General features: G+C 73.8%; 101 protein-coding genes and 1 riboswitch (1 of these 102 running past the window's edge). Of the genes, 52 read left to right on the forward strand and 49 right to left on the reverse strand.

Features of this window, described 5'->3' with window-relative positions; genetic code table 11:
- The 5 genes from AB0O91_RS13835 to AB0O91_RS13855 form a co-directional block, all read right to left on the reverse strand.
- A partial coding sequence (locus tag AB0O91_RS13835) for a hypothetical protein (protein ID WP_363431618.1) occupies positions 1-320 on the reverse strand: 320 nt, incomplete at its 3' end.
- A gap of 3 nt (positions 321-323) precedes the next feature.
- Complete coding sequence (locus AB0O91_RS13840) at positions 324-731, reverse strand: hypothetical protein (RefSeq protein ID WP_363431621.1); 408 nt, start codon at positions 729-731, stop codon at positions 324-326.
- Positions 732-896: 165 nt separating this feature from the next.
- A complete protein-coding gene (locus AB0O91_RS13845) occupies positions 897-1424 on the reverse strand; it encodes a hypothetical protein (protein WP_363431624.1) in 528 nt (175 codons plus the stop codon).
- Complete coding sequence (locus tag AB0O91_RS13850) at positions 1421-3115, reverse strand: alpha/beta hydrolase (protein ID WP_363431627.1); 1695 nt, start codon at positions 3113-3115, stop codon at positions 1421-1423. The genes AB0O91_RS13845 and AB0O91_RS13850 overlap by 4 nt, the downstream gene beginning before the upstream one ends.
- A 3-nt stretch (positions 3116-3118) precedes the next feature.
- The gene (locus tag AB0O91_RS13855) at positions 3119-3520 is read right to left on the reverse strand and encodes a hypothetical protein (protein ID WP_363431629.1); all 402 of its coding nucleotides are present in this window, start codon (positions 3518-3520) and stop codon (positions 3119-3121) included.
- Positions 3521-3713: 193 nt separating this feature from the next.
- Between AB0O91_RS13855 and AB0O91_RS13860 the strand changes: the two genes are divergently transcribed.
- The 3 genes from AB0O91_RS13860 (at position 3714) to AB0O91_RS13870 (ending at position 8144) form a co-directional block, all read left to right on the forward strand.
- The gene (locus tag AB0O91_RS13860; protein WP_363431632.1) at positions 3714-4133 is read left to right on the forward strand and encodes a hypothetical protein; all 420 of its coding nucleotides are present in this window, start codon (positions 3714-3716) and stop codon (positions 4131-4133) included.
- A 110-nt stretch (positions 4134-4243) separates the two neighbouring features.
- The gene (locus tag AB0O91_RS13865) at positions 4244-5878 is read left to right on the forward strand and encodes a multicopper oxidase family protein (protein ID WP_363431635.1); all 1635 of its coding nucleotides are present in this window, start codon (positions 4244-4246) and stop codon (positions 5876-5878) included.
- A gap of 331 nt (positions 5879-6209) precedes the next feature.
- Entirely contained in the window at positions 6210-8144 is a 1935-nt protein-coding gene (locus AB0O91_RS13870) for an amino acid transporter (protein WP_363431638.1), read from the forward strand.
- Between the two features lie 74 nt (positions 8145-8218).
- Here the strand turns inward: AB0O91_RS13870 and AB0O91_RS13875 are convergent, their stop codons facing one another.
- Positions 8219-8872 carry a transglycosylase family protein gene (locus AB0O91_RS13875; protein ID WP_363431641.1) on the reverse strand — a complete coding sequence of 218 codons (654 nt, stop codon included), beginning with the start codon at positions 8870-8872 and terminating at the stop codon, positions 8219-8221.
- Positions 8873-9205: 333 nt separating this feature from the next.
- Here AB0O91_RS13875 and AB0O91_RS13880 point away from each other — a divergent pair, with 333 nt between their 5' ends.
- The 4 genes from AB0O91_RS13880 to AB0O91_RS13895 all read left to right on the forward strand — a co-directional run bounded on the left by AB0O91_RS13880 (position 9206) and on the right by AB0O91_RS13895 (position 13163).
- On the forward strand, positions 9206-10807 hold the full coding sequence (locus tag AB0O91_RS13880) for a metallophosphoesterase family protein (RefSeq protein ID WP_363431643.1): 1602 nt from the start codon (positions 9206-9208) through the stop codon (positions 10805-10807).
- Between the two features lie 111 nt (positions 10808-10918).
- On the forward strand, positions 10919-11713 hold the full coding sequence (locus AB0O91_RS13885; protein ID WP_363431646.1) for an MBL fold metallo-hydrolase: 795 nt from the start codon (positions 10919-10921) through the stop codon (positions 11711-11713).
- Positions 11714-11932: 219 nt separating this feature from the next.
- Entirely contained in the window at positions 11933-12571 is a 639-nt protein-coding gene (locus AB0O91_RS13890) for an ATP-dependent Clp protease proteolytic subunit (RefSeq protein WP_363431648.1), read from the forward strand.
- 1 nt (position 12572) lies between these two features.
- Positions 12573-13163 carry an ATP-dependent Clp protease proteolytic subunit gene (locus tag AB0O91_RS13895; protein WP_363431651.1) on the forward strand — a complete coding sequence of 197 codons (591 nt, stop codon included), beginning with the start codon at positions 12573-12575 and terminating at the stop codon, positions 13161-13163.
- 48 nt (positions 13164-13211) lie between these two features.
- Here the strand turns inward: AB0O91_RS13895 and AB0O91_RS13900 are convergent, their stop codons facing one another.
- Together AB0O91_RS13900 and AB0O91_RS13905 are read right to left on the reverse strand one after the other, a co-directional pair.
- A complete protein-coding gene (locus AB0O91_RS13900; protein WP_363431654.1) occupies positions 13212-13592 on the reverse strand; it encodes a helix-turn-helix transcriptional regulator in 381 nt (126 codons plus the stop codon).
- A 65-nt stretch (positions 13593-13657) separates the two neighbouring features.
- On the reverse strand, positions 13658-14242 hold the full coding sequence (locus tag AB0O91_RS13905; protein ID WP_363431656.1) for a TetR/AcrR family transcriptional regulator: 585 nt from the start codon (positions 14240-14242) through the stop codon (positions 13658-13660).
- A 57-nt stretch (positions 14243-14299) separates the two neighbouring features.
- Between AB0O91_RS13905 and AB0O91_RS13910 the strand changes: the two genes are divergently transcribed.
- On the forward strand, positions 14300-15190 hold the full coding sequence (locus AB0O91_RS13910) for an alpha/beta fold hydrolase (RefSeq protein WP_363431658.1): 891 nt from the start codon (positions 14300-14302) through the stop codon (positions 15188-15190).
- Between the two features lie 37 nt (positions 15191-15227).
- Here AB0O91_RS13910 and AB0O91_RS13915 read toward each other — a convergent pair whose 3' ends face one another.
- Positions 15228-15935 carry a CbiX/SirB N-terminal domain-containing protein gene (locus AB0O91_RS13915; protein WP_363431660.1) on the reverse strand — a complete coding sequence of 236 codons (708 nt, stop codon included), beginning with the start codon at positions 15933-15935 and terminating at the stop codon, positions 15228-15230.
- Complete coding sequence (locus tag AB0O91_RS13920) at positions 15935-17107, reverse strand: uroporphyrinogen-III synthase (RefSeq protein ID WP_363431662.1); 1173 nt, start codon at positions 17105-17107, stop codon at positions 15935-15937. The genes AB0O91_RS13915 and AB0O91_RS13920 overlap by 1 nt, the downstream gene beginning before the upstream one ends.
- 192 nt (positions 17108-17299) lie before the next feature.
- On the opposite strand from AB0O91_RS13920, the gene AB0O91_RS13925 reads away from it, so the two are divergent.
- The 10 genes from AB0O91_RS13925 (at position 17300) to AB0O91_RS13970 (ending at position 32767) form a co-directional block, all read left to right on the forward strand.
- The gene (locus AB0O91_RS13925) at positions 17300-19435 is read left to right on the forward strand and encodes a molybdopterin oxidoreductase family protein (RefSeq protein ID WP_363431664.1); all 2136 of its coding nucleotides are present in this window, start codon (positions 17300-17302) and stop codon (positions 19433-19435) included.
- Complete coding sequence (locus tag AB0O91_RS13930; RefSeq protein WP_363431666.1) at positions 19432-20640, forward strand: FAD-dependent oxidoreductase; 1209 nt, start codon at positions 19432-19434, stop codon at positions 20638-20640. Before AB0O91_RS13925 ends, AB0O91_RS13930 begins: the two co-directional genes overlap by 4 nt.
- Entirely contained in the window at positions 20637-23225 is a 2589-nt protein-coding gene (nirB, locus tag AB0O91_RS13935) for a nitrite reductase large subunit NirB (RefSeq protein WP_363431668.1), read from the forward strand. Before AB0O91_RS13930 ends, nirB begins: the two co-directional genes overlap by 4 nt.
- Entirely contained in the window at positions 23222-23584 is a 363-nt protein-coding gene (gene nirD / locus AB0O91_RS13940) for a nitrite reductase small subunit NirD (protein ID WP_363431670.1), read from the forward strand. Before nirB ends, nirD begins: the two co-directional genes overlap by 4 nt.
- Complete coding sequence (locus tag AB0O91_RS13945; RefSeq protein WP_363431672.1) at positions 23581-24912, forward strand: nitrate/nitrite transporter; 1332 nt, start codon at positions 23581-23583, stop codon at positions 24910-24912. Before nirD ends, AB0O91_RS13945 begins: the two co-directional genes overlap by 4 nt.
- A gap of 146 nt (positions 24913-25058) precedes the next feature.
- Positions 25059-25505: a hypothetical protein gene (locus AB0O91_RS13950; RefSeq protein ID WP_363431675.1), complete on the forward strand. Its 447-nt coding sequence runs from the start codon at positions 25059-25061 to the stop codon at positions 25503-25505.
- The gene (locus tag AB0O91_RS13955; RefSeq protein WP_363431678.1) at positions 25505-25909 is read left to right on the forward strand and encodes a cupredoxin domain-containing protein; all 405 of its coding nucleotides are present in this window, start codon (positions 25505-25507) and stop codon (positions 25907-25909) included. The genes AB0O91_RS13950 and AB0O91_RS13955 overlap by 1 nt, the downstream gene beginning before the upstream one ends.
- Positions 25910-25959: 50 nt before the next feature.
- Positions 25960-29727 (forward strand): ATP-binding protein, encoded by a 3768-nt coding sequence (locus AB0O91_RS13960; protein WP_363431681.1) that lies wholly within the window; start codon positions 25960-25962, stop codon positions 29725-29727.
- Positions 29728-29819: 92 nt separating this feature from the next.
- Positions 29820-30434 carry a hypothetical protein gene (locus AB0O91_RS13965; RefSeq protein ID WP_363431684.1) on the forward strand — a complete coding sequence of 205 codons (615 nt, stop codon included), beginning with the start codon at positions 29820-29822 and terminating at the stop codon, positions 30432-30434.
- A gap of 329 nt (positions 30435-30763) precedes the next feature.
- Complete coding sequence (locus tag AB0O91_RS13970) at positions 30764-32767, forward strand: Ig domain-containing protein (protein ID WP_363431687.1); 2004 nt, start codon at positions 30764-30766, stop codon at positions 32765-32767.
- Positions 32768-32939: 172 nt separating this feature from the next.
- Here AB0O91_RS13970 and AB0O91_RS13975 read toward each other — a convergent pair whose 3' ends face one another.
- The gene (locus AB0O91_RS13975; RefSeq protein ID WP_363431689.1) at positions 32940-33413 is read right to left on the reverse strand and encodes a hypothetical protein; all 474 of its coding nucleotides are present in this window, start codon (positions 33411-33413) and stop codon (positions 32940-32942) included.
- Between the two features lie 592 nt (positions 33414-34005).
- Between AB0O91_RS13975 and AB0O91_RS13980 the strand changes: the two genes are divergently transcribed.
- Positions 34006-34857 carry an FAD binding domain-containing protein gene (locus tag AB0O91_RS13980; protein WP_363431691.1) on the forward strand — a complete coding sequence of 284 codons (852 nt, stop codon included), beginning with the start codon at positions 34006-34008 and terminating at the stop codon, positions 34855-34857.
- The gene (locus tag AB0O91_RS13985; protein WP_363431693.1) at positions 34854-37592 is read left to right on the forward strand and encodes a molybdopterin-dependent oxidoreductase; all 2739 of its coding nucleotides are present in this window, start codon (positions 34854-34856) and stop codon (positions 37590-37592) included. The genes AB0O91_RS13980 and AB0O91_RS13985 overlap by 4 nt, the downstream gene beginning before the upstream one ends.
- 189 nt (positions 37593-37781) lie before the next feature.
- Here AB0O91_RS13985 and AB0O91_RS13990 read toward each other — a convergent pair whose 3' ends face one another.
- Both AB0O91_RS13990 and kdpB read right to left on the reverse strand, forming a co-directional pair.
- Positions 37782-38282, reverse strand: a complete 501-nt coding sequence (locus AB0O91_RS13990) for a universal stress protein (RefSeq protein WP_363431696.1) — start codon at positions 38280-38282, stop codon at positions 37782-37784.
- Positions 38283-38464: 182 nt separating this feature from the next.
- Positions 38465-40675: a potassium-transporting ATPase subunit KdpB gene (gene kdpB, locus AB0O91_RS13995; protein WP_363431698.1), complete on the reverse strand. Its 2211-nt coding sequence runs from the start codon at positions 40673-40675 to the stop codon at positions 38465-38467.
- A 379-nt stretch (positions 40676-41054) separates the two neighbouring features.
- On the opposite strand from kdpB, the gene AB0O91_RS14000 reads away from it, so the two are divergent.
- Both AB0O91_RS14000 and lysA read left to right on the forward strand, forming a co-directional pair.
- Positions 41055-41273 (forward strand): hypothetical protein, encoded by a 219-nt coding sequence (locus AB0O91_RS14000; protein ID WP_363431701.1) that lies wholly within the window; start codon positions 41055-41057, stop codon positions 41271-41273.
- 39 nt (positions 41274-41312) lie between these two features.
- Entirely contained in the window at positions 41313-42680 is a 1368-nt protein-coding gene (gene lysA, locus AB0O91_RS14005) for a diaminopimelate decarboxylase (protein WP_363431704.1), read from the forward strand.
- A gap of 27 nt (positions 42681-42707) precedes the next feature.
- On the opposite strand, the gene AB0O91_RS14010 is transcribed toward lysA, so the two are convergent.
- Positions 42708-43451, reverse strand: a complete 744-nt coding sequence (locus AB0O91_RS14010) for an aminoglycoside phosphotransferase family protein (protein WP_363431707.1) — start codon at positions 43449-43451, stop codon at positions 42708-42710.
- Positions 43452-43528: 77 nt separating this feature from the next.
- A complete protein-coding gene (locus AB0O91_RS14015; protein WP_363431710.1) occupies positions 43529-45046 on the reverse strand; it encodes a PHB depolymerase family esterase in 1518 nt (505 codons plus the stop codon).
- 314 nt (positions 45047-45360) lie between these two features.
- Here AB0O91_RS14015 and AB0O91_RS14020 point away from each other — a divergent pair, with 314 nt between their 5' ends.
- Positions 45361-45954 (forward strand): isochorismatase family protein, encoded by a 594-nt coding sequence (locus AB0O91_RS14020; RefSeq protein WP_363431713.1) that lies wholly within the window; start codon positions 45361-45363, stop codon positions 45952-45954.
- A 54-nt stretch (positions 45955-46008) separates the two neighbouring features.
- On the opposite strand, the gene AB0O91_RS14025 is transcribed toward AB0O91_RS14020, so the two are convergent.
- On the reverse strand, positions 46009-46569 hold the full coding sequence (locus AB0O91_RS14025; protein WP_363431716.1) for a hypothetical protein: 561 nt from the start codon (positions 46567-46569) through the stop codon (positions 46009-46011).
- A gap of 313 nt (positions 46570-46882) precedes the next feature.
- Here AB0O91_RS14025 and AB0O91_RS14030 point away from each other — a divergent pair, with 313 nt between their 5' ends.
- From AB0O91_RS14030 to AB0O91_RS14050, 5 genes are read left to right on the forward strand one after another with little or no spacing between them, the layout of a single operon-like run.
- Positions 46883-48226: an ABC transporter substrate-binding protein gene (locus AB0O91_RS14030; protein ID WP_363431719.1), complete on the forward strand. Its 1344-nt coding sequence runs from the start codon at positions 46883-46885 to the stop codon at positions 48224-48226.
- Complete coding sequence (locus AB0O91_RS14035; RefSeq protein WP_363431721.1) at positions 48223-49164, forward strand: sugar ABC transporter permease; 942 nt, start codon at positions 48223-48225, stop codon at positions 49162-49164. The genes AB0O91_RS14030 and AB0O91_RS14035 overlap by 4 nt, the downstream gene beginning before the upstream one ends.
- Positions 49161-50006 carry a carbohydrate ABC transporter permease gene (locus AB0O91_RS14040; protein ID WP_363431724.1) on the forward strand — a complete coding sequence of 282 codons (846 nt, stop codon included), beginning with the start codon at positions 49161-49163 and terminating at the stop codon, positions 50004-50006. The genes AB0O91_RS14035 and AB0O91_RS14040 overlap by 4 nt, the downstream gene beginning before the upstream one ends.
- Before the next feature lie 5 nt (positions 50007-50011).
- A complete protein-coding gene (locus AB0O91_RS14045) occupies positions 50012-51832 on the forward strand; it encodes a glycoside hydrolase family 36 protein (RefSeq protein WP_363431727.1) in 1821 nt (606 codons plus the stop codon).
- A gap of 36 nt (positions 51833-51868) precedes the next feature.
- On the forward strand, positions 51869-52909 hold the full coding sequence (locus AB0O91_RS14050) for a LacI family DNA-binding transcriptional regulator (RefSeq protein WP_363431729.1): 1041 nt from the start codon (positions 51869-51871) through the stop codon (positions 52907-52909).
- A gap of 85 nt (positions 52910-52994) precedes the next feature.
- Here the strand turns inward: AB0O91_RS14050 and AB0O91_RS14055 are convergent, their stop codons facing one another.
- Positions 52995-53804, reverse strand: a complete 810-nt coding sequence (locus tag AB0O91_RS14055) for a DeoR/GlpR family DNA-binding transcription regulator (RefSeq protein ID WP_363431732.1) — start codon at positions 53802-53804, stop codon at positions 52995-52997.
- Between the two features lie 151 nt (positions 53805-53955).
- Here AB0O91_RS14055 and galT point away from each other — a divergent pair, with 151 nt between their 5' ends.
- Both galT and galK read left to right on the forward strand, forming a co-directional pair.
- Positions 53956-55107, forward strand: a complete 1152-nt coding sequence (gene galT, locus AB0O91_RS14060; protein ID WP_363431734.1) for a galactose-1-phosphate uridylyltransferase — start codon at positions 53956-53958, stop codon at positions 55105-55107.
- Positions 55104-56267: a galactokinase gene (gene galK / locus AB0O91_RS14065; RefSeq protein ID WP_363431737.1), complete on the forward strand. Its 1164-nt coding sequence runs from the start codon at positions 55104-55106 to the stop codon at positions 56265-56267. Before galT ends, galK begins: the two co-directional genes overlap by 4 nt.
- A gap of 3 nt (positions 56268-56270) precedes the next feature.
- Here the strand turns inward: galK and AB0O91_RS14070 are convergent, their stop codons facing one another.
- Positions 56271-56933 (reverse strand): NAD(P)-binding domain-containing protein, encoded by a 663-nt coding sequence (locus tag AB0O91_RS14070; protein ID WP_363431740.1) that lies wholly within the window; start codon positions 56931-56933, stop codon positions 56271-56273.
- Positions 56934-57359: 426 nt separating this feature from the next.
- On the opposite strand from AB0O91_RS14070, the gene AB0O91_RS14075 reads away from it, so the two are divergent.
- Positions 57360-57626: a hypothetical protein gene (locus AB0O91_RS14075; protein WP_363431742.1), complete on the forward strand. Its 267-nt coding sequence runs from the start codon at positions 57360-57362 to the stop codon at positions 57624-57626.
- Between the two features lie 41 nt (positions 57627-57667).
- On the opposite strand, the gene AB0O91_RS14080 is transcribed toward AB0O91_RS14075, so the two are convergent.
- Positions 57668-58288, reverse strand: a complete 621-nt coding sequence (locus AB0O91_RS14080; protein WP_363431745.1) for an L-threonylcarbamoyladenylate synthase — start codon at positions 58286-58288, stop codon at positions 57668-57670.
- Positions 58289-58402: 114 nt separating this feature from the next.
- Between AB0O91_RS14080 and AB0O91_RS14085 the strand changes: the two genes are divergently transcribed.
- Entirely contained in the window at positions 58403-59704 is a 1302-nt protein-coding gene (locus tag AB0O91_RS14085; RefSeq protein ID WP_363431747.1) for a cytochrome P450, read from the forward strand.
- Between the two features lie 20 nt (positions 59705-59724).
- Here AB0O91_RS14085 and AB0O91_RS14090 read toward each other — a convergent pair whose 3' ends face one another.
- From AB0O91_RS14090 to AB0O91_RS14110, 5 genes are all read right to left on the reverse strand, one after another.
- Positions 59725-60183, reverse strand: a complete 459-nt coding sequence (locus AB0O91_RS14090) for an NUDIX domain-containing protein (RefSeq protein WP_363431750.1) — start codon at positions 60181-60183, stop codon at positions 59725-59727.
- Positions 60184-60247: 64 nt separating this feature from the next.
- Entirely contained in the window at positions 60248-60832 is a 585-nt protein-coding gene (locus tag AB0O91_RS14095; protein WP_363431752.1) for an AAA family ATPase, read from the reverse strand.
- Positions 60829-60963 carry a hypothetical protein gene (locus AB0O91_RS14100; protein ID WP_363431753.1) on the reverse strand — a complete coding sequence of 45 codons (135 nt, stop codon included), beginning with the start codon at positions 60961-60963 and terminating at the stop codon, positions 60829-60831. Before AB0O91_RS14100 ends, AB0O91_RS14095 begins: the two co-directional genes overlap by 4 nt.
- Positions 60964-61338: 375 nt before the next feature.
- Entirely contained in the window at positions 61339-62322 is a 984-nt protein-coding gene (gene rfbB, locus AB0O91_RS14105; RefSeq protein WP_363431755.1) for a dTDP-glucose 4,6-dehydratase, read from the reverse strand.
- A gap of 25 nt (positions 62323-62347) precedes the next feature.
- Positions 62348-62761: a Fur family transcriptional regulator gene (locus tag AB0O91_RS14110; protein WP_363431758.1), complete on the reverse strand. Its 414-nt coding sequence runs from the start codon at positions 62759-62761 to the stop codon at positions 62348-62350.
- Positions 62762-62988: 227 nt separating this feature from the next.
- Here AB0O91_RS14110 and katG point away from each other — a divergent pair, with 227 nt between their 5' ends.
- Positions 62989-65205, forward strand: a complete 2217-nt coding sequence (gene katG / locus AB0O91_RS14115; RefSeq protein ID WP_363431761.1) for a catalase/peroxidase HPI — start codon at positions 62989-62991, stop codon at positions 65203-65205.
- A gap of 105 nt (positions 65206-65310) precedes the next feature.
- On the opposite strand, the gene AB0O91_RS14120 is transcribed toward katG, so the two are convergent.
- Positions 65311-65874: a hypothetical protein gene (locus AB0O91_RS14120; RefSeq protein WP_363431763.1), complete on the reverse strand. Its 564-nt coding sequence runs from the start codon at positions 65872-65874 to the stop codon at positions 65311-65313.
- A gap of 205 nt (positions 65875-66079) precedes the next feature.
- Between AB0O91_RS14120 and AB0O91_RS14125 the strand changes: the two genes are divergently transcribed.
- A complete protein-coding gene (locus tag AB0O91_RS14125; protein ID WP_363431765.1) occupies positions 66080-66568 on the forward strand; it encodes a hypothetical protein in 489 nt (162 codons plus the stop codon).
- A gap of 26 nt (positions 66569-66594) precedes the next feature.
- Here AB0O91_RS14125 and AB0O91_RS14130 read toward each other — a convergent pair whose 3' ends face one another.
- The 3 genes from AB0O91_RS14130 to AB0O91_RS14140 all read right to left on the reverse strand — a co-directional run bounded on the left by AB0O91_RS14130 (position 66595) and on the right by AB0O91_RS14140 (position 69025).
- On the reverse strand, positions 66595-67602 hold the full coding sequence (locus AB0O91_RS14130) for a cupin domain-containing protein (protein ID WP_363431768.1): 1008 nt from the start codon (positions 67600-67602) through the stop codon (positions 66595-66597).
- Between the two features lie 106 nt (positions 67603-67708).
- The gene (locus AB0O91_RS14135; protein ID WP_363431772.1) at positions 67709-68788 is read right to left on the reverse strand and encodes a cytochrome P450; all 1080 of its coding nucleotides are present in this window, start codon (positions 68786-68788) and stop codon (positions 67709-67711) included.
- Positions 68789-68872: 84 nt separating this feature from the next.
- The gene (locus tag AB0O91_RS14140) at positions 68873-69025 is read right to left on the reverse strand and encodes a hypothetical protein (protein WP_363431774.1); all 153 of its coding nucleotides are present in this window, start codon (positions 69023-69025) and stop codon (positions 68873-68875) included.
- 210 nt (positions 69026-69235) lie between these two features.
- Here AB0O91_RS14140 and AB0O91_RS14145 point away from each other — a divergent pair, with 210 nt between their 5' ends.
- Entirely contained in the window at positions 69236-69688 is a 453-nt protein-coding gene (locus AB0O91_RS14145; protein ID WP_363431776.1) for a DUF5990 family protein, read from the forward strand.
- A 57-nt stretch (positions 69689-69745) separates the two neighbouring features.
- Here AB0O91_RS14145 and AB0O91_RS14150 read toward each other — a convergent pair whose 3' ends face one another.
- A complete protein-coding gene (locus AB0O91_RS14150) occupies positions 69746-72022 on the reverse strand; it encodes a collagenase (RefSeq protein ID WP_363431779.1) in 2277 nt (758 codons plus the stop codon).
- A gap of 299 nt (positions 72023-72321) precedes the next feature.
- Here AB0O91_RS14150 and AB0O91_RS14155 point away from each other — a divergent pair, with 299 nt between their 5' ends.
- Both AB0O91_RS14155 and AB0O91_RS14160 read left to right on the forward strand, forming a co-directional pair.
- The gene (locus AB0O91_RS14155; RefSeq protein WP_363431782.1) at positions 72322-72924 is read left to right on the forward strand and encodes a superoxide dismutase; all 603 of its coding nucleotides are present in this window, start codon (positions 72322-72324) and stop codon (positions 72922-72924) included.
- 259 nt (positions 72925-73183) lie between these two features.
- Complete coding sequence (locus AB0O91_RS14160; RefSeq protein ID WP_363431784.1) at positions 73184-74227, forward strand: glycosyltransferase family 2 protein; 1044 nt, start codon at positions 73184-73186, stop codon at positions 74225-74227.
- A gap of 58 nt (positions 74228-74285) precedes the next feature.
- Here the strand turns inward: AB0O91_RS14160 and AB0O91_RS14165 are convergent, their stop codons facing one another.
- The 4 genes from AB0O91_RS14165 to AB0O91_RS14180 form a co-directional block, all read right to left on the reverse strand.
- Positions 74286-75146 carry a biotin-dependent carboxyltransferase family protein gene (locus tag AB0O91_RS14165; RefSeq protein WP_363431787.1) on the reverse strand — a complete coding sequence of 287 codons (861 nt, stop codon included), beginning with the start codon at positions 75144-75146 and terminating at the stop codon, positions 74286-74288.
- A gap of 127 nt (positions 75147-75273) precedes the next feature.
- Positions 75274-75945, reverse strand: coding sequence for an allophanate hydrolase subunit 1 (locus AB0O91_RS14170; RefSeq protein ID WP_363431789.1), 672 nt, complete (start codon positions 75943-75945; stop codon positions 75274-75276).
- Positions 75942-76850 (reverse strand): 5-oxoprolinase subunit PxpA, encoded by a 909-nt coding sequence (locus AB0O91_RS14175; RefSeq protein ID WP_363431792.1) that lies wholly within the window; start codon positions 76848-76850, stop codon positions 75942-75944. Before AB0O91_RS14175 ends, AB0O91_RS14170 begins: the two co-directional genes overlap by 4 nt.
- Positions 76847-77551 carry a GntR family transcriptional regulator gene (locus AB0O91_RS14180; RefSeq protein ID WP_363431794.1) on the reverse strand — a complete coding sequence of 235 codons (705 nt, stop codon included), beginning with the start codon at positions 77549-77551 and terminating at the stop codon, positions 76847-76849. Before AB0O91_RS14180 ends, AB0O91_RS14175 begins: the two co-directional genes overlap by 4 nt.
- Positions 77552-77707: 156 nt before the next feature.
- Between AB0O91_RS14180 and AB0O91_RS14185 the strand changes: the two genes are divergently transcribed.
- Genes AB0O91_RS14185 through pcp form a run of 3 tightly spaced genes read left to right on the forward strand, consistent with a single transcriptional unit; the run spans position 77708 to position 80122 of the window.
- Positions 77708-78472 (forward strand): DUF969 domain-containing protein, encoded by a 765-nt coding sequence (locus AB0O91_RS14185; protein ID WP_363431796.1) that lies wholly within the window; start codon positions 77708-77710, stop codon positions 78470-78472.
- Positions 78469-79443: a DUF979 domain-containing protein gene (locus AB0O91_RS14190; RefSeq protein WP_363431799.1), complete on the forward strand. Its 975-nt coding sequence runs from the start codon at positions 78469-78471 to the stop codon at positions 79441-79443. Before AB0O91_RS14185 ends, AB0O91_RS14190 begins: the two co-directional genes overlap by 4 nt.
- A 34-nt stretch (positions 79444-79477) precedes the next feature.
- Positions 79478-80122, forward strand: coding sequence for a pyroglutamyl-peptidase I (gene pcp / locus AB0O91_RS14195; RefSeq protein WP_363431801.1), 645 nt, complete (start codon positions 79478-79480; stop codon positions 80120-80122).
- Positions 80123-80180: 58 nt separating this feature from the next.
- Here pcp and AB0O91_RS14200 read toward each other — a convergent pair whose 3' ends face one another.
- Together AB0O91_RS14200 and AB0O91_RS14205 are read right to left on the reverse strand one after the other, a co-directional pair.
- Positions 80181-80654, reverse strand: coding sequence for a hypothetical protein (locus tag AB0O91_RS14200; RefSeq protein WP_363431804.1), 474 nt, complete (start codon positions 80652-80654; stop codon positions 80181-80183).
- 11 nt (positions 80655-80665) lie between these two features.
- Positions 80666-81940, reverse strand: a complete 1275-nt coding sequence (locus AB0O91_RS14205) for a helix-turn-helix transcriptional regulator (RefSeq protein WP_363431806.1) — start codon at positions 81938-81940, stop codon at positions 80666-80668.
- 196 nt (positions 81941-82136) lie between these two features.
- Here AB0O91_RS14205 and AB0O91_RS14210 point away from each other — a divergent pair, with 196 nt between their 5' ends.
- A complete protein-coding gene (locus tag AB0O91_RS14210) occupies positions 82137-82616 on the forward strand; it encodes an ATP-binding protein (RefSeq protein ID WP_363431808.1) in 480 nt (159 codons plus the stop codon).
- A 22-nt stretch (positions 82617-82638) separates the two neighbouring features.
- Here AB0O91_RS14210 and meaB read toward each other — a convergent pair whose 3' ends face one another.
- Genes meaB through AB0O91_RS14225 form a run of 3 tightly spaced genes read right to left on the reverse strand, consistent with a single transcriptional unit; the run spans position 82639 to position 87716 of the window.
- Positions 82639-83631: a methylmalonyl Co-A mutase-associated GTPase MeaB gene (gene meaB / locus AB0O91_RS14215; protein ID WP_363431811.1), complete on the reverse strand. Its 993-nt coding sequence runs from the start codon at positions 83629-83631 to the stop codon at positions 82639-82641.
- A gap of 12 nt (positions 83632-83643) precedes the next feature.
- Positions 83644-85851, reverse strand: a complete 2208-nt coding sequence (scpA, locus tag AB0O91_RS14220; RefSeq protein ID WP_363431813.1) for a methylmalonyl-CoA mutase — start codon at positions 85849-85851, stop codon at positions 83644-83646.
- On the reverse strand, positions 85848-87716 hold the full coding sequence (locus tag AB0O91_RS14225) for a methylmalonyl-CoA mutase family protein (RefSeq protein ID WP_363431816.1): 1869 nt from the start codon (positions 87714-87716) through the stop codon (positions 85848-85850). Before AB0O91_RS14225 ends, scpA begins: the two co-directional genes overlap by 4 nt.
- Positions 87717-88163: 447 nt before the next feature.
- Between AB0O91_RS14225 and AB0O91_RS14230 the strand changes: the two genes are divergently transcribed.
- A complete protein-coding gene (locus AB0O91_RS14230; RefSeq protein ID WP_363431818.1) occupies positions 88164-89234 on the forward strand; it encodes an NlpC/P60 family protein in 1071 nt (356 codons plus the stop codon).
- Between the two features lie 104 nt (positions 89235-89338).
- On the opposite strand, the gene AB0O91_RS14235 is transcribed toward AB0O91_RS14230, so the two are convergent.
- Positions 89339-89821 (reverse strand): helix-turn-helix domain-containing protein, encoded by a 483-nt coding sequence (locus tag AB0O91_RS14235; RefSeq protein WP_363431820.1) that lies wholly within the window; start codon positions 89819-89821, stop codon positions 89339-89341.
- 105 nt (positions 89822-89926) lie between these two features.
- On the opposite strand from AB0O91_RS14235, the gene AB0O91_RS14240 reads away from it, so the two are divergent.
- The 3 genes from AB0O91_RS14240 (at position 89927) to AB0O91_RS14250 (ending at position 93629) form a co-directional block, all read left to right on the forward strand.
- Positions 89927-91000 (forward strand): substrate-binding domain-containing protein, encoded by a 1074-nt coding sequence (locus AB0O91_RS14240; protein WP_363431823.1) that lies wholly within the window; start codon positions 89927-89929, stop codon positions 90998-91000.
- A 191-nt stretch (positions 91001-91191) separates the two neighbouring features.
- Positions 91192-92613: an APC family permease gene (locus tag AB0O91_RS14245; RefSeq protein WP_363431825.1), complete on the forward strand. Its 1422-nt coding sequence runs from the start codon at positions 91192-91194 to the stop codon at positions 92611-92613.
- Positions 92610-93629 (forward strand): acetamidase/formamidase family protein, encoded by a 1020-nt coding sequence (locus AB0O91_RS14250; RefSeq protein WP_363431828.1) that lies wholly within the window; start codon positions 92610-92612, stop codon positions 93627-93629. The genes AB0O91_RS14245 and AB0O91_RS14250 overlap by 4 nt, the downstream gene beginning before the upstream one ends.
- Positions 93630-93706: 77 nt before the next feature.
- Here AB0O91_RS14250 and AB0O91_RS14255 read toward each other — a convergent pair whose 3' ends face one another.
- The 4 genes from AB0O91_RS14255 to AB0O91_RS14270 form a co-directional block, all read right to left on the reverse strand.
- Positions 93707-94603: a M56 family metallopeptidase gene (locus AB0O91_RS14255; RefSeq protein WP_363431830.1), complete on the reverse strand. Its 897-nt coding sequence runs from the start codon at positions 94601-94603 to the stop codon at positions 93707-93709.
- The gene (locus tag AB0O91_RS14260; RefSeq protein WP_363431993.1) at positions 94600-94935 is read right to left on the reverse strand and encodes a BlaI/MecI/CopY family transcriptional regulator; all 336 of its coding nucleotides are present in this window, start codon (positions 94933-94935) and stop codon (positions 94600-94602) included. The genes AB0O91_RS14255 and AB0O91_RS14260 overlap by 4 nt, the downstream gene beginning before the upstream one ends.
- Before the next feature lie 262 nt (positions 94936-95197).
- Positions 95198-97939 (reverse strand): FtsX-like permease family protein, encoded by a 2742-nt coding sequence (locus tag AB0O91_RS14265; RefSeq protein WP_363431833.1) that lies wholly within the window; start codon positions 97937-97939, stop codon positions 95198-95200.
- Positions 97936-98706: an ABC transporter ATP-binding protein gene (locus AB0O91_RS14270; RefSeq protein WP_363431836.1), complete on the reverse strand. Its 771-nt coding sequence runs from the start codon at positions 98704-98706 to the stop codon at positions 97936-97938. Before AB0O91_RS14270 ends, AB0O91_RS14265 begins: the two co-directional genes overlap by 4 nt.
- 168 nt (positions 98707-98874) lie before the next feature.
- Positions 98875-99051, forward strand: a riboswitch (M-box (ykoK) riboswitch).
- Positions 99052-99420: 369 nt separating this feature from the next.
- On the opposite strand from AB0O91_RS14270, the gene AB0O91_RS14275 reads away from it, so the two are divergent.
- The 3 genes from AB0O91_RS14275 to AB0O91_RS14285 all read left to right on the forward strand — a co-directional run bounded on the left by AB0O91_RS14275 (position 99421) and on the right by AB0O91_RS14285 (position 102701).
- Positions 99421-101079, forward strand: coding sequence for an NRAMP family divalent metal transporter (locus AB0O91_RS14275; protein ID WP_363431839.1), 1659 nt, complete (start codon positions 99421-99423; stop codon positions 101077-101079).
- A 163-nt stretch (positions 101080-101242) separates the two neighbouring features.
- Positions 101243-101977, forward strand: a complete 735-nt coding sequence (locus AB0O91_RS14280) for an MgtC/SapB family protein (protein ID WP_363431841.1) — start codon at positions 101243-101245, stop codon at positions 101975-101977.
- A 46-nt stretch (positions 101978-102023) separates the two neighbouring features.
- Positions 102024-102701: a YoaK family protein gene (locus AB0O91_RS14285; RefSeq protein ID WP_363431842.1), complete on the forward strand. Its 678-nt coding sequence runs from the start codon at positions 102024-102026 to the stop codon at positions 102699-102701.
- 55 nt (positions 102702-102756) lie between these two features.
- Here the strand turns inward: AB0O91_RS14285 and AB0O91_RS14290 are convergent, their stop codons facing one another.
- The 3 genes from AB0O91_RS14290 to AB0O91_RS14300 form a co-directional block, all read right to left on the reverse strand.
- Complete coding sequence (locus AB0O91_RS14290; RefSeq protein ID WP_363431844.1) at positions 102757-103410, reverse strand: hypothetical protein; 654 nt, start codon at positions 103408-103410, stop codon at positions 102757-102759.
- Between the two features lie 578 nt (positions 103411-103988).
- Positions 103989-104450 (reverse strand): NUDIX domain-containing protein, encoded by a 462-nt coding sequence (locus tag AB0O91_RS14295; protein WP_363431847.1) that lies wholly within the window; start codon positions 104448-104450, stop codon positions 103989-103991.
- 36 nt (positions 104451-104486) lie between these two features.
- The gene (locus tag AB0O91_RS14300) at positions 104487-105986 is read right to left on the reverse strand and encodes an SDR family NAD(P)-dependent oxidoreductase (protein ID WP_363431850.1); all 1500 of its coding nucleotides are present in this window, start codon (positions 105984-105986) and stop codon (positions 104487-104489) included.
- A gap of 356 nt (positions 105987-106342) precedes the next feature.
- Here AB0O91_RS14300 and AB0O91_RS14305 point away from each other — a divergent pair, with 356 nt between their 5' ends.
- The gene (locus AB0O91_RS14305; protein WP_363431853.1) at positions 106343-107782 is read left to right on the forward strand and encodes a GuaB1 family IMP dehydrogenase-related protein; all 1440 of its coding nucleotides are present in this window, start codon (positions 106343-106345) and stop codon (positions 107780-107782) included.
- A gap of 134 nt (positions 107783-107916) precedes the next feature.
- Here AB0O91_RS14305 and AB0O91_RS14310 read toward each other — a convergent pair whose 3' ends face one another.
- Positions 107917-108759: a DUF5995 family protein gene (locus AB0O91_RS14310; RefSeq protein WP_363431856.1), complete on the reverse strand. Its 843-nt coding sequence runs from the start codon at positions 108757-108759 to the stop codon at positions 107917-107919.
- Positions 108760-109087: 328 nt separating this feature from the next.
- Here AB0O91_RS14310 and AB0O91_RS14315 point away from each other — a divergent pair, with 328 nt between their 5' ends.
- Positions 109088-109918, forward strand: coding sequence for a poly-gamma-glutamate hydrolase family protein (locus AB0O91_RS14315; protein WP_363431858.1), 831 nt, complete (start codon positions 109088-109090; stop codon positions 109916-109918).
- A gap of 40 nt (positions 109919-109958) precedes the next feature.
- On the opposite strand, the gene AB0O91_RS14320 is transcribed toward AB0O91_RS14315, so the two are convergent.
- Together AB0O91_RS14320 and AB0O91_RS14325 are read right to left on the reverse strand one after the other, a co-directional pair.
- Positions 109959-110348 (reverse strand): DUF3224 domain-containing protein, encoded by a 390-nt coding sequence (locus AB0O91_RS14320; RefSeq protein ID WP_363431860.1) that lies wholly within the window; start codon positions 110346-110348, stop codon positions 109959-109961.
- A gap of 109 nt (positions 110349-110457) precedes the next feature.
- Complete coding sequence (locus AB0O91_RS14325) at positions 110458-111546, reverse strand: PP2C family protein-serine/threonine phosphatase (protein ID WP_363431863.1); 1089 nt, start codon at positions 111544-111546, stop codon at positions 110458-110460.
- A 348-nt stretch (positions 111547-111894) separates the two neighbouring features.
- Between AB0O91_RS14325 and AB0O91_RS14330 the strand changes: the two genes are divergently transcribed.
- Both AB0O91_RS14330 and AB0O91_RS14335 read left to right on the forward strand, forming a co-directional pair.
- A complete protein-coding gene (locus tag AB0O91_RS14330) occupies positions 111895-112842 on the forward strand; it encodes a pseudouridine synthase (protein WP_363431865.1) in 948 nt (315 codons plus the stop codon).
- 167 nt (positions 112843-113009) lie between these two features.
- Positions 113010-113072: the 5' end (the start) of an SDR family NAD(P)-dependent oxidoreductase gene (locus AB0O91_RS14335; RefSeq protein WP_363431867.1), read on the forward strand. 771 nt of this gene lie beyond the right edge of the window; only the first 63 of its 834 coding nucleotides appear in the window; the start codon lies at positions 113010-113012; the stop codon falls past the right edge of the window.

Genomic DNA, 113072 nt, shown 5'->3' on the forward strand with positions numbered 1-113072 from the left:
AGCTTGTGGGTCCTGGCGTCGTCCAGGGCGCTGATCAGGTGCGACTGGGCGGCGGCGAAGCCGTCGTAGGCGTCCTGGAGGGCCCGGCTGACCAGCCCGATCTCCTGCTGGGCGGCGTGGAGTTCGTCGTGCAGGTTCTGCATCCGGGTGGTGGCGTGGTCGGCGGCGGTGCCGGACCACTGGGAGTTGTGCAGCCGGTCGACGACCTCGTGCTGCCAGTTCTCCACGTGCCCGCCGAACGCGGTGGCCAGGGTGTCGAAGGCGCTCTTCGCGGTGGAGATGCCGATGATGTCGGCGTCGTGCAGGGTCTTGATGTCCATCGGCTACTCGGCCGCCTTCGCGCTGCGGGGCTTCACCGGGCCGGGGACGAACGTGGTGTCGAAGGGATCCGGCTCGGGGCTGCTCGCCGCCGGTGCGTTGGGGTTGCGCATGCTGGTGTGGGCGTTCTGCTCGGCCTGGCGGTAGTAGGTGGCCGTGGTGCCGAGCTTGGTGCCGACGTCGCCCATGTCGCCGCCGAGCTTGTCCAGCAGGGTCTTCCAGTTGGTGCTGCAACTGGTGATCCCGCCCGCGGTGAGCCAGCCCTTGAGCCCGCCGGCGGCCTGGTTGCACGGGTCGGTGATCTTCGCGGTCTCGCCCGGTATCAGGCCGCCGATGTGCTGGGCGCTCTGCCCGCAGCCGTCCAACTCGTCCGGCTTGACCTTGAACTGCAATCCTGCGTCAGGATCTGCCATGCTTCGTTCCCCCGTCAGATCCGGACCGGCCGTCGACCGGTCCGTACGTTCGAAAACTGACGACGCATGCTAGCCGATCATCGACGCAGGTCAGCCCGGGGACGGACCGGACGGACGCGCAGGGGCCGCACCTCCGGGAAGGTGCGGCCCCGAACGGTGTCCGGGCTACTTGGGCGGAGTGCCGTCGGGCCAGAGGCAGGGGGAGCTGACGGTCAGCTGGAAGGTGCGCTCCGCGTCGCCGGTGCCGTCCAGGAGGGCGACGAAGTCGTCCTTGGGGTTCTTCATCTTCACCCAGCCGTGGCCGGGCTCCACCGACTGGAAGCCCTGCCCGGTCAGGAAGGTGCGGAACGCGTCGGCGACTTCCGCCCTCCTGGTCAGCGGGAGGTCGTCGAAGTCGGCGGAACGCCAGGTCTGCTTCCGGCCGTGCGGGCCGATGTCGTTGGCATCGCACTCCAGGTCGTCGAACGACGTCGGATTCGACGCGGGCGTGACCGGCAGCTTCGCCAGGATGTCTCTCTGGTAGCCGTCGATCTGCTTCCGGGCCTGGTCGAGCGTCATCGTGGGCTTCGACCGCTCCTGCAGGGTGTTCACACCACAGGCGTTCAGGGCCAGCGCGGCGATGGCGATGGTTGCAGCCGTGACGGCCCGCCCGGGCCGCGGCCTGGTCAGGGAGGTGTGTGTCGCGCTCTTCACGAGATCGGCCTTCCGGTGATGGCTTCCCCCATGGCGCGTAGGGACCTGGAGCCCTTTTCCCAGTATCCGGAGTGATCCGTCCCCGGGCTGGTGGGCAGTGCCACGGCACCGAACTGCGGGACACTGGGGTCGCGCCCGAAGGCCAGGTGGTGGTCCGGGCTGTCGACGGAGCCGGCCCAGTGGCCGACGTTGTTGGTGAAGTTGCTCACCCAGTTCTCCGCCTGCTCCGGCGGAGTGTTCTGGATGATGTCGTCATCGCCCTGTGCCGCGTAGACGCGGGACGGGGCGACTCCCAGGTCACGGGCGTGTTCCACACCGGCGCCCGGGCTGGCGACGAGGACGACGTTGTCGACCGGAAGTCCCTTGTCGCGCATGGTGTAGCCGACGACGGTGGTGCCGTAGCTGTGGCCGAGGACGGTGTTGTTCGAGGGCTTGCCCTCGTGCGTGGCCCGCAGGCCGTCCTGGAAGCCGCGCAACTTGGACTCCGCATTCTTCGCGTAGGTGTCGTCCGCGGCTTCGGGAAAGATCGACTGCGGTGCGTCGTAACCGATCCAGGTGACGGACGAGGTGGTCTTCCGGTGGCCGTTGGCTTCGTCGGCCGAAGCGACCATCAGGTCCGACCGGTCCATGTTCGTCCCCATCTCGGCCAGTCGTGAGCCGGTGCCGGGGACATAGGTCGACACGTTGTCGGCGGTGTCCGGGTTGTTGGCGGCGACGATGGCGTGGCCGTGGCCCTTGGTGTCGAAGCCCAGCAGGAAGGCCGGCGGCTCGTCCTTCTTCAACCGGGCCTCGATGGCCTTCACCCCCTTCATCTTCTCCTCCAGGTCCTCCCGCTTCTTCTTCCACGCCGTGTAGTCGGGGTTCTCGACCGGCCCGCCGTTGGTCTCGGCGACGCTCAGCATCTTCTTCGGCTCGGGCCCCAGGCCGTCGAGTTGGCGCTGGAGGTCCTCCTTGCCGCGCCGCAGGTTGATCAGGTTGGCCTGGTGCCGGGCGGTGGCGGGGATGCCGTCGAGGGCGCCGAGCCGGTCGTGTTCGGTCTGGATCATCCGCTGCTGCTGGGCGTCGGTGAGGCCGTTCCACCAGGCCTTGACGCTGGTGGGGTCGGTGCCGGCGGCGGGTACCTGGCCGAGCGCATCCGCGGCGGCCTGGTCGGCCTTCGCGGTGGCGGAGTCGAGGCCGGTGCCGTTGGTCGCGTTGGTGGCGAGCTTGGCGAGCCGGGCGCTGATGGTCCGGTCGGTGTGGTCGGCCTCGGAGAGTGCGGTGGTGATCCGCTTGCTGATCTCCTTCGCGGTGGCCTCGGCCTTGTCCCCGGCGTAGTCGGCGGAGTCGGGGTCCTTGTTCCAGGTGATCCCGCCGTCGGGGGCCACGGTCATCTTGTTGTTCCTGGCGTCGTCGAGGGCGCTGATCAGGTGGGCCTGGGCGGCTGCGATGCCTTCGGCGGCATCGGAGAGTGCCTTGCTGATGAGCCCCAGTTCCTGTTTGGCGGCCTGGAGTTCGGTGCCCAGGGACTGGATGCGGGTGCCGGCGTGGCCGGCGGCGGTGCCCGTCCACTCGGAGTGGCCCAGCCGGTCGACGACCTCGTGCTGCCAGTTCTCGATGTGCCGGCCGAAGGCGCTGAAGAGCGTGTCGTAGGCGTTCTTCGCGGTGGTGAGGTTGTTGATGTCGGCGTCGTAGAGGGTCTTGATGTCCATCGGCTACTCGGCCGCCTTCGCGCTGCGCGGCTTCACCGGACCCGGGACGAACGCGGTGTCGAAGGGGTCGGGTCCGCTCGGCGTCGGCGCGTTGGGGTTGCGCATGCTGGTGTGGGCGTTCTGCTCGGCCTGGCGGTAGTAGGTGGCCGTGGTGCCGAGTTTGGTGCCGACGTCGCCCATGTCGCCGCCGAGCCGGTCGAGCAGGGTCTTCCAGTTGGTGCCGCAGTCGGTTATCCCGCCGGCGATGAGCCAACCCTTGAGGCCTCCGGCGGCTCGACTGCTGGGTTCGGTGATCTTCGCGGTCTCCCCCGGTATCAGGCCGCCGATGTGCTGGGCGCTCTGTCCGCAGCCGTCCAATTCGGCCGGCTTGACCTTGAACTCCGAGCTCGCGTCAGGATCTGCCACGTGTCCCCCCAAATCCGATCGGATCACCTCCGGGCTCGTGGTCGCCCGAAGATGCCGTCGCATGCTAACGGATCCTTTGCAGCAAGGGCGGGAGGACCTTCGAGCAGCCGGCCGGCGGTCCGGGCGCGGTGGCCGGAAGCAGGTGGGGATACCCTGTGGGGGTACTACGTGGAGGCGACTCGGGAGGCGGGGCATGGCGCGGCGGCGTTCGTACGGTTCCTCGCTCTCCCGGTTGCTGCTCCTGGCCGCGCTGCTGCTCGGCATCGTGACGATGCACACCCTGGGACACCCGAGCGGTGGGCACGCCGGCCCCGGGGCCCGGACGACGGCGGCGCAGCAGGCGCCGGAGCACCATGGCGCGGCCGTCGTCCCGACGGTGGGGGCGGGTGTGACCGTCCAGCCCGCCGTCGGTGGCGGCATGGACCCGATGACGGTCTGTCTCGCCGTGCTGGCCGGATGGACCCTGGTGCTCCTGGTGGCCGGCTCGCTGCTGCGGTGCAGCGGTGACGCGGCCGCCGCGGTGCGGGCCCGGTTGTTGCGGGCGGTGCGGGCGCTGCCGCCGCCCGGGGGTGGGCGGATCCTCCTCAACAGACTGTCGGTGCTGCGTCAGTAGGCGCGCGCTCGCCGTTCCCTGCCCGCTCGTGCGCCTTCGCGCCCGCGCGCGGAACGGCTGACGCGCCGTCCTGTACGTCCACACCACCCCTGTATGAGGTGCACTCCGTCATGCGCACACCCACTCGTCGTACCGTCCTCGGCGCCGCGCTCGCCGCCGCCGGGACCGGTCTGCTCACCGCCTGCTCCGCCGGATCCGACCCGATGAAGGGGATGGACCACGCGGCCATGGGTCACTCCCCGGCGTCCCCGACCGCCGCTCCCGCCGGGTTCGTCGCCCCGAACGGCCCCGAGGTCGCCGCCGCTGAGGCGCGGCGCCGGCCCGGGCCCGAGCGCAGGGTCGCGCTCACCGCCACCGAGACCACCCTCGACCTCGGCGGCCGGACCGTCCGCAGCTGGGCCTACGGTGACCGGCTGCCCGGGCAGGAGGTGCGCGCCACCGTCGGCGACACCCTCGCCCTCACCCTCGCCAACCACCTTCCGCAGCCCACCTCGCTGCACTGGCACGGCCTCGCGCTGCGCAACGACATGGACGGGGTGCCGGGCGTGACCCAGCAGCCGGTCCGGCCGGGCGGCTCCTTCGACTACCGCTTCGCGCTCTCCCGCCCGGGCACCTACTGGTTCCACCCGCACTCGGGCGTGCAGCAGGACCGCGGCCTGTACGCGCCGCTGATCGTCGAGGACCCGAAGGAGCCGCTGCGCTACGACAAGGAGTGGGTGGTCGTCCTGGACGACTGGGTGGACGGGGTCGACGGCAGCACCCCGGACGCCGTGCTCGCCGAACTCGCCGGGGGCATGGGCGGGATGGACCACTCTGGCGGCTCCGGCCACGCCGCGCCGGGCGCGCCGGGCATGGCGGGCATGCCGGGGACGGCGGGCACGTCAGGCCCGGACGGCGGCGGCACCCCCGCCGCAGGCCCGTCCCGGATGCTGATGGGCGCCACGAGCCCGCTGCTCGGCGGCGACGCGGGCGACGTCGCCTACCCGTTCCACCTGGTCAACGGCCGGTTGGCGAGCGCCCCGGAGACCTTCACCGCCAGGCCCGGCGACCGGATCCGGATCCGGCTGATCAACGCGGGCGGCGACACCGCCTACCGGGTCGCCCTCGGGGGCCACGAGCTGACCGTCACCCACACCGACGGCTTCCCGGTCGAACCGGCCGACACCCAGGCGCTGTTGCTCGGCATGGGCGAGCGCTACGACGTGCTGGTCACCGCGAAGGACGGCGTCTTCCCGCTGACCGCCCTGGCCGAGGGCCGGAACGCCACCGCGCTGGCCGTGCTGCGCACCGGCGGCGGTGCCGCGCCGGACGCCTCGGTGCGCCCGGCCGAGTTGGACGGCCGGCTGCTGACCGCCGCCCGGTTGACGGCGGACCGGAGCGTCCGGCTGCCCGCGAAGGCGCCGGACCGCACCGTCGTGCTGGAGCTCACCGGCGGTATGGCGAAGGCGGATTGGGCCTTCAACGGCCGCCGGTACGACCCGGCGCAGCGCTACCCGGTGGCGGCCGGCGAGCGGGTGCGGCTGGAGTTCCGCAACAGCACCGCCATGTGGCACCCCGTCCACCTGCACGGACACACCTTCGCGCTGGGCGCGGACGGCCCGCGCAAGGACACCGCGATCGTGCTGCCGGGCGCCACCCTGGCGGTCGACTTCGACGCCGACAACCCGGGACTGTGGATGGTGCACTGCCACAACGTCTACCACGCGGAGACCGGCATGATGACCGTCCTCGGTTACCGCGCGTAACCCCGAGCCGGAGTCCGGTCCACCCTCCGGGACGCCGGGACGGGGGTCCCGTTCCCCGCCCCGGCGTCCCCGGGGTCGCCGCCCCCGCGCCCCGGGGTCGCCCCGCCGGGCCACCTGCCCCGACCCGTGCAGCCATGACGTTTTCTTAACGCGGGCCGATGACGTGTCCTTAACGGCTGTCGCATAGCCTGTCGCACTGCCGTCGCCCGACGGCGCTTTTACGGGGTCTTTAATCAAGAGGTGCAAGGTGGTTTCGTCGGGTTCGACGGAGACGACGACGGAGGACCCGTCGTCGGCGCGAATACGGCTCCGCAGCTGGCTCCTGGAGGACATGTCCCCGGACAAGGCCGCCAGGGACGCCGCCGCGAAGGCGCAGCAGGACGGCACGGAGCCGGGGGACTCCGCCGCCGAGGACGGTCACGCTGCGCACACGGGCCAGCCGTGGTGGCGGGTGATGTGCCTGACCGGTCTGGACTACTTCTCGACGCTCGGCTACCAGCCGGGCATCGCCGCCCTCGCGGCCGGCCTGCTCTCGCCGATCGCCACGATCGTGCTGGTGCTGGTCACCCTGTTCGGTGCGCTGCCGGTCTACCGGCGGGTCGCCCAGGAGAGCCCGCGCGGTGAGGGCTCGATCGCGATGCTGGAGCGGCTGCTGTCGTTCTGGAAGGGCAAGCTGTTCGTCCTCGCCCTGCTCGGCTTCGCGGCGACGGACTTCATCATCACGATCACCCTCTCGGCCGCCGACGCCAGCGCGCACCTGGTCGAGAACCCGCATCTGACCGGCGCCCTCGGCGGCAAGCAGATGATCATCACGCTGGTCCTGGTCGCGCTGCTCGGCGCCGTCTTCCTCAAGGGCTTCAGCGAGGCCATCGGCCTGGCGGTGGCCCTGGTCGGGGTCTACCTGGCGCTCAACGTGGTCGTCGTCGCGGTCGGCCTCTGGAAGATCATCCAGGCGCCGCACGTGGTCACCGACTGGTCCAACGCGCTGACCACCCAGCACGGCAACGTCTTCGTGATGATCGGCGTCGCGCTGGTGGTCTTCCCGAAGCTCGCGCTCGGCATGTCCGGCTTCGAGACCGGCGTCGCCGTGATGCCGCACATCAAGGGCGAGGCCGGCGACACCGAGGCGAACCCGGCCGGGCGGATCCGCGGCACCCGCAAGCTGCTCACCACCGCCGCCGTGATCATGAGCACCTTCCTGATCGCGACCAGCTTCATCTGCACCCTGCTCATCCCCGCTAAGGAGTTCGAGAGCGGCGGCCAGGCCAACGGCCGCGCCCTCGCCTTCCTGGCGCACGAGTACCTGGGCGGCACCTTCGGCAGCGTCTACGACCTGTCCACCATCGCGATCCTGTGGTTCGCCGGCGCCTCCGCCATGGCGGGCATGCTCAACCTGCTGCCCCGCTACCTGCCGCGCTACGGCATGGCCCCGCACTGGGCCCGCGCCGTCCGCCCGATGGTGATCGTCCTGACCGTCGTCGGCTTCCTGATCACCTGGCTCTTCGACGCCAACGTCGACGCCCAGGGCGGCGCCTACGCCACCGGCGTGCTGGTCCTGATCAGCTCGGCGGCCATCGCCGTCACCATCGCCGCCCACAAGAAGCGCCAGCGCGGCTGGACCATCGCCTTCGGCACCATCGCGGCGGTGTTCCTGTACACCACGGTGGTGAACACCCTGGAGCGCCCGGACGGCGTCAAGATCGGTGCCTGCTTCATCGCCGGCATCATCCTGGTCTCGCTGCTCTCCCGGCTCAAGCGCGCCTTCGAGCTGCGCGTCACCGACGTGTCGCTGGACGAGACGGCCGAGCGGTTCATCCGGGACTACGCCCACCGTCCGCTGCGGCTGATCGCCAACGAGCCGACCAACCGGGACGTCGCCGAGTACCGCGACAAGATCCGGCAGATCCGCGCCGACAACGACATCCCGGGCGAGGACGACCTGGTCTTCGTCGAGGTGACCGTCCGGGACGCCTCGGACTTCGAGTCCGAGCTGACCGTCCGCGGCGAGGTGCTGCACGGCCGGTACCGGGTGCTGACCCTGGAGAGCTCCAGCATCCCGAACGCGATCGCCGCGCTGGCGCTCACCGTCCGGGACCGCACCGGGCAGCGGCCGCACCTCTACTTCGAGTGGACCGAGGGCAGCCCCTTCGCCCAGTTCCTGCGGTTCTTCCTGTTCGGCCAGGGCGAGGTCGCGCCGGTCACCCGCGAGGTGCTGCGCGAGGCGGAGCCGGACCGCAGCAAGCGCCCGCGCGTCCACGTCGGCTGACCCCCCGCCGACCCCGTAACGGCCTCGGCCCGTCCGGTCCACCGGGACCGGACGGGCCGTCGTCGTTCGGGCCCTCAGGAGGGCAGGCGCAGCACCGTTCCGGGCTGGATGAGGTCCGGGTCCTCGCCGACGGCGTCGCGGTTGACCTCGTACAGCGCGGGCCAGCCGCCGGGGACGTTCAGGTCGGCGGCGAGCTGGTCCAGGCTGTCGCCCTCGCGGACGGTCCATCGGCCGTCCTCGACGCCCTCGGGGGCGGGCGGCGGCAGGACGGCCTCCCGCTCGTGGTCGCGGGTGGCCTCCTGGTCGCGGGCGGTCTGGTGGTGGCGCGGGGCCTCGGGACGGCGGCCGCCGTCCACGGCGCGGGGGCCGCAGACCGGCCAGGGGGCGAGGCCGCGGCGTTCGGCCAGGTGCTGGGCGACGGCGGTCTGCTCCTCGCGGCTGGCGAGGTCGGCGCGCGGGGCGTAGGCCAGGCCGCCGTTCTCCCGCCAGGTGGACTGGTCGAACTGGAGGCCGCCGAAGTAGCCGTTCCTGCTGTTGATGTGCCAGTTCCCGCTGCTCTCGCAGTCCGCCACGCGGTCCCAGTCGTACCCGCCGTTCGTCCTCCCGCCGGGGTCGGCTCCGCCGTCGCCGCCCGGGGGTGCGGCGTGGGCCGCTGGTGCGGCGAGGGCCACGGCGAGGGCGCAGAGCGCGGTGGGGACGAGGCGGCGGAGGCGGGCGGTGGGAGGCATGGGCGGCTCTCAGGTCCGGGGACAGGGCGTGCACCGCCCGGAGGCGGCGCGTTCCAACCCATGCACGCCGGACGGGGCGCGTGGCCGCCGACACGTCCGAGAGGTCACCCGCCCGGCCGTCCCGGACCACCCCGGCGGCCCGCGGCCATCCGGCCGTACGCCCGGTGTCCCCCGGGGGTGTCCGCGCGACCCGGCGGCCGGGTCGGCGGGGCGCCGCGGGGCCGGTCCGGACCAGCGTTCAACTCCCGTTCGCCGTAGCAACGGTGGCCCGTGGTGTGGACGTACCGTCCGGCTGGGAACCTCCTGGGCGTTTCTCGGACCAGGAGGCTGGCAGTGGCTGATTTCCCGCGCAGAACGGTTCTTCGGACGGGGACGGCGGTCGGCGCCCTCGCCGCACTGCCCGCGTCCACCCTGCTGTGGACCCGGCCGGCCGTGGCCGGCACCCCCGGCCCGGAGCAGATCCACCTCCAGTGGGGCAACGAGCCCTCCCGCGAGATGACCGTCTCCTGGGCCACGGCGGCCACCGTGCGCCGCCCCCGGGTGCGGATCGGCACCCCGCGCGGCGGCGCCGGACGCACCGTCGACGCGTTCAGCCGCAGCTACGTCGACGGGCTCAACAAGGTCGAGACCTTCACCCACCACGCCCGCCTGGACGGGCTGCGCCCCGACACCACCTACGTCTACGAGGTGCTGCACGACGGCGCCCAGCCGGTCCGCGGCACCTTCCGCACCGCGCCCGCGCGCGGCCGGGCCGCCTTCCGGTTCACCAGCTTCGGCGACCTCGGCACCGGCGACAACGTGTTCAAGAAGTCGTCCGTCCACGGCGCCGCGGCCGTCCGCCAGGTCGAGCAGTTCAACCCGCTGTTCCACCTGCTCAACGGCGACCTCGCCTACGCCAACAACAACGAGCAGCTCCAGCCGCAGGCCTGGAACGCGTTCATGAACAACATGGGCCGGTCCGCCGCCAACCGCCCCTGGATGCCCGCCCCCGGCAACCACGAGGTCGAGGCCGGCGGCGGCGACCTCGGGTACGCCTCCTACCTGACCCGCTTCGAGCTGCCCGACAACGGCACCCGCGACCACTGCGGCACCTGGTACGGCTTCCAGGTCGGGTCGGTGCTGTTCGTCAGCCTGGACGGCAACGAGATCGCGGTCGAGGACGACGCCAGCATCGACCCGGCCACCGGGCAGTCCATCTACATCAGCGGCTACAGCGACGGCGCCCAACTCCGGTGGCTGGAGCGGGTGCTGAAGCGGGCCCGGGACGGCAGCGCGGTCGACTGGATCGTGGTCAACCTGCACCAGTTCGCGATGTCCTCCTCCGCCTCCAGCCACGGCGGCGACATGGGCGTCCGGGAGAAGCTGCTGCCGCTGCTCGACCGCTACTCCGTCGACCTCGTGCTGGCCGGCCACGACCACGACTACGAGCGCACCCACCCCGTCCGCGGCACCGAGCCCGGGGGCCTGCTCACCCCGGCCGTCGTCGACGACGACCTGCGGCGGATCGACACCTCCGAGGGCACCGTCCACCTGATCCTGGGCGGCGGCGGCACCGCCGGCCACGACGACGTCTACCTGCCGGCCGACGGGGACGGCGTCCGCGAGGCCACCGTCCGCACCCAGCGGCTCACCTTCAAGGCCGACCCGGACGCCAAGGAGAAGGCCACCTGGTCGGCCGTCACCGACCCGGACACCGCGTACCCGTACGGCGTCGCGGTCTTCGACGTGGACCCGGGCCCGGTGCCCGGCGGCCGCACCACCATCACCGTCTCCTACTACCACTCGGTGCCCGCCACCGCGGCCCGCCCGTTCCCGACGCCGGTGCTGTTCGACCGCTTCACGCTGTACCGCGACCGCAGCGACGGCTGGGGCGACGGCGACGACCAGGGCGAGGGCGCCGACGCCCGGGAGCGGGCCGGCGCCGGGCGCCGGTAGCCTCCCCGGCGGAGGGGCCCGCCGTGCTGCGGGCCCCTCCGTGCACGGGAATCCCCTGCCGCGGTGGCCGGTTGGAGTCGATGACCTGCTGGAAGCTGCGGAAGGATGCACATGAGGATCGGCGACATCGAGGTCCTGGCGATCGCGGACGGGACGGGCACGGAGACCGCTGCCGAGATCCTCACCCGCCCCGGCGTGGCCGACCCGTGGGCCTGCCACGAGCACCACCGGGAGCCGGACGGCAGCCTCACGCTGCCGCTCGGGGGCTTCCTGGTGCGCAGCGGGGCGCGAACCGTCCTGGTGGACGCGGGAGTCGGGCCGTTCGACGACGGCAGGTACCGCGGCGGCGCACTGCTCGACTCGCTCGCCGCCCACGGGGTCGCCCCCGGGGACGTGACCGATGTGGTCTTCACCCACCTGCACTTCGACCACGTCGGCTGGGCCTCCGTCGACGGGCGGCCGGTCTTCCCCCGCGCCACGTACCGGGCCCACCGCGCCGACTGGGAGCACTTCGTGACGGGCGAGGCCGCCCGGCCCGAGGCGGTGGCCAAGCTCACCCCGATCCAGGGGCAACTGGAGCTGTTCGACGGCGACTTCACGCCCGTGCCGGGGATCGACGCGCTCCACCTGCCCGGCCACACCCCGGGGACCACGGTGTACGTGGTCTCCTCCGCCGGGCGCCGGGCGCTGCTGCTGGGGGACGTCGCCCACTCGGTGGTCCAGCTCGGTGAGCGCGACTGGCAGGTGATCTGGGACATCGACCCGGTCGCCGCCTCCGCCGTCCGCAACCGCATCGCGGACGAGGCGGCGGACACCGACGACCTGTTGGTGGCCGCGCACTTCCCCGGCATGCGGTTCGGGCGGATCCTCACGGCCGGCGGCGACCGGCGCTTCGTCGCCGTGTAGGGCGGGCCGTCCGCCGCGCCGGGCCGCCCCCCGGCGCGCCGGGCCGGTCGTCGTACCGGGCCGCTGCCCCCGCCGCGCCGGGCCGGTCGTCGTACCGGGCCGCCCCCGGCGGCGCTCTGCCGGTGGCGAATCCGCGACGGGCAGAGAAAGCGGCGCGGGGCCCCGGTCCGGGGTGAGAGTGGGGTCGACGGCAGCTCCGGTTCGACGAGGAGGACCCAGATGACCCCGCTCACCCCGCCCCCGCCCCGTGCGGAGCAGGGCGGCACACCGCCCGGCCCGTTCGACGACCAGCTCGCGGCGCAACTGCTCGCGCAGCGGATCGTGCTGCTCGGCACCCAGGTCGACGACGTGTCGGCGAACCGGGTGTGCGCGCAGCTGCTGCTGCTCTCGGCGGAGGACCCGCGCAGCGACATCGGCCTGTACATCAACAGCCCCGGCGGGTCGGTGACCGCCGGGCTCGCGGTCTACGACACCATGCGGCTGATCCCGAACGAGGTGTCGACGCTGGCGATGGGGTTCGCGGCCAGCATGGGGCAGTTCCTGCTCACCGTGGGCGCGAGCGGCAAGCGGTTCGCGCTGCCGAACGCGCGGATCATGATGCACCAGCCCTCGGCGGGCATCGGCGGCACGGCCGCGGACATCGAGATCCAGGCGGAGAACCTGGAGTTCACCAAGCGGTCCATCGAGCGGATCACCGCCGAGCACACCGGGCAGAGCGAGGAGACGATCCGCCGGGACGGCGACCGGGACCGCTGGTTCACGGCGGAGCAGGCCCGGGAGTACGGCCTCGTGGACCGGGTGGTGGAGTCGGTCGCCGACATCCGCCCGGCCTCGTCGCGTCGACGGATGGGGTTGTGAGATGGGGTCCTACACGGTTCCGTACGTCATCGAGCGAACCGCCAAGGGCGAGCGGACGTACGACGTGTTCAGCCGGCTGCTGAACGAGCGGATCATCTTCCTGGGCACCGAGATCGACGACGGGGTCGCCAACGTGGTCATCGCGCAGCTCCTGCACCTGGAGTCGGAGAACCCGGAGCGCGAGATCTCGATCTACCTCAACTCGCCCGGCGGATCGTTCACTTCGCTGATGGCGATCTACGACACCATGACCTTCGTGCAGGCGCCGGTCTCCACCTTCTGCGTCGGCCAGGCGGCCTCGACGGCGGCGGTGCTGCTGGCGGGCGGGGACCCGGGGCGGCGGTTCGTGCTGCGGCACGCGCGGGTGCTGCTCGGGCAGCCGGCCAGCGGCGGGCGGCAGGGGACGGTCTCCGACCTCAGCCTGGCGGCCAAGGAGGTGGTCCGGATCCGCGCGCAGGTGGAGGAGGTGCTGGCCCGGCACACCGGGCGCGACGCGGTGTCGCTGCGCGCGGACATGGACCGGGAGAAGGTGTTCACCGCCGAGGAGGCCGTCGCGTACGGGCTGGCGGACGAGGTGCTGAGCCGGCGGTGAGCGCCTGCGGTGGCCGGTACGACGGGGGTGTACCGGCCACCGCTCGGGTCAGGCGGCCAGGCAGAGGCCGTTGGACTGCGGCCGGGGCCCGCCCGCCCGGTTCGGCCGGGCGGGCCGGGTGTGCCGGACCAGCTCGTCCTGGGCGAGCGAGAGCAGGTCTCCGAGCCCGAGGCCGAGGGCCCGGGCGGCGGCCGCGAGGACCTCGGAGGAGGCCTCCTTGCGGCCGCGCTCCAGCTCCGACAGGTACGGCATCGAGATCCGGGCCGTCTCCGCGACGTCCTTCAACGTGCGTTCCTGGGCGAGTCGTTCGCGGCGCAGCGCGTCGCCGACGAGGTCGCGCCAGAGCGGCTCCTTCGGGGCGGGCGTCGCGGGGGCGCCGGGCGGGCGCAGGGGGATGACGCGGGCTTCGTTCGGCGCTTGAGTGCTCACTCCTCCAGCCTAGGGATCGTGGGTCCGGGGGGAAGGGTGCGGCGCTCTGCTCTGGGAGAAGTCCGTCAGCCGGGGAGGATCCGGTCGAGGTGGTGGCGGAGGACGTCGGCGGCGTCGTCGGCCGTCCGCTGGCCGAGCAGGACGCTGAGGCCGAGGCCGGCGGAGGCGGCCATCAGCAGGACGGCCTCCCGGCGGGCGTCGCCGGTGACCCCGGCGGCGGCGAGCCGGGCGGCAAGGAAGGCCTCCATCTCGTCGGGGGCGGCGAGGAAGGCCGGCCCGGCGAGGGCGGGGTCGGTGACCGACAGCACCGCGTACTCGGTGTGGATGAGGTGGAAGGCCCGGCTCTCCCCGTCGGTGGGGACGGCTTCCAGCAGCACCGCCTCGATGACGTCGCGCGGGGCGGGCGAGGCGCCGGCGGCCCGGAGGCGGCGGTGGATGCGCTCGCCCATCCGGGTGGTGAGACGGGTCATGGCGGCGAGGAGCAGCTGCTCCTTGGTGTCGAAGTAGTACTGGACCAGCCGTACCGACACCCCCGCCTCGACCGCCACCGAGCGCATGGTGACGGCGTGCAGGCCGTCGGCCGCCGCCGAGCGGAGCAGGGCGTCGACGATGTGGGCGCGCCGCTCCTCGTGGTCCACCAGTTTCGGCATCGGGTTCCTTCCGGATGTTTTTGTGGTACAACCATACCATCAAAATCGGGAGGGATCATGACCAGGACCAGCGTCGGGCGCTTCACCAGCGAGGCGGCCCGCACCACGTTCCTCGACGCGTACGACCGGGCGATGGAGCTGTGGCCGGGCCCGCGCCGGGAGCTGGACGTCGAGACCGGCTACGGCACCGTCCACGTCCACCGCTACGGCACGGCGACCGGCGAACCGATCGTGCTGCTGCACGGCCACGCCGGGCACCCGTCCAACTGGTACCCGCAGATCGCCGCCCTGGGTGCGCACCACCCGGTGTACGCGATCGACACCCTGGACGACCCGGGGCGGAGCGTGCAGCGCGCCGTCGCGGCCGGGTCGGCGGAGAACGCGGAATGGCTGGGGGAGGTGCTGGCCGGGCTCGGGCTGGAACGGGTGCACCTGGTGGGGGTCTCGTACGGCGGCTGGCTGGCACTCAACCAGGCCGTTCACGGCCCCGACCGGCTCGCCTCCGTGACCGTGCTGGACCCGGGTGGGATCGAGAAGGTGCCTGCGCGGTTCTACCTCCACATGATCGGCGGACTGTTCGGCATGCTCGCCCCGCGCCCGCTGCGCCCGGCGGTCGGGCGGCTGCTCGCCAACCCGGCGCTCAGCGCGCCGCGCGAGATGATCGCCCCGATGATGCTCGCCATGCGCAGCTACAAGCCGGGTGGCCGCCCGCCCGCCCGGCCCTTCACCGACGAGGAGTTGGGCGCGATCGACCTGCCCGTGCTGGCGCTGGTCGGCCGGCGCAGCGCGCTGCTGCGGCCGCACCGGGTGCGGGAACGGGTCACCGCGCTGATCCCGGGTGTGCGGGCGGAGATCGTGGAACGGGCCGGGCACGGGCTGAACCTGGAGCAGCCGGAGCTGGTCAACGAGCGGCTGCTGGGCTTCTTCGGCGAGCTCGCGAGGGGCTGAGGCCCAGGGGGACGGCGGCGGGGAGGGGCACGCGGGGTCAGGCGGCCGCCGCCGGCTCCGTCGCCGCCCGGGCCCGGTCGTAGCGGTGGAGCACCAGGCGGGCGACGGCCGGGTGGGTGGCGAGCGGGGCGCCGGTCCAGGTGGCCGCGGTGGTGGTGGCGGCGCGGCGGGCGAAGTGGCCCGGGGAGAGCAGGTAGCTCGCGAGCGCGACCCGGGGGTGGCCGGCCGCGAGCAGCCCGGCCACCGCCTGGCGGGGCGTGGGGGCGGCGGCGGAGAGGTGGGCGGGGGTGACCGGGCGGCCGAGGCGGGCGGCGAGCAGGTCGGCCGTCCGGGCGGTGCCGGCGAGCGCGGCGGGGTCGGTGGAACCGGCGCCGGCCAGCACCACCGGGGCGTCCGGCGGGGCGCCCGCCTCGCCGAGGCGGTGAGCGAGGGCCTCGGCGAGCAGGGGGTGGGGGCCGAGAGCCGGGGCGAGCCGGTCGGGCGGGAGGCCGGCGGCGGCGAGGGCGGCGGGCAGGTCGACCCGCAGGTGGTGGCCGGTGCCGAGCAGCAGCGGGACCAACACCGGCCGGGCGTAGGCGAGTCGGGCGAGGGCCTCGGCGAGGGTGGGGCGGGCGAGGTCCAGGAAGCAGCAGCGGACGGTCAGTTCGGGGCGCAGTGCGCGAACTCCCCGCAGCAGAGCCCGGATCGAGGTCAGGGCCGCCGGATCGCGGCTGCCGTGCGCGACGGCGAGCAGGACAGGCGGCATCAGCCCGCCGCCAGCCGGTAGCCGCGCTTGGGCACGGTGCGGATGAGCGCGGCGTGCGGGCCGAGCGCGGCCCGCAGCCGGCCGACGGCCGCCTCCACCGCGTGTTCGTCGGCGGCCGCGTCCGGCCAGGCAGCGCGCAGCAGGTCGGCGCGGCTGAGCACCCGGCCGGGCCGGTCGGCGAGGGCGCGCAGCACGGCGGCGCCGCGCGGGCTGAGCCGGTGGCTCTCGCCGTCGACCAGGGCGGCGTTCCCCTGGAGGGTCAACACCACGCCGGTCAGCGCCACTTGGCGGCGGTCCCGGCCGGGGAGGGTGTCCGCGAGCAGCCGGACCAGGGCGCCGAGCCGGCCGCGCTCGGGGTGGACGGCGGGCAGACCGAGGTCGGTGAGCGGGCGGGCGCACAGGCTGCCCACGCACACCGGCAGCACATCGGCGCGCAGCGCGTCGAGCAGCGCCTCGTACCGGCCCTCGGCCCGCGCGGTGGCCAGCAGGGCGGCGATCGCGGGGGCGCTGGTGAAGGTGAGTGCGTGCACCTGGCGGCGGACGGTCCGGTCGAGCAGCCGGCGCACCGCGCCCGGGTCCTCCGGCGGCGCCCATCGGTAGACCGGGACGGAGATCACCTCGGCGCCGCGCTCGCGCAGCGCCGCCGCGAAGGCGTCCAGCCGGACCCCGTGCTCCTGGACGGCGATCCGGCGCCCGGCCAGCGGGCGGGCGAGCAGCCAGGTGAGGAGTTCGTCGGTGGCCTCGCTGTCGGGGGAGTAGCCCTCGTCCAGTCCGCTGGCCCGGACCGCGCCGGTGGCCTTCGGGCCCCGGCTGAGCACCACCGCGCTCCGGCAGGCCCCGGCCAGGGCGGCGCCCCGGCCCCAGCCCTCGGCGGCGCTCATCCAGCCGCGCCAGCCGACGCCGGTGGTGGCCACCACGTAGTCGAGCGGGGCGGCCAGGCAGCGGTCGGTGGCCTCGCGCAGGGCGAGGTCGTCGGCGAGCGGCAGGATGCGCAGCACCGGCGCCTCGACGACCTCGGCGCCGCGCCGGGTGAGCAGGGCGGTCAGCTCCTCGCGGCGGCGGGCGGCGGTGACGCCGACGGTGAAACCGGTGAGCGGTCCCGCGGACGCGGCGGGTGCTCCCGGCCGTCCGGGCGGTCCGGCCTGGCCGGGCGGGGTGAGGGTTGCTGCCATGCGGGCCAGCCTGCGGCGCGGGTGTTACGGGGGCATTGCCCGACCGTCACCCGCCGGTAAGCGAAAGTGCCGCTGCGGTTACGGCGGATGTCCGGGCGTGCACCCCGGCGGGCGGGCGGCGTGAGCAAGGCGTTCCGTGCCCGCAACACCGGCGAAGCGGTGGGGAAACAGCGGACGCCGAGCGTTCTCGGCATGACACCCACCGCCGCCCCGGTCGCCCGGACCGCCCCGGCCGCCACCGACACGCACTGCCCGTACTGCTCGCTGCAGTGCGGGATGCGGCTGGCGCCCGCCGCGGCGGACGCCGGGCCGCCGGTCGAGGTGCTGGAGCGCCCGGCCTTCCCGGTGAACCGGGGCGCGCTGTGCGGCAAGGGCCGCACGGCGCCCGCACTGCTGGCCCGGGGCGCCCGGCTGACCGGTCCGCTGCTCCGCGACCGGCCCGGCGCCCCGCTGCGCTCGGCGGGCTGGCCCGAGGCGCTGGACCGGGCGGCCGCCGGGCTGGCGCGGGTCCGGGCCGCGCACGGGCCGGACGCGGTGGGCGTGTTCGGCGGCGGCGGGCTGACCAACGAGAAGGCCTACCTGCTGGGCAAGTTCGCCCGGGTCGTGCTGGGCACCGCGAACATCGACTACAACGGCCGGTTCTGCATGTCCTCGGCCGCCGCCGCGCACCGCCGGGCCTTCGGCCTGGACCGCGGCCTGCCGTTCCCGCTCGCCGACCTCCCGCACACCGGCTGCCTGATCCTGGTCGGCGCCAACCCGGCCGAGACGATGCCGCCGGCCGTCCGCTACCTGCGCGAACTCCGGGAGAAAGGCGGCCGGTTGATCGTGGTCGACCCGCGCCGCACGCGCACCGCCGAGCTGGCCGACCTGCACCTCCAGCCCCGCCCCGGTGCGGACCTCGCGCTCGCCCTCGGCCTGCTCCACCTGGTGATCGCGGACGGCCTGCTGGACGAGGAGTTCATCGCCGGGCGGACCACCGGCTTCGCGGCCGCCCGGGAGGCCGCGACGGCGCACTGGCCGGACCGGGTGGAACGGATCACCGGCGTCCCCGTGCACCAACTCCGGCAGGCGGCGAGGACGTTCGGCGAGGCCGCCACCGGCATGGTGCTCACCGCGCGCGGCCCCGAGCAGCACAGCAAGGGCACCGACACCGTCGGCGCCTGGATCGACCTCTGCCTGGCCACCGGCAACTCCGGCCGCCCGTACAGCGGTTACGGCTGTCTGACCGGCCAGGGCAACGGCCAGGGCGGGCGCGAGCACGGCCAGAAGGCCGACCAACTGCCCGGCTACCGCTCGATCGAGGACCCGGCGGCGCGCGCCCACGTCGCCGCCGTCTGGGGCGTCCCGGCCGCGAGCCTGCCCGGCCCCGGGCTCTCCGCGTACGAGCTGCTGGACGGCCTCGGCCGCCCCGACGGCGTGAAGGCGCTGCTGCTGGCCGGCTCCAACCCGGCGGTCTCCGCACCGAACGCCGCACACGTCACCGAACGGCTGCGCGCACTCGACCTGTTGGTGGTCGCCGACGTGGTGCTCTCCGAGACCGCCCGGCTCGCCGACGTCGTGCTGCCGGTCACCCAGTGGGCCGAGGAGGACGGCACCACCACCAACCTGGAGGGCCGGGTGATCCTGCGCCGCCGCGCCCTCGACCCGCCGGCCGGCGTGCGCGGCGAGCTGTGGCTGCTGCGCGAACTGGCCGCCCGCCTGGGCGTCCCGCACGGCTTCCCGGCCGAGGCCGAGCCGGTCTTCGACGAACTGCGGCGCGCCTCGGCCGGCGGCGACGCCGACTACGCGGGGATCAGCTACGCCCGGATCGCCGCCGAGGACGGGGTGTTCTGGCCCTGCCCCGCCGACGGGCACCCGGGGACGCCGCGCCTCTTCCTGGACCGCTTCGCCACCCCGGACGGCCGGGCCCGGTTCGCCGCGGTCACCCACCGCCCGGCCGCCGAGGAGCCGGACCGGGACTACCCGCTGTACCTGACCACCGGCCGGGTGCTCGCCCAGTACCAGAGCGGCGCCCAGACCCGCCGGGTCGCCGAGCTCACCACGGCCGCGCCCGGCCCCTACGTCGAACTGCACCCGCAGCTGGCGCGGCGGCTCGGCATCGCGGACGGCGAGCCGGTGGCCGTCACCAGCCGGCGCGGCCGGGCCGTCGCCCCGGCCCGGATCACCGACGCGATCCGGCCGGACACCGTCTTCATGCCCTTCCACTGGGCGGGCGCCGGGCGGGCCAACAGCCTCACCAACCCGGCCCTCGACCCGGTCTCCCGGATGCCGGAGTTCAAGCTCTGCGCCGTCCGGGTGGAGCGCGTGCGGCGGGAGGAGGGGGCGTGACCCCCAGGATCGCCGTGGTCGGCGGCGGTATGGCGGCCGCCCGGTTCGCCGAGCGCTACACCGCCCTCGGCGGCCCCGGCACGGTCACCGTCCACGGCGCCGAGCCGCGCGCCCCGTACAACCGGGTGCTGCTCGCCGAGGTGCTGACCGGGCGGTACGACGCCGAGTCGATCGCCCTGCCGCTCGGCGGGGCGACGGTCCGGCCCGGCAGCGAGGTGGTCGCGGTGGACACCGCCGGACGGACCCTGCGGACGGCCGACGGCGCCGAGGAGTCCTGGGACGAACTGGTGCTGGCCACCGGCGCCAACCCGGTGCTGCCGCCCGTGCGCGGGCTGCGCCGCCCCGACGGGTCCGGACTGACCGGGGGCGTGCACACGCTGCGCACCCTGGACGACTGCACCCGGCTCGCCGAGGAGGCCGTCGGGGCGGCGCGGGCCGTGGTGATCGGCGGCGGAGTGCTCGGGGTGAGCGCCGCCCGGGCCCTGGCCGGACTCGGCGTCCGGGTCGAGATCGTCCACCAGGCACCGCATCTGATCGAACGTCAGCTGGATCCGGAGGCGGCCGCCGTGCTGCGCGAGCGGCTGCGGTCGCTGGGCGTCGACTGCTACCCCGGCAACCGGGCCCGGGCCGTGCACGGCGGCGCCCGGGCCGCGGCGGTGGAGCTGGCCACCGGCTACCGGCTGGACTGCGACCTGGTCGTGCTCGCCTGCGGCACCCGCCCGCGCACCGGGCTCGCCCACGCCGCCGGCCTGCCGGTCGGCACCGGCGTCCTGGTGGACGACCAACTGGCCGCCGCCCCGCACGTGTCCGCCGTCGGCGACTGCGCCGAACACCGCGGCACCGTGCACGGCCTGGCCGGTCCGGCCTGGGAGCAGGCCGACGTGCTGGCCCGCCGGCTGTCCGGCGCCGAGCCCGACGCCCGCTACCCGGGCAGCAGCCCGCGCGCCCGGCTCAGCACCGGCGACCTGGAGTACGCGGCCTTCGGCACCGTGGACGAGACCCTCGACCCGGGCCTCGACGTGCTGCGGCTCACCGACGCCACCCGCGGCAGCTACAAGAAGCTCGTCCTGCGCGGCGACCGGCTGGTCGGCGCCATCCTGCTCGGCGACCTGGCCACCGTGGACGCGCTGGCCGGCGCCTTCGCCGACGGCGGCGCACTCGTCGGCCACCCCCTGCACCTGCTCACCCGAGGAGTCACCCGATGACCGAAGACGGGCGCGACGTCCGCGACCTCGTCCTGGTCGGCCACGGCATGGTCGGCCAGCGCTTCCTGGAGGCCTGGAGCGCGCAGCCCGCCGCGCGCGGCTGGCGGGTCACCGTGCTCGCCGAGGAACCCCGCCCCGCCTACGACCGGGTCCACCTCGGCGCGCTGTTCACCGGCAGCACGCCCGAGGACCTGGGGCTCTGCCCGCCCGGCTTCCTCGCCGAGCACGGCATCGACCTGCGGCTCGGCGACCCGGTCACCGCGATCGACCGGGCGGCGCACCTGGTCCGTACCCGCTCCGGCGCCGAAGTCCGCTACGACGTCCTGGTCCTGGCCACCGGCTCGGTGCCGTTCGTGCCGCCCGTGCCCGGGACGGACGCACCCGGCTGCCACGTCTACCGCACCGTCGAGGACGTCGACGCGATCCGGGCCGGGGCCGCCGTCGCCCGCACCGGCGTGGTGGTCGGCGGCGGACTGCTCGGCCTGGAGGCGGCCGGCGCCCTGCGGGCCGGCGGACTGGCCACCCACGTGGTCGAGTTCGCGCCCCGGCTGATGGCCGTCCAGGTGGACGACGGCGGCGGCGCGGCGCTGCGCCGCCGGATCGAGGAGCTGGGCGTCACCGTCCACACCGGCGTCGGCGCCGGCGGCGTGCTCACCGGCCCGGACGGCCGGGTGCGCGGCCTCGCCCTGTCCGACGGCCGGGAACTGCCCGCCGACCTGGTGGTCTTCTCCGCCGGGGTGCGCGCCCGCGACGGGCTCGCCCGGGACTGCGGACTGCCGGTCGGCCCGCGCGGCGGCATCGTGGTCGACGCCCACTGCCGCACCGAGGACCCGGCGGTGCTGGCCGTCGGCGAGTGCGCCCAGGCCGTCGACGGCCGGGTGTACGGGCTGGTCGCGCCGGGCTACCAGATGGCCGAGACGGCCGCCCGCACCATCGCCGACCGGGCCGGCGCCGGCTTCACCGGGGCGGACACCTCCACCGAGCTCAAGCTGCTCGGCGTCGACGTCGCCAGCTTCGGCGACCCGCACGGCAGCGCCGAGGGCGCGCTCGACGTGCTGTACAGCGACAGCCGCAGCGGCGTCTACCGCAAGCTGGTGATCGGCGCCGACGGCGCGCTGCTCGGCGGCGTCCTGGTCGGCGACACCGAGGGCTACGGCGCGCTGCGCCCGCTCGCCGCGGCCGGTGGGCCGCTCACCGTCGCGCCCGAACAGCTGGTGCTGCCCGCCGGGTTCGCCGCCGCCGGACCGGTCGCGCTGCCCGACACGGCGGTGCTCTGCTCCTGCCACAACGTCACCCAGGGCGCCGTCCGGGCCGCCGTCCGCGAGCAGGGCGCGGACAGCGTCGCCGCCGTCAAGAAGTGCACCCGGGCCGGCACCGGTTGCGGCAGCTGCCTCAAGCAGCTGGGCACCGTGGTCACCGAGGAGCTGGCCGCCGCCGGGGTCGCCACCGTCCAGGGCCTGTGCGAGCACTTCGCCCACAGCCGGGCCGAGTTGTACGAGATCGTCCGGGTGACGGGTGTGTCGGGCTTCTCCGCCCTGCTGGCCGGGTACGGTACCGGCGGCGAGGGCTGCGAGATCTGCAAGCCCACCGTCGCCTCCATCCTGGCCAGCCTCGGCAACGGCCACATCCTGGACGGTGAACAGGGCGCCCTCCAGGACTCCAACGACCACTTCCTCGCCAACCTCCAGCGCAACGGCTCCTATTCGGTCGTCCCCCGGGTGCCCGGCGGTGAGATCACCCCCGAGGGCCTGATCGCGATCGGTGAGGTCGCCCGCGACCACGGCCTCTACACCAAGATCACCGGCGGCCAGCGGATCGACCTCTTCGGCGCCACCGTCGACCAACTCCCGCTGATCTGGCGCAGGCTGGTCGACGCCGGGTTCGAGTCCGGGCACGCCTACGGCAAGTCGCTGCGGACCGTGAAGTCCTGCGTCGGCGAGACCTGGTGCCGCTTCGGCGTCCAGGACTCCACCACCCTCGCCATCGAACTGGAGCTGCGCTACCGGGGGTTGCGCTCCCCGCACAAGCTCAAGGCCGCCGTCTCCGGCTGCGCCCGGGAGTGCGCGGAGGCGCGGAGCAAGGACTTCGGCATCATCGCCACCTCGGCGGGCTGGAACCTCTACGTCGGCGGCAACGGCGGGATGACCCCGCGCCACGCCGACCTGCTCGCCGCCGACCTCGACCGCGACACCCTGATCCGCACCGTCGACCGCTACCTGATGTTCTACATCCGCACCGCCGACCGGCTGGAGCGCACCTCGGTCTGGCTGGAGCGGCTGGAGGGCGGGCTCGACCACCTGCGGGCCGTCGTGCTGGACGACTCGCTCGGCATCGCCGCCGAACTGGACGAACTGATGGACCGTCACATCGGCTCCTACCGGGACGAATGGGCCGAGACCCTGGCCGACCCGGACCGGATGCGGCGCTTCGCCTCCTTCGTCAACGCCCCCGGGACCCCCGACCCCGCCGTCACCTTCGTCCCCGAACGCGGCCAGATCCGCCCCGCCCGCCCCGGCGAGGCCGGCCGCCCCCTCAACGCCCCCGTGCTGATCGCCGGGGCCCGACCGGAGGTGCTCACCCCGTGACCGTACAGATCCACGACGGCGACCGCTGGCAGAGCGTCTGCGCCCTGGCCGACCTCCAACCCGGGCGCGGGGTGGCGGTGTTGCTCCCCGGCGCGGCCGGGCAGGTCGCCCTGTTCCGCGGCCGCGGCGGCGAGCTGTACGCCGTCGACAACCTCGACCCGTTCAGCGGCGCCCCCGTCCTCGCCCGCGGCCTGCTCGGCAGCCGCGGCGACCGGCCGACCCTCATCTCGCCGATGTACAAGCAGGTGTACGACCTCACCGACGGGCGCTGCCTGGACGAGCCCACCGCCCCCGACGGCAGCGCCGCGGTGCTGCGGCGCTGGCCGGTGCGGGTCGTGCCCGGCGGGACCGCGGCATGACGGCCGTCCTCGCCGCCGGATCGCCCACCCCGCTGGCCGGTTGGGACCCGGAGGACGAGCAGCAGTGGGCCCGCGGCGGTGCCCGGATCGCCCGGCGCAACCTGGTGCTCTCCGTCCTCACCGAGCACATCGGCTTCTCGGTGTGGAGCCTGTGGTCGGTACTGGTGCTCTTCCTCGGCCCCGAGTACGGCATCGACACCGCGGGCAAGTTCACCCTCACGGCCCTGCCCACCGCGCTCGGCGCGCTGCTGCGGCTGCCGTACGCCTTCGCCGTCGCCCGCTTCGGCGGTCGCACCTGGACGGTGGTCAGCGCCCTGCTGCTGCTCGTGCCGACGGCGCTCGCGGCCGCGGTGCTGCGGCCCGGCGTCCCCTACGGCACGTTGCTGGCGGTCGCCTGCGCGGCCGGTGTCGGCGGCGGCAACTTCGCCTCGTCGATGGCCAACATCAACGCCTTCTACCCGCACCGGCTCAAGGGCTGGGCGCTGGGCGTCAACGCGGGCGGCGGCAACCTGGGCGTGCCCGCCGTGCAACTGCTCGGCCTGCTGGTGCTGGCCACCGCCGGGGCCGGGCACCCCCGGCTGCTGCCGCTGATCTACCTGCCGCTGATCGTGCTCGCGGCCGCCGGGGCCTGGTGGCGGATGGACGACCTGCCGGTGGCCCCCCGCGGGGAGGGGCGGGCGCTGCGGGAGGTCGCCCGCGATCCGTACGGCTGGGCGGTGTCCACCCTGTACATCGGCACCTTCGGCTCCTTCATCGGCTTCGGCTTCGCCTTCGGCCAGGTGCTCCAGGTGCAGTTCCACGAGCGCTTCGACACCCCGGTCAAGGCCGCCGCGCTCACCTTCCTCGGCCCCCTGCTGGGCTCGCTGCTGCGGCCGGTCGGCGGCCGCCTGGCGGACCGGTACGGCGGCGCGCGGGTCACCCTGGCGGCCTTCGCCGCCATGGGCGCCGGGACCGCCATCGTCCTGACGGCCTCCCGGGCGGGCTCGCTGCCGCTGTTCCTCGGCGGGTTCACCGCGCTCTTCGTGCTCAGCGGGATCGGCAACGGTTCGACGTACAAGATGATCCCGGCGCACTACCAGGAGCGCGCCCGGCGCGCCGTCGCGGCCGGGGCCGACCCGGCGGCCGCCGAGGCCGACTCCCGGCGGCGGGCGGTGGCCCTGATCGGGCTGGCGGGGGCGGTGGGGGCGTTCGGCGGGGTGCTGGTGAACCTGGCGTTCCGGCAGTCGTTCCTGGTCAGTCACCACGGGGACGCGGCGTACCTGGGGTTCCTGGCGGTCTACCTGCTCTGTTCGGCGCTGACCTGGGCGGTGTGGCTGCGCCGGCGGTGAGGGCTGTGGGTGGGGGGCGGTGGGGAACCCGTTCGGCGGCGCGCCTGCCGGGTCGTTCGTACGACGATCGGACGACCCGGCGCGCGGGCCCCGGGAGCCCGGGCTAGCGTCGGCCGCACCAAGCCCGACACCCCCGGAGGTTCGCAGTGCAGCGCTGGATCGTCGTGACCGCCCTCACCACCGCCCTGGTGGGCCTGAGCCCCGCCGCCCAGGCCGCTCCCGTCCGTGACGGCGAGCCGTCCGGGACGGTGATCTCCCTCGGTGAGGCCAGGATCGACCCCAAGATCCCCAGCCGGGTCCTGGTCGACGCCACCTACCTCTGCTCGGCCGCCGACGAGGCCCGCTCGCTGACCGTCTCGGTCGAGCAGAAGAACCCGGAGGACGCCGCCTCGACCGCCTTCGGCTCCGCCCGCACCGCCGAGGCCGACATCACCTGCGACGGCAACCAGCAGCAGCGCCAGTTCATGGTCCAGTCCAAGACCTCCAACTGGCTCCCCGACGTCGACGCCGTCGTGATCGCCACCGTCTCCAACATCGGCTCCACCCCGTCCGCCGCCGCGGACTCCCGCCGGATGCGACTCGCCGCCAGCTGATGCCCCCGACCGTCCGGGCCGCCGCCCTCCTGCTCTCCGGCGCCCTCCTGAGCGGGTGCCTCAGCGCCTACGTCGGGGCGGTCCCGGACGAGTCCTCCACCGTCACCGCCCCGCCCTCGACGGGCCCCGCGCCGTCCTCCGCGACCCCCGTCCCCGGCACGGTGACGATCCGCGACTTCGCCTTCGACCCGGCCGACTTCACCGTCCCCCCGGGCTCGGTGGTCACCGTCCGCAACGCGGGCACCGTGACCCACACCCTCACCGCCCAGGACCCCAGCTCCTTCGACACCGGGCCCGTGGCCCCGGGCGCCACCGTCACCTTCACCGCCCCCGGCGCACCGGGCACCTACCCGTACCTCTGCAGCTACCACCACTTCATGCGCGGGCTGCTGACCGTGGCGTAGCGGCGGATTGCCCTACGCTCGTTGCCCTGCACTGTGGGGAGGGGCACGGAGTGGCGAGCGAGACGCGGAACGTGATGACCGAGGTGACGGTCGGGGGATCGGCCGTCCAGGCCGAGCACATCGAGAACCTCTACCTGGGCCATCCGCCAGCCGAGAACGTCGACGACGTACGGTGCGTGGCCGAATCGCGCGTGTGGCGACACGTCCGGGCGGACCGGGACCCGGAACCGTACCGGCGGGTGGCGCTCGCCGCCGTACGGGAGCTGGCCCGGCTGCGGGACGAGGCGCAGCCGGCCGATGACCCGTGGCAGGACCCGGGCGTGGCGGACCGCTTCGCCGAGCGGGTCGGCTGGCTACTGGGAGACCAGCCGCTGGACCTGTACCCGGCCGAGGCGGCGCTGCTGGTGGTGCTCCCGTACCTCTACCGGGTGCGCTCGCTGCAGCTGGCGGCGACACGGACGGCCGTCCGGCCCATCGACCTCCGACCGGCGGACGACCCCGACGGTGACCGTGTGGCGTACGAGCAGTTCATCGAGTCCCACGACCTGCTCGCCCACCGCGCCCGGACCCGGCCCGACGCGGGTGCGCCGATCGGCTGGTGGCTGTTCCACCGGTGGCTCGCCCAGTATGAGGACCTCGCCGACCCGGACGGCGTCACCGAACTGCTCGACCAACTGCCGATGCTCGCCGAACTCGGCGAGACCTTCTCGCCGCGGCGCGTGTGCGCGCTGCTGCACGGGCTGCGACGGGGCCCGGACGTCGGCAACCGCGACTACCTCGCCGGGCTCAGCGCCGACGACCACCTGCGGGCCCCGGGGGAGCAGCACGTCCGCGAGCCGCGGGTGGCCCTGCTGCTGGCCTTGGCCTACGGCACCGCCATCGAGATGACGGTACTGCCCGAGATCGTCGCCGAACACCTCGGCATCCCCCACGAGGTGGACCTCGTGGAGCTGCGCCACACCTTGGAGCAGGCGGTATGGGGCGGCTCGTACGACCTTCCGGTGCTGCGGGCGGAGTGCCACCACGAGGCGGTGGTGGAAGGGCTGCGGGAGTACACTGCCCGGGCGGACGAATTGCTGCACGCCGTCCGCCGGGTGCTCACTGACCATCCGCTCCCCACCCGCCTCACCTCCGACGGGGCGGCACCGGCCGCCGGAGCCTTCACGGGGTGGGCGCGCTTCCGGCTGGACGAGCGGCGGGTCCGCAGCCTCCTGATGGGTGTGGAGCTGTACCGCGACCGGGACTTGGCCGTCCGCGAGCTGTACCAGAACGCCCTCGACGCCTGCCGCTACCGCCGCGCCCGGACGGAATACCTCGACCGCACCAACCCGTTGGCCACCTACTCCTACGAAGGCCGCATCGAGTTCCGCCAGGACGTCGACGAGGACGGTCGCGCCTACCTGGAGTGCCAGGACAACGGCGTCGGCATGGGCGAGGCCGAGCTGCGCGGAGTCTTCTCCAACGCGGGTGCGAGGTTCGCGGAGCAGCTGGACTTCAAACTCGAACGCGCCGAATGGCGGAAGACGGACCCGCCTGTCGAGCTGTATCCCAACAGCCGTTTCGGTATCGGCGTGTTGAGCTACTTCATGCTCGCCGACGAAATCCAGGTCACCACCTGCCGCATGGACGCCACCGGCCAGTTGGGCCCGCTGCTCGACGTCTCCATCTACGGCCCGAGCCACCTCTTCCGCATCGTCGAATGCTCGAATAAAGGTCGTGGACCCGGAACCACAATCCGCTTGTATCTCCGAGACGACATCGACCTCGGCAGGTCGTGGTCCGCGCTGGACGTGTTGGAACGCCTACTGGGCATTGCGGAGTTCGACACGACGGCAGTGCACGGCGAGCGGACGTCTGCCTGGCCGCCGCAGGAGCTGAGGGCACGGGAAGCCCCGCAAGGCGAGGATGTCGGATTCAGCGCCGGTGGTCGGCTCGCCCCCTGGACGGCCGCTCCGGAGGGTGCACAGGTGGTGTGGTGCCAGTACGGCGGATCCCTGCTGATCGACGGCCTGGCAGTCGAGCCGGAGCTGGTTCGAGGGGTCTTTTCTCGGGGACACGGCGGCCTGACCGGGGCGGTGGTGAACCTGAGCGGGGAACTGGCGCCGGGAAAGATGTCGGTCGATCGCCGGCGCGTGATCAGTGATCTCGCGCCGGCGATTCAGAGCTTGCTGGAAGTAGCAGTCGGCGAACTCGTGAGTGGCGGTTCGGACCTTGTGACCTTGGAGTGGATCCAGCGTATTGCAGATGACAGCCTCTTCTTGGCGGATCTGGTGGCTGCCGAAATAGTGCGGAACGGGATGACTCTCTGGTGCGGAGGAGTGGCGTTCGACACCAGTCGAACCGGCGTGTTCCTCGCGGATATCGAGATGTTCACGGATCCTGCAAGGGACGAGATGTTCAGATCGAAGCTCACCGGCGACGTACCGGATCACGTTTTGCTGTGGCGGCTGATGGCTCGCGGGGGTGATTGGGTGCCGGCTGAGATCGTCAGCCTCTGCCCGGAGGTCTCAAACGCCAGGGTTCGCACCGCGATGCCGTCTGACCTGGCGGTACTGGCTTCACGTAGCCGTGACCGCGGCTATAGGTCCTGGCGTGGTAATGAGCTCGGAGACGAGTGGATCTTGAATCTCGCGGCGGAACTGGAGACGACACTGGAGGAAGCAAGAGCAAGGGCTGCGGGCCTCGGTGTCCGCTGGTACGGGATGGGGAGCCGACGGACGGCGTCTGGCGAGAACCGGGCGACGATCACCAATCTCCTGGTCCTTGCCGACATCAATGACATGTCCGTTGCGGATGCCGCAGCCGCCTGGATCCGTGGGGGGCGGACCGTCGAGCAGGAGATCCTGAGTCTCGCGATCGCTGCGGATTCGGACCCCGTGTTCCTTTGGAAGCGAACGGGAAAAGGAAGGTTCTGGAGCGGTCCTCAACCGGGAGGATCGGTCGAGTCCGGGCACATTGCCAAGGCGGCCCGAGTGCTTGGCATGTCGGTCGATCACGTCTGTTCGGCCATCGGGCGGTACGGGATCGGGGCGGACGGTTCAGGACTCCCGCAGAACCCGACGGAGGAGCTCGTCCAGCTTCTCAGTCGAGACCTCGACGGTGAGGCCCCGTGGCTCAGTCGTGCTGTAGAGGTACCAGCAATTCATCTGCTGCGGGCAGTCGCGAAGCTGGGAACTGACCTGGCGCGGATCGCCGAGATGCTGTTGGAGTGTGGATTTCGTCTGTGCACCATCCCGAAGGACGCGAGCGTCGCGGATCTGTACCTCTTCAATGAGTCACAGCTGACCTATGATCGGCTGTTCGAACTGGCCGGGGGGAGGGAGATCGGGTTGGCCGCGGTGGTCGACAGGTACCGGGCCTACGGCTTCGATCTTCCGATGGTGCTGCCGAGCACCTTCACGCGTTTGGATACGGAGTTGTTCTTCCCTGACAGTGCGATGAACTGGAAGGGCCTGCGGGTGGCGGAGGCCATCCCATTCGCGCGAGTCATCCTGGCGGCGAGGGTTCTCCACCGGAGCCCGAGATCACTCGTACAGCATCTGAACTCTCGCGGACTGTCGGTGTCCTGTGATGATCTGCCTGCTGGGCTGACCCTTGACGAAGCGGTGGAACTCTTCAGGAGCCCGATATCGGGGGACGTCTCGGAGCGGTGGGGCAAGCAACGCACGCTGGTCGGTCTGCTGGGGCTGTCGAGGCGAACTGGTCATTCGATGTCCCAGATCGCCACCTGGCTGCGAGAGTGGGGCGTCGACGTCCCCGACCTCGCCGAGACCATCCGCGCCGCCCTCGCCCGGGTCCCCATGGCAGACCCCTCCTGAGGCCGAGATCCGCCCCTGAACAGGCTGTTTACCTCCACCTGAATGTTCTACAGTTCTGTAGAACTACGTGAACGGTGAGACGGGGGCACAGCATGGACAGGCCGCTTCGACTGCCGCAGCAGGACCGGGCCGACTTCGAGACCGAGCTCGGCCGGGCGCTGGCGGCGCCGCAGGTCCGTGCGGCCCGGCGGGACAACGGCGACGAGGCGCGCTGGGTCGAGCGGTTGCGGCGGACGGCGCGGGACAACGCGGAGTACGTGCTGGCCGCCGCGGCGCCGGAGTACGAGCGGTACGCGACGCTGCGGGCGGACGCCGACGCGGTGGCCCGGCTGCCGGTGGAGGAGCCGGCGCGCGGGCGGGTGTCGGGCTGGTGGGGGGTGCTGGGGGTGATCGTGCCGATAGTCGCGGTGGTCGCCGCCGTGGCGTTCCTGCTGCTCGGCTACGTGTTGGGGCTCTCCGAGGACCTGGCGGTGCTGGGTCGGGCGCTGCTGGAGGCCGGCTGGGTGGCGGGCGGGATCGCCGCGGTGTGCCTGGTGGTGGGCGGGTTGGGGCTGCTGGGGTCGGCGGCCCGGGGGAGCGGGCCGGTGGAGGAGGTCGGCGCCGCCGGGGAGTTGGTGCGCGCACGGGAGGCCTGGCGGTCGGCGCTGGCGGAGCGCGGGCTGCTGCCGTTCCTGGTGGCGCAGGCGAACACGGGGCGTCGGGTCTGACGGTGCGGCGCCATGCCAAGCCGAGGTGGGGGCGGGTAAGGGGGAGTTAAAATCCCTGCCCGCCAACGGCGTTGGCGGTGTGGCCGGTTCGGGGGCGACCGGGCCGGGCGGGGTGCGGCGGGCGGGCCCGCCGGGGCCCCGGCGGTGGGTCCGTGGGCACGGGGATGCCGCAGCGTCGGGTGGCGCGGGGCCCTTGTGTGCGAGATGCAGTGAAATATCATATGGCGCATTGCACAAGCGGCTCCCAGGGGCGGGATCCGGTTCCCCGTCCGCCCACCGCGCAGCGTGCGTCCCCTCCCCCTCACGTCACGAGAGACGGAACCCGACCCGTGTTCAGATTCCGATCACGCTCCTCCGACCGGGCCCGACGCGCCCCGAGGACCGCCCTGGTGGCGCTCGCCGCCGCCCTCGCGGGCGCCGCGCTCAGCAGCCCGCTGTCCGCGATGGCCGACCCCCACGCGCCGCAGGCCGCCACCGTCGCCGTCCGGCCGGGCACCCCGAAGACCGACCGGGCCCCGTCGACGTCCGGCCCGCGCCGGGCGATGGCGGCCCGGCCCGGTCCGGTCGCCGCCTCGGCCAAGTCCGGCGGCGGCGCCGGGAAGGCGCAGCAGTTGGTGGACGGCGCCGACCCGGGCAGCGGCACCAAGGACGGTGACGGCTCGGTCGCGAACGAGTACGACCTCCAGGTCACGTACAAGGGCGGCCAGGAGTCCAGCGGGGTGGTGATCGGCGCGCCCAAGGTGTACCTGGTGCTCTGGGGCTCCCAGTGGGGGAGCGCGTCGACCAACTCGACCGGCGACACCGTGGTGACCGGCGACCCGGACCAGGCGGCCCCGTACCAGCAGGACTTCTTCAAGGGCCTCGGCAGTGCGGGCGACGGCTGGAGCGCGGTGCTGACCCAGTACTGCGAGGGCGTCGCCGCCGGCTCCGTGCAGTGCCCGGCCGGGGCCGCGCACATCCCGTACCCGCAGCCCGGCAGCGTGCTCGCGGGCGTCTGGGTGGACAACGCCGCCCCGGCGCCGCAGGCCGCCACGGAGCCGCAGCTCGGTGCCGAGGCGCTGGCCGCGGCCAAGCACTTCGGCAACCTGACCGAGGCGCAGAACCGCAACGTGCAGTACGTCATCGACTCGCCGCAGGGCACCGACCCGGACAAGTGGAAGGAGCTGGGCTACTGCGCCTGGCACGACTTCCAGCGCTCCCAGTACGGCCAACTCGCCTACACCAACATGCCGTACCTGACGGACGTGGCCGGCTGCGGCACCAACTGGTTCGGCGAGAACACCCCGCGCGGCCGACTCGACGGCTACGGCATCATCGGCGGCCACGAGTACGCGGAGACGGTGACCGACCCGAACACCCCGGGCGGCTGGACCGACGCCACCGGCCAGGAGGTCGCCGACAAGTGCGCCTGGATCCCGAAGGGTTCCAACGGCGGGCTGTTCACCGAGGACCTGGCGACGGGCAGCTTCCCGCTCCAGACGCTGTGGTCCAACTCCGACCACCTGTGCACGGGTTCGGACCCGATCGTGGCCACGCCGCCGGTCTCGCTGAGCACCATGTGCGATCGCACCGACAAGGCCGGTCAGCCGCTGTCGATACCGGCGGTGGGCGTCTCCGGCACCGGCGCGGCCCTGACCTACGGCGCCACCGGGCTGCCCCAGGGGCTGGCCATCGACCCGACCAGCGGCGTGATCTCCGGAACCGCGGCCGCGACCGGCGGCTACCAGCGGATCACCGTGACGGCGACGGACCCGGCGGGCCGGAGCGCGTCCACCGGCTTCTGGGAGAGCGTCGGCGCCGCCGGCGGCACGGGCTGCGGCGGGATCGAGCAGCTGATCGACCCCGGCTTCGAGAACGGTTCGGCCGACGTCAACCACACGGTGATGACGGACGCCTGGAGCCCGTCGGGCTACAACATCATCACCCCGTCCAGCCTGCACGCGCCGCACTCCGGCTCCTGGTACGCCTGGCTGGGCCAGAACACCGGCACGGACGACTCCATCACCACCTACCTGAACACCTACCCGGGCTTCGGGCAGGCGACCTTCTCCTTCTGGCTGGACGTGGAGTCGGCCGGCGCCTCGACCGGCTCGCCGGACACCCTGTCGCTGGTGGCGATCAACCAGTACACCGGTCAGCCGATCGGCACGGTGAAGACCTGGACCAGCCAGAACCCGACCAGCGGCTACCAGTACCAGTCGGTGGACCTCTCCCCGGTCATCGGCCAGGTCGGCTGGGGGACCACCATCGGGCTCAAGCTGGTCTCGCACGAGACCGGCACCAGCCCGACCACCGCGTTCCTGATCGACGACGCCTCGGGCCGGGAGAGCTGAGCGGTCCCTCGGGCCGGGAGAGCTGAGCGGCCCCTCGGGCCGCGAGCGCTGAACGGACGATCGGGCCGGGAGAGCTGAGCGGTCGACGGATCTCCCGAACGCACGCCCCGGCACCGCGAACCCGCGGTGCCGGGGCCGTCGCCGTGTCCGGCCGTCCTGGGGCATCGGTCGGTCAGGGCTCCAGCAGCGGCCGGGTCCCGGTGCGGGTCCTGGCGGCGTCGACCAGGAGCTGGACGGCGTCCAGCGGGAGGTCGAGCCGGCGGGCGATCCACGGGGCCGGGCGGCCGGTCCGGGCGAGCATCCAGGCGGAGTACAACTGCCCGAGCTGCGGGGCGTGTTCGGCGAGCAGCAGTGGGCGGACCGCCTCCATCGGGAAGCCTTCGAGCGCCCGGGCGCTGTACTCGCGTCCGTTGGGGCCGGGCGGCGGGAGCGGGAGCGGGCGGCGGGCGTCGAGCCAGCGGCCGAACAGGAGGGCGCCGACGGCCAGCAGGCCGGAACAGGAGGCGCCGATCAACAGGCCGCCGACGACCGGGCGGGCGTCCTCCTCGGCGAGGTTGAGGGCGATCTCCTCCAGGACGAGCAGTCCGAGGACGGCGGCCAGGACGGCCGCCTCGCGGGGGCGGGGGAAGAGCCGGGACGTCGTCATGGGGAACCTCTTCCTCGGCAGGGGGGGCCGGGGGCGGGGGCGGGCGCGGCGAATCACCTTCCGTACAACGGCGGCGGGGCGGTCCGGGGTGTGCCCGGAGAGTGGGGAAGTGACTTTTGCCAGACGTGAGTTGACGGATCGTCAGGAAAAACTGACGGAATGTCAGCTGCTCATGGGAGGGTCGTGGTTCTGCCGCTGGGGGACTCGACGGTGCGGGGGTGGAAGCGGGCGTCGAGCGGTGTGCGGCCCGGGTGCTCCGGAGCGGTGCGGTCCAGGTGGCTCGCCTCCTTCCGGTCGGGCGCGCCGGGACGGTGCGGACGTCGACGGGGGTGGGGCTCACCTTCGGACTGCCGTCAGCATAGCCCGGGCATGCCAACTTCGACAGGCTTGTCGAAGTTGGCATGCGGAGCGGCCGACTCCCCTCCGCCCCTGGATGATCCACCAGGGGACGGCAGTCGCGCCTGGTGCCCGGACCCACTCGTGGGACGCCGGGACGGAGGGCTTGAATCGCCCCATCGAACGAAAACGACCGGATGGGACCGGACGAGACCGAATGGGACCGGCCGGGACCGGACGGGGACGGTGGGGCGAGATGGACCTGAACACGGTGACCGAGCTGCGGGACGCCCGCCTCGGTGGCGCCTGGCGTCCCGGTGACGCCTGGCTCGGCGGGGGGACGTACCTGTTCTCCGAGCCCCAGCCGCACATCCGGCGGCTGATCGACCTCGGCCGGATGGGCTGGGAGCCGCTCACCCGCACCCCGGACGGCGGCCTGGAGATCGCCGCGACCTGCACCGTCGCCCAGCTCTCCCGGTACGGCCGCACAGCGGCGGACGGGTCGGCGGCGGACCGGGTGGCCGCGCCGCTGGTCGAGCAGTGCTGCCGGGCGTTCCTGGCCTCCTGGAAGATCTGGCACATGGCGACCGTCGGCGGCAACCTCTGCAACGCCCTGCCGGCCGGCCCGATGATCTCGCTCACCGCGGCCCTGGACGGCGTCTGCCTGCTGCGCGCCCCCTCCGGCGAGTACCGCCGGGTCCCGGTGGCGCGGTTCGTCACCGGCGCCGGGCGCAAGGACCTCCGGCCCGGTGAACTGCTGCGCTCGGTCACCCTGCCGGCCCGCGCGCTGGCGAGCCGGACGGCCTTCCGGCAGGCCTCGCTGTACGGACTGGGCCGCTCCGCCGCCCTGGTGATCGGCACCCTGGACCCGCTGGACGGCTCGCTCACCCTGACCGTGACCGCCTCGACCGTGCGCCCGTTCCGGTTCTGGTTCCCGCCCGCCCCGAACGCGGCCGCGGTCGCGGAGGCGCTGCGCGACGGCATCCGGCCGGAGGAGTACTTCGACGACATCCACGGGTTGCCCGCCTGGCGCCGGCACCTGACCTTCCGCTTCGCCGAGGAGATCCGGCACGAGCTCGTCCGGTCGACCGGGGAGGCGGCGCGATGAGCTTCGCGATGCGGGTCAACGGCCGTCCCACCGACACCGAGCCGCGCCCCGGCCAGTGCCTGCGCACCTATCTGCGCGAGCGCGGCTGGTTCGGGGTGAAGAAGGGCTGCGACGCGGGCGACTGCGGCGCCTGCACCGTCCAGGTCGACGGCGCCCCGGTGCACAGCTGCCTCTACCCGGCGGCCCGCGCCGAGGGCCGGTCCGTCACCACCGTGGAGGGCCTGGCGGGCCCGGACGGCGAACTGCACCCGGTGCAACAGCGGTTCCTGGACGCCCAGGGCTTCCAGTGCGGCTTCTGCACGGCCGGCTTCCTGATGACCACCGCCGCCCTGGACGAGGAGCAACGCGCCGACCTGCCAAGGGCGTTGAAGGGCAACCTGTGCCGCTGCACCGGCTACCGGGCGATCGAGGACGCGGTCAACGGCGTCCGCCACACCGAGGAGCCCGACCCGGGCCACGCCGTCGGCCGCAACCTGGGCGCCCCGGCCGGCCCGCAGGTGGTCACCGGCACCGCCCGCTACACCTTCGACGTCGAGGTCCCCGGCCTGCTGCACATGAAGCTGCTGCGCTCCCCGCACCCGCACGCCCGGATCCTCGCCGTCGACACCGCGGCCGCGCTGCGCGTCCCCGGGGTGCACGCCGTGTTCACCCACCACGACGCGCCCGAGCGGCTGTACTCCTCGGCCCGGCACGAGCACCCCACCGAGGACCCGGACGACACCCGGGTGCTGGACGACGTGGTGCGCTTCGTCGGCCAGCGGGTCGCCGCGGTGGTCGCCGACACCGAGGCCGCCGCCGAGGAGGGCTGCCGGCGGGTCGTCGTCGAGTACCAGCGGCTCCCGCACGTGCTCGACCCGGAGGAGGCGATGGCCCCCGGCGCGCCGGTGCTGCACCCGAAGGGGCCGGAGGCCCGGATCGCCCGCCCGGAGCAGAACGTCTGCGGCGAGGTGCACGGCGAACTCGGCAGCGTGGCCGAGGGGTTCGCGCAGGCCGACGTGGTGTACGAGGAGACCTTCCGCACCCAGCGGGTCCAGCACGCCAGCCTGGAGACGCACGGCTGCGTGGCGTACTTCGAGGACGACGGGCGGCTGGTGGTCCGCTCCAGCACCCAGGTGCCCTTCCTCACCCGGCGCGCGCTGTGCGCGCTGTACGACCTGCCCCCGGAGCGGGTCCGGGTGGTGGCCGGCCGGGTCGGCGGCGGCTTCGGCGGCAAGCAGGAGATGCTCACCGAGGACATCGCGGTGCTCGCCGCACTGCGCCTGCGCCGCCCGGTGAAGCTGGAGTTCACCCGGGCCGAGCAGTTCTTCGGCGCGACCACCCGGCACCCGTTCACCGTCACCGTCAAGGCGGGCGCGAGGGCGGACGGCACGCTGACCGCACTGCAGTTCCGGGTGGTGGCGAACACCGGGGCGTACGGCAACCACGGCCCGGCGGTGATGTTCCACAGCGTCGGCGAGTCGATGGGCGTCTACCGGGTGCCGCACAAGAAGGTCGACGCGTACTCGGTGTACACCAACGCCGTCCCGGCCGGGGCGTTCCGCGGCTACGGCCTCGGACAGGTGACCTTCGCCGTCGAGTCCGCGATGGACGAACTCGCCCGCCGGCTCGGCGTCGACCCGCTGGAGTTCCGCGAGCGCAACGTGATCGGGCCCGGCGAGCCGATGCTCAGCCCCGGCGGCGAGGAGGAGGACCTGCACATCGCCAGCTACGGCCTGGACCAGTGCCTCCAGGTGGTCCGCGACGCCCTCGCCGACGACCGCAGTGCGGCGGACGCCCCCGAGGGCTGGCTGGTCGGCCAGGGCTTCGCGATGGCGATGATCGCCACCGGCCCGCCCGGCGGGCACTTCGCCGACGCCACGGTGACGCTGCTGGAGGACGGCGGCTACGACCTGGCCGTGGGCACCGCCGAGTTCGGCAACGGCACCACCACCGTGCACCGGCAGATCGCAGCCGGTGCGCTCGGCACGACCGTCGAGCGGATCGCCGTCCGGCAGTCCGACACCGACGTGGTCCGGCACGACACCGGCGCCTTCGGCTCGGCCGGCACCGTGGTCGCGGGCAAGGCGGTGCTGCGGGCCGCCGACGCGCTCGCCGAGCGGCTCACCGCCTTCGCCGCCGAGTACGCCCGCAGCCCGCGCGCCCTGGTGCGGCTCGGCGCCGAGGCGGTGGAGTGCGAGGGGCGGAGCATCCCGCTGAAGGAGCTGCACCAGGCGGCGCGCGGGCGCGGGGTGGAGCTGTCGGCCGCCGGGCACTGGGGCGGTTCGCCGCGCTCGGTGGCCTTCAACTCGCAGTGGTTCCGGATCGCCGTCGATCCCGGCACCGGGGAGATCCGCATCCTGCGCAGCGTCCACGGTGCCGACGCCGGGCGGGTGATGAACCCGATGCAGTGCCGCGGCCAGGTCGAGGGCGGGGTCGCCCAGGCGCTCGGCGCCACCCTGTTCGAACGGGTGCTGCTGGACGGGAACGGGGAGGTCACCACGGCGGCCTTCCGCCGCTACCGGCTCCCGGCGTACGCGGACGTGCCGCGCACCGAGGTGCACTTCAGCACCACCTCGGACGCGATCGGCCCGCTCGGCGCCAAGTCGATGAGCGAGAGCCCGTTCAACCCGGTCGCCCCGGCGTTCGCCAACGCGCTGCGGGACGCCACCGGCATCCGCTTCACCGACCCGCCGTTCCTGCGCGACCGGGTCTGGCAGGCGCTGGCCGACCGGGCGGAGCTGCCGGACGCCTCCTGAGCCCCGGCTCCCGCACGGGCCCCGGCTCCTGCACGGGCCCCGGCTTCCGCACGGCCCGGCCCCGGCCGCCTCGGACATGGCACCCGCCGCCTCGGCGGGGCGCGCCGAGGCGGCGGGGCGTCTGGAGGGGCGGAGCGTACGGCGGCGGGCCGCTCGGACCGGCAGGCCCGGAGATCGCGCGCCGGGCGGTCAGCGCGCGAGCAGCGGCAGCGGTGCTCCCGTACGGGCGGTCAGTTCCAGCCGGGTCAGCAGCGCCGACGGCGAGACCTCGACCACCCGGCAGCCGGCCCGGTGCCGGCAGTACCGGGCGACCGTGGTGCCGCGCAGCAGGTCGAAGCGGCGCCGGGTGGCGGCGCCGAGGACGAGCAGGTCGTCCGGTCCGGTGACGGCGGCGAGCAGGGCGGGCCCCGGTTCGGAGTTCACCACCACGGGGTGGATGACCAGCCCGGACGGGTACCCGCCGTAGGCCTGCTCGAAGGCGATGTCCAGCCGCCGCCGGGCGGTGTGCTCCAGTTCGGAGAGCGGGCGCAGCCCGTCCTTGTCGTGCGTTGTCCAGGCCGCGACCGGCACCAGCACGGCGTCCAGCCGGGCCGCCTCGCCGACGGCGTGGTAGAGGGCGGCCAGACTGCTCAGGGACCCGCTCAGGCCGACGATCACTCGGGTGGTCCCGGCTGTGGTCTCGGTGGTCATGGCCGTTCGCCTCCGTCTCTCCGGTAGCTCACTCCGGTCGAGTTCTGCCGGTTCGGTGCTCCTTGCTTCGGATGACTCCAGTGAACCCCGGAACGGGCCGGTCCGTACCGGTGCTGACACCTCCATGACGCCGGTCGCACACATCTTGACGGCCTCCTGACAGCGGTGTCGCCCGGACGGCGTCAGCCCAGTCCCGGTACGAACTCGATCAGCAGGTCGATCGCCTTGATGCCGAGGAACGGCAGGACCAGCCCGCCCAGGCCGTACACCCGCAGGTTGCGGCGGAGCAGGTCGGTGGCGGAGGAGGGCTGGTAGCGCACGCCGCGCAGGGCGAGCGGGATCAGGGCGACGATGATCAGCGCGTTGAAGATGATCGCGGAGGCGATCGCGGACTGCGGGCTGTGCAGGCCCATGATGTTGAGGTCGTGCAGCCCGGGGTAGGCGTGGGCGAACATCGCGGGGATGATCGCGAAGAACTTCGCCACGTCGTTGGTGATCGAGAAGGTGGTCAACGCACCGCGGGTGATGAGGAGTTGCTTGCCGACCCGGACGATGTCGATGAGCTTCGCCGGGTTGGAGTCGAGGTCGACCATGTTGCCGGCCTCCTTGGCGGCCGGGGTGCCGGAGTTCATCGCCACGCCGACGTCGGCCTGGGCGAGGGCGGGGGCGTCGTTGGTGCCGTCGCCGGTCATCGCGACCATGTTCCCGGCGGCCTGCTCGCGCTTGAGGTGGGCGAGCTTGTCCTCCGGGGTGGCCTCGGCCAGGTAGTCGTCCACCCCGGCCTCCTCGGCGATCGCCCGGGCGGTCAGCGGGTTGTCGCCGGTGACCATGACGGTGCGGATGCCCATCCGGCGCAGCTCGGCGAAGCGCTCGGCGATGCCCTCCTTGATCACGTCCTTGAGCTCGACGACGCCGAGCGCGCGGGCGCCGTGCCGGTCGTGCACGGCGACCAGCAGCGGGGTGCCGCCGGCCTCGGCGATCCGGTCGACCAGCGGTTTGGCCTCCATCGGGATCCGCCCGCCGGAGTCCACCACCCAGCGGGCGACCGCCGCGGCCGCGCCCTTGCGGATCAGGCAGCCGGTGCCGTCGGGCCAGCCGAGGTCGACGCCGCTCATCCGGCTGTGCGCGGAGAACGGGACCGGCTGCTGCTCGCCGAGTTCGCCGGGAGCCCGTGGCGGCACCCAGTACTGACGGTTCGTCAGCTCGACGATGGAGCGCCCCTCCGGGGTCTCGTCCGCGACGGAGGCCAACTGGGCGGCCTCGGCGAGCTGTTCGACGGTGGCGCCGGGCAGCGGGTGCAGGGCGACGGCCCGGCGGTTGCCGTGGGTGATGGTGCCGGTCTTGTCCAGCAGCAGCACGTCCACGTCGCCGGCGGCCTCGACCGCCCGGCCGGACAGGGCGATCACGTTGCGCTGCACCAGCCGGTCCATCCCGGCGATGCCGATCGCGGACAGCAGCGCGCCGATCGTGGTGGGGATGAGCGCGACCATCAGGGCCACCAGCACGATGGTGGTCTGCGGGGCGTGGGCGTACATCGCCATCGGCTGGAGCGAGACGACGGACAGCAGGAAGACGATGGTGAGCGAGGCCAGCAGGATGTTGAGCGCGATCTCGTTCGGCGTCTTCTGCCGGTTCGCGCCCTCGACCAGGGAGATCATCCGGTCCACGAAGCTCTGCCCGGGGCGGGAGGTGACCCGGACGACCAGGTGGTCGGAGAGCACCCTGGTGCCGCCGGTGACGGCCGTGCGGTCGCCGCCGGACTCGCGGATGACGGGCGCCGACTCGCCGGTGATCGCGGACTCGTCCACGCTCGCGACGCCCTCGACCACCTCGCCGTCCTGCGGGATCGCCTCCCCGGCCGGTACCAGCACGATGTCGTGCAGCATCAACTCCTCGGCGGGCAGCACCTCGTGGCGGTGGTCGGGGGTGCCGACCCGCCAGTGCAGCAGCCGTCGGGCGGTCATGCCCGCCTGGGCGCGGCGCAGCGAGTCGGCCTGCGCCTTGCCGCGCGCCTCGGCGACGGCTTCGGCGAGGTTGGCGAACAGCACGGTCAGCCAGAGCCAGAAGGAGATCACCCAGGCGAAGACGCCCGGGTGGAGGACGGCGCTGATGGTGGTGAGCGCCGAGCCGGTCTCGACCACCATCATCACCGGGTTGCGCAGCATGGTGCGCGGGTGGAGCTTGCGGACGGCGGCGGGCAGTGCCTCGGCCAGCTGCCGCTTGGTGATCAGGGTGCGGCGGCCCCGGGGCGAGGACGGACGGTGGCCCGGATGGTGCTCCGGGGGCTGTCCGGGCGTCTGCCCGGTGGGTTGCCCGGGCGCGGCGGCCGGGCGTCGGAACCAGTCGGTTCGGGGGGCGGTGGCATCCGGTGTGGTGAGGGCCGAACGGCGCATCGTCTCGGGGGACCTTCCGGGCCGCCCCGCGCTCGGCTTCCCGGCGGCGGGGCGGCGGACTCGGTGGCGGCGGGGACGGGCCACAGCCCACCACCGGTTTCCGGCGGGCCATGCGGCTCTTGACGCGGGCTTGGCGGGACGGCGCCGTTTCTTGACATTTCCCTGACACTGATGATCGAACCGGGCTCCGACCTGCACGAACGACTGTTCGCATGGCTGTTCGTGGCACCGGGACGACCGGAATGTCAGGAAGTCGTCAAGGTACGCCCGCGATGCGTAGGCCGTGCGTCAAGGCCGGGTGCGGTCGGCGCACGGAAGGTCTCCACTGGTGCTGAGGGCCGTCGTCCCGGTGGCCCGCCCGACTCCGGAGGAGCCCGCCGTGACCACCGTCACCGCCGTCATCGACACCGTCGACACCGACCGACCGGGCCGGCCCGACCGTTCGCCCCGACCGCAGGGACGGCCCGTCCGCCTGGTGCCCGCGACCGCCTACCAGGACCAGCCCGAGCCGCCCGAACCGGCCGGGCTCCAGGACCCGGTCGACCGGGCCCGGACCCGCCCGACGAACTGCCGGTTCGCGATGCACTTCGAGGACTGACCCCGCCACCCCTCCCGACCACCCGTAGGAGCACCCGACATGACCCAGCTCATCGCCCCGCCCGTCCCCTCCGCCCCGGCGACCGCCTCCGCGACCGCCCCCGCCGACGCGCTCGGCGGCCCCTGGCCGGCCTCGGCGCGGCCCGGCCCGGGCGGCGAGGTGCTGGTCGGCGGAGTGGGACTGGCCGAGGCGGCCGAGCGGTTCGGCACCCCGCTGTACGTGCTGGACGAGGGTGAGGTGCGCGGCCGTGCCCGGGCCTACCGGCGGGCCCTGCCGCACGCCGAGGTGCTGTACGCGGCCAAGGCCTTCCTGTGCAGCGCGATGGCCGACTGGGTGGCCGAAGAGGGGCTGGGCCTGGACGTCTGCTCGGCCGGCGAGCTGTGGCTGGCCGTCTCGGCCGGGTTCCCGGCCCAGCGGATCCTGCTGCACGGCAACGCCAAGTCCCCGGAGGAACTGCGGCTGGCGCGGCGGCTGCGGGTCGGACGGATCGTGATCGACGGCCCGGCCGAGATCGCCCGGCTGGCGGCCCTGGTGGCCGCCGACACCCCGCAGAAGGTGCTGGTGCGGGTGGTGCCCGGGATCGCCGCCGGGCACCACGCGGCGGTCCGGACCGGGGTCGGCGGGCAGAAGTTCGGCTTCCCGATCGAGGGCGGCGACGCGGCCGACGCGATCGCCCGGGTGCTCGACCAGCCCGGGCTCGAACTCGCGGGCCTGCACTGCCACCTGGGCTCGCAGATCACCTCGGTCGAGCCCTACCTCCAGGCGGTGGACGCGCTGGTGCGGCTGCTCGCCGAGGTGCGCGACCGGCACGACGTGGAGCTGCCGGAGCTGGACCTCGGCGGCGGACACGGCATCCGCTACCTGCCCGGGGACGAGGAGTTGGACCTCGCCGAGTTCGCGGTCCGGGTGACCGACCGGCTGGCGGTGCGCTGCGCGGAGGCCGGGCTGGAGGTTCCGAAGCTGATCGTCGAACCCGGCCGGGCGGTGGCCGGCCCGGCCGCGGCGGCGGTGTACCGGGTGCTGTCGGTCAAGCACACGGCGGACGGCCGCTGCTTCGCCGCCGTGGACGGCGGGATGAGCGACAACCCGCGGCCGGCGCTGTACGGATCGCCGTACAGCGTGCGGCTGGTGGGCCGCCGCTCCGACGCGGGCGCGATGCGGGTGGACGTGGTCGGCCGGCACTGCGAGGCCGGGGACGTCCTGGTCCGCGACGCGGTGCTGCCCGCCGACCTGCGCCCCGGCGACCTGCTGGCGGTGCCGGCGGCCGGGGCGTACCAGCTGTCGATGGCCTCCGGCTACAACCTGGTCGGGCGTCCGGCGGTGGCGGCGGTCAAGGACGGCCGGGCCCGGCTGCTGATCCGGCGGGAGACCGTCGAGGACTTCCGGCTGCGCGAAGTCGGGCGCTGAGGGCGGGAACCGGAGGCCCGCGCGGCGTCAGAGCCGGGCGCGCAGCACGTCGACCTCGCAGCCCGGCGCGGCCGGGTCGAAGCCGTGCTCGGCGAGCCAGCGGACCGCCACCAGGCTGCGCAGCGACCACCAGGCGCGGATCAGTTCGGTGTCGACCCCGGCGTCGGCGCCGTAGCCGGTCAGCACGTCGGCGAGGTGCTCCTCGTGTCCGAGCGTCAGGACGGCGAGGTCGAACAGGGCGTCGCCGCGGCCGGCCTCGGACCAGTCGATCACGCCGGTGACCTCGTCGCCGTCGACGAACACGTGGGAGGCCTGGAGGTCGCCGTGGGTGAACACCGGTGTCCACGGCCGGAGTACGGACTCGGCGATCCGGCGGTTGACCCGCACCAGTTCGGCGGGCAGGACGTCGTTGTCGACGAGCCACGCGCACTCGTCGTCGAGCCGGGCCGCGAGCCCCTCGGGGCTCGGGCCGGGCCAGGGCGGCAGCGGCGCCGCGTGCAGCCTCCGGACGACGGCCCCCGCCGCGGCCCAGGCCCGGGGCGAGGCCGTCGACGGCTGGCCGAGCCGGCCGAGCGCCGTCCCGCGGAGGGCGGCCAGGGCGAGCACCGGCGGTTCGTGCCAGCGGACTTCGGGCGTCGGGACGGGCGCCAGCGCCAGCGCCGCGGCCTCGACCTCGGCCCGCGCCCGGTCGGCGTCGACCTTCAGGAACACCCCGCCGACCCGCAGGGTGGCCCGCTCGCTGTGGGCGACGATGACCTCGACCTCTTCCACGGCGGTCATTGTCCCCGGGCGGGGCACCGGTGTCGCCGGGATTTCCGCGCCGTACCCGCCCTCCCGTCCCCGGCGGCCTACCGCGGGCAGCCCGCGTCGGCGATCACGTAGTAGCCGGGGGAGGTCTCCTCCAGGGTGTGGGTGGTGAAGACGTTCCACAGGCCCATGTCCTGGCCGGAGCCGTTGGCGTACGTGGACCCGCCGCTCCGGTGGGCGCGGCCGGCCACGGTCTGCTGGTAGTTGTCGGCGGTGTAGCAGCGCGGGGCGGCGCCGGTCGTGGCGGCGTCGACGGTGGCCGAGCGGGTGCCGTCGCTGCCGGTGGAGTCGACGGCGGCGACCGCGTAGCCGTACGCGGTGCCGGCGGACAGGCCGCTGTCGGTGTAGGAAGTACCGGTCACCGCACCGGTGTTGACCTTGGTACCGTCCCGGTAGACGTCGTAGGAGACGGCACCGTCGACGGCGTTCCAGGACAGCGAGACCGAGACGGCCGTGCTGCCGGTGACGGCGAGGCCGCCCGGCGCCGGGAGCCCGCCGCCGCTCGCGGGCGCGGCGAGGCCCCAGAAGCGGGCGGTGTAGTAGCTGGAGCAGACGGCGGCGAGGAAGTACGCCCCGGTGGTGCCGCACTGGTCGGGGCCGGACCCGGGGTCGACGGCGAGGCCGTGGCCCATGCCCGCGACGGAGTACAGCTCGACGGCCGGGGTGCCGGTGCCGTCGTCGTACGTGGTCAGGGTGGTGCCGCCGGGCAGGTTCCGGGTGCTGGAGGGCGTCTGTCCGATGCCCCACACGTCGGTCCACTGGTCGCGCAGCTCGGTGCCGTTGACCGGGCGGACGGTGTAGTCGGCGGTGCCCTGCCAGATCGCCACCCGCGGCCACGGGCCGCCGTATCCGGGGTCGGAGCCGCGGACCTTGTCGCCCCACTGGGCCGGGGTGAGGCCCGAGCCGCCGCTCTGGCAGCCGGCGGCGGCGCTCTGGGTGGTGGCGCACTGGGCGGGCAGGCCGGAGTCGACGGCGCCGCCGGCGAACACGTCGGGGTAGTCGGCCAGCAGGTCGGCGGTCAGGCCGCCGCCCGCGGACAGGCCGGTGACGAACACCCGGTGGGGGTCCGAGCCGTAGAGCGTCTCCGCCCGGCTCACCATCTGGACGACCGACGCGGCCTCGCCGTGTCCGCGGGTGTCCTTGCCGGAGTCGAACCAACTGAAGCAGGACAGCGGGTTGTTGCCCGCGTCCGTCTGCGGGAGGACCACGGCGAAGCGGTAGGTGTCGGCGAGCTCGGGCCAGCCGGAGCCGTGCTCGTAGTCGGTCGCGGTCTGGGTGCAGCCGTGCAGGGCGACCACCAGCGGTGCCCCGGCGGGCAGGCCGGCCGGCAGGTAGCTGTACATCGTGAGGTTGCCGGGGTTCGGGCCGAAGTCGCCCACCTGATGGAAGGTCCCGCTGGCGGCGGCGGCGGTGGTGGAGGTGGTGGTGACGGTGGCGGTGGCGGTCGAGGTGGCGGCGCGGGCCGGGGCGGCGCCGGTCACCAGGCCGAGGACGAGGACGAGCGCGGAGAGGACGGCGAGGAGGAGGGCGGGTACGCGCCTGCACGCGGGTTCGGACATGGCTTGGCTCCCAGGGCGAGATCGTGCGGTGAAGCATGGGGGCCGGCGACGGTGGGGGACATGGACGGGAGGCCCACTCCGGACCGCCCGGTTCTGTGCCCCGGGGCCATCGTCAAGCGGCGCCGGGGGCGCCGGATCGGGAGCGTGCGGCGTCGCCGGGTCGGGAGGGCCCGGCGGCGGGTTCCGGGGGTCGGGGTGCCGTCGGCCGCCCCGAACCCGTTCGAGTGAACGGCCGCCCGGTTGCTTCGTCCACGGCCGTCAACCGGCCAAGCTGGGCCGCGAATCGGTGGAACCCCCGGAGGAAAGGCCGTTCGATGACGCGCGCGCTGATCGTGGTGGATGTGCAGAAGGACTTCTGCGAGGGCGGCAGCGTGCCGGTCGACGGCGGGGCCGACCGGGCACGGGCGATCGCCGCGCTGATCCAGGGGCCGGAACGGGAGGGCTGGTCCCGGGTGGTGGCGACCCGGGACCACCACGTCCACCCCGGCGGCCACTTCTCCGAGCGGCCCGACTTCCACGACTCCTTCCCGGCGCACTGCGTGGTCGGCACCGAGGGCGGCGAGTTCCACCCCGCCTTCGCCCCCGCGGTGGAGGCGGGCGCGGTGGACGAGGTGTTCTACAAGGGGGCCCGCTCCGCCTCGAGGAGCGGCTTCGAGGGCTTCACCGCCGACGGCACCCCGCTCGCCGACTGGCTGCACGACCGGGGCGTCGACGCCGTCGACGTGGTCGGCATCGCCACCGACCGCTGCGTCAAGGCCACCGCCCTGGACGCCCTGCGGGCCGGCTTCGACGCCCGGGTGCTGCTGGACTACACGGCGGGCGTGGCGACCGCCAGCACGGACGCCGCCCTCACCGAACTGCGCACCGCAGGAGTGGACTTGACCGGCGCCCCGGTCGTCCACCGCTGACCGCAGCGGCTGCCGTGAACACCCACCCCGCGCGCGTCCGCCACCCGGTGGCGTTCACCCGCCCGCTGCGTGCGAAGGCTCCCACGGATCGAACGCCCACCCGGGGAACCGGCCGCCGAGGTAGGGCAGATGGGCGGCCCAGTCGCCGACGGACAGCGGCCGTACGGGTTTCAGTGCGATGCGGCGGTCCGGCCCGACCGTGAACCCCCAGCGGAACCCGGCCAGCGGCAGGACCCGTCGCACGCCGTCGTCCAGCGGCGTCCAGGCGAGGAAGCTGTGCGCGGTCCAGTCGAGGGGCTCCCACTCGGCACGGGACGGCGCGTCGAACAGGGTGGGGTGGACGCCGAAGAACGCGTAGGGCGAGGGCGCGTCCTCGAAGAGGACGAACGGGTCCAGGTCGAAGGCCGCCCCGGCGGAGGGGTTGTCCGTCGACCGCACCAACTGGACCCAGCCGCAGAGGGCCCGGTAGCCGAGCCCGGGGTGGTCCACCACGGCCGTACAGACGGGGAAGCCGGCCGCCGAGGGGGGTTTGCCGATCGCGACCGGGTCGTCCACCGGCGCCACGGTCACGGTCACCGAGCCCGGGCGGTCGTCTCGCGAGAAGGAGAGGATCACGGGCCCACCCTGCCGTCCGGGCGCCCGCGGCGGAAGACCGCCGTCGGTCGCCGGGGCAGGGCGGAGGGGCATCGGACCGGCGGCGGGGGCCGGTAACGGAACGGTTGCGGTGGGCGTCCTTGCCGGGGTGAGGTCTTGACGGGGTGGGGAGAGCGGGCGTTTGCTGTCTCCCGCTCGTGCGAATCTGTTTGGTTCTGGTTTGTTTTGTGGTTTTGAACGTTCAAAATCGCGAGCGAGCTCCCCGCCCCGCCGGTTCGGCGGCCCCCACGTCCCGTCCGTTCCCGCACAGTGCCACCCCACCGGGAGGAATGCAATGTCACACCTTTCCCGTCGCGATCTGCTCCGCGCCTCCGGAACCGGCCTGCTGGCTCTCGCGGCCGGCGGGACCCTCGCGGCCTGCGGCGGCTCCGGATCCGGCGGCGGCTCCGGCGGGGACGCCGACACCGGCCGGATCACCGTGTGGTCCTGGGCCACGGCCGCGGCCGCGCTGCGCGCCGTCGTCCCGGCCTTCGAGAAGGACAATCCGGGCATCACGGTGGACGTCCAGGACATCGGCAACCCCGCGATCTGGGACAAGATCACCGTCGGCCTGGCGGCCGGCGGCCAGGGCCTGGGCGATGTCCTGCACATCGGCTGCGACTACCTGCCCGGCTACCTGGAGAAGTTCCCCGGCGGCCTCGCCGACCTCTCCGCCTTCGGTGCCGACGCCCACAAGGACAAGTTCGCCAAGGGCCTGTGGCCGATCGTCACCGGCAAGGACGGCCACGTCTACGCGCTGCCGTGGGAGGTCAACCCGCTCGGCTTCTTCTACCGCAAGGACTACTTCGACAAGGCCGGCATCGACCCCACCGCCTTCGCCACCTGGGACGACCTGACGGCCGTCGCCGACCGCTTCAAGGCCGCCAACCCCGGCATCTCCATGATCGGCATCAACAAGGCCGCCAACCCCACCCCCGACCTGGACTTCGTGCAGAACCTGATGCAGCTCCAGGGCGCCTTCTACTTCGACATCCAGGGCAGGATCACCCTCGGCTCCGAGCCCGACGTCCGCGCCCTGACCATCCTCAAGCACCTGGACGACGCCGGACTGGTCGCCGACGCCCCCGGCGAGCAGGGCTGGGCCACCCTGATGAAGGCCGGCAAGCTCGCCGTCGCCCCGATGCCCGCCTGGGCGGCCCACTACCTGGAGGCCAAGTTCGCCGACCAGAGCGGCAGTTGGCGCCTTGCCAAGCCGCCCGCCGTCACCCCCGGCGGCAAGCGCACGGCCCTGGTGAACTCCACCCACCTGACCGTCTCCGCCGCCAGCCCGCGCCGCCGGGCCGCGTGGAAGTTCATCGAGTACGCGCTCACCCGCCCGTCCTCGGTGAACGCCATGTTCAACGCCGGCGGCGTCTTCCCCGCACTCCTCGACGCCTACCCCGACCCGATGTACGCCGCACCCAGCGCCTACTACGGCGGCCAGTCCCCGCTGCGGACCTTCGCCGAACTGGCCGTCGACGGCGGCGACCCGACCAACTTCTCCAGCGACTACGCCCGCGCCCTCAAGCTCGCCGGCGACGCCCAGACCAAGGTCTTCCTCAAGGGCGGCGACCCCGCCACCGTCTTCCGGGACGCCGCCGAGCAGCTCGCCCGGCAGACCGGACGCACCCTCGCATGACCGCCACCGCCCCGCCCCCCGTCCTCGCCGGCCCCGCCCGCCCCGCCGCACGGCCCGGGCGCGCCCGCCGCCGGGCCCGACTGCGCCGCGCCGCCCTGCCGTACCTGCTGCTCGCGCCCGCCCTGATCACCTTCGGGGTGTTCAAGGCCTACCCGGTCGTCGACTCGCTGCTGCTCTCCTTCACCACCGGATCGGGCACCGCCACCCGCGCCGCCGGACTCGCCAACTACCGCCGCCTGCTGGACGATCCGCTGTTCTGGACGGCGCTGCGCAACACCGGCGAGATCCTCGTGGTGCAGGTCCCGCTGATGCTCGGACTGGCCCTGCTGACGGCCGTCGCCCTCAACGCCGCACTGGTGCGCTGGCGGGCCGCCTGGCGGCTCGGCGTCTTCATGCCCGCCGTCACCGGTCTGGTCGCCACCGGCGTGATGTTCGCCTTCCTGCTCAAGCGCGACGACGGCGCCGTCAACTGGCTGCTGAGCGCCGTCGGCCTGCCCGCCGTCGACTGGCTGGGGCAGCCGTTCTGGGCCCGGATGTCCGTCGTCCTGGTGCTGACCTGGCACTACACCGGCTACAACGCCGTCATCTACCTGGCCGGCCTGCAGTCCGTCCCCAAGGAGCTGTACGAGGCCGCGATGGTCGACGGCGCCGGCCCGCTCCGCCGCTTCACCGCCGTGACCGTCCCGGCGCTGCGCCCGGTGCTGCTGTTCACCGTCGTGCTCTCCACCATCGGCACGCTCCAACTCTTCGACGAGCCGTACGTGTTGACCGGCGGCGGCCCGGACAACGCCACCCTGACCGTCTCCATGTACCTGTACCAGAACGGCTTCCGCTACTTCGACTTCGGCTACGCCTCCGCCATCGCCTACGCGCTCACCCTGCTGGTGGCCGTGCTCGGCGCCGTCCAGATGCGCCTGATGGGGGAGAAGGACCGATGAACCGACCAGGACCCGTGCGCCCGGGGAAGCTCCGCGGCTGGCCGCTGACCTTCCTGCTGGCCGGCCTCACCGGCCTCTCGATCGCCCCCTTCTACTGGCTGCTGATCTCCGTCACCCGCAAGGACACCGAGATCTTCGACTGGCCACCGCACCTGCTGCCCGGCGGCGGCCTCGGCGAGAACCTGCACCGGCTGGACCAGCGGATCGGGCTGCTCCGGGTGCTCGGCAACTCCCTGCTGGTGGCCGGGATCCAGACCATCGGCGCGCTGGTCGTCGCGCTGCTGGCCGGCTACGCCTTCGCCAAGTTCCGCTTCCGCGGCCGCACCCTGCTGTTCGCACTGCTGCTCTCCACCCTCGTGGTGCCCGAACAGGTCATGCTGGTACCGCTGTTCAAGATGATGATGAGCTTCGGTCTGCTCGACTCCTACCAGGCGGTCATCCTGCCCGGCCTGTGCGTGCCGTTCGCCGTCTTCCTGATGCGCCAGTCGCTGAGCGGTCTGCCGGACGAACTCCTGGACGCCGCAAGGGTCGACGGCGCGGGCGAGCTCCGGGTGCTGTGGAGCGTCGTCGTCCCGGTGATGCGGCCGGTGCTCGCTGCGCTGTCGATCTTCCTGTTCCTGGGCTCCTGGAACCAGTTCGTCTGGCCGCTGATCGCCCTGCGCAGCCCGGACATGCACACCCTGCCGGTCGCCCTGGCGACCCTGTACGGCAACCAGGCCACCACCGACTACGGCGCGATCCTCTCCGGCACCGCGCTGTCCACCCTGCCGCTGATGGTCCTCTTCCTGGTCCTCCAACGGCAGTTCATCTCCGGCCTGCTGGCCGGCGCCACGAAAGGCTGAGCCGCATGACCGAGCCGACCTCGCCGCTCACGACGACCTCGCCCCCCGAGCCGACCGGCACGACCGAGCCGCCCGGCACGCCCGGCACGACCCCGAGCGCGCCCGCGCCCGACATCTGGGAGCCGCACGCCCCCGCCGCCGGCCCCCTGCGCCCGCTGCCCGTCCAGGGCCTGGACCTGCGGGTCAGCGGCACCGCCACCGCCCGCGAACTCGCCCACGGCGTGGTCGAGGTGACCGCCGAGGGCCCGGCCGCCCTCCGGATCGAATGGCGGGTGCCCTGCGTGGACGCCACCTCCTTCTGGACGCCGGAACCGCGCGGCACCGGCTGGCTGCCCGCCTCCTGGAGTGCCCCGCGCCGCACCGGCCTCGCCGCCGGCGCCCCGATCGCCGCGCTGGTCGGCACCGGGGACACCGCGCTCTGCGCCTTCGCGGCCGAGCAGACCGAGGTGCTGGCCGGGGCCGGGGTGGTCGAGGAGAGCGGCGAGTTCCGCTTCTGGGCCCAGGCCGAGGGCCGGCTCACCGTCCGGATCGACACCTCGGGCCGGCACTTCGCCCGCTGCCTGGCCGACCTCACCGCCTGGTGGGGCGAGGGCCGGACCGCCGTCATCCCGGACGCCGCCCGCCTCCCCGCCTACTCGACCTGGTACTCGATGCACCAGGACGTCTCGCCCGAGCGGGTCGAGACCCAGGCCGCGCTCGGCCGGGAGCTCGGCCTGGACGTGATCATCGTCGACGACGGCTGGATGACCGCCGACCGCACCCGCGGCTACGCCCACTGCGGCGACTGGGAGCCCGTCTCGCTGCCCGACACCGCCGCGCACGTCGAGCGCGTCCACGCCCTCGGCGTCCGGTACCTGCTCTGGTACGCGCTGCCGTTCATCGGCAAGGACAGCGCCGCCTTCCGGCGGATCGGCCGGTACGCCCTCGCCGACGCCGCCCACCTGGGCGCGATCGTCGCGGACCCGCGCTACCCCGAGGTCCGCGCGTTCCTCACCGACCGGCTCGCCCGGGCGGTCGAGGAGTGGGGCATGGACGGCCTCAAGGTGGACTTCGTCGACTGGTTCGCCCGCGCCGCCGAGCGCGCGGACGCCCCGGAGCCGGGCCCGGAGGCGGACTGCGCCGGTGTGGCCGAGGGGGTGGAGAAGCTGCTCGCGGCCATCCGGGCCCGGATCACCGCCGCCCACCCGGAGGCGATGGTCGAGCACCGCCAGCCGTACGTCAGCCCGGGCCTGTGGCCGTACGTCACCATGGTCCGGGCCACCGACTGCCCGCTCAGCCCGCAGGAGAACCGGCAGCGCACCGTCGACGTGCGGCTGGCCGCCGGGCCGGTGCCGGTGCACGCGGACATGCTGATGTGGCACCCGGCCGAGCCGCCGGAGCAGATCGCCCGCCACCTGATCAACGTGCTGTTCTCGGTCCCGCAGATCTCCGTCGACCTCGCCGCGCAGCGCCCCGCGCAGCGCGAGGCGCTCGCCTTCTGGCTGGGCGTCTTCCGTACGCACCTCGACACCCTCCAACTCGGCGAACTGCGCCCGAGCCGGCCGGACCTCGGATACCCGCTGGTCACCGCCGTCGGCGCGGGGACGGTCGCGGTCGCCCGCTACGCGGCCCTGCCGGTGGAGGTCCCGGCCGGCGGCTGGCACACGCTGCTGGTCGCCAACGCCGACGCCGACCAGGACGTCCGGCTGACCGGCGGCGGCGGAACGGTCACCGCCACCGTGCAGGACGCCCGGGGGCGTATCGTCCGGCAGGACGGGATCGACCTCGACCGGACGGACACCGTGGCGGTCCCGCGCGGCGGACTGCTCACGCTGCGCCGTCGGTAGCCTTCCGTCAGCCGCCATCCATGGAGGAGGACCGCATTGCCCGAGGGACCGCGCCGGTCGCGCAGCGGCGCCGCCACCATCGAGGAGGTCGCCCGCGCGGCCGGGGTCTCCCGGCAGACCGTCTCCAACGCGCTCAACGCCCCGCACCGGGTCCGGGCCGAGACGCTGGAACGGGTCAGCACGGTGATCCGCGAACTCGGCTACCAGCCGGACCAGTCGGCCCGGTCGCTGCGCAGCGGTGCCCGGCGCACCATCGGCTACCTCGCCCCGGTGGACGACCCGCTCGACCCCAACCCGCTGATGGCCGGCTTCCTGGAGGCGCTGGTCGACGCGGCCGGCGAACACGGCCGGCGGGTGCTGCTGTTCCGGCCGGCCCGGGGCGAGGCGGACCCGACGGCGGCCATCGACGAACTGGTGGCGGCCCGGCAGGTCGACGGGCTGGTGCTCGCGGACGTGCTGACCGACGACCCGCGGATCGCCCATGTCGCCCGGCTCGGCATCCCCTTCGCGGCCTTCGGCCGGACCGGGCCGGGGCAGCCGCAGCACTGGGCGGACATCGCCAACGACGCGGCGACGGCCGGGGTGGTGCGCCACCTCGCGGAGCGCGGCCACCGCCGGATCGGCTACCTCGGCGCCGCCGAGGAACTGCCCTGGATGGCGGCCCGCCGGGCGGGCTTCCTCGCCGAGACCGGCCGGCTGGGGCTGTCGGCGGCGCCGCTGCCGCTACCGGATCCCACGGCGCCCGCGGCATCCGCGGAGGCCGTCCGGGCGCTGCTGCGCGGGCCCGACCGGCCGACCGCCTTCGCGACGGGCAGCGACCTGCTGGCGCTGGACGTCTACGAGGCGGTGCGGGCCGAGGGGCTGGCGGTCGGGCCCGGCGGGGTCGCGGTCACCGGGTTCTACGACTCGCCGCTCTGCCGCCACCTGCATCCGCCGCTGACCTCGGTCCGGCTGCCGCTGCGGGCGATCGCGGCGGGGCTGGTGGCCCGGCTGCTCGACCAGGTGCACGGTGGGGCGGTGCCGACGGCGGGGCTGGAGCTGCCCACCGAGCTGGTGGTGCGGGCGAGTTCGGGCTGAGGCGGGCGCTCGCGCGCCCGCCCGGTCGGGGCTCCTCCGAGGCGCCCGCCCGGTCGATGCTCCTCCGGGGCGCGGTCACCCGCTGTCAGGGCTCCTCCGGGGCGATCACCAGCTCGCCGACCAGGCGGGCGGCCGCCTCCCGCTGCTCCGCGGGCAGCGCGTCGTCGGTGACCAGCACGTCCACCTGCTCCAGCGCGGCGAAGGAGGCCAGGCCGACCGCGTTCCACTTGGTGCGGTCGGCCACCACGACCACCCGGCGCGCGGACTGGATGAAGCAGCGGTTGGTCTCCGCCTCGGCCAGGTTCGGGGTGGTCAGGCCGGTCTCCGCGGAGAGGCCGTGGCAGCCCAGGATCAGCGCGTTGACGTGCAGCGAGCGGATCGCCTGGTCGGCCACCGGCCCGACCAGTGCGTCCGAGGGCGTGCGGACGCCGCCGGTGCGGATCACGGTGGCGGTGGCGGGCGTGCCGTCCTCGTCGGGCTGCTCCAGCAGCTCGGCGATCCGCAGCGAGTTGGTGACCACGGTGAGGCCCTCGACGGCGCGCAGGTGCCGGGCGACCGCGTAGGTGGTCGTCCCGGCGGCCAGGCCGACCGCCGAGCCGGGCGGCACCAGGGCGGCCGCCGCCCGGGCGATCGCCTCCTTGGCCGGCAGCTCCCAGTGCGCCTTGGTCTCGAAGCCGGGCTCGCCGCTGGCCGGGGCCTCGATCCGGACCGCCCCGCCGTGCACCTTCTGGACCAGGCCGCGGCGGGCCAGGGCGTCGAGGTCACGGCGGACGGTCATGTCGGACACGCCCAGGTCCCGGACCAGCTCCGTCACCCGGACCCCGCCGCGGGCACGGACCCGCTCCAGGATCAGCACGCGGCGCTGCCCGGCGAGCGGTTGGGCGCTGTCAGCCATCGGGGGCCTCCTTCGACCACTTTCGAAGCGTGGTTCTGATGGATAATGTTTGAGATTGTAGCTTTCTGTTGATTCCCGTGACATCACAGGCGTCATGGACGTCATGGGCGTCGTACAGCCCTCCCGCACGCCACGCAGAGGAAAGAAGGCCATGGCCGGGACGATCCTGACCCAGCCCACCGCCCGGACCGCGACCACCCTCGCGGACGGGCGCCAGCTGATCTACTACGACAGCGGCGCGGCCGTCCCCCGGGACACCGTCGACCGGCGCCCGCTCGACGCCCGACCGGGCGGCCCCGGCGGCGGGGGCCCGGGCGGCTCCGGCGGCTCCGAGGTGCGGCTCGACCCGGCCACCGGCGCCTGGGTGACCATCGCCGCCCACCGCCAGGCCCGCACCTACCGGCCCCCGGCCGAGGAGTGCCCGCTCTGCCCGTCCCGCGACGGCCGACTGAGCGAGATCCCGGCCGCCGACTACCAGGTGGCCGTCTTCGAGAACCGCTTCCCCTCCCTCACCGGGCCACCGGCCCCGCCGACCGGCGGCGCCGACGGGCTGTGGACCAGCGGCCCCGGCGCCGGGCGCTGCGAGGTGGTCTGCTTCACCGCCGACCACGACGCCTCCTTCGCCGACCTGACGCCCGCCCGCGCCCGGCTGGTCCTCGACGCCTGGACCGACCGCACGGCCGAACTCTCCGCCCTGCCCGGCGTGCGACAGGTCTACTGCTTCGAGAACCGCGGCGCCGAGATCGGGGTCACCCTCGCCCACCCGCACGGCCAGATCTACGCCTTCCCGTTCACCACCCCGCGCACCGCCCGGATGGTCGACCGCGCCGCCGAACACCGCGCCGCCACCGGCCGCAACCTCTTCGACGACCTGCTCGCCGCCGAACGCGCCCACCGCGAACGGGTGGTGCTCGCCGGGCGGCACTGGACCGCCTTCGTCCCCTTCGCCGCCCGCTGGCCGTACGAGGTCCACCTCTTCCCGCACCGCCGGGTGCCCGACCTGACCGCCCTGGACGCCGCCCAGCGCGACGAACTCCCGGGCCTCTACCTGGAGCTGCTGCGCCGCTTCGACCGGCTCTTCGGTTCCCCGGAGGGCGGCGGCCGCACCCCGTACATCTCCGCCTGGCACCAGGCGCCCTCCGGGCAGCGGGACGAACTCGCCCTGCACCTGGAGCTGTTCACCATCCGGCGGGCCGCCGACAAGCTCAAGTACCTGGCCGGGGTCGAATCCGGCATGGACGCCTTCGTCAACGACGTCACCCCCGAGGACGCGGCCCGCCGGCTGCGGGAGGTCGCTTCATGAGCACGTCCACCGATGCGGGAGGCCGCTCCATGAGCACCTTCGCCGAACTCCACGGCCGCACACCGGAAGGGGAGTGGGCCGCCCCCGGGCGGGTGAACCTGATCGGCGAACACACCGACTACAACCTCGGGTTCGTCCTGCCGATCGCCCTGCCGCAGACCGTCCGGGTGCAGGCCGCCCGGCGCACCGACGGACTGCTGCGCCTCTGGTCCGCCCAGGGCGGCGGGCCGGTGACCGAACTCCGGGTCGCCGAGCTCGCCCCCGGTGCCGTCCCCGGCTGGGCCGGGTACCCGGCCGGGGTGGTGTGGGCGCTGCGCGACGCCGGACACCCGGTCGGCGGGGCGGACATCCGGCTGGACAGCGACGTGCCCGGCGGGGCCGGGCTGTCCTCCTCCGCCGCGCTGGAGTGCGCGGTCGCGGCCGCGTACGACGACCTGTACCGGCTGGGGCTCCCGGCGCCCGAACTGGCGCTGCTGGCGCAACGGGCCGAGAACGCCTTCGTCGGCGTGCCCTGCGGGATCATGGACCAGATGGCCTCGATGTGCTGCCGCCCCGGCGCCGCGCTGTTCCTGGACAGCCGGGACCTGGCCACCCGGCACGTCCCGTTCGACCTCGCGGGCGCCGGACTGGCGCTGCTGGTCCTGGACACCCGGGTCAAGCACGACCTGGGCGACGGCGCCTACGCCGCCCTGCGGGCCGGCTGCGAGAAGGCCGCCGCCCTGCTCGGGCTGCCCGCCCTCCGCTCACTGGACGCCGCCGGACTGCCCGCCGCGCTGGCACAACTCCCGGACGACCTCCGGCCCCTGGTGCGGCACGTGGTGACCGAGAACGCACGGGTGGAGGCCGCCGTCGCCGCCCTCGACGCCGGTGACCTCGCCGCGCTCGGCCCGGTCCTCACCGCCGGGCACGCCTCGCTGCGCGACGACTACCGGGTCTCCTGCCCGGAGACCGACCTCGCCGTCGAGGCCGCGCTGGCCGCCGGCGCCCACGGCGCGCGGATGACCGGCGGCGGCTTCGGCGGCTCCGTGATCGCCCTGGTGGACGCCACCGCCGCCGACCGCGTCGTCGCCGCCGTCACCGCCGCCTTCCGCGCCGCAGGCCACGCCGAGCCGCGCACCCTCACCGCCGTCCCGGCCGAGGGGGCGCGCAGACTGGCCTGAACGTCACGCCCGGTGGGCCGCCGGGCGCTCCGGAACCGCCTCCGCGAGCGCCCGGGTCACCGCCTCCACCCCGGCCCGCAGCCCGTACACCGGCGTGGCCGGCTGCTGCCGCCAGGAGTCGTCGATGCCGCCCGCGTCGACCGTGTCGAAGCCCAACTCGTCCACCAGGGCGCGCACCACCCGCTTCGCCGCCTCGTCGTCCGAGGCCACCGGCACCGCGAGCCGCCCCGGGGCGCCGGCCGGGAGCGGGCGGTCCAGCAGGTCCTGCGCGTAGGTGCCGTTGAACACCTTCACCACCCGGTGGCCCAGGTGCTGCTCCGTCCACCGGCTCTCCGTCAGCCCGTCGTCCTCGATCGCGTCGATCCGGCCGTCGCGCTCCTTCGGGTAGTAGTTCCCGGTGTCGATCACCGCCACGCCCTCGGCGGCGCCGTCGAACAGCCCGGCCGGCAGGTCCGGCACGTTCTTCAGCGGCACCGTCACCACCACGACCTGGGCGCCCCGCGCGGCCTCGGCGGCCGGCACCGCCTTCGCGCCCGTCTCCTCCGCCAGCGCCTTCAGCGACTCGGGGCCGCGTGAGTTCGCCACCGAGACCTCGTGCCCCAGCGCGGTGAGCCGCCGCGTGAGGTTACCGCCGATGTTGCCCGCACCGATGATGCCGATCTTCATGGGAAAGCCCTTCGCGAGTGCCGTTCTGGCCCGTCGCCCTGCCCCAACCAGCCGGTGCGCGCATCTGTTCCCCCGCGGTATCCCACGACCGGGTGATCCTCCGGGGCCCGGAGTTGACCCAGGTCCGGCTCCCGCCGCCGGGCGACGGGAGCCGGACCGGGGGTCCCGGGGACCGGCCCTAACAGAACGGGAACTCCTCACCACCCCGGTCGCCGTCCGGTGCCGGGCCGTACGGCGCCGGTACCGGCCGGCCCGCGGCGGCGCACCGCGGGTAGCCCTCCGGGCCGAACGGTGCGCCCCGCACCGGCCCCTCGGGCCCCGGTTGCCCGGCCCCGGTCTCCCACTCGCCGCCGAAGCCGCCCTTCCGCGGATCGATGACCCCACCCAACTCGAACAACTCTCCACCGCCCATGACATGCTGACGACATGACCCACGACACGGCACCGCCGTTGCTCGCCGTCGCGGTGATCCTGCTCGCCATCAACCTGGCCCGGCGGCGGCGAAACGGCAAGCCCCTGGGACTGGTTCCGCGTTCGATTCCGGCCGGGGTGACGGCCCTGGTCGTCATCGCCCTGGTGGTCGCCTGCGGCGCGCTCGCCGGTCAGCCCTGGGACGCGTCGGTCGTCCCGGCCGTCCCGGCCGTCGCCCTCGGCGGCCTGTTGGGAGCCGTGGTGGACCTCCGCCGCCGCTGAGTCCGGGGCGGGCCGGCCTCAGCGGCGGCGGCCGGCGCCGGTCACTCGAAGCGCGACGGGTCGCCGGCCCCGCGGCGGGTGATCTCCGCCTCGCCGCTGGAGAAGTCGATCACGGTGGTCGGCTCGGTGCCGCAGTCGCCGGAGTCCACCACGGCGTCCAGCACGTGGTCCAGGCGCTCCTTGATCTCCCACCCCTGGGTCATCGGCTCGTCCTCGCCGGGGAGGATCAGGGTGCTGGAGACGAGCGGCTCGCCGAGTTCGGCGAGCAGCGCCCGGGTGACGGCGTGGTCGGGGATCCGCACCCCCACCGTCTTCTTCTTGGGGTGCTGGAGGCGGCGCGGCACCTCCTTGGTCGCCGGGAGGATGAAGGTGTAGCTGCCCGGCGTCGCGGCCTTGACGGCCCGGAAGACGCGGTTGTCGAGCTGCACGAACTGCCCGAGCTGGGCGAAGTCCTCGCACATCAGGGTGAAGTGGTGGCGGTCGTCGAGGCGTCGGATCGACCGGATCCGTTCGAGGCCGTCGTGGTTGTCCAGCTGACAGCCGAGGGCGAAACAGGAGTCGGTGGGGTACGCGATGAGGGCTCCGGAGCGGAGGCTGTCGGCCACCGTGCCGATGGTGCGCGGCTGGGGGGACTCGGGGTGCACGTCGAAGTACTTCGCCATTGGCCGACCCTACGGGATCCCGGCGGCGTACGGGCGCATCCGCGGTACGGCGGTGCGGGTCAGCCCGGTCGTCAGGCTGGCGGACCACCGGGCCCCGGCGTACGGTCGGGCCCCATGGGCGTCGACCAGGCACGGGCGAACCGGATCTTCCTCCCCGGGACGTACGCCGAGGGCGTGCCGTACGACCTCTTCCGCGAGCTGCGGGCGGAGGCGCCGGTCTGCCGGGTGGAGGAGCCGGTGGTGGGGGACTGGGCCGCCGGGCCGGGGTACTGGGCGGTGCTGCGGCACGCGGACGTGAAGCACGTGCTGAGCAGCCCGGAGCTGTTCTCCTCGCACCTCGGCGCGACCCAGATCCGCGACCCGGCCTCCCCCGCCGACCTGGACTTCGCCCGCACCATGATGCTCAACCGGGACCCGCCCGACCACCTCCGGCTGCGCCGGGCCGTCGCCGCCGCCTTCACCCCGCGTGCGCTCCGGGAGCTGACCACCGCCATCGAGGCCCGCGCGGCCGAACTCGTCGCCGCCGTCCGCCCGTCGGGCGAGGCCGACTTCGTCCCGCTCGCCGCCGACCTGCCGGTCTGGACGCTCGCCCGGATCCTCGGCGTGCCGGACCAGGACCGGCAGTTGCTGGTCGACTGGTCGAACCGGGTCATCGGCTACCAGGACCCGGACCACGCCCGCTCCAGCACCGCCGACCCGTCCCGCCTCACCGCCCTGGGCCGCGCCGCGCTCGCCCGCCGCCCCGACCTGCGCACCGCCCCCGACGGCCGCCCGGTCGATCCGCGCTCCCGCGCCGCCCTCGCCGACATGTTCGGCTACGCCCACGCGCTCGCCGAACAGCCGCCACCGGGCAGCATGGTGGCCCGGATGCGGGACGCCGGGCTGACCGTCGCGGAGTTCGAGACGATGTTCTTCCTGTTCGCCGTCGCCGGGAACGAGACGCTGCGCAACGGCCTGCCCGGCGGCCTGTACTCCCTGCTCACCCACGCCGACCAGTACCGCCTGCTGCGCCGACGGCCGGGTCTCATCGCCCCGGCGGTGGACGAGCTGCTCCGGTTCTGGCCGCCCGTCGTGGAGTTCCGGCGCACGGCCGCGCGGGACGTCGAGCTCGGTGGGCAGCTGATCCGGGGCGGTGACAAGGTCGTGGTGTACCACGCTTCCGCCAACCGCGACGAGTCGGTCTTCCCGCATCCGGATCGTCTGGACATCACCCGTGCGCCGAACGATCACGTCAGCTTCGGCTTCGGCCCGCACTTCTGCGTGGGAGCGCAACTGGCCAGGATCCAGATGTCGGCCCTGCTCCGCCGGGTCATTGCCGAACTGCCCGACCTGGAACTCACGTCCGGCGTACCGCCGAGGCGGCTCGTCTCCAACTTCCAGAACGGGCTGAAGGAGCTGGGCATCCGCTGGCGATAGGGCGGGCGCGCCGATCGCGGTCAGGACGCGAATCCGTGGGTGGAGAAGGCGGGCCCGCCTGCGAGGTACGCCTCCAGCGCGGCCTTGGCCGTCGGGAACATCGGGCCGGGCAGAACAGCGGTGGCGGGGTGCCAGCGCACCTCCAGGTGCTTGTCCGGCTCGACGTTGGCCAGTTCGCCCGTGAACTCGCTGGTGGCGAAGACGAAGAGGAGGAACCCGCCGAGGCCGTCCCAGCCCTCCTTGGCCTGGATGGTGTGCACCAGACGCAGGTCGGCCGGCCGGGCGACGAGACCGGCCTCCTCCCGCAGCTCCCGGGCGGCGGCGTGGGCGATCTCCTCCCCGTGGTCGACCTTCCCGCCGGGGATCGTCCACGCGGGCCCCGGCGTCCAACTGCGCTGCCCGTAGTGGACGACGGCGATGCGGTCGGTCTTCCGGTCGTGGACGATGACGCCGGCCGCGAGCCTGCTCGTCTCGTGCATCGGGGGTGCTCCTGGGTAAGGGTCGAAGGGGTGACGGAGGGACGCGACGGTCGGCCGACTGCTCCTAGGCGTCGCGCGGGGACAACTCCGACAGCGCGGTGTCGCGCATGATGCGGTCGACCGTGTCGTGGAGGCTGCTGTCGCTGCCGATGACGGTCTCGACGCCGCCGGGTAGGACGTCGTGTTCGTGGTACCAGTCGCGCAGGTCCCGCTCGGTGACGGCCGCCAGCAGCGCGGGATCGGCCTTCGAGGCGTGCCGGACCAGCGTCTCGTCGATCGGGATGTCGAGGTAGTAGCAGCGGGTGACGCCGCGGTGGTCGCCGATCAGGCGTCGGAGCATCTCGCCGTAGTGGTCGGTGTACAGGATGCCTTCGAGGACGACGTGGTAGCCGGCGTCCAGCGCGTACCGGGCGACGGTGTCGATCAGGCCGATGTTCGCTCCGCCGGGGCGGTCCCGCTCGCGCAGCACGGTTGTGCGCAGGTTGTCCTGCGCGACCACGGCCAGGCCCTGGCCGGACCGGTCCCGGATGCCGGCCGCCACCGACGACTTGCCGGACGCCGAGTTTCCCCGGACGACCACGAGCCGGGTCTCCGCGCTCCCGGCAGGCGTCCCGGCCGTGCAGAGCCCCGGGGGGTTCACGGTGCTCATGCCGGCCGTCCGACGACGGACAGCGGGCACCCGGCGGTGATCCGCGCGAGCGCGTCGGCGGTGTGGCCGACGACCGGCCGGCCGTTCTCGATCAGGACCAGGTGCACTGCGACACCCTGCGTGTGCGGCACGGGACGTCTCCTTCCAGGGGTGGGAGGGAACCGGCACGGGGAGTCCGGCCGGTTCAGGACAGGGCGAAGCCGCGATCAAACTGGCGATCGTCAGTCGTACGTGAGTGCGTCGGCAGGCGTCCCACCGTAGGCGGCCGGGCGAGGCGCCGTCGACGGGTGACGGCGGATGCCACACGATCCGGTGAACGTCCCCAACTCGTCATACCGGTAGAGCGATTGCCGATCGAACAGGGCACTCTGCCACGGGCCACCGACCATCGCGCCGCACCCGGAGCGCGCGGCAGGCGTTCAGGCCTGCACCGGGGCGGTGGTGCGTTCCCGAAGGCGACCGACCGCACGTCCTGCCGGCGGCGGGCCGCTGCCCGGGTCGCGCCGTCAGCGGGCCGCCCGCCGCTTCAGCGGCTCCCACCAGGCGCGGTTGTCGCGGTACCACTGGACGGTCTCGGCGAGGCCCTTGTCGAAGGGGACGCGCGGGACGTAGCCGAGTTCCTCGCGGATCTTGGTGCAGTCCACGGCGTAGCGGCGGTCGTGCCCCTTGCGGTCCTCGACGTGGCGCACGCTGGACCAGTCGGCCCCGCACTCCGCCAGCAGCAGTTCGGTGAGTTCCAGGTTGGTGAGCTCGGTGCCGCCGCCGATGTTGTAGACCTCGCCGGCGCGGCCGCGGGTGCGGGTGAGTTCGATGCCCTGGACGTGGTCGTCGAGGTGCAGCCAGTCGCGGACGTTGCCGCCGTCGCCGTAGAGCGGTACCCGGCCGCCGTCCAGCAGCTGGGTCACGAAGAGCGGGATGACCTTCTCGGGGAACTGGCGCGGGCCGTAGTTGTTGGTGCAGCGGGTGACCCGGACGTCCAGGCCGTGGGTGTGGTGGTGGGCGAGGGCGATGAGGTCCCCGGCGGCCTTGGACGCGGAGTACGGGGAGCGGGGGCGCAGCGGGTCGGTCTCGGGCCAGTGGCCCCGGTCGATCGAGCCGTAGACCTCGTCCGTGGAGACCTGCACGAAGGTGCCGGTCCCCGCCCGGTGGGCGGCCTCCAGCAGGGTCTGGGTGCCGAGCACGTTGGTGCGCACGAACGCGCTGCCGTCGGCGATCGAGCGGTCCACGTGCGACTCGGCCGCGAAGTGGACCACCTGGTCGTGCCCGGCCATCAGCCGCTCGACCAGCGCGCGGTCGGTGATGTCGCCGTGGACGAAGGCGAAGCCGGGGTGGCCGCGGACCTCGTCGAGGTTGGCCGGGTGTCCGGCGTAGGTCAGGGCGTCCAGGACCGTGACGGCGGTGTCGTCGGGCCCCAGCGGGCCCAGCAGGGTGCGCACGTAGTGCGAGCCGATGAAGCCGGCGCCGCCGGTGACCAGGATGCGGGTCGTCATGGGGAACGTCGGGGAGGGGCGGCGGTCAGCCCGCGCAGGCCGGGCAGAGGCCCCGGTAGGTGACCTCGGCGCCGGAGACGGTGAAGCCGAAGCGTTCGGCGGCGGGCAGGGCCGCGAGCGGGTCGCCGTGCGGGTGGACGTCGCGGATGGCGCCGCAGCCGGTGCAGACCAGGTGCTGGTGCGGGTGGTGGGCGTTGGGGTCGTAGCGCTTGGCGCGCCCGTCGGTGGAGACCTCGATAACCTCGCCGAGGGTGACAAGCTCGCCGAGGGTGTTGTAGACCGTCGCGCGGGAGATCTCCGGGAGGCGCTCGGCCGCGCGGGCGTGCACCTCGTCGGCGGTCAGGTGCACGTGCTCGCCGTCCAGGACCTCGGCCACGACACGCCGCTGGGAGGTGAGGCGCCAGCCGCGCTCGCGCAGCCGCTCCAGCAGGTCACTCATAACGGTTCACCTATTCAGGTCAAGGGGAAGACCGGAGTTTAGCAATTCACATCCTGAGGCTTCCGGATCCCGATCGGTTATGGGCTTGGTGCCTTTCTTGACTTGGATTGCGTCCATCGTAGGATCGGCTCCGGCGCTAGCCTGGGTAGCGGCAGTGCCGGATGGCAGCAGTAGGTGCCGTAGGTAGCAGATGGACGACGTGATCCGCCTTGTAGGGAAGGATTCCCATGTCTGAGAACCACGATGCAACCGGTGCGGAGGCGGCCGCGGGCGGCTGCCCGGTCAACCACGGGCGCGCGCTCCACCCGACCCAGGGCGGCGGGAACCGCCAGTGGTGGCCGGAGCGCCTCAACCTGAAGATCCTCGCCAAGAACCCCGCCGTGGCCAACCCGCTCGGCGCGGACTTCGACTACGCCGCGGCCTTCGGCTCGCTCGACCTCGCGGCGGTCAAGCGGGACATCCAGGAGGTGCTCACCACCTCCCAGCCCTGGTGGCCGGCCGACTTCGGCTACTACGGTCCGTTCATGATCCGGATGGCCTGGCACAGCGCCGGCACCTACCGGATCAGCGACGGCCGCGGTGGCGCCGGCGGCGGGCAGCAGCGCTTCGCCCCGCTGAACAGCTGGCCGGACAACGCCAGCCTGGACAAGGCCCGCCGGCTGCTCTGGCCGGTGAAGAAGAAGTACGGGCGCAGCCTGTCCTGGGCCGACCTGATCGTGCTGACCGGCAACGTCGCGCTGGAGGGCATGGGCTTCACGACCTTCGGCTTCGGCGGTGGCCGGGTCGACGAGTGGGAGCCGGACGAGGACGTCTACTGGGGCCCCGAGACCACCTGGCTCGGCGACGAGCGCTACACCGGCGACCGCGAGCTGGAGAGCCCGCTGGCCGCCGTCCAGATGGGTCTGATCTACGTCAACCCCGAGGGCCCCAACGGCAACCCGGACCCGATCGCCGCCGCCCGCGACATCCGCGAGACCTTCTACCGGATGGCGATGAACGACGAGGAGACCGTCGCGCTGATCGCCGGCGGCCACACCTTCGGCAAGACCCACGGCGCCGGCCCGGCGGACAACGTCGGCCCGGACCCGGAGGCCGCGCCGATGGAGCAGCAGGGCCTCGGCTGGAAGAGCGCCTACGGCAGCGGTGTCGGCGGCGACGCGATCACCAGCGGCCTCGAGGGCATCTGGACCGCCACCCCGGTCACCTGGGACAACAGCTTCTTCGAGACGCTGTTCGGCTACGAGTGGGAGCTCACGAAGTCCCCGGCCGGCGCCCACCAGTGGAAGCCGAAGGACGGCGCCGGCGAGGGCACCGTGCCGGACGCCCACGACCCGGCCAAGCGGCACACCCCGATCATGCTCACCACCGACCTCTCGCTGCGCTTCGACCCGGTGTACGCGCCGATCTCCCGGCGCTTCCTGGAGAACCCGGCGGAGTTCGCCGACGCCTTCGCCCGCGCCTGGTACAAGCTCACCCACCGCGACATGGGCCCGGTCGTCCGCTACCTCGGCCCGGAGGTCGCGACCGAGCAGCTGCTCTGGCAGGACCCGCTGCCGGCGGTCTCGTACCAGCGGATCGGCGCCGCGGACGTCGCCGACCTGAAGCGGCGGATCGGCGCGACCGGGCTGTCCGTCTCCGAGCTGGTCTCCACGGCCTGGGCCGCGGCCTCCTCGTTCCGCGGCAGTGACAAGCGCGGCGGCGCCAACGGCGGCCGGATCCGGCTCCAGCCGCAGGCCGGCTGGGAGGTCAACGAGCCGGACCGGCTGGCCCGGGTGCTGCGGGCGCTGGAGGGCGTGCAGCAGGAGTTCAACGCGCAGGCCGGCGACAAGCAGGTCTCGCTGGCGGACCTGGTGGTGCTGGCCGGCGGCGTCGGCGTCGAGCAGGCCGCCAAGGCGGCCGGGCTGGCCGTCGAGGTGCCGTTCGCGCCCGGCCGGGTGGACGCGCCGCAGGAGCTGACCGACACCGATTCCTTCGCCGCGCTGGAGCCCAAGGCCGACGGCTTCCGCAACTGGGTCGGCAAGGGCAACCTGCTGCCGGCCGAGTTCCTGCTGCTCGACAAGGCGAACCTGCTGGGCCTGAGCGCTCCCGAACTGACCGTCCTGGTCGGCGGGTTGCGCGTGCTGGGCGCCAACCACCAGCAGTCCGCGCACGGTGTGCTGACCAGCACCCCCGGCGTGCTGACGAACGACTTCTTCGTCAACCTGCTGGACCTGGGCACCAGTTGGGCGTCCACCTCGGAGGACGCGCACACCTTCGAGGGCCGGGACGCCTCCGGCGCGGTCAAGTGGACCGGCACCCGGGCCGACCTGGTGTTCGGCTCGAACTCCGAACTGCGGGCCGTCGCCGAGGTGTACGCGAGCGACGACGCCAAGGAGAAGTTCGTGGAGGACTTCGTCGCGGCCTGGGTCAAGGTCATGAACGCGGACCGCTTCGACCTGGTGTGACGCCGTCGTAGCCGGGAGCCCGGGGGTCGCGACCCCCGGGCTCCCGCCGTGCCGTGCCCGTCCTGCCGCGCTGCGGCGGGGCCGGCCGGGCCGGTGGGCCGGGCCTCAGGACTCGCCGTCGGCCCGCTTCCCGTCGGCCGGCTCCTCGGCCCGGTCCGTGCCGGGAGGCTCCTCGGCCCGGTCCTGCTCGGCCTTCCGCTCCGCCGCCCGGACCTGCTCGGTGAAGGTGTGCTCGTCGATCCGCTCGACCGGCACGCCGTACCGGGCGGCCAGCTCGTCGGCCGGCTCCGGCGAGGCCTCCCGCACCTCCAGCGCCAGCATCGCCCCGCCGTCCGGCACCCGCGGCGACAGCACGATGAGCGCGGCCCCGGCCTCCGTCGCGAAGTGCTCCTCGGCCGCGTTGCCCAGCGCCGCCCCCGCCGCGAATCCCAGCAGCACGCCGACCGGCCCACCGATCAGCCCGACCAGGCCGCCCAGCAGCCCCGAGCCGACGGTGGCCACGCCCGCGCCGCGGGTGAACGTGTCCTTGACCTCCAGCACGCCGTCGGCGCTGCGCTCCAGCGCCGCCGCCATCCGCAGCCCCGGCAGGTGCTGGGCGCCGTCGAAGGCGTAGCGCCAGGTGGTGGTGTCGGGGAAGGTCAGCAGGACCAGGTTGTGCTGCTCGCTCATCGCACTCCGATCGGGGGCTGGGGGCGCTCGGGCGCTCGGGTCTCCATCGTGACCCTCGGTGCCCGCCCCGGCCACAGGAGCGGCCAGGGGCGGCCACCGCGGATCCGGCGGAACCCGGGGCGCGGCGCGACCTGCGGAACGGCGGAACCCGCGGAACGGCGGAAAACCCGGTGAGCCGTCCGACCGGATGGACGACGATGGCCGGATGGGGAGCAACGGGGAGCCCGACGAGGGCGGGGACGCGGCGGACCGGCTGTTGCGGCGGCTGGTCGGGGAAGCGTGGGTGAACGTCTACCGGTTCGGGGACACGGGGGTGGTCGACTTCGGGGAGCGGGTCGAGTGGCCGCTGGGGGACTCCGGGGAGGTGTCGACGGGCAGCCGCTTCGCGCTGCACGCCCGGTGCCCGTTCCGGATCGTCCAGTGCGGGGAGGTCTACCTCGGCTCGGACGACCTGGTGTCCGTGCGCGGTGGCGAGGGCCTGCGCTACGACATCGGCGCCGATGCGTTGCGGGAGTTCCTCGGGCGACGGGAGCCGCGGGTGCTGGCGGTCGACCGGGCACCGGAGGGGGACCTGCGGATCACCCTGGAGCACGAGCTCAGGATCGACGTGCTGCCGACGAGTTCGAAGGTCGAGGAGTCCTGGCGGTGTTTCGAACGGCTCGGTGAGTACGTGGTCTTCCCCCCTGAGGAGTGAGCGCCCGGGCGCTCACTCCCCGGGCGTCAGTGTCCGGTACGGGCCGCCGCGCGCAGCCGGCGCCAGGTGCGGCCGACGGGGCCCGGGGCGGGGGCTCCGCCCGGCCAGTTCCGGGCGTGCCCGGCGAAGGTGTCCGGACCACGCGGGTCGGCCGGGTCGCCGGGGCGGCCGGTCCGGTCGACCCCGGCCCGGGCGGTGCGCAGCAGTTCCTCGGCGCCGACGGTGTCGAGCCGCGCCCGGGCGTGGTCGAGGAGGGCGGTGCAGGCGGCGGTGAGCGCGGGTTGGCCGAGCGGGCGGCTCGGCAGGTCCAGCCCCTCGGTGAGCAGCCGGTCCAGCGCGGTGCGCAGGTCCGGGAGGGAGAGGTCGCGGACGGTGAGCGACAGGTGGCCGGAGAGGCCGTCGGCGCCGACCGCGCGGTGGGCGAAGGCGCGCGGAACGTAGAGCACGTCGCCGGGTTCCAGCACGGTGTGCAGGCGCTGCGCCGAGTGTTCGTCGTCGGGGAGTTCGCCGAGCGACCACTCGGCGGCGGACGGCGCGTCGTGGACGTACCAGGTCTTGCGTCCGGCGACCTGGAGCACGAAGACGTCGGCGTCGTCGCGGTGCACGGCGAGGCCCTGGCCGCCGGCGGGGGTGAGGAAGAAGAACGCCTCGATCCGACGGTCGAGCTCCTCGGACAGCCGGGCCACCAGTCGGCCCGTCGGCCCGTGCCACTGGTCGACGCAGCGCAGCAGCAGGGTCGCCCCGGTACGCAGCAGCGCGAGGACCTTGGCGCGGTCGGCGAAGCCCTCGTGGCGGGTGCCGTTGACCACCCGGGTGGTGGTGTAGGCGACGGGCGGGATGGTGACCTTGTCGGAGCGGACCATCTCCAGGTACGGGGTGCGCAGCAGGCCGGCCTCGAAGGCGGCGTCGAGTGCGTCGAGGTCGAACGGGGAGACGGGCCGGCCCGGGGTGAAGGCCGCGGGTTCGCGCTGCCACCGGCGGGTGGCGAAGGCGTCGAGGTCGCCGACCCAGTCGGCGAGCGTGGGCGATTCCATGAAGTGTCCAGTGCTGTCGAGGAGTTCGGTCCACCTGACGACGGTCCGCACGGGCGATGGCGGTCCGCTCAGGCATCGGTGGTCCGCGCGGACGACGACGGTCCGCTCAGGCGCCGACGGACGCGGTGAAGCGGACGGCGAGCAGGGAGCGCAGCGGGACGGGCGCGTCCTGCCGGGGGCTGCGGACGGCGAGTCCGTGGGCGAGGGCGACGGTCAGCAGGCGGTCGGCCAGCGGGACGATCAGGTGCTTGGCCCAGCAGCGGGCGCCGTCGAAGCCGAAGGGCATGAAGCCGGGGGTCTTCTCCGGGTCGGCGACCCCGGCCCACCGGTCGGGCCGGAACTCCAGCGGGTCGGTCCAGTGGTCCGGATGGCGGTGCATCAGCAGCGGGAGGAGCGCGATGTTGTCCCCGGGGCGGATCTCCGGGTGCAGGCCGGCGTACGCTCCGCCGCCGTCCGTCCCGCCGCCGCCCGCGTCGTCACCGTTGCGGTAGAGCATCCACGCGGGCGGGAGCAGGCGCAGGGTCTCCCACAGGGTGGCGGTGAGGTCGTCCGGCCGTCTCCCGGTGGCGTGCAGCAGCCAGAGGGCGTTGCCCGCCAGGGCGGCCACGCCGTCGCACAGGGTGGCGGAGGCCCGCCGGTACATGGCGATGGCCTGCTGCCGTTCCAGGGGGTCGGCGGCCCCGCGGATCAGTCCGGCCAGCGCGGTGGCCGTGTCGTCGGGCCCGGCGGAGCCAGGCCAGGTGGTGACGGCGCGGTCGACGAGCCGGGACAGCACGTCGGAGCGGGTGACGCCGCGTCTGGCGAGCAGGGAGACCGGCAGGGGGTCGGAGCCGAAGAGCCAGCGGCGCAGGTAGGTGGTGGGCGCGGCGGGCCAGGGGCCGGCGAGTGCGCGCACCGGGGGCGGCGGCGTCCGCAGGGCCGCCGTGACGTCCTGGCCGAGGGCTCGGATGGTGCGGGTCGCGCTGTCGTGCGGGATCTCGGCTCCGGCCGCGGGTTTGTAGACCGAGCGCTCGTGGGAGAGGACCGGGCGGGCTGCCACGATCTCGGCCATGAGGTGGGCGTCGGACACGCCGACCGTGCGGGCGTCGGCCCGGAACACCTTCGTCTCCCGGGCCAGCAGGTCCTGAATTCGCGGGGCATAGACGACGGAGTGTTCGCGCACCGTGGCCGGTGCTGTTTCTGGCACGGGAATCCGCCTCCGCAGGAATAGCGATGAAATGCGGCGCCGGTGGGGCGGCGGCTCGGCCGCCGCTCCACCGGCCGTGGTGCGTCAGATGACGTGCAGGACCCACGCGTGGTTGGCGAGGTCCTCGTCGCGCTTGAACTTCTTCACGATCGCCTTGATCATCTTCATGGCTTTTCCCTTTCTTTGATTTCGGGTGCGGCGCAGGGTTGTGGCCGCCCCGAAGTTGGCGCCCGACATTCCGGTCCGGAAGGTCGAACGGCTTCGACTGAGTGAGGACATTAATCGAGCAGGGGGGCTTCGGATACCCCTGGGACGCCTGAAGTTCTATTTCTACGAGTCCTTGACGGGGAATTCGAATGTCGAATCGTTATAACCTTTTCTGGCGGGGGGAATTCCACCAGGTCCGGGGGCTGACCGGTCGGCGCCGCCGTGCGGGACGATGGGGGCATGGAGCTGAGGATCGAGGCCACCGAACTGCCCGGCCGCGAGTGCGGCGCCGGCCCGGGCTTCCCGGGGTACCGGGACATCCATGTCGCCGTCCAGCGCCGGGGCCGCCCGGCCGAGTTGCTGGATCCGCAGCCCGGTGACGCGCCGCGGGCGCGGTGGTCGCTGGAGTGCACGGTGAAGCGGCTGCCGGACGGCGCGGCGGATCTCACCGGGCCGTACGTCCAGGGCGGGCCGGGCGGGCGGTTCGTCTACCTGAACTGGGTGACGCCGGACGGCGACGGCTGGAGGCTGTTCCGCCGGGCGAAGCTGCTGCTGGCCGCGGTGGACGGGGCGACGGTGGCGGCGGCGGTGACGGGCGGCCTGCTGGTGGCCCGGCTCGGCCTCACCGATGCCAAGGGGCACCCGCTGTGCGCCGCCGTCCGTCCGCCCGTGGTCCGCTGGACGGCGGCCTGAACGCAGGGGAGGGCCCCGCGTGCCGCTGCGGGGCCCTCAACACGCTTTCGGGAAAGGTCAGTTGTACGTCGTGGTGACGGTCACTCCGGCGAAGCCCTGTCGGGCGTGCAGGCTGAAGTAGACCCAGCCGGACGGCGGGGCGGTGACGGTCAGGCTCTCGGTGGTGCCGGGGCCGGTGGACTTCGCCTGGTACGAGGACGTGGTGGCCCAGGACGGCCCGTTGTAGTAGAGGTCGGCGTTGCCGCTGCCGCCACTGGTGGTGATGGTCAACTGCTGCACGCCGGGCGGCAGTCGGAGGAAGCTGTAGGCGTAGTCGCCGGTGGCGGCGGCGACGCCGTCGCGGCGGCAGTTCCGGTCGTACTGCCGGGCGTCGGCGGTGGTGCACAGCGGGGCCTGATCGGTGGGCAGGGAGCCGCAGTCGTCGGCCGCGCAGGCCTTGAGCCAGGTCGCGAAGTCGGCGTCGTAGCGGGTGCCGATGGTGGTCTTGAGCAGGGTGCGGGCGCCGTTCCAGTCGCCGACGCGGTACGCGGCGAGCAGCGCGTCGACGTCCTGCGGGTGCGACTGGAGCATGTAACGCACCGCCAGGTAGCCCCAGTTGTAGATCCGGGTGGAGTCGGCGTTGTCGTAGGTGGAGTCGAAGAGGGTGCTCAGCGGGTAGCTGCCCTTGCCGGCCTGGGTGACGGCGTCGTCGTAGTGGACGCCGCGGTAGCCGTAGGAGACGTACTCGGCGAGGCCCTCGACCCACCAGACGGTCGGGGTGGTCATGCCCGCATCGAAGTCGCCGTACATGTCGTAGCGGCCGTCGAGGTAGTGGGTGTACTCGTGGTTGAGGTTCCAGATCTGGAAGCTCGGGCGCAGCCAGTCGGCCTGGTGGGCGATGAAGCGGGCCTGGTTGCCGGCCGCGGCCGGGTTGCCCTCCTCGTACATGCCGCCGTTGTCGACGGCGATGCCGTACATCTCCCAGGCGTAGAGGCTGTAGTTGTAGTAGTCGTCGAAGACGACGACCTCCAGGGCGGTGTTGCGGTCGTCGGCGACCGGGCCGCCGTCCTTGACCACCCGGTGGAAGAACGCGTCCTGGCCGACCAGACTGGTGCAGGTGTCGGCGTTCTGCCCGGCGGTCATGCTCTGGGAGCGGATGCGCAGGTTCGGGTTGCAGCTGTGGTCGCTGGTGAGCACCAGCGGGACGAGCTTGGCGGGCAGGTCGCAGGTGCCGTAGTAGGAGCAGTTGCCGGCGTCCTTCTTCTCCGCGAACCAGAGCAGGTTCATGGTGAGCGGAGCGGTGGCGCCGACCAGCGGGTAGCGGTTGATCAGGTCCTTGACGATCGGCCGGCCCTGGGTCCGGAGCCCGTCGACGGCGACCAGGTTGCCGATCTGGATCCCGACGGTGGTCACCGGGTCGGAGCCGGTGAGTCCGGCGGCGTTGCGGGTGACGAAGGAGGCCAGGGAGGTGGCGAAGGTCGGGTCGGCCTGGAGCGCGGCGGTGAACTCGGGGAGCTCGAAGCCGCGTTCGATGACGGTGGCGGTGTTGCCGACGGCGGCGGCCATCGAGCCGGTCCACCCGGTGGTGTACCCGTCGAGCAGGCGCTTGACCACGCCGGTGTAGCGGGCGTTCTCCCGGGCGCTGTCGATCAGCGTGACGGCCTCGGCCAGGGTGGCGCCGTTGGCCTCGCTGACGTCCCGGCTGTGCGGGGCGGCGAAGAAGGCGTCCAGCCCGCCGCGGATCGCGGTCCGCAGGCCGGCGCCGTACGGGCCGACGGCGTCCGGGTGGTACCACTGCACGTAGTAGCCGGCGCGCAGGAACAGCACCAACTGCCCGGTGGAGGTGGAGTTGCCGCCGGGGTAGGCGGCGGCGGTGTCGCGCAGGGCGTCGGCGACGGTCACCATCTGGGCCTCGTTGAAGGCGCCCTTGGCGTCGGTGCCGGTGAGCGTGAACAGCGTGTTGACGCAGTCGAGTCCGGCCGACCTGACCCGCTGGACCAGCGTCGCGCCGGCCGCGCCGGTGAACGTGGCGGGGTCGCAGGCGGTCAGCTGTCGCGCAGTCCGGGCCGGGCCGGCGGAAGGGGCGGCGCCGACGGTGTCGCCCGCGGTCGGGGCGGTGGGCCGGCCCTGGCTCTCCGCGGCGAGCGGGCGGGGATCCCGGGGCGTGTCGGGCGACTTCGGCACCGGCAGCGCGCGCGGCGCGGCCGTTCCGGCGTGGCGGACGGTGGTGGTGGGCGGGGGGGCCGTGTCGCCCGCGTGTGCCGGCGGGGCGAACGGGCCGAGTGCGAGGAGGAGGGCGGTGCCGAGCGCGGGGAGTCTGCGCGCGGTCGCCGTCGCTATCCGGGCGGGACGCATGGGTGGGGGCCTCCGGGACCGTGAGGGGGCCGTGCGGTCGGGGCGCACGGACGGAGCCTGATGTGTGACATGTAAAATGGCACACTCATTCAGGTAAAGGAAGCCCCCGGAGCGGACTTCCCGTCACGGTGCGGTTGTGGCAGCGGTGGTCAGGCGGGGTCAGGGTGCACGGGAGTGGGCGGTGTGCCCGCCGGGACGTCCGGGAATAAGCAGGAGCCCATGCTTCGTTCCTGCAAGCCGTACGCAATAGTGTTGTCCCGGCACGATCATCACCATCGTCGAAAGGGCCGTGTCCCACCATGGGCGCCTACTCGCTTCCCGACCTTCCGTACGACTACTCCGCGCTCGAGCGGGCGATGTCCGCCGAGATCCTGGAGCTGCACCACTCCAAGCACCACGCCGCCTACGTCAAGGGCGCGAACGACACCCTGGAGCAGCTCGCCGAGGCGCGCGACAAGGAGCAGTTCGGCGGTCTGGTCGGCCTGCAGAAGACCTTCGCCTTCCACCTCTCCGGCCACGTGCTGCACTCGCTGTTCTGGCAGAACCTCTCCCCGGAGGGCGGCGAGCGCCCCGAGGGCGAGCTGGCCGACGCCATCACCGAGCACTTCGGCAGCTTCGAGGCCTTCAAGAAGCAGCTCACCAACGCCACCACCGGCGTCCAGGGCTCCGGCTGGGGCATCCTCTCCTGGGAGCCGCTCGGCAAGCGCCTGATCGTCGAGCAGGTCTACGACCACCACGGCAACGTCGGCCAGGGCACCACGCCGCTGCTCGCCTTCGACGCCTGGGAGCACGCGTACTACCTGCAGTACCGCAACGTCCGTCCGGACTACGTCACCCGTCTGTGGGACGTCGTCAACTGGCAGGACGTCTCCTCCCGCTTCGCCGCTGCCAAGAGCGCCTGAGGCCCGGCCGAGCAGGAAGGCCCCGGACCGGTCGGGCGGTCCGGGGCCTTCCCCCTGCTCCGCCGCCGTGCCCGCCCCGTCCCGGGCGTCGACCCCGGGCGCACCGGGCACACCGGTCACACTGAACCGAAGGCTTGCCGCTACCCGTTGTTCGCCCGGGACGGGCACCCGATCGCTACGCTCAGAGCACCGCCGGTCACCGGCGGTCGGCGGCCTCCCGGCCGACCGGCCCGTCCGCTCCTGAGCGAAAGGCCGTCCGATGGCCCCCCGACTGTCCGTCGTCGTCCCGATCTACAACGTCGAGCGCTACCTCCGGGAGTGTCTGGACTCGATCGCGGCACAGACCTTCGAGGACTTCGAGTGCGTCATGGTCGACGACGGCTCGACCGACGACGGCCCCGTCATCGCCAAGGCCTACGCCGCCGCCGACCCCCGCTTCCGGCTGGTCCAGCAGGAGAACAAGGGCCTCGGCGCCGCCCGCAACACCGGCTGGCGCCACCTCGCGCCCGGCACGGAGTACCTGACCTTCGTCGACAGTGACGACACCCTGCCGTCGCACGCCTACCAGCTGATGATCAGCACGCTCGACGAGACCGGCTCCGACTTCGTCACCGGCAACGCGATGCGCCTGCGCACCACCGGCCTGACCCCCTCGCACGCCCACCGCCGCGCGTTCCGCGAGACCCGGCTGCGCACCCACATCAGCGAGACCCCCGCCCTGGTCACCGACCGCACCGCCTGGAACAAGGTCTACCGGCGCTCCTTCTTCGACGGCGCGGGCATCCTGTACCCCGAGGGCATCCTGTACGAGGACGCCCCGGTCAGCGTCCCCCACCACTTCCTCGCCGCCCGGGTCGACGTCCTCGACGAGCCGATCTACCACTGGCGGGTGCGCGAGGACGGCGCCCTGTCCATCACCCAGAAGAAGACCGACCCGCGCGGCCTGATCGACCGGGTCCGCTCGATGGAACTCGTCCGGGCCTGGCTGCTCGCCCGGCCGGAGCCGCTGTTCACCGAGCAGTACCTGCGCGCCTACGACCGGAACTGCCTGACCGAGGAGATCCCGATGTTCTTCTGGTCGATCCCGGACGGCGACCGCAACTACTGGGAGGTCTACCAGCGGCACGTCAGCCGGCTGCTGCACGCCATCGGCCCGGACCGGATCGGCGGCCTCAACGCCCAGCTCCGGCTCAAGTACCGGCTCACCCTGACCGACGCGATGAACCGCTTCATCGCCGTCCAGCGCGTCCACCGGGCCGTCCGGCGCACCCGGCAGGCCGCCCAGGCCGTCCGCCGCGGCTGAGCCCGGCCGCCGCCACCGCCGCCCCCGCCCTGCCAGGTGTCGGCCGTCCGCCGCCCCGCTATCTGCGGCGGGCCGGCGTGAAGCGGACCGGGGTGCCCGGGACGGCCTGGGCAGCGGCGGGGAGCGCGGCGGCCGGCACGACCCCGATGACGGGGTAGCCGCCGGTGGTGGGGTGGTCGGCGAGGAAGACCACCGGGCGCCCGTCCGGCGGGACCTGGATCGCCCCCAACACCATTCCCTCGCTGGGGAGTTCACCGTCCCTGGCGCGTTCCAGCGGCGGGCCCTCCAGGCGCAGGCCGATCCGGTTGCTGGTGGGGGAGACGCGGTAGTCCGAACCGGTCAGGACGGCGGGCGAGCCGGCGCTGAACCAGTCGTCGCGCGGCCCGAACAGCACGGGCAGCAGCAGCGGTTCGGGCGGCGCGGGCACCGGCACCACGTCCGCCCCGGCGGCCGGGCCGACCGGCTCGCCGAGCGGCAGCGCGTCCCCGGGCGCCAGCGGGGCGGGGCCGAGCCCCGACAGCAGATCGGTCGAGCGGCTGCCGAGCACCGGTTCGGCGGCGACCCCGCCCGCGAAGGCGAGGTAGCTGCGCACGCCCCGGGTGGCCGGGCCCACCTCCAGCACGGCCCCGGCGGGCAGTCGCACCGGGGCGCCCCAGGCGGCGGGCCGTCCGTTCACCCGTACGGCGCACGGCGCGCCGGCCACGGCGACGGTCACCGCCCGGTCCGCCCGCAGCGCGCAGCCGAGCACGGTGGTCTCCAGGGTGGCCGCCGTCGCGGGGTTGCCGACCAGGCGGTTGGCCAGCCGGTGCGCGGGCTGGTCGAGCGCGCCGGAACGCGGCACGCCCAGGTGCGCGTGCCCGGGGCGGCCGAGGTCCTGGACGGTCGTCAGCAGGCCTGCGCTGATCACGGTCACGGTCATGCTTCCTCCGCCACGTTCGCTCGCCCGTGCTGCCCGGGGCACGCTCGCCCCGGGCGCGTCCGCCCGCGTCCTGCGTCTCCCGTGCGGGTCGCCCAGCGTTCTGCCGCCCCGGTGCGGGGCGTCCCGGTCATGCGTCCTCGATCACGAACCGGACCCGGGTCCCCGGGGTGAAGAGCGCGGCGGGTTCGCGGGACGGGTCCCACAGCACGGCGTCAGTGTGCCCGATCAGCTGCCAGCCGCCGGGGGAGGAGCGCGGATAGGCGCCGGTGTAGCGGCCGGCCAGGGCGATGGCGCCGGGCGGCACGGCCGGGCGCGGCACGGCCCGCCGGGGCACCCGGTAGCGCTCGGGCAGGCCGGTCAGGTAGCCGAAGCCGGGCGCGAAGCCGCTGAACGCGACCCGGAACTCGGTCGCGGAGTGGATCCGCGCGACCTCCCGCTCGGCGACGCCCCACAGCGCGGCGACCTCCGCGACGTCGGCGCCGTCGTAGCGCACCGGGACGGTCACCCGCTCCTCGCCGGTCGTCCGCAGCGGCGGTACCCGCCAGCCGGGCAGGTCGGCGGCCAGGGCGTCGGGGTCGGCCACGCCGTCGAGCAGCACGGTGCGTTCGGCGGGCACGACCTCGGTGACGGACGGGAAGCCGGACACCGCACGGCGGCGCTGGAGTTCGGCGTGGAAGGCGATCGCCTCGTCGGCGCCGTCGAGTTCGACCAGCAGCGCGTCCGGGCCGACCTGCAGGACCCGCAGGTGCGGCCGGCCGGCCCCCCGCGCGGTCCGTCTGCCGCCCGCTCCGGCGCTCATGCGAACGCCTCGACGCGAACTCCGGCCGTCCACAGGGCGGTTCGGACCCGTCGGGCGAGGTCCGCGGCCCCCGGGGTGTCGCCGTGCACGCACAGCGAGCGGGCCCGCAGCCGGAGCCGCCCGCCGTCGCGGGCGGTGACCTCGCCGTCCCGGGCGATGGCGACCGCGCGGTGCACCACGGTGTCGGGGTCGTGGACCACCGCATCGGGTTCGCGGCGGGACACCAGCGTGCCCTGCGGGGTGTAGGCGCGGTCGGCGAAGGCCTCGGCGACCACCGGCAGTCCGGCCCGCCCGGCCGCCTCGTGCAGCCGGGAGCCGGGCAGCCCGAGGACGGGCAGGGCCGAGGCCGGCTCGGCCAGCCGGACGCCCCGGACCACCGCGGCCGCCTGCTCCTCGTCGTGCACCGTCCGGTTGTACAGCGCGCCGTGCGGCTTCACGTAGGCCACGTGCGCCCCGGCCGCCCGCGCGAAGACCTGCAACGCCCCGATCTGGTAGGCGACTTCGTCGGCGAGCTCGTCGGGCGGGAGGTCCATGGCGCGCCGGCCGAAGCCGGCCAGGTCCCGGTAGGAGACCTGGGCGCCGATCCGCACGCCCCGTTCCGCGGCCAGCTCGCACACCCGCCGCATGGTGCTCGGGTCCCCGGCGTGGAAGCCGCAGGCGACGTTGGCGCTGGTGACCGCCGAGAGCAGGGCGTCGTCGTCGGTGAGTGTCCAGCGTCCGAAGCCCTCGCCGAGGTCGGCGTTGAGGTCGACCACCGGGACGGGCGCGGGCGCGGGCGACGCGGCCGGGTGTGGCCCGTCTCCGGGCCCGGGCGTGGCGGGGGAGCCGTCGTCGGCCGGGGCCGTCGCGGGGGACGGGCCGTCGGCCGGCGTCGTCCCGGGCCGTCCGGGCCCGGTCGGCGTCATCGCGCGCCGCCCGTCGTCGCGCCGCCCGTCATCGCGCGGACGATCACCGCGCGGGCGTCGTTCAGGTAGCTGGTCAGCTCCACCTCGGCGTCGTCGATCGCGCCGGACTCCAGCAGCCCGGTGAGGGTCTGGTTGCGCCGCAGGAACGGCGCGTGCAGCCCGCGCGCGGACGGCACGGCGGCGAAGGCCAGCCGCAGTTCGGCCATCAGGCGGGCCATGCACTCGTCGATCCGCGGGCTGCCGGCGATCCCGGCGACGGCCTGGTGGAAGTGCAGGTCGGCGGTGCCGACGGTGATCCAGTCGCCGACCGCCTCGGCGGCCTCGGCCCGGTCCAGCGCGGCCCGTACGGCGGCCAGCCGCTCGGGCGCGGCGCTGTGCAGGGCGCGCACCCCGGCCGTCTCCAGGGCGAGGCGCAGGGTGTAGATGTCGGCGACGTCGGAGGGGTCGAGGATCCGGACGAACACGCCGCGGTTGAGCTCGTGCACGACCAGCCGCTGGTCGGCCAGCAGGCGGAACGCCTCGCGGAGGGTGTTGCGCGAGACGGTGAGCGCCTCGCCGAGCGCCTCCTCGGAGAGCCGGGTGCCCGGCGCGAGCCGGCCCTCGGTGATGTGCTCGCGCAGCACCTCGGCCACGCGTTGGGCGGCGCTGGCGCGTTCGAGCCGACCCCGGTCGGCCGCGAGCGCGTCGAAGATCCCGGTCACGTTCCACCTCCTGAACTCTTGTCGGATTGTTCCACAATCCCCTAGCCTCTCGGCAACCCCCGCAGGGTCGCGGCCCACCCAGCCGCGGCCTCCTCCACCCGTGTCGGCCGGACAGCCACCCGTCGGGCGGAGGCCCTCTGAAAGGCGGCCAGGAACATGATCGTTCTTGTCGGCATCCTCGTCGTGGTGGCCGGGTTCGCCACCCGGCGCAATCCGCTCCTCGTCGTCGGCGCCGCCGGCGTCCTCACCGGACTGCTGGGCGGGATGAGCCCGCTGAAGGTCCTGGACGCCTTCGGCACCGGCTTCGCCTCCAGCCGCTCGGTGACCGTCATCGCGGTCACCCTGCCGGTGATCGGCCTGCTGGAGCGCCACGGCCTCCAGGAGCAGGCCCGCACGATGATGAACAGGCTCGCCCGGGCCAGCGCCGGACGCGTCCTCGCGTCCTACCTGGTGGTGCGCCAGCTCACCGCCGCCTTCGGTCTCACCGGCCTCGGCGGACCGGCCCAGGCCGTGCGCCCGATGGTGGTGCCGATGGCGGAGGCCGCCGCCGAGCGCCGCCACGGCACCCTGACCGACAAGGCCCGCGAACGCCTGCGCTCCTTCGCGGCCAGTGCCGACAACATCGGCCTGTTCTTCGGCGAGGACTGCTTCCTCGCCGTCGGCTCGATCCTGCTGATCACCGGGTTCGTCAACGCGACCTACCACACCGACCTGGAGCCGGTGCAGCTCGCGCTCTGGGCCGTCCCCACCGCCGTCTGCGCCACCCTCATCCACGGCGCCCGGCTGCTGCGCCTGGACCGCACCCTCGCCCGGGACCAGTCCGCGACCAGCGCCACCGGTGCCGGTGACGCCACCGCCACTGCCACCGCCACCGGCGACGCCGCCGGCGCCGCCGTCCGCATCGAGGAGTCGAGCAAGTGATCAAGGTCGAGTGGCTGTACTGGCTGGTCGGAGCCATCTTCCTGGCCTCGGCCGCGCAGATGGCGATGGACCGCGGCAACCCCCGGCGGTACGGCAGCGCCGCCTTCTGGGGACTGCTCGGCGCGAGCTTCGTCTACGGCAGCTGGGTCGCCGACAAGAGCGCGCCCGCCGCACCACTGGGCGTCGCCGTCCTGGTGATGATCGGCCTGGCCGGCTTCGGCTTCACCGGCCGCGGCACCCCCACCGGCGCCGCCCCGGAGCAGCGGGCCGCCTCCGCCGCCCGCCTGGGCGGCCGGCTGTTCATCCCGGCGCTGGCGCTCCCGCTGGTCGCACTGGCCTGCGGAACCCTGCTCAAGGGCGTGCACCTCGGCGGCGCCCGGCTGCCGCTGCTGCAGACCGGCAGCGAGACGCTGCTCGGCCTCGGGATCGGCACGCTCGTCGCCCTGGGGCTGGCGCTGCTGCTCACCCGCGAACGCAACCCGGTGGCCGCGCTGCGCTCCGGCCGCGGACTGCTGGAGGCGATGGGCTGGGCGCTGCTGCTGCCCCAACTCCTCGCCGTGCTGGGCTCGATCTTCCAGAGTGCGGGCGTCGGCACCCAGATCGGCCGGATCACCACCCACTTCCTCCCGGACGGCAGCAAGTACGCGGCGGTGGCCGTCTACTGCCTGGGCATGGCGCTGTTCACGATCATCATGGGCAACGCCTTCGCCGCCTTCCCGGTGATGACCGCCGCGATCGGCTGGCCGATCCTGGTCACCCAGCTGCACGGCAGCCCCGGGGTGGTGCTGGCGGTGGGCATGCTGGCCGGTTTCTGCGGCACGCTGGTCACCCCGATGGCGGCCAACTTCAACCTCGTCCCGGCGGCGCTGCTCGAACTCAAGGACCAGTACGGTCCCATCAAGGCCCAACTGCCCACGGCCGGAGCGCTGTTGGCGTGCAACATCGTCATCATGTCGCTCTTCGCGTTCTGATCCGCACCCCTCCCCACCTCGGAAAGGCCGCCTCATGACCAGGGTCCTGCTCACCGGCTTCGAACCGTTCGACGGCGCCGACGTCAACCCGTCCTGGGAGGTCGCCCGGCTGGTCGCCGACCAGCCGCCCGAGGGGCTGCTGGTCACCGCCGTCCGGCTGGGCTGCGTCTTCGGCCGGGCGGCCGAGGAACTGCGCGCGGCCGTCGCGGAGTGCGCCCCGGACCTGGTCGTGTGCCTCGGCCAGGCGGCCGGGCGACCGGACGTCACCGTCGAGCGGATCGCCGTCAACGTCGACGACGCCCGCATCCCCGACAACGCCGGCCGGCAGCCGGTCGACGTGCCGGTCGTCCCCGGCGGCCCCGCCGGGTACTTCGCCACCCTGCCGGTCAAGGCCTGCGTGGCCGCCGTCCGCGAGGCGGGCGTCCCCGCCTCCCTCTCGCACACCGCCGGGACCTTCGTCTGCAACCACGTCTTCTACGCCCTGATGCACCTGCTCGCCACCGAACACCCCACCGTGCGGGGCGGGTTCGTCCACATCCCGGCCCTGCCCGAGCAGGTCCTCGACGGGTCCCGCCCCTCCCTGCCGGCCGACTCGGTCGCCCACGCCGTCCGCGCCCTGCTGACCGCCGCCGCGACCCGCACCGCCGACCTCCGCGTCCCGGAAGGCGCGACGCACTGACGCCGCAGAAGCAGCCCGCCGCCGCCCCCGGGAGGGCGGCGGCCCGGCACGGGCCGGTTCAGCGGCGCGCCCCCCGGGGCCACAACACCTCGACCGGCACGCCTCGCTGCCGCGCATACGCGACCACGTCCGCCGTCCCGCCGTAGCCCCGGGCGGGCAGGCCGTCCCAGACGGCGAGCAGCTTGTCGGCGCGCCGGACGAGTATCTCGCTCCCCGCCATGTGGGCCGCTTCGTCGGACTCGGTGCACCCGGTGCGGTGGACCGCGGTGGCGGACTCCAACAGCCGGTCGTAGGCGGGGTGATGCCACTCCGGGAGCCCGGCCCTGTACCGGTCCGCAGGAATGACGACCTCGAGTTGCGCTCCCTGTGCCAGTGCGATCTCGGCGATCCAGGTGTCCGGCCCGTCCGCGATGCACGACACGATGGTGAGGGTGCTCGGGTCCTCGCTCGCGAGCGAGGACCCGAGCAGCTGTCGGACCTGCTCCTCCATCTCGGCCGACAGCCCCCGGTGCCCCGTGATCCCGATCCGCATCGGATTCCCTCCTAGAGATAGACGTCGTGCATCCGCTCGTCGAAGTCCCGCACGACCTTGGGCGGTGAAGAAGTGGCGAATGACCGCCGAAGTGCTCGGCTCCGCTCGATGACTCGTCCCGAGCGGTAGCGGATTCCGATCTCCAGGGCTTGCATCGCCAATGCGAAGGCTGCCTCGATCCGTCCTGCAGCCAGATGTCCTGCCGCGATGTCCAGCATCAGAAGTGCTCGCTGCTTCGTATGACCGGTGGAGAGGGCGGGGCCCGTATGGTCCGTGACCCAGGCGGACAGCCCGAGCTTCGCGCCGCAGGTCACTCGGACGCTCGCGACCTTGGTCTCATCGAAGCCGAACACCCATGGCCACGGTGGTGACTCGTCCGCAGCACCGGGCAGAGCTGCTGTTCGGCTCCGGGTCAACGCGTGGTCGGCGCTCCGGTGGTCGCCGGCCGCCGCATGGCCGAGGGCTTCCACGGATGACAGCCATGCCTCGGCGACGGCAGGTGGCCCGGGCCGTAGGACGCCACGAGCTCGCTTCGAAAGGCTGATCGCCTGTACCCCGTTGCCGGTGTGTGCCTCGAACTGGGCGAGACTTCCGAGCTGGTAGGCCATCAGGAGCGCGTTTCCGCCTGATCGTGCGGCCTTGACGGCAGCCCCGTAGAACGATCGGGCAGATCCGTGGTCGCCCATGTCCCATGCCAGCCATGCATTCAGGCTCGCCGCCTCGCTCGCGACGGCGGCGAGCCCGACGCGATGTCCGGCGCTCGGCGCCGCTCCGACCAGGCCTTGGATCAGCCGGAGATGAGAGCGGGCCGCATCGGCGAGGTCTCGGGAGGGTGTCGATCCGTCCAGCCGGCGATAGGAGGCCGTGGCAAGGCGGAGAGCGGCAGCCTGCTGTTCGGCTTCATCGGTGGGGGCGCCGACGGCGCCGAGTGCCGGGGACAGCGCGAGTGCTGCTGCGGCTCCCAGGAATTGACGTCGCTCCACGCTCTCGGTCTCGATTCGTGCCTGTGCCGCGGACTCGGCCAAGCCGAGCAGCGGGCCCGGGATGCCCAGGTTCTGAGATGCCTGTAGCAGTACATCCATGGCGTACGAGCCGATGCCCCGCTTCTCCAGGCGCGAGATCGCCGATTGCGACAGACCGCAGGCTTCCCCCAACTGCGTCTGCGTCATGCGGCGATGGATTCGCGTCAGCTCGATGACCCTGCCGTAGTTTCCGGTCCGGGACGCCTCCCTGACCGCTGCCGAATTCCAGTTCAACGGCCCACCCAACGCTACGAGCTCCGTCATGCCAACGGACGCACTCCTAAGCGCCGCCCGCATACCTGTATGCGGGCGGCGCATGATCAATGCTCTCACGGCCGTGACGGATTGTTGACTGTCCGTAAGAAGTTGCCTGTGTGTCCGGCGGCTCGGTGCCCGCCGAGGCGCCGGACACACGGCTTCGCGCGGGCAGTGACGTGCCCGGTCGGCTTGGAGGGACTCCATGGTGATCAGTCCGCTGAGTAACGCCCGCTTTCCGGTTCCGTTGGAGTGGGGCGTGCCGCCGGGGGCGGACGCCGTGCCGGGGGCGCGTCGGCTGGTCGTGGCGATTCTGCGGGAGTGGGGCGTGCCGCTGACCGAAGACGGTTTCCAGGAGGTGGAGTTGTGTGCGAGCGAACTCATCGCGAATGCACTGCTCCACGCGGGGGGCCGGTGTGTCGTGACGGTCCGGCGGGTCGGGGGGCGGGTGCGGGTGGAGGTCGCCGATCGTTGTCCGGGGCTGCCGCAGCGGGAGTGCGACGCCGAATCGACCACCGGGCGAGGCCTGGTGCTGGTGGAGGCACTGGCACACGCCTGGGGGTGGGACCAGGCGCCGGTCGGCAAGGTGGTGTGGTTCGAGTACCCGGAGAACGCCGAAGCGCCGTGCCCCACGCACGGGTGGGGCACGGCGCAGAGTCTCAACTCGCTCTACGAGGTGGCGTAGTGGCGCTCACGGCGGCCCCCGCTCAGGACGGGCCGAAGAAGCTGTCCAGGATCCGCTGCGCGGCCAGCCCCGCCGGCAGCGTGCCCGCCCGCACCTGGGCCTCCAACTCTCCGCTCAGCCTCCGCACTTCCGGGTCCTCGTGCAGCCGCGCGTACAACTGGTCGTGGACCATCGCCCAGGTCCACTCGACCTGCTGCTCCCGCCGCTTGGCCGCCAGTGCGCCCGTCGCGTCCAGCACCTTGCGGTGCTGCTGCAGCCGCTCCCACAGGACGTCCAGCCCGGCCCCGTCCCGCCCGCTGCAGGTCAGCACCGGCGGCGTCCAGGCCGCGTCCGGCGGCTGCAACAGCCTGAGCGCGCCCGCGAGTTCACGTGCCGCCGCCTTGGCGTCCCGCTCGTGCGGGCCGTCCGCCTTGTTGACGGCGATGACGTCCGCCAGCTCCAGCACGCCCTTCTTGATGCCCTGGAGCTGGTCGCCGGTCCGGGCCAGGCTGAGCAGCAGGAAGGTGTCCACCATCCCCGCCACGGCCGTCTCCGACTGGCCCACCCCCACCGTCTCGATCAGCACCACGTCATAGCCCGCCGCCTCCATCACCACCATGGACTCCCGGGTGGCCTTGGCGACCCCGCCCAGCGTCCCCGAGGTGGGCGACGGCCGGACGAACGCCGCCGGGTCGACGGCCAGCCGCTCCATCCGGGTCTTGTCGCCCAGGATGGACCCGCCGGTCCGGGTGGACGTCGGGTCGACGGCGAGCACGGCGACCCGGTGCCCCGTGCCGGTGAGCATGCTCCCGAAGGTGTCGATGAAAGTCGACTTGCCGACACCGGGCACGCCCGTGATGCCGACCCGGACCGCCCCGCCCGCGTGCGGCAGCAGCCGTTGCAGCAGTTGCTGGGCGAGCACCCGGTGGTCGGACCGGCTGGATTCGACGAGGGTGACGGCGCGCGCGATCCAGGCGCGCGAGCCGTCGAGGACACCCGTCACGTAGCTGTCGAGGTCGATCGTCCGAGGAGGCATGCGATCAGGCGATCACAGCTCGTGGCCGAGATCGGCCGCCAAGGACGTCAGCAGGTCGTACGCCGCGTCCGGGATGACCGTCCCGGGCGGGAACACCGCCGCCGCGCCCGCCTCGTACAGGGCGTCGAAGTCCTGCGGCGGGATCACCCCGCCCACCACGATGGTGATGTCCTCCCGCCCCGCCGCCGCGAGCTCCGCGCGCAGCGCGGGCACCAGGGTCAGGTGTCCGGCGGCCAGCGAGGAGACGCCCACGATGTGGACGTCCGCCTCGACGGCCTGGCGGGCCACCTCGGCCGGGGTCTGGAACAGCGGGCCGACGTCGACCGTGAAGCCGAGGTCGGCGAAGGCGGTGGCGATCACCTTCTGGCCGCGGTCGTGGCCGTCCTGGCCCATCTTGGCGACCAGGATGCGGGGTCGGCGGCCCTCGGCCAGTTCGAACCGCTCGACCAGGTCGCGGGTGCGCTGGAGGGACGCCGACGGGCCCGCTTCGTCTCGGTACACACCGGAGATGGTACGGATCTGGCCGGAGTGGCGGCCGTACACCTTCTCCAGCGCGTCCGAGATCTCGCCGACGGTGGCCTTGGCCCGGGCCGCGTTGACGGCCAGGTGCAGCAGGTTGCCGTCCAGCGAGCCGCCGCGCTGCGGGCCGGCCTCGGCGGCCCGGGTCAGCGCGTTCAGCGCGTCCTGGCAGGCGGCCTCGTCGCGCTCCTCGCGCAGCCGCCGGAGCTTCTCCAGCTGCCGGGCCCGCACCGAGGAGTTGTCGACCTTGAGGACGTCGATCTGCTCGTCGTTCTCGACCCGGTACTTGTTGACGCCGATCACCGGCTGGCGGCCGGAGTCGATCCGGGCCTGGGTGCGGGCGGCGGCCTCCTCGACGCGCATCTTGGGGATGCCCGCGTCGATCGCCTGGGCCATGCCGCCGGCCGCCTCGACCTCCTGGATGTGCTGCCAGGCCCGGGTGGCGAGGTCCTGGGTCAGCTTCTCGACGTACGCCGAGCCGCCCCAGGGGTCGATCACCCGGCAGGTGCCGGACTCCTGCTGGAGCAGCAGCTGGGTGTTGCGGGCGATCCGGGCGGAGAAGTCCGTCGGCAGGGCCAGCGCCTCGTCGAGCGCGTTGGTGTGCAGCGACTGGGTGTGGCCCTGGGTGGCGGCCATCGCCTCCACGCACGTCCTGGTCACGTTGTTGAACACGTCCTGGGCGGTCAGCGACCAGCCCGAGGTCTGCGAATGGGTGCGCAGCGAGAGGGACTTGGCGTTCTTCGGGTCGAACTGCCTGACCAGCTTGGCCCACAGCAGCCGGGCCGCGCGCAGCTTGGCGACCTCCATGAAGAAGTTCATCCCGATCGCCCAGAAGAACGACAGCCGGGGCGCGAAGGCGTCCACGTCCAGCCCCACGTCCAGGCCCGCGCGCAGGTACTCCACCCCGTCGGCCAGGGTGTAGGCCAGCTCCAGGTCGGCCGTCGCACCGGCTTCCTGGATGTGGTAGCCGGAGATGGAGATCGAGTTGTACCGGGGCATCTTCTGCGAGGTGTACGCGAAGATGTCCGAGATGATCCGCATCGACGGCTGCGGCGGGTAGATGTAGGTGTTGCGGACCATGAACTCCTTGAGGATGTCGTTCTGGATGGTCCCGGCGAGCTTCTCCGGCGGCACGCCCTGCTCCTCGGCCGCGACGATGTACAGCGCGAGCACCGGGAGCACGGCGCCGTTCATGGTCATCGACACCGACATCCGGTCCAGCGGGATGCCGTCGAAGAGCTGGCGCATGTCGTAGATCGAGTCGATGGCGACGCCCGCCATGCCGACGTCGCCGGTGACCCGCGGGTGGTCGCTGTCGTAGCCGCGGTGGGTCGGCAGGTCGAAGGCGACGGAGAGGCCCTTCTGGCCGGCCGCCAGGTTGCGGCGGTAGAAGGCGTTGGACTCCTCGGCGGTGGAGAAGCCGGCGTACTGGCGGACGGTCCACGGCTGGTTGACGTACATGGTCGGGTACGGCCCGCGCAGGTACGGGGCGATGCCGGGGTAGGTCTCCAGGAAGTCCAGGCCGGCCAGGTCGGCCGCGGTGTACAGCGGCTTGACGGCGATGCCCTCGGGGGTGTCCCAGACCAGCTCGTCGGCGTCCTTGCCGGTGGACCGGCGCCAGGCGGCCTGCCACTGCTCGTCGGTGACGTCCGGGCGGGCGTCGCCGCCGTCCAGCCCGATGCCGGTGAAGTCGGGGATCATCGCGCCACTCCAATGAGGTCCAGCAGGGAGGTGAGGACGGTGACCGCGTTCCCGCCCGCGTGGATGAACTCGTCCACCCCGGCGGGCGGTTCGGCGAGCCGGCCGGCCAGCAGCACCCGTCGGGCGCCGGCCGCCTTCAGCGCCTCGGCGACGGCGGCGGCGTGCTCGCCGTACAGCGCGTCGCTGGAGCACAGGCACGCGACGGTCGCCCCGGAGGCCCGGAACGCCTCGGCGAACGCCGCCGGATCGACGCCTTCCAGGGCGGTGGTCGCGATGCCGCCGGCCTGGAACAGGTTGGCGGCGAAGGTGGTGCGCGCGGTGTACGCGGAGGCGCCGCCGATCGAGGCCAGGAACAGCTTCGGCCGGGCGCCGGTGGCGGCGAGGAAGGCGTCCGAGCGGTCCCGCAGCGCCTCGTACGCCTCGGCGCGGCGCACCCGCGGCAGGCCGCCGGTGCGCTCGGCCGGGGCCGGCTCGCGGACCAGCGGCTGCTCGTCCAGGTGCGGGAACTCGCTGACGCCGGTGACCGGTTCGCGCCGCTTGGCGAGCTTCACGGAGCGCTCGGCCCAGGTCGCGGCGATCCGCTCGCCGACCAGTCCGGAGGCCAGCGCGGCCTGCTGGCCGCCGGCCCGCTCGATCTCCTGGAACCAGGCCCACGCGGCCTGCGCCAGCTCCTCGCCCAGCTGCTCGACGTACCAGGAGCCGCCGGCCGGGTCGATCACCCGGGCTAGGTGGGACTCCTCCAGCAGGATCGCCTGGGTGTTGCGGGCGATCCGGCGGGCGAAGGCGTCGGGCCGGCCGAGCGCACTGTCGAAGGGCAGCACGGTGACGGAGTCGGCGCCGCCGACCCCGGCGGCGAGGCAGGCGACGGTGGTGCGCAGCATGTTCACCCACGGGTCGCGGGCGGTCATCATCACCGGGGAGGTGACGGCGTGCTGGCGCTGCGCGGAGGCCTCCGCGCCGGCGCCGGAGACCTCCGCGACGCGGGCCCAGAGACGGCGCGCGGCACGGAACTTGGCGATGCTGAGGAACTGGTCGGCGTCCGCGGCGAAGCGGAACTCCAGCTGGCCGAGCGCGGCGTCCACGGACAGGCCGGCGGCGGTCAGCGCACGCAGGTAGGCGACGCCGGTGGCCAGGGCGCAGCCCAGCTCCTGGGCCGGGGAGGCGCCCGCCTCGTGGTACGGCAGGGCGTCCACGGTGAGGGCCCTGAGGTTCGGGTACCCGGCGGCGCAGCGGGCGGCCAGCGCGGCGGCCGCGGCGAGCAGGGCGTCCGTCCCGGCGGCGGAGCCGGTCCGGGCCTGGAGGCCCAGCGGGTCGGCGCCGAGGTTCCCGGCGGCGGAGCCGGGGGAGACCTCGCGCTCCTCGTAGAGCCTGAACAACTGCTCGGCCGCTGCGGTGAATTCGGGTCCCGCGTCGAGTGCCACCGCGGCCAGGTCCAGGTACACCCCGGCGAGCGCCTCGGGCAGTGCGGCGACCGGCAGGCCCGCACCGCCGAGTTCCAGCCAGAGCGAGGTCACCCCGTGCTCCAGGTCGGCCAGGGCGGCCTCGTTGACGCGCCGGGCGTCCGGGTCGGCGTGCCGCTGGCGGACGTCCCACCCGGCGACGGCGGAGCCCTGCGGCCGGGCGCCGCGGACGAACGGCGGGAAGCCGGGGTAGCCGGGCTCGACGGCGGTGTCCTCGGCGGTGTACAGCGGGCGGGCGCGCAGCCCGTCCGGGAGTGCGGTGGTGAGTGCCTGCTCGGCGGCGGCGCCGTCCTCGGGCTGGGCACCGGACTTGCGCAGCACGCCCTCGACGAGCTGCTGCCACTGCCCACGGTGCGCGGCCGGGAACTCGGCGGCGAGGGGGAGCCCTTCGGGCGGGACCTTCATGTCCGCAGGTTAGCGCTCGTTCGCATGGCGACAGGAGGGGCGTCGCGTGTGACCTTGTTCTCGATTTGGCGTGTTTTTGGCACCGGCCGCGCACTCCGTCCGGCGGGGAGTGCCGCGGGTGGCCGACCGGGTGTCCGGGAGTGTCCGCAAGAGTGCCCGGATCAGGGGGATTGCGGAACCCCGGCCCTCATCTATTAAGTTACTTCGAAGAAGACGGGTGGGGACGGCATCCCCCGTACGGCTCCGCCCGTCTTCGACGACCCTTCGTGTCCTCCCGCGCCCTCTCGCGTGCCCGGACGTGCCCGTGGGTGCCCGGCGTCCACGGGCGCCCGGGGGTGCCCCGGTGAACGTGCGTGCGTCCCCCGACCGTTCCCCGGGTACCGGCGAAGAGCGTCACCGGCGTCACCGAAGGCCCCCCGCCCGTCCCCCGAAGGAGAGCCCACCCCGATGGGAAAGCGCCGCAAGCCCAGCCCCCCGAGCCGGGCCCGCATGGCGGTCCTCACCACGGCGATGGCCGGCGGCGCGGTGCTCGCCGCCGGTACCGCCCACGCCGAGCCGGCCCCGAACCTGGCCTCGGTCAAGGAGCAGGTGGACAAGCTCAACGAGGAGGCCGAGCAGTCCATCGAGCAGTTCAACGGCTTCCAGGACAAGCAGCAGAAGCTCCAGGGCGAGGCCAACCGGATCCAGGAGAAGGTCGCCCGCGGTCAGGAGGCGATGAACGAGCTGCGCACCCGGCTCGGCGCCGTCGCCGCCGACCAGTACCGCAACGGCGGCATCGACCCCTCGGTCCGGCTGATGCTCGACTCCGACCCGGCCGGCTACCTGGAGCGCGCCGCGGCGCAGAACCAGGTCGCCGACAGCCAGTCGGCCCTGCTCAAGCAGGCCCAGGAGGAGCAGCGCAGGCTCGACCAGGACCGCGCCGAGGCCACCGCCACGCTCGCCCAGCTCGACTCGGTGGGCACCGAACTGACGGCCAGGAAGCAGCAGATCCAGGCCAAGCTCGCCCAGGCCCAGGCCACGCTCAACAAGCTCAGCGCCGAGGACCGCGCCAAGGTCAACGCCCAGCAGTCCGCCGAGAAGGCCAAGGCCGAGGCCCGGCAGGCGGCCGAGGCCGACCGCGCCTCCCGCGGCGCGGCCCGGACGGACCTCGGCACCCCGGCCCCGCCGGCCAGCGGCCGGGCCGCCGCGATCGTCCAGTTCGCCTACGCCCAGCTCGGCAAGCCGTACGGCTGGGGCGCCACCGGCCCGAGCAGCTTCGACTGCTCCGGCCTCACCGGCGCGGCCTACCGCTCGGCCGGGGTCAAGCTGTCCCGGATGTCCCAGGACCAGTGGAACGACGGCCCGCGGATCTCCCGCGACGCCCTCCAGGCCGGTGACCTGGTGTTCTTCTACAACGACATCCACCACGTCGGGATCTACATCGGCGACGGGAAGATGATCCACGCTCCGCGCACCGGCAAGAACGTCGAGGTCCTGCCGATCTCCGCGATGCCCTACATGGGTGCCGTCCGCCCGTAGCCGTCTGCCCGTAGCCGTGTTGCCTCTGGCCGTCTGCGCGTGGCTGTCTGTGCGCAGCCGTCTCCGGCCGGACGGCGTCGGGCCGCGGCGGACCGGGCCGGGGGTCAGCCCCCGGCCAGCCGTTCCAGGGCGAGGGCCCGCGCCGGGTCGGCGAGGCCGCACTCCCGCCGGACGGCGGCGTCGTGGGCGGCGGCCAGGGCGTCCAGCCGGCGCAGCCGGGTGCGGCCCTGACGGGAGAGGTGGGCGCTGATCCGGCGGCGGTCCTGGTCGCCCTGGCGCCGGTGGACCCAGCCGTGGTCGGCCAGTTGGTCGACGAGCCGGCTGAGGCTCGCCTGCGGGATCAGCAGGGTCTGGGCCAGTTCGCCCATCGGGTGGCCCGCGCCGTCGGCGAGGGCGCGCAGCACCCGCCACTGGTCGACGGTGCAGCCCTCCTCGGCCAGGGTGGCGGCCAGGCCGGAGGACAGCCGGCGGTGGGCCAGCGCGACCAGTTCGACCAGCAGCGGCCCCGGGGCGGTGTCGGCGGCCCGCGGTGCTCCGGCCGGTGTGCCGGTCGGTGCTGCGGTCGGTGCGGCGTCGCTCGAAGCCATCCGTTCCTCCCCCTCCGGTCCGTTCCGGAGCCCGTCCCGGGCTCCGCCCGAGCCTCGTCCACGAGGCCCTTTCCCGGGACCGACATCACGACGATACTCGCACGGGTGAGCGTCGAGGCCGTACTGATCGATCCGCTCGAAGCACTGCACTCCGCGCGGGACGGCGGGGAGGGAGCGGCGTTCCGGGTGGGCCTCGTCGTGCCGCAGTCCGGCCCGCTGGGCCTGACCGGGCCGTCCGCGCTGGACGGCGCCCTGCTGGCCGCGCACGAGGTGAACGCGGCGGGCGGTGTGCTCGGCCGGCCGATGGAACTGGTGCTGGTGGACGGCGGCGGCACCCCGGAGCGGGTCGCCGCCGAGGTGCGGCCGCTGCTGGCCGCGGGTGCGGTGGACGCGCTGGCCGGCTGCCACACCAGCGATGTGCACCGGGCGGTCGAGGCGGTCGCTTCCGGCCGCACCGCGTACGTCTACACCCCGCCGCACGAGGGCGGCTCCCGGCTGCCCGGGGTGCTCTGCACGGGCATCGATCCGCTGTCCCAACTCGGCTCGGCCATCCAGGAACTGACGGAACATCACCGCATCGGACGCTGGGCGTTCGTCGGCAACGACTACATCTGGCCGCGCTCCGTCCACCGCGCCGCCGGCGCCCTGGTCGCCCGCGCCGGAGCCCGGGTGGTGCTGGAGCGGCGGGTCCCCTTCGGGGCGGTCGAGGGGGCGGTCGAACCGCTGCTGGACGCGCTGCGCGCCAGCCGGGCGGACGCCCTGCTGCTCAGCCTGATCGGCCGCGACCAGGTGCACTTCGGCCGGGCGCTGCGCCGCAGCGGACTGGATCGCCGACTGGTCCGGCTCTCCGGGGCGCTGGAGGAGAACGGCCTGCTGGCGCTCGGCGGCGACGACACCGGGCTGCTGTACGCCGCGATGCCGTCCTTCGCCACGCTGGACGAGGACCGCCGGCGCGGGATCGCCGAGCGGCACCGGGCGCTGTGCGGGCCGTGGGCGCCGGTGCTGGACGCCTACGCGGTGGGCCTGCACGACGGGCTGCGCCTGCTGGCCGAGCTGGCCGCCCATCGGTCCCTGGCCCCGGACCGGCTGGTCCGGGCCGCCGGCCGACTGCTGGCCGCCGAGGCCCGCCCGGTCCACCTGGCCCGGGCCGACGGTCCCGACTTCGCCGTCCTGCCCTGACCCGGCGCCCGTGCCGGGCATCCGCATCCACGGCCCGTATCCACCACCCGCATCCACCACCCGTATCCGGCGCCCGAACCCGCCACCCGTGCCCACCTGGCGGAACGGCGCGACAAAACCCTTCCATCTGGAAATACTTTCCTCTACGTTCTCCCCACACACCCGCAGGGTCGTCACGGAGAGAGAGCACCATGGCCGACACACCCGCGCCCCGGAGCATCGAGAGCTACGGCTACCGACAGGAACTCCGCCGCTCGCTGACCTTCACCGACCTGCTCGTCTACGGGCTGGTCTTCATGGTGCCGATCGCCCCCTTCGGCATCTTCGGCGGCGTCTTCCAGGGCTCCGGGGGCATGGTCGCCCTGGCGTACGTCCTCGGCATGGTGGCGATGATGTTCACCGCGCTGTCGTACGCCCAGATGTCGCGGGCCTTCCCGATGGCCGGCTCGGTGTACACCTACGCGGGGCGCGGCATCGCGGCCCCGGTCGGCTTCCTGTCCGGCTGGATGATCCTGCTCGACTACGTCCTGGTGCCGGGCCTGCTCTACCTGATCGCGGGCGTCGCGATGAACTCGCTGGTGCCGTCGGTGCCGGTCTGGCTCTGGCTGATCGGCTTCGTGCTGCTCAACACGGTGGTCAACTACCTGGGCATCGAGACCACCTCCAAGGTCAACAAGGCGATGCTGATCGGTGAACTCGTCGTGCTGGCCCTGTTCGTGGTGGTCGGCGTGATCGCCCTCGCCGCGGGCAAGGGCCGGGGCTTCGACCTCACGCCGCTCTACAACGCCCACACCTTCTCCTGGAGCCTGGTCTTCGGCGCGGTCTCGGTCGCCGTGCTCAGCTTCCTCGGCTTCGACGGGATCTCCACCCTCTCGGAGGAGAACCGGGATTCGGCCAAGGCGATCGGCCGGTCGATGGTGGCCGCGCTGCTGCTGGCGGGCACCCTGTTCATCGTGCAGACCTGGGTGGCCTCGTTGCTGGTGTCCGACCCGGACACCCTGATCCGGGACGGCGATCCCGACGGCACCGCGTTCTACGACGCGGCCCGGACCGCCGCGGGCGGCTGGCTGGCCACGCTCACCGCCGCCTCCACCGCCGTGGCCTGGGGCTTCGCCAACTCCCTGGTCGCCCAGGCGGCCACCTCGCGGCTGCTGTACGCGATGGCCCGCGACCGCCAGTTGCCCGCCTTCCTGGCGAGGATCCACCCCACCCGCCGGGTGCCGGTCAACGCCACCCTGCTGACCGCCGGGATCTCCCTGGTCCTCGGCCTCTACACGGCCTCGCGCCAGGACGGCATCACCCTGCTGAGCACCCTGGTCAACTTCGGCGCGCTGACCACCTTCCTGGTGCTGCACGTCGCGGTGGTCGTCCACTACCTGGTGCGGCAGCGCAGCAGGGACTACTGGCGCCACCTGATCGCCCCGGCGATCGGCTTCGCGATCCTCGCGTACGTCGTCGTCAACGCCAACATCGCGGCCCAACGGCTCGGCTTCGTCTGGCTGTTGATCGGCGCGGTCGTGCTGACCGGGCTGATGGCGACCGGTCGCCGGCCCCGACTGGCCGTCACCGAGACCGAGTCCACCGCGGACACCACCCCCGAGGAGAGCAAGTGAGCCTGCCCGAGACCCTCCGGCTGACCCCGGCCCCCGAGGACTACGCCTACACCTTCGGCGGCCGGGCCCCGCTGGTGACCGTCCGGCCCGGCACCGTCGTCGAGCTGAGCACCGAGGACTGCTTCGGCGGCAAGGTGCGCGGCACCGGCGACCTGCCCAGCCAGGTGTGCGTCTTCCCGTACCTCAACCCGGTCACCGGGCCGATCGCGGTGGCCGGTGCCGAGCCCGGCGACCTGCTCGCGGTGCACTTCGTGGAGATCACCCCGGCCCGCGACCACGGCATCTCCAGCACCTTCCCGCACTTCGGCGCGCTCACCGCGACCCACACCACGGCGATGCTGCACCGGCCGCTGGAGGAGCGGGTCTGGGTCTACGACCTGGACGTCGCGGCCGGCCTCTGCCGGTTCCGGGCCCGCCACGGCGAGTTCACGGTCGACCTGCCGCTCGACCCGATGCACGGCACGGTCGGCGTCGCCCCGGCGGCCGGCGAGGTGCTCGCCTCGATCACCCCGGGCGCCCACGGCGGCAACCTGGACACCCCCGAGATGCGGGCCGGCACCACGGCCTACTTCGGCGTCAACGTCGAGGGCGGCCTGCTCGCCATCGGCGACGGCCACGCCCGCCAGGGCGAGGGGGAGGTGTGCGGGACGGCCGTGGAGGCGGCGATGCGCACCACCGTGATCGTCGACCTGGTCAAGGGCGCCGGGCCGGCCTGGCCCCGGCTGGAGAACGACGACTACCTGATCAGCACCGGCTCGGCCCGCCCACTGGAGGACGCCTTCCGGATCAGCCAGCACGACCTGGTCGGCTGGACCGGCGGCCTGCTCGGCCTGGACCAGCTGGACGCCTACCAGCTGGTCAGCCAGGCCGGGCTGGCCCCGGCGGCGAACGTCTGCGACACCAACTACACGATGGTCGCCAAGCTGCCGAAGTCCGTGCTGGGCCGGGCCCGCGCCTACGACGGCCTGCACGACCGGCTGCGCGGAACCGCGGCGGCCTACCTGCGGCACCGGTAGCCCGCGCCGGTCCGGGCGGAAGGCCGGCCCGGACCGGCCCCGGCCTTCCGGACCGGCCCAGGCCTTCCGCCCGGGCGCTACGGATGCGGTGCGCAGGCCAGCAGGTACGGCGCCACCGGCAGCGTCAACACGGCGATCCGCCAGCCCAGTTGGCGCCGTCGGCCGCCGCCCGGCCGGGCCAGCCGGCGGACCCGGGCCAGCACCCCGGTGGCGGCGACCCCCAGGCCGTGCCCGGGGGCCGCCCCGGAGCCGGCCAACGCGCAGAGCGCCGAGGCCAGTTCACTGCGGGACACCTCCGCCAGCGCCGCGTCGTCCGCCGCCATCTCCAGCAGCAGCGCCACCTCGGAGCGCCCCAGCCGGGCCAGCGGCAGCGGCCCCAGCAGCAGTGCGAAGGTGTCGGCGGGCAGCCGGAACAGGTGGTGGCGGCCGCGGATGTGCCCGTGCTCGTGGGCGACGGCCGCGGTCAACTGCCGTTCGTCCAGCAGCCGTAGCGCCCCGCGCGACAGCACCACCCGGGAGCGCCGCCCGGGCAGGCAGTAGACGGTCGGGTGGGCGTGCTCCAGCACGAGCGCGCCCCAGCGCCGGTCCCGTACGGCGACCACGTCGAGCACCGCCCGGTGCCGCCGCCGGGCCCGCCGGGCCCGGGCGCCGACGGCGGCCAGGACGGCGGTGAGCGCCGCCCCGGCGGCGGACAGCTGCCACCAGTCGTGGGTGTGCGGGACGACCGGGCCCGGCCGGTCGGTGTGGGGGAGCAGGCCGATCAGCCCGGCCGGGTCGTGCGCGGCGGGCTCGACCGCGTGGTGGGCGGCGAGCACCAGGGCGACGGTGAAGGAGGCCATCAGGGCCAGCCACAGCGCCGCGCCGAGGGCCGGGCGGGCCTGCAGCCGGGCCTGGAGGGTGGGGGAACCGGCCAGTCGGCGGGGCAGCAGGACACCGGTCGCGGCCAGGTAGAGGCCGAGCAGCAGGAGCGTCACCCGGCGTCCCGGGCCTTCACCTGTTCGAGGGCGGCGAGCAGCGCGGACGCCTCGTCCCCGCTGATCCGGTCGACGAACCGGAGCAGTGCGCCGGCCCGGTCGGGGGTGGTCTCCAGCGCCTGGTGCATCAGCTCGGCGGTGTACGCCTCCCGGGTGCAGGTCGGTTCGTACACCCAGGCGCGGCCGACCTTGTCCCGGCGCAGCCAGCCCTTGGTGTGCAGGATGTCGGCGACGGTGGTCACGGTGGTGTACGCGACCGCCCGCTGCTGCTGGAGGTCGTCGACCACCTCGCGCACCGTGGCCGGTCGGCCCCAGGACCAGAGCCGGTCCATGATCTCGGCCTCGAGATCGCCGAAACCCCGTAGCACCGCCCTCGTCTCCCTCGCCGAACCGGTCGCCGGCGCCCTTCGCCCGCTGGAACGCGGCCCATGGTACGGCGCACGTCGGGCGCCCGCCTCCGGGTGACGGAGACGGGCGCCCACGGGGTCCGGGTGTCGCCAGGGCGGTGCCCGGGTGGTGCGCGGCCGGTGCTCGACCGGTGTTCAACGGGTGCCGGAGGCGCCCGACCGGTGAGCGGGGGAGCGGGACGCCGGCTCAGGAGAGCCGTCGGCCGGGCGACACCCTGGAGCGGGTGAACAGCGCCGCGAGCAGCCCCGCCACCACCGGCAGCACCAGCACGACCAGCAGCAGTTCCCCCCAGGGCGCGGTGAGCATCATCGGCTTCGCCCCGAACCCGCTGGCCCGCGACTTCAGCAGTCCCACCGCCGGGACGAAGCCGTTGGCCGCCCCGAGCAGCGCCCCGAGCAGGGCGATCAGCGCGCACTGCAGGCCCGCCATGGTCCGGCGGATCCGCGGCGGGGCGCCGACCGCGGCCAGGGTGGCCTGGTCCTGCCGGGAGTCGGCGGCCGCGAGCCCGGTGGCGATCCCGGCGGCGCCGAGCACCACCAGCGCGGCGAAGCCGCTGAGCGCGAGGGTGAGCGCGTCGCCCTTGGACTGGTAGCCGCGCTCGACGTCCAGCTGGGAGTAGTGGTCCAGCTGGGCGGCGACGGCCGCGGCCCGCTGCTGGGCCTTGCGGTCCGGCGGCGTGGCCGGGCGCCAGACCGCACCCTGGGGTTCCGAGGCGAGGCCCAGCTTGGCCAGCGCGGAGACGGGCATCAGGCCCTGGGCGAAGCGGGCCGCGTCCGGGGCGTCGACCAGCACCGCGTCCACCGGGACCTCCTGGAGGTCGGGCTTGGGGATCTGGCCGGGCTGCACCGGTCCGCCGCCGCCCCCGCGCAGCATCAGCACGGCCTTGCCGTCGGCGCCGATCAGCGTGCGGTCGAAGACCAGCAGCTTCCCGGCGGCCAGCGCCTGCTCGGCCGCCGGGTCCCGGAGATCGAAGAGGTTGTGCAGCAGGGTCGCGTCACCGGTGGCCAGGTGCGGCGGTGCACTGAGCGTGTGCCAGTCCACCGGGCCCTTGAGCTGGACGGCGCTGGAGCAGTTGTCGCAGAACTTGTAGACGACCTGGCCGACGTCGGCGCGCGGGCCGAGCCCGGTCAGCTCCTTCTCCACCGCGGCCGGGAGCGCGGCGGCCTGCGGCCCGTCCCGGTGGCTGGTCAGCTGCACGGCGCCGTACGGGGCCTGCGGCCGGTAGTCGCGCCGGTTCTCGGCGTCGGTGCTGGTGCTGTACACCCCGATGGCGACCGCCCCGGCCACCGCGGCCATCACCGCGGCGACGGCGGGCGCGGTGCGCGAGCGGTTGCGGGCGGAGTCCCGCAGGGCCAGCCGGGGGCCGAGCGGCAGCCCGCCGGCGAACCGGCCGAACAGCGCGACCAGCAGCGGGGTGCAGGCCAGCAGCCCGAGTTCGGCGGCGACGGAGCCGCCGAGCACGGTGAGGGTGCGGGCGTCGTAGCTGCTGACCACGGTGCGCCCGTGGTTCACCGCGCCGGCGCCGTACATCGCGATCGCGCCGCCGGCGAGGATCAGCGCCACGCCGACCACGGTGACCAGGCGGTTGGGTGCCCGGACGGTGTCCCGCCCGGTCAGCCCGGCGGTGACGCTGCGCCGGGCTGCCTGCCAGGCGGGCAGCGCGGCCGCGAGCAGTGCGGTGACCACGCCGATCCCGGCGATCGCCAGCAGGTCCAGCGGGGGCAGGGCGAAGTGTCCGAAGCGCGCGCCGCCGAACTCCTCGATCACCGGTTGCAGCACGGCGACCACGGCGGTGCCGACGGCCACGCCGACGGCCGCCCCGGCCAGGCCGAGCACCAGCCCGCCGCCGAGCACCACCGCGCCGATGTGGGTGCGCCGGCCGCCCGCGGCGCCGAGCAGGGCGAGCTGGCGGCGGGAGCGGCGGGCGCCGACCGCGAAGGCGGGCCCGGCCAGCAGGGCGACCTCCAGCAGTGCCATCCCGGTCACGGTGGCGACCACGACCTTGGTGCTGTTGCCGGCGGCGGGGTCGTGGTAGACCCGGGAGTCCCGGTAGTAGGGGACGGCCCCGTCCACCGGCGGGTCGAGTGCGACCGACCGCGCGGTGAGGGTGTAGCCGTGGGCGTTGAAGGACTGGACCGCGGCCCAGTCGAGGACGGCCCCGCCCGGCAGGTGCACCAGCCAGGAGCTGTGCCCGCCCTTGCCCGGCGCGGCGCCCGGCTGCGCGGGGTCCGCGGCGGCGGCCAGCGGGTCGAGCAACTCGCCCGGCCTGGCGACGAGTTCGACCCGGCCGAGCTCGTCCGGGTGCTCCACGACGCCGGTGATGGTGAAGGTGGTCCGCTCCAGGCCCTGGACGGTGGTGGTGCCGCCGAGCGGGATCCCGGAACGGTCCAGGAAGGCCTGGGTGGCGGCCAGTTCGTGCGGGGCGCCGGGGGCGCGGCCCTTGACCAGGTCGATCCGACCGTGCCAGACCGGGTCGGCGAGGTCGGCCTCGGTGGTGAGGGTGCGGACCAGGCCCTCGGGAGAGGTCGCCCCGGTCTCCGGTCCGGTCCGGACGGCGGTGAGCCTACTGCCGTGCGGCAGCAGCGAGTTGACCAGGGCGGCCGGATCGGAGACCGCGTCCTTCAGCTGCTCGGGGGTGGGCTGCTGCCCGGGGCGGGGCGGGACGACGAAGGCGCCGTCCTCGGCGACCGGGGCCTGTTCGACGGCCTGGCCCGGGCTGAGCGCGGTGACCAGCGCGTCCGCGCCGCCCACCACCCGCTCGACCCGTTCGGCCGGGCTCAGCTGCCCGCTGCGGTGGACCACGTCGGCGCCGGTGACCCCGAGGACGGGCAGCGCGATCATGGCCAGGATCAGGGCGCTGCGCCCCTTGGCCCGCAGCGCGTCGCGCCGGGCCACCCGCAGCGCGACCTTCCATGCTCCGAGCTTCACCGGGTCACCCCGCCGACCTGCTGGGGCCGGTGGACGGCCGCCTGGCAGCCGCCGGAGCGGCGTCCGGCGCTCTCCGAGGCGACCGCGCCGTCCCGCAGGTGGACCACCCGGTCCGCCCAACTGGCGTGCGAGGCCTCGTGGGTGACCATCATGGCGGCCGCGCCGGCGTCGCAGCGGGCGCGCAGCACGGCGAGCACGGCGTCGCCGGTGGCGGAGTCGAGGGCGCCGGTCGGTTCGTCGGCGAGGACGAGGCGCCGTTCGCCGATCAGGGCGCGGGCGATGGCGACGCGCTGCTGCTGGCCGCCGGACATGTCGTCGGGGAAGCGGTCGGCGAGTTCGCCGATGCCCAGTTCCTCCAGCGCGGCCAGCGCCTCGCGGCGGGCGGTGCGGCCGGAGACGCCGTCGAGTTCGCGCGGCAGGGCGATGTTCTCGGCGGCGGTGAGCGCGGGGATCAGGTTGTAGTCCTGGAAGACGTACCCGACGGAGCGGCGCCGCAGGTCGGCGAGCTTGCCGCGGCTGAGGCCGCCGAGGCCGACGCCCTCGACCAGGACCTGGCCGTCGCTGGGCAGGTCCAGCCCGCCGGCCAGGGTGAGCAGGGTCGACTTCCCGGAGCCGGACGGCCCCATGACGGCGACGAACTCGCCTGCGTGGACGGTCAGGTCGACCCCGCGCAGGGCGTGCACCTCGGCGGCGCCGCGGCCGTGCACCCGGGAGACCCCGGCCAGCTGCAGGACGGGCGCGGGCCGGCTCGGATCGGTGTGGGACACAGTTCCCCCTCGTGAGCTGTTCAGCTGCATATGTCGGTGAACTATATATGCCGGGAGGGGATGCACAAGTCGTCCGGGATTCGGTCAAGGTTCTACAAAGGTGTCGACGTTCGGCCGAAAAGGTGACATGGAGCGACCGCCCCGGGGCTATGCTTTTCGAGGTTTGAAAAGGCACCTCGTTCGGTGAGGCGTCTTCACGGACACAGGCCACTGACCCGACGACGTCGAGAGACGCCCAGGTTCAGGACAGGTCTTCCCGAGTTAAGGGTTGACCCCAAGTGGCTTCCGGCCGATCCGGCTGGACACGCCGTGGAGTGCCAAAGCTCTGACGAGTTGGGGTGGACCGGTCCCTCGCGGCCGGTGTGCTCCTTGCCGTGTCGTGATGCGGCGCACAGACGGTGCGCCCCCGACCGGGAGGAGGCGAGAGACATGGACTGTGATAGTCCGGGCCACAGTAGCCCCTACCCCCGCATGCTCTCGAACACCTCCGGCACGCGGTAACAACCTTCCCTGCGCGTTCACCCAGGTCTTCGTCGTGCGCCCGAGTGCGCCCCGACGCAAGCCGCCTGACGCACCGTCATGCCCGCACGGCCGCCGCCGCTCAGCGTCGCCGTACGGCGCGGACGTCGTGTGCGCCGACGTGCGCCCGCAGGGAGGATCGCTGCTGCGTGCCCCCTGTCGCCCCCTCCAGGAAGGGGGCAGGGAGGCCCCGCCATGACCAACGTGATGCTGGACCCGAAGGTTCCCGCCGCTCCCGCCGCGGCCCGCTCCGCCGTCCTCGACGACGCCCACGTGGGCGACATCAAGGGTGCCCTCGGCACCATCAAGCTCGACGACTCCACCCCCCGCAGCGGACTCTCCGCCCGGATCAAGACCCTGCTGGCGATCGTCGGCCCCGGCCTGATCGTGATGGTCGGTGACAACGACGCGGGCGCCTTCTCCACCTACGGCCAGGCCGGCCAGAACTACGGCACCCAGCTGCTCTGGACGCTGGCCCTGCTGATCCCGGTGCTGTACGTCAACCAGGAGATGGTGCTGCGCCTGGGCGCCGTCACCGGCGTCGGCCACGCCCGGCTGATCCTGGAGCGCTTCGGCAAGTTCTGGGGCGCCTTCAGCGTCATCGACCTGTTCCTGCTGAACGCCCTGACCCTGGTCACCGAGTTCATCGGCGTGACACTCGCGGCCGGCTACCTGGGCCTGCCCAAGGTCGCCTCGGTGATCCTGGCGGCGGCGATCATCATCGCCTCGGCCTTCACCGGCTCCTTCCAGCGCTTCGAGCGGGTCGCCGTCACGCTCTGCGTCGGCTCGCTGCTGCTGGTGCCGATCTACTTCATGGTCCACCCGAAGACCTCGCAGATGGCCCACGACTTCGTCGTCCCGCAGATGCCGGGCGGCTCCGGCCAGCTCGCGGCCGTGATGCTGGTCATCGTCTCCATCGTCGGCACCACCGTCGCCCCGTGGCAGCTGTTCTTCCAGCAGTCGTACGTCATCGACAAGCGCATCACCCCGCGTTTCATGAAGTACGAGAAGGTCGACCTGTGGATCGGCATCGCCATCGTGATCATCGGCGCCGCCGCGATGATCGGCTTCACCGCCGCCGCGTTCGCGGGCACCGACGGCTTCGGCCAGTTCTCGGACGCGGCCGCCGTGGCCAAGGGCCTGGAGGACAAGGCCGGTCACCTGGTCGGCGTGCTGTTCGCGATCGCCCTGCTGGACGCCTCGATCATCGGCGCCTTCGCGGTGTCCCTGTCGACCGCCTACGCGATCGGCGACGTCTTCGGCATCAAGCACTCGCTGCACCGCGGGGTCAAGGGTGCCAAGGGCTTCTACGCGGTCTACGCCGGCCTGGTGGTGATCGCCGCGGCGATCACCCTGCTGTCGAACGACTACCTGCAGGGCCTGATGACGCAGTTCGTCCAGGTGCTGGCCGGGGTGCTGCTGCCCTCCGCGACCGTCTTCCTGCTGCTGCTCTGCAACGACAAGGCCGTGCTCGGCCCGTGGCGCAACGGTCCCAAGACCAACGCCTTCACCTCCGCCGTGGTCGGCGTCCTGGTGATGCTGTCGCTGATCCTGACCGCCGCCGTGGTCTGGCCGGACATCAGCTCGGACGCGATCCTGTGGATCATGGCCGGCTGCGGTGTGGCGGGCGTGCTGGTCGCCGGGTACTTCTTCGTGGCCGGCCGCTCCGGCACCAAGGAGGACCCGATCGACCGTGCCGGTCGCGAGGAGTGGCGGATGCCCCCGCTGGAGACGCTGAGCCGTCCGGTGATGTCCACCGCCCGCAAGGTCGGCATGGGCGCCCTGCGCGCCTACCTGCTGATCGCGATGATCATGGTCATCATCAAGATCGTCCAGACCGCGCTGAACCACTGATCCGCCGAGCGGAACCCGGACGGACGGGTGGTGGGCGGCAGCTCGCCACCCGTCCGTTCCACTTTCCGTGTCCGTTTCCCTTTCCGCGTCTCTTTCCGTTTCCGTGTCCGTTTCCCCGTGAAGGCCTCCCCGGGAGGCCTTCCCCCGTGAAGGAGGTGCCGTCGTGCACACCCTGACCACCGTCGAGTTCCTGGTCCGGCTGGCCACCGGCGTCGCCTGCGGCGCGCTGATCGGCGTCGAGCGCCAGTGGCGGGCCCGGATGGCCGGTCTGCGCACCAACGCCCTGGTGGCCGCCGGCGCCACCCTGTTCGTCCTGTACAGCGAGGCGGTCGGCGACACCGGCAGCCCCACCCGGGTCGCCTCCTACGTCGTCTCCGGCATCGGCTTCCTCGGCGGTGGCGTCATCCTGCGCGACGGCGCCGGCGTCCGCGGCCTCAACACCGCGGCCACGCTGTGGTGTTCGGCCGCCGTCGGGGTGCTCGCCGCCTCCGGCAAGCTGGACCTGGCCGTCTTCGGCACCCTCGCGGTGCTCGCCGTCCACGTCGTGCTGCGCCCGGCCGGCCGGCTGCTCGACCGGGCCCCGCAGGCCGGCAGCGACCCGGACTCCACCAGCCGGGCCACCGTCCACCTGGAGTGCGACCGCAAGTCCGAGACCCACATCCGCGCCCTGCTGCTCCAGGCCCTGGCCGGCTCCGGCCTCGCCCCGACCGGCCTGCGCGCCCGCCGCACCGAACAGGGCGACGCCACCAGCCTGCGGGCCACCGTCTCCGTCAACGGGCAGGTGGCCCCGGCGCTGGAACAGGTGATCACCCGGCTCTCGCTGGAGCCCGGCGTTCGGGACCTGCACTGGCATCTGGAGGAGGAGGACGAGGAGCGCGGCAACCCGGGGCTGGCCTGACGCGGTAGAACGGAGGGGCCGTCACACGAACCCTCCGGGAGCCACGATGCCGAAAGTCGACCCCGAACACGGACCGCTGGTCCCGATGCTGCTGGTGCTGACCCTGGTCACCGGCCTGGTGGACGCGGTCAGCTACCTGGAACTCGGGCACGTCTTCGTCGCCAACATGACCGGCAACGTGGTGTTCCTCGGCTTCGCCCTGGCCGGCGCGCCGGGCCTGTCCGCCCCCGCCTCGCTGGCCGCCCTCGGGGCCTTCCTGCTCGGCGCGCTGGCCGGCGGCCACCTCGCCCGGCACCTGCCCGGGCACCGGGGGCACCTGCTGACCGCCGCCGTCGCCGCCCAGGCGGTGCTCGTCGCCGCGAGCACCGTCCTGGCGGCGACGGTCGGCCACGACTCCGAGCCCGCCCGCTACACCCTGATCGGGCTGCTCGCCGTCGCCATGGGCGGTCAGAACGCGGTGGTCCGCGCGCTCAAGGTCCCCGACCTCACCACCACCGTGCTCACCATGACGATCACCGCCTTCGCCGCCGACCGCACCGGCCTGCGCCGCGTCGCCTCGGCGGCCTGGATGTTCGCCGGGGCGCTGCTCGGCGCGGTGCTGGTGCTGCACGTGGACGTGTCGGTCGCGCTGGCCCTGGCGCTGGTGCTGCTGGTCGCCGTCGCCGCCCTCACCCAGTGCGCCGCCCGGCCCGTCCCGGCCCCGGCCTGGACGGAACGCCGCTGAGGCCCGGCCCTAGGCCCCGCCGACCGGAGGCTTTTGACGGGCTGCGGGGTTCCGGTCACTCCTCCCGGCGGTGTCCGGCGCGGCCGCTCCAGAGCGGTTCCAGCCGGGCCCAGCCGCTGGTCCATTCGGCCTCGGCCCGGCGGTCGAGGGTGTGCAGGCGCAGCCGCAGCAGGAGGACCAGGAGGGCGGACAGGGTGAGCAGGGCGCCGGCGCCGGTGCAGCCGGCCGAGACGGCGAGGGCGGCGCGCTCGACCGGGGGAGCGGCGGCGTTGCCGTCGGGGTCGACCCAGATCGGGACGACGGTTCCGGCGACGGCCGAGCGCGGGGCCTCGACGACGCCGGTGTGCGGGGTGCCTCCCGGATAGCTCCAGGAGGCCGGGGCGTCGGTCCGGTTGCCGTAGCCGCCGGTGAACCGGCTGTTGACGGCGCCGTGGTCGGTGCCGCCGGTGACCACGGCCTCGACCCGGTGCAGCCGGGCCCGGTCCTCGTCGGCCCGGGGTGCGGTGGTGCGGAAGAGCAGCAGCGCGCCGCCGACGGAGAGGGCGATCGTCAGCAGGCCCCCGACCACGGCGAACAGCCAGGCGCGGGCGCGGGACCGGTCGAGGGGGCGGGCCAACGGTTCGTGCCGGGCACCGAAGGCCCGCCGCAGCTGACGGCCGGTTCGCCGCGGCAGCGACGCGGGCCGGGCCGGGCGGGGTGTGCTGGACACGCTGAGGTCTCCTCAAGGACGCGGGCGCGTACGGAGTTTCGTTACCCAATCTCCACCCGACCGACCTCCTTGCACAAGAGTGGTGCGCGCTCCTGGTGCCGACGGCCCTGGTCACCCGGGACGTTCGGCCCTCGGCGGCGGGCCCCGGTGGCGGCAGACTGGGGCCCGGCCGCGCCCTCCGTGCCTGGGCGCGGCTCCGACCCGGTCGGCCGTGGGGGTTCCGGGTCGTGGTGCGGAGCAGGGGGCGGTCGTGGGGCCGCCTCCTGCCTGCCGCCGGTGCCTTCTCCGGCCTCGCCACCGGTGCGAGTTGACGTTCCACCAGGTCAGGGCCGTGTTCTTTCCGGCTGTGCCGTCGGCTGGGGATCGTCTCCTCGACCCTGCCGCCGTCGCGGCGGATCGCCGGGCCGGGGGTGGCGCGCAACGGCCGGGCATCGCCTGGAGGGCGGCGTGCAACGGCTCGGCACCGACAGGGGGTCGGTGTGCATCGGCTCGGCACCGTCAGGGGGTCGGCGCCCGTCGGTCGAGCAGTGGGCCGGTGCCGGTTCTTCCGCCGCCCGCGGAACCATCCGTCGCGCGGATCAGCGGGCGACGGGGTAGCTGCGCGTCCCCTCCCGCGGTGCCCCGTCCAGCCCGGGCAGCCAGCTGGCGAGCACCAGCCCGGACGGGTAGAACATCGGCTCGGGCAGCGCGTCCACCGGGAAGCGCTCCCAACCGGCGCAGGTGTGCGGCTCGGTGACCAGCGCCTCGGCCAGGCTCGGCGGCGCCAGCACGGCGGCGGTCAGCCGGGGCCGGCCGAGCTCGTGGTCCAGGTGCAGGGCCAGCACCCGCATCCGCTCGGCCGGCAGCACGATGCCGGTCTCCTCGGCGAGTTCGCGGGCCGCGGTCCGCTCGAAGGACTCGCCCGGGTCGACCTTGCCGCCGGGCAGGCTCCAGGTCGGCGGCTCACCGGCGGTGATCCGCCGGCCGATCAGCACCCGGCCGTCCCCGGTGGGCACGATGATCCCTGCGCCGAGCAGCGGCGCGGTCGGTGCGGTGCTCAACTCGGGTTCTCCTTCGGGTGGTTGCCGACCGGGCGCCTACCAGTTGCCGCGCTCGTAGTCCTTGAGGAAGCAGCCGTACAGGTCCTCGCCGGCCTCGCCGCGCACGATCGGGTCGTACACCCGGGCCGCGCCGTCGACCAGGTCGAGCGGGGCGTGGAAGCCCTCGTCGGCGAGCCGCATCTTGTCCGGGTGCGGCCGCTCGTCGGTGATCCAGCCGGTGTCGACGGCGGTCATCAGGATGCCGTCGGACTCGAACATCTCCTGCGCGCTGGTGCGGGTGAGCATGTTGAGCGCAGCCTTGGCCATGTTGGTGTGGGGGTGGCCGGCGCCCTTGTAGCCGCGCTGGAACACGCCCTCCATCGCGGAGACGTTGACCACGTACTTGCGGCGGGAGGCGGACGCGGCCATCGCCGGGCGGAGCCGGCTGATCAGGATGAACGGCGCGGTGGAGTTGCAGAGTTGGACCTCCAGCAGCTCGACCGGGCCGACCTCGCTGACGGTCTGCACCCAGCTGTTGACGGGCGCCAGGTCGGGCACCAGGCCGCCGGCGTCGATCGCGGTGCCGGCCTCGATCCGGGCCGGGGTCGCGGAGCCGGTGACCAGCGCGAGCGAGGTGACGTCCTCGGCGGCCAGCCGCTGCTCGCCGCCGTCCGCCTGCTGGGGGAGGGCGGGCAGGTCGACGCTGCCGCTGTTGAAGCGGCCGATGGTGGTCGCCTGGGGCAGTGCGCCGGCCGGCAGCGGGGCGGACTCGGCGTTGACCAGCTCGCGGTAGGACTCCGCGGGGCGGCGCACGGTCTGCGCGGCGTTGTTGATCAGGATGTCCAGCGGGCCGTCGGCGGCGACCTCGTCGGCCAGGGCCATCACCTGGGCCGGGTCGCGCAGGTCGATCCCGATGATCTTGAGGCGGTGGATCCAGTCGGCGCTGTCCGGCATCGCCGTGAAGCGGCGGATCGCGTCGTTGGGGAAGCGCGTGGTGATGGTGGTGTGGGCGCCGTCGCGCAGCAGCATCAGCGCGATGTACATCCCGATCTTGGCCCGGCCGCCGGTCAGCAGCGCGCGCTTGCCGGTGAGGTCGGCCCGGGCGTCCCGGCGGGACCGGTTCAGGACGGCGCACTTCTGGCACAGGTTGTGGTAGAACGCGTCGACCTCGATGTACCGGGTCTTGCAGGTGTAGCAGGAGCGCGGCCGCTCCAGGATCCCGGCGATCTCGGTGGTGGTGACGGTGGTCAGGCCGAAGGCGCCGGCCGTCTCGTCGTCGATCCGGGTCGGCGCGCCGGTGGCCGTGCGGGCGGTGACCTCACGGTCGTTGGCCGTCTTGCGGGCCCGGGTCTCCTGGCGGCGGCGCTGCTTGAGGGTGCGGAATATGCCGCCGACGGCCTGGCGGACGGTGATCGCGTCCGGGTGGTCGACGTGCAACCGGTCGAGCTCGGCGAGTACCTCCAGGCAGAGCTTCAGCCGCTCGGGGTCGAGGCCCGGACCGTAGTCGATCTCCTCCTCGCCCTGGTCCTGCCCGATGTCCGTCTGCTGGATGCTCACGCCTGCTGCCGCTTTCCCACTCGCCTCGCCGTTACCGCGTGAATGCTACGGGAGCGGCCCCGGCCGGGGCGAAAGCCGGAGGTCGGCACCGGCCCTCCCGGGGCCCTGCACTGGCCCTCCCGGGGCCCGGCACCTGCCCTCCCGGGGCTCGACGCCGGCCTTTGGAGGATCGTCCATGTCTACGCGCGGAGCACTGATCATGGTTTGTGCACACCCCCAGCAAAGCCCCCCGAACTGGCGTTTGTCCCGGTGTTCCCGGAGAATCGAACGCTGGGTGCCGGGCGCCCGAGTGCGCTCCGGCGGCATCGCCGCAACCGCACCCGAGGTGTAATTTCTCCCAGCCAGAGAGCCCATTCATGCGTTTCCTGAACGACCTCAAGCCCTCGTACGACCTGACGTACGACGACGTCTTCATGGTCCCCAGCCGTTCCGCCGTGGGCTCCCGGCAGGCCGTCGACCTGTCCTCGAACGACGGCACCGGCACCACCATCCCGCTGGTCGTGGCCAACATGACCGCCATCGCCGGCCGCCGGATGGCCGAGACCGTGGCCCGCCGCGGCGGCCTGGTCGCCATCCCGCAGGACATCCCGACCGAGGTCATCGCCGAGGTCGTCTCCTGGGTCAAGCAGCGCCACCTGGTGGTCGACACCCCGATCACCCTGGCCCCCGGCGCCACCGTCGCCGAGGCGCTCTCGCTGCTGCCCAAGCGCGCCCACGGCGCCCTCGTGGTGGTCGAGGACGGCAAGCCGGTCGGCGTCGTCACCGAGTCCGACTGCCAGGGCGTGGACCGCTTCACCAGCCTCGCCGACATCATGTCCCGCGAGCTGCTGCTGCTGGACGAGGGCATCGCTCCGCGCGAGGCCTTCGACAAGCTCACCGAGGCCCACCGCAAGCTCGCCCCGGTCGTCGACGGCGAGGGCAGGCTGGTCGGCCTGCTCACCCGCAAGGGCGCGCTGCGCGCGACCCTCTACACCCCGGCCGTGGATGCGAACGGCAAGCTGCGGATCGCCGCCACCGTCGGCATCAACGGCGACGTCGCGGGCAAGGCCGAGGCGCTGATCGACGCGGGCGCCGACGTGCTCGTCGTCGACACCGCGCACGGCCACCAGGAGAGCATGATCAGCGCGCTGCGCGCGGTGCGCGGCCTGGACCCGCAGATCCCGATCGTGGCCGGCAACGTGGTCTCCGCCGCCGGTGTCCGCGACCTGGTCGAGGCCGGTGCGGACATCCTCAAGGTCGGCGTCGGCCCCGGTGCCATGTGCACCACCCGGATGATGACCGGTGTCGGCCGCCCGCAGTTCTCCGCCGTCCTGGAGTGCGCCGCCGAGGCCCGCCGGCTCGGCAAGCACGTCTGGGCCGACGGTGGCGTGCGCCACCCGCGCGACGTCGCCATGGCGCTCGCCGCCGGTGCCTCCAACGTGATGATCGGCTCCTGGTTCGCCGGCACCTACGAGTCCCCGGGCGACCTGCAGACCGCCGCCGACGGCCGTCAGTACAAGGAGAGCTTCGGCATGGCCTCGGCCCGCGCCGTGAGCAACCGCACCGCCCAGGACTCGTCCTACGACCGGGCCCGCAAGGCGCTGTTCGAGGAGGGCATCTCGCACTCCCGGATGTTCCTCGACCCGGCCCGCCCGGGCGTCGAGGACCTGATCGACTCGATCGTGGCCGGCGTGCGCAGCTCCTGCACCTACGCGGGCGCCAACACCCTGGAGGAGTTCCACGAGAAGGCGATCGTGGGCATCCAGAGCGCGGCCGGCTACGCCGAGGGCAAGCCGCTGCACTCCAGCTGGGCCTGATCGGTCCGGCGGGCCCGGCCGTTCGCCGGGTCCCGGCGCGCGCTGGGGCCTGATCCGTCCGCCTGATCCGTCCGCCTGATCCGTCCGCCGGGGCCGACCGCGGTTCGCGACCCCGGCGGAGGGCGCGCCCGTCGTCACGGCGTCCGGTCGGCCGCCCGGTTCCTCGCTTCGGGGAGCCGGGCGGCCGCGGTCGTTCCGGAGGCGTCGACGGGTCCGGTGCGGTGGCCGCCGGGCTCGCCGCCACCGCTGCCGGCGGCGGGCCCGGTGCCGCCGTCGGCGCCGTCGTACGGCAGCAGCGGGAGCAGCAGGGCGTGGCCGAGCAGCCCGACCGAACCGTCCAGGGCCGCGCCGAAGGCCCGGGCGGCGGCCGGGAGGCCGCGCAGCTCCCAGAGCGCCTGGACGGCTTGCCAGGCGCCCTCGCGGGCGGCCTCGACCGACCAGCTGCCGAGCAGGTGGGTGAGCGGCTCGGCGCACTCCGGCAGCTCGGGACCGGGCAGCAGCTGCTCCCGGACGACCGACTCCACCCCGGCCAGCACCCCGTTGATCCGGTGGTAGTCCTCTTCGACCTCGGCCGGCCCGCAGCCCCGTCGGCGACACAGCTCCACCACCGCCAGCGGCAGGTCGTGCTGGATGTGGGCGTTCATCCCGGCCAGCGCGAACTGGAGCGGGTGCACGCCGGGGTGGGCACGCAGCGCGAACAGCGGCCGCCAGCAGGTGGGCGGCTGCTGCCCGGCCGCGTCGGCGGCCACCGCCAGCAGGTACCGTCCGGCGAACAGCGCGTCCAGCTCGGCCACCGCCGGCGGGTCGACGAAGCACCCGGCGGTGAGCCGGTCGCGGACCGCCTCGGTCACGGTGAGGTAGAGCCGGTTGAAGACCGCCACCCCGTCGGCCAGCGGCAGGGCCGTGGCGATCTCCCGCAGCCGGTCGACCACGTCGTCGACCGTGGCCGGTGTGCGCGACTCGGTCGTGGGCGTCACGGTCGCGCGGGCCGTCGTCGCACGGGCCGTCGCCCAAGGGGCCGTCACCGCGTGAGCCGTAGCCGTGCGAGCCGTGGCCGTCTGGGCCGTGGCTGTCTGAGTCGCAACCGTGCGGGTCGTCGCTGGACCGGGCATGCGCCACCCTCCGAGGCCGATCGTGCACTGATCGCATCATCGTGGCAGCGCTCCGCCGTGCCGGACGGATGCGGCGCGCCCCCGTCCGCCCGGTGTCACACGATCAGGCCGACCCCACCGCGCCCGGGCGTGGACTTGGCTGTTGCTTTGCTTCGACTTTACCTATGCCCCACCTCCTGTCATGATCCCGGTCGTGATCAACCGTCGTACCCTGATCGCCGCGCTCGCCGCGGCCCCGGCCCTCGGCACCCTCGGCGTCGCCGTGGGCAGCACCCCCGCGAGCGCCGCCGACCTCTACCCCTCCAACACGGCGCTCTACGCCAACCCGACCCTGGTCGAGGGCGTCGACTACGGCCGCCGCTACCGCCGCCACCTGGTCGACGACCAGAGCCCGCAGGACCGTACGGCCCTCATCCGGACCACCGTCATCGCCCCGCACGGCGGCGGCATCGAGGGCGGCACCTCCGAACTGTGCCTCGCCGTCGCCGGATACCACCCCGCCGACCTCGCCCCGACCCCGGCCGCGGGCCCGGTGTGCGACTTCTGGATGTTCGAGGGCCTGCGTTCCTCGAACAACAGCGCACTGCACGTCACCTCGACCCACTGCGACGACACCGTGGCCCGGGCGATGTGCGCGGGCAGCCTCAACGTGCTGTCGCTGCACGGCTGCACCACCGCCCAGGCCGGCGTGGAGGCGGGCGCCCGGGCCGTGCTGGTGGGCGGCCTGAACCCCACCTTCCGCCAGTACCTGATGGAGGAGTTCGCAGCGGCGGGCATCCGGGCCGTGACGGCCTCCGGGGAGGAGGAGATCGCCGGAGTCTCCCCGGAGAACATCTGCAACCGCAGCATGCTCGGCATGGGCGCCCAGCTGGAGATGACCACCGAGCTGCGGGCCGCGATGTTCGCCCCGGGCAAGAACACCCGGACCGACCGGGCGGCCAACACGCTGCCGCTGTTCTGGAGCTTCACGGCTGCCGTCCGGACCGCGATCCAGCGCCTGGAGGCGACCCAGCCCGTTCTGTGACGGATGGGCGGGCGGGGGCCGGCGGTAGGACGGACGGGCGTCAGTCCAGCCGGTACGCCAGCACGTAGGTGTGGGCGCCGGACCCGTCGACGGCCAGCCGGAACTCGCCGGTGATCCCGGCCAGTTCGCCCGCCCCCGTGCCCGGCACCACGCGTATCGTCACCCCGGTGGTGTCCCAGGCGGCGTGCTGGAGCACGAACGAGCCCGTCCGCCCGTCCAGTTCGCCCGTCACGTGCTCCACGGCGACGTAGGAGGCCGGCCCGCCCGCCGCGTCGCCGACGGACAGCATCCGCACCTCGCTGCGGCCGCTCAGCCCGCCGGTGAAGGTCTTGGCGATCCGGACCCGCCCGAAGGCGGCGCCCTCGTGCTCCTCCGTCTCCACCGGCTCGAACGCCGTCACCTCGAAAGACCCGCTCGCCTCGGCCGCCACGGCCCACTCCCCTCGTCGGTCTTCACCCACGGTCGACCGCTCGTCGACCGTGGGTGAAGCCTTGCACGGGGCACTGACAATCGCGCCCGCACCTCTGCCCGCACGAACCTCAGTGGTCCCAGCGCAGCGCCAGCAGGGCCGCGTCGTCGGCCAGCCCGGGGCCCCCGACCCACCCCCGGACATCCGCCAGCACCGCGTCCAGCAGGTCCGCCGGGCTGTTGCCATGCAGTCCGGGCAGCCGCTCCGCCAGCGGGTAGAAGCAACCCCGGGCGTTCCGCGCCTCGGACACCCCGTCGGTGTGCAGCAGGAGCAGATCGCCCGGGCCCGGGTCGAAGCGGCTCGCCGCGTAGTCCTCCCCGGTGAGCTCGCGCAGGCCCAGCGGCGGTGCCGGGACGGGCGGCGCCAGCTCGGCGACCCGGCCCCCGCGGCGCAGCAGCGGGGGCGGATGGCCGCAGTTCACCACCCGCACCGGCGCCCGGCCCGCCGGCACGTCCAGCAGCAGGGCGGTGGCGAACCGTCCGTCGCCGGGGCGGGCCGTGAGCGCCGCGTCCAGCCGCTCGGCGAGCCGCCCGGGGTCGGGCTCGGTCAGGGCCGCCTCCCGGAACACCCCCAGCACGTCCGCCGCCGTCTCCACCGCCGGCAGCCCGTGCCCCTGCACGTCGCCGAGCAGGATCCGCACCCCGAACCGGGTCTCCATCACGGCGTACAGATCGCCGCCGATCCGCGCCTCGGCGGCCGCCGCGACGTACCGCACGGCCACCCGCAGCGGCCCGATCCGCTCGGCGGGCGGCCGGAGCAGGGCCCGCTGGGCCGCCTCGGCCACCGTCCGGACCTGGTAGAGCTCCCGCTCCCGGGCCGCCACCAGCACCACGCTGGCCGCGCTGGCCAGGGTCGCGGCCAGCACGGTGACCGAGACGGTGATCCGCACCGAGACCGGCAACTGGGTGTTCTCCGACTCCAGCGCGCCGACCGCCAGCAGCGCCGCCGCGCCGACCAGCAGCGGCACCCGGGCCTTGCGGGTGGTGGCGCCGGCGAGCACCGGGGCGACCGCGAGCAGCGGGGACATGGTCGCGCCGGGGCCGATGGCCAGGGCCGCCGCGACGGCGGCGACCAGCAGCAGGAGGGCGCCGTACAGCAGCAGCCGGGTTCGCCGTGGCAGGTGCAGCGGCGGGAGCCCGTCCGGCCCGTCGGCGGTCACGCGTTCTCCTCCTGGGTGGGGAAAAGTGGTCCGGGGCCCGAGGGCCTTCGAACCACTTTCCCCGTCCCGCCCCGGGTCAGCACCTCGGCACCCCGGCGCACCGGGGTCGCGGCACCGGTGGGCCCCTGCGCCGGGTGCCCCGGTATCCCGGCGCGCCCCGACGGTCCGAGGTGCACCGACAGTCCGAGGTGACCCGGCGGTCCGCCGGGCCCCGGCGTTCACGGTGTACCGGTGTTCACCGGGTAACGGTGTTCACGGTGTGCCGGCGCTCGCGGTGTACCGGCGTTCGAAGCGCCCTGGTACTTCGGGGCGGAGGCCGGTGGGGTGCGCACTAGGCTGGGCCGGGAGATGAGACGCAAGAGCCGCCGCCCGACCTCCCCCCTCCCGCAGCGCCACGGCGTGGACCCGGTCCACCTGCGGCTGCCGCCGGAGGGCGACTGGCCGACCGTCCGGGAACACCTGCTCGAACGGCTGCCCGCCGTGGCGGCGGCGCAGGTCCAAGCGGCGCTGCGCGACGGCGGGATCGTCGGCGAGCAGGGCCCGATCGGTTTCGACGAACCGTTCCGTCCCGGTGCGCACCTCTGGTTCTACCGGGACCACCCGCCGGAGGTGCACGTCCCCTTCGACCTGGTGGTGCTGCACCGCGACGACCACCTGGTGGTGGTCGACAAACCGCACTTCCTGGCCACCACCCCGCGCGGCCGGCACGTCGTCGAGACGGCGCTCTCCAGACTGCGGCACACCCTCGACCTGCCCGCGCTCAGCCCCGCCCACCGGCTCGACCGGCTCACCGCGGGCCTGGCCATGTTCGTGGTCCGGCCGGAGGACCGCGGTGCCTACCAGACGCTGTTCCGGGACCGCCTGGTCCGCAAGGAGTACCGGGCGATCGCCCGGTACGAGTCGGAGGTTGACCTGCCGCGCACGGTGCGCAGCCACATCGTCAAGGAGCGCGGGGTGATCGCCGCCCGCGAGATCGACGCGCCGCCGAACAGCGAGAGCCGGATCGACCTGCTGGAGCACCGCGACGGCCTCGGTCACTACCGGCTGCGCCCGCTCAGCGGGCGCACCCACCAGCTCCGGCTGCACATGAGCAGCCTCGGGCTGCCGATCCTCGGCGACCCGGTCTATCCGGTGGTGCTGCCCGAACCGGCCCCGGACGACTTCCGTCGCCCGCTGCAACTGCTGGCCTCGACCGTCGAGTTCACCGATCCGCTGACCGGCCGGGAGTGCCGTTTCGAGAGCCGTCGCACACTCGCCGCCTGGACCGACCGGTCCGGCTGGGAGGCCGGCGGCTGACAGCCGTCCGGCCGCCGTTCACCGTGGACGTATGGCCGTATGGCCGCACGGACGCGTCGGCCGTGGGGGCGGTCCCGGGTCCGGCCTGCGCTCTAGGACGAACGGAGGACCCGGTCCCGGTTCCGCCGCCCGATCCGCGGTCCGCCCGGCGGCGCGATGGTGGGGTCATGAACACAGCACCGCACCTCACCCCCGCCCCCGTCGCCCTGGTCACCGGCGCCTCCCGCGGC

The sequence above is a fragment of the Kitasatospora sp. NPDC089797 genome, assembly GCF_040684795.1.
Classification (GTDB): Bacteria; Actinomycetota; Actinomycetes; order Streptomycetales; family Streptomycetaceae; genus Kitasatospora.

Coding starts and splice junctions, on each gene's coding strand:
- AB0O91_RS13840 (WP_363431621.1), bottom strand. CDS start 731: ATGGCAGATCCTGACGCAGGATTGCAGTTCAAGGTCAAGCCGGACGAG.
- AB0O91_RS13850 (WP_363431627.1), bottom strand. CDS start 3,115: ATGGACATCAAGACCCTCTACGACGCCGACATCAACAACCTCACCACC.
- AB0O91_RS13860 (WP_363431632.1), top strand. CDS start 3,714: ATGGCGCGGCGGCGTTCGTACGGTTCCTCGCTCTCCCGGTTGCTGCTC.
- AB0O91_RS13865 (WP_363431635.1), top strand. CDS start 4,244: ATGCGCACACCCACTCGTCGTACCGTCCTCGGCGCCGCGCTCGCCGCC.
- AB0O91_RS13870 (WP_363431638.1), top strand. CDS start 6,210: ATGTCCCCGGACAAGGCCGCCAGGGACGCCGCCGCGAAGGCGCAGCAG.
- AB0O91_RS13875 (WP_363431641.1), bottom strand. CDS start 8,872: ATGCCTCCCACCGCCCGCCTCCGCCGCCTCGTCCCCACCGCGCTCTGC.
- AB0O91_RS13885 (WP_363431646.1), top strand. CDS start 10,919: ATGAGGATCGGCGACATCGAGGTCCTGGCGATCGCGGACGGGACGGGC.
- AB0O91_RS13890 (WP_363431648.1), top strand. CDS start 11,933: ATGACCCCGCTCACCCCGCCCCCGCCCCGTGCGGAGCAGGGCGGCACA.
- AB0O91_RS13895 (WP_363431651.1), top strand. CDS start 12,573: ATGGGGTCCTACACGGTTCCGTACGTCATCGAGCGAACCGCCAAGGGC.
- AB0O91_RS13905 (WP_363431656.1), bottom strand. CDS start 14,242: ATGCCGAAACTGGTGGACCACGAGGAGCGGCGCGCCCACATCGTCGAC.
- AB0O91_RS13910 (WP_363431658.1), top strand. CDS start 14,300: ATGACCAGGACCAGCGTCGGGCGCTTCACCAGCGAGGCGGCCCGCACC.
- AB0O91_RS13915 (WP_363431660.1), bottom strand. CDS start 15,935: ATGCCGCCTGTCCTGCTCGCCGTCGCGCACGGCAGCCGCGATCCGGCG.
- AB0O91_RS13920 (WP_363431662.1), bottom strand. CDS start 17,107: ATGGCAGCAACCCTCACCCCGCCCGGCCAGGCCGGACCGCCCGGACGG.
- AB0O91_RS13925 (WP_363431664.1), top strand. CDS start 17,300: ATGACACCCACCGCCGCCCCGGTCGCCCGGACCGCCCCGGCCGCCACC.
- nirB (WP_363431668.1), top strand. CDS start 20,637: ATGACCGAAGACGGGCGCGACGTCCGCGACCTCGTCCTGGTCGGCCAC.
- AB0O91_RS13945 (WP_363431672.1), top strand. CDS start 23,581: ATGACGGCCGTCCTCGCCGCCGGATCGCCCACCCCGCTGGCCGGTTGG.
- AB0O91_RS13955 (WP_363431678.1), top strand. CDS start 25,505: ATGCCCCCGACCGTCCGGGCCGCCGCCCTCCTGCTCTCCGGCGCCCTC.
- AB0O91_RS13965 (WP_363431684.1), top strand. CDS start 29,820: ATGGACAGGCCGCTTCGACTGCCGCAGCAGGACCGGGCCGACTTCGAG.
- AB0O91_RS13975 (WP_363431689.1), bottom strand. CDS start 33,413: ATGACGACGTCCCGGCTCTTCCCCCGCCCCCGCGAGGCGGCCGTCCTG.
- AB0O91_RS13980 (WP_363431691.1), top strand. CDS start 34,006: ATGGACCTGAACACGGTGACCGAGCTGCGGGACGCCCGCCTCGGTGGC.
- AB0O91_RS13985 (WP_363431693.1), top strand. CDS start 34,854: ATGAGCTTCGCGATGCGGGTCAACGGCCGTCCCACCGACACCGAGCCG.
- AB0O91_RS13990 (WP_363431696.1), bottom strand. CDS start 38,282: ATGACCACCGAGACCACAGCCGGGACCACCCGAGTGATCGTCGGCCTG.
- kdpB (WP_363431698.1), bottom strand. CDS start 40,675: ATGCGCCGTTCGGCCCTCACCACACCGGATGCCACCGCCCCCCGAACC.
- lysA (WP_363431704.1), top strand. CDS start 41,313: ATGACCCAGCTCATCGCCCCGCCCGTCCCCTCCGCCCCGGCGACCGCC.
- AB0O91_RS14015 (WP_363431710.1), bottom strand. CDS start 45,046: ATGTCCGAACCCGCGTGCAGGCGCGTACCCGCCCTCCTCCTCGCCGTC.
- AB0O91_RS14020 (WP_363431713.1), top strand. CDS start 45,361: ATGACGCGCGCGCTGATCGTGGTGGATGTGCAGAAGGACTTCTGCGAG.
- AB0O91_RS14030 (WP_363431719.1), top strand. CDS start 46,883: ATGTCACACCTTTCCCGTCGCGATCTGCTCCGCGCCTCCGGAACCGGC.
- AB0O91_RS14035 (WP_363431721.1), top strand. CDS start 48,223: ATGACCGCCACCGCCCCGCCCCCCGTCCTCGCCGGCCCCGCCCGCCCC.
- AB0O91_RS14040 (WP_363431724.1), top strand. CDS start 49,161: ATGAACCGACCAGGACCCGTGCGCCCGGGGAAGCTCCGCGGCTGGCCG.
- AB0O91_RS14045 (WP_363431727.1), top strand. CDS start 50,012: ATGACCGAGCCGACCTCGCCGCTCACGACGACCTCGCCCCCCGAGCCG.
- AB0O91_RS14055 (WP_363431732.1), bottom strand. CDS start 53,804: ATGGCTGACAGCGCCCAACCGCTCGCCGGGCAGCGCCGCGTGCTGATC.
- galT (WP_363431734.1), top strand. CDS start 53,956: ATGGCCGGGACGATCCTGACCCAGCCCACCGCCCGGACCGCGACCACC.
- galK (WP_363431737.1), top strand. CDS start 55,104: ATGAGCACGTCCACCGATGCGGGAGGCCGCTCCATGAGCACCTTCGCC.
- AB0O91_RS14070 (WP_363431740.1), bottom strand. CDS start 56,933: ATGAAGATCGGCATCATCGGTGCGGGCAACATCGGCGGTAACCTCACG.
- AB0O91_RS14075 (WP_363431742.1), top strand. CDS start 57,360: ATGACCCACGACACGGCACCGCCGTTGCTCGCCGTCGCGGTGATCCTG.
- AB0O91_RS14080 (WP_363431745.1), bottom strand. CDS start 58,288: ATGGCGAAGTACTTCGACGTGCACCCCGAGTCCCCCCAGCCGCGCACC.
- AB0O91_RS14085 (WP_363431747.1), top strand. CDS start 58,403: ATGGGCGTCGACCAGGCACGGGCGAACCGGATCTTCCTCCCCGGGACG.
- AB0O91_RS14090 (WP_363431750.1), bottom strand. CDS start 60,183: ATGCACGAGACGAGCAGGCTCGCGGCCGGCGTCATCGTCCACGACCGG.
- AB0O91_RS14095 (WP_363431752.1), bottom strand. CDS start 60,832: ATGAGCACCGTGAACCCCCCGGGGCTCTGCACGGCCGGGACGCCTGCC.
- rfbB (WP_363431755.1), bottom strand. CDS start 62,322: ATGACGACCCGCATCCTGGTCACCGGCGGCGCCGGCTTCATCGGCTCG.
- AB0O91_RS14110 (WP_363431758.1), bottom strand. CDS start 62,761: ATGAGTGACCTGCTGGAGCGGCTGCGCGAGCGCGGCTGGCGCCTCACC.
- katG (WP_363431761.1), top strand. CDS start 62,989: ATGTCTGAGAACCACGATGCAACCGGTGCGGAGGCGGCCGCGGGCGGC.
- AB0O91_RS14120 (WP_363431763.1), bottom strand. CDS start 65,874: ATGAGCGAGCAGCACAACCTGGTCCTGCTGACCTTCCCCGACACCACC.
- AB0O91_RS14125 (WP_363431765.1), top strand. CDS start 66,080: ATGGGGAGCAACGGGGAGCCCGACGAGGGCGGGGACGCGGCGGACCGG.
- AB0O91_RS14130 (WP_363431768.1), bottom strand. CDS start 67,602: ATGGAATCGCCCACGCTCGCCGACTGGGTCGGCGACCTCGACGCCTTC.
- AB0O91_RS14140 (WP_363431774.1), bottom strand. CDS start 69,025: ATGTCGGGCGCCAACTTCGGGGCGGCCACAACCCTGCGCCGCACCCGA.
- AB0O91_RS14145 (WP_363431776.1), top strand. CDS start 69,236: ATGGAGCTGAGGATCGAGGCCACCGAACTGCCCGGCCGCGAGTGCGGC.
- AB0O91_RS14150 (WP_363431779.1), bottom strand. CDS start 72,022: ATGCGTCCCGCCCGGATAGCGACGGCGACCGCGCGCAGACTCCCCGCG.
- AB0O91_RS14155 (WP_363431782.1), top strand. CDS start 72,322: ATGGGCGCCTACTCGCTTCCCGACCTTCCGTACGACTACTCCGCGCTC.
- AB0O91_RS14160 (WP_363431784.1), top strand. CDS start 73,184: ATGGCCCCCCGACTGTCCGTCGTCGTCCCGATCTACAACGTCGAGCGC.
- AB0O91_RS14165 (WP_363431787.1), bottom strand. CDS start 75,146: ATGACCGTGACCGTGATCAGCGCAGGCCTGCTGACGACCGTCCAGGAC.
- AB0O91_RS14170 (WP_363431789.1), bottom strand. CDS start 75,945: ATGAGCGCCGGAGCGGGCGGCAGACGGACCGCGCGGGGGGCCGGCCGG.
- AB0O91_RS14175 (WP_363431792.1), bottom strand. CDS start 76,850: ATGACGCCGACCGGGCCCGGACGGCCCGGGACGACGCCGGCCGACGGC.
- AB0O91_RS14185 (WP_363431796.1), top strand. CDS start 77,708: ATGATCGTTCTTGTCGGCATCCTCGTCGTGGTGGCCGGGTTCGCCACC.
- pcp (WP_363431801.1), top strand. CDS start 79,478: ATGACCAGGGTCCTGCTCACCGGCTTCGAACCGTTCGACGGCGCCGAC.
- AB0O91_RS14200 (WP_363431804.1), bottom strand. CDS start 80,654: ATGCGGATCGGGATCACGGGGCACCGGGGGCTGTCGGCCGAGATGGAG.
- AB0O91_RS14205 (WP_363431806.1), bottom strand. CDS start 81,940: ATGACGGAGCTCGTAGCGTTGGGTGGGCCGTTGAACTGGAATTCGGCA.
- AB0O91_RS14210 (WP_363431808.1), top strand. CDS start 82,137: ATGGTGATCAGTCCGCTGAGTAACGCCCGCTTTCCGGTTCCGTTGGAG.
- meaB (WP_363431811.1), bottom strand. CDS start 83,631: ATGCCTCCTCGGACGATCGACCTCGACAGCTACGTGACGGGTGTCCTC.
- scpA (WP_363431813.1), bottom strand. CDS start 85,851: ATGATCCCCGACTTCACCGGCATCGGGCTGGACGGCGGCGACGCCCGC.
- AB0O91_RS14225 (WP_363431816.1), bottom strand. CDS start 87,716: ATGAAGGTCCCGCCCGAAGGGCTCCCCCTCGCCGCCGAGTTCCCGGCC.
- AB0O91_RS14230 (WP_363431818.1), top strand. CDS start 88,164: ATGGGAAAGCGCCGCAAGCCCAGCCCCCCGAGCCGGGCCCGCATGGCG.
- AB0O91_RS14235 (WP_363431820.1), bottom strand. CDS start 89,821: ATGGCTTCGAGCGACGCCGCACCGACCGCAGCACCGACCGGCACACCG.
- AB0O91_RS14245 (WP_363431825.1), top strand. CDS start 91,192: ATGGCCGACACACCCGCGCCCCGGAGCATCGAGAGCTACGGCTACCGA.
- AB0O91_RS14260 (WP_363431993.1), bottom strand. CDS start 94,935: ATGGACCGGCTCTGGTCCTGGGGCCGACCGGCCACGGTGCGCGAGGTG.
- AB0O91_RS14275 (WP_363431839.1), top strand. CDS start 99,421: ATGACCAACGTGATGCTGGACCCGAAGGTTCCCGCCGCTCCCGCCGCG.
- AB0O91_RS14285 (WP_363431842.1), top strand. CDS start 102,024: ATGCCGAAAGTCGACCCCGAACACGGACCGCTGGTCCCGATGCTGCTG.
- AB0O91_RS14305 (WP_363431853.1), top strand. CDS start 106,343: ATGCGTTTCCTGAACGACCTCAAGCCCTCGTACGACCTGACGTACGAC.
- AB0O91_RS14330 (WP_363431865.1), top strand. CDS start 111,895: ATGAGACGCAAGAGCCGCCGCCCGACCTCCCCCCTCCCGCAGCGCCAC.